Annotated in this window: 67 protein-coding genes; 27 read left to right on the top strand and 40 right to left on the bottom strand. The window is 70.5% G+C overall.

Annotated features, from left to right (window positions below; translation table 11 throughout):
• Positions 1-52 precede the first annotated feature (52 nt).
• Genes argH through ACWGKJ_RS29985 form a run of 6 tightly spaced genes read right to left on the bottom strand, consistent with a single transcriptional unit; the run spans position 53 to position 5946 of the window.
• On the bottom strand, positions 53-1348 hold the full coding sequence (argH, locus tag ACWGKJ_RS30010; protein ID WP_385032535.1) for an argininosuccinate lyase: 1296 nt from the start codon (positions 1346-1348) through the stop codon (positions 53-55).
• A 25-nt stretch (positions 1349-1373) separates the two neighbouring features.
• Positions 1374-2063, bottom strand: a complete 690-nt coding sequence (locus ACWGKJ_RS30005) for an AroM family protein (protein ID WP_385032532.1) — start codon at positions 2061-2063, stop codon at positions 1374-1376.
• The gene (gene hutI / locus ACWGKJ_RS30000; RefSeq protein WP_385032529.1) at positions 2060-3310 is read right to left on the bottom strand and encodes an imidazolonepropionase; all 1251 of its coding nucleotides are present in this window, start codon (positions 3308-3310) and stop codon (positions 2060-2062) included. Before hutI ends, ACWGKJ_RS30005 begins: the two co-directional genes overlap by 4 nt.
• Entirely contained in the window at positions 3307-4242 is a 936-nt protein-coding gene (locus tag ACWGKJ_RS29995) for an ABC transporter substrate-binding protein (protein WP_385032526.1), read from the bottom strand. The genes hutI and ACWGKJ_RS29995 overlap by 4 nt, the downstream gene beginning before the upstream one ends.
• On the bottom strand, positions 4242-5018 hold the full coding sequence (locus ACWGKJ_RS29990) for an amino acid ABC transporter ATP-binding protein (protein ID WP_385032522.1): 777 nt from the start codon (positions 5016-5018) through the stop codon (positions 4242-4244). Before ACWGKJ_RS29990 ends, ACWGKJ_RS29995 begins: the two co-directional genes overlap by 1 nt.
• Positions 5011-5946, bottom strand: coding sequence for an amino acid ABC transporter permease (locus ACWGKJ_RS29985; RefSeq protein ID WP_385032519.1), 936 nt, complete (start codon positions 5944-5946; stop codon positions 5011-5013). Before ACWGKJ_RS29985 ends, ACWGKJ_RS29990 begins: the two co-directional genes overlap by 8 nt.
• Positions 5947-6115: 169 nt before the next feature.
• On the opposite strand from ACWGKJ_RS29985, the gene ACWGKJ_RS29980 reads away from it, so the two are divergent.
• Together ACWGKJ_RS29980 and ACWGKJ_RS29975 are read left to right on the top strand one after the other, a co-directional pair.
• On the top strand, positions 6116-7762 hold the full coding sequence (locus ACWGKJ_RS29980; RefSeq protein WP_385032516.1) for a PucR family transcriptional regulator: 1647 nt from the start codon (positions 6116-6118) through the stop codon (positions 7760-7762).
• Positions 7763-7846: 84 nt separating this feature from the next.
• Positions 7847-8548: a Clp protease N-terminal domain-containing protein gene (locus tag ACWGKJ_RS29975; RefSeq protein WP_385032514.1), complete on the top strand. Its 702-nt coding sequence runs from the start codon at positions 7847-7849 to the stop codon at positions 8546-8548.
• Between the two features lie 161 nt (positions 8549-8709).
• Here ACWGKJ_RS29975 and ACWGKJ_RS29970 read toward each other — a convergent pair whose 3' ends face one another.
• The gene (locus tag ACWGKJ_RS29970) at positions 8710-8874 is read right to left on the bottom strand and encodes a hypothetical protein (RefSeq protein WP_385032511.1); all 165 of its coding nucleotides are present in this window, start codon (positions 8872-8874) and stop codon (positions 8710-8712) included.
• A gap of 528 nt (positions 8875-9402) precedes the next feature.
• On the bottom strand, positions 9403-9651 hold the full coding sequence (locus tag ACWGKJ_RS29965; RefSeq protein ID WP_385032508.1) for a hypothetical protein: 249 nt from the start codon (positions 9649-9651) through the stop codon (positions 9403-9405).
• 419 nt (positions 9652-10070) lie between these two features.
• Here ACWGKJ_RS29965 and ACWGKJ_RS29960 point away from each other — a divergent pair, with 419 nt between their 5' ends.
• Together ACWGKJ_RS29960 and ACWGKJ_RS29955 are read left to right on the top strand one after the other, a co-directional pair.
• Positions 10071-10826 carry a DUF3472 domain-containing protein gene (locus ACWGKJ_RS29960; protein ID WP_385032505.1) on the top strand — a complete coding sequence of 252 codons (756 nt, stop codon included), beginning with the start codon at positions 10071-10073 and terminating at the stop codon, positions 10824-10826.
• 195 nt (positions 10827-11021) lie between these two features.
• Positions 11022-14018, top strand: a complete 2997-nt coding sequence (locus ACWGKJ_RS29955; RefSeq protein ID WP_385032502.1) for a bifunctional [glutamine synthetase] adenylyltransferase/[glutamine synthetase]-adenylyl-L-tyrosine phosphorylase — start codon at positions 11022-11024, stop codon at positions 14016-14018.
• Between the two features lie 223 nt (positions 14019-14241).
• Here the strand turns inward: ACWGKJ_RS29955 and ACWGKJ_RS29950 are convergent, their stop codons facing one another.
• The 3 genes from ACWGKJ_RS29950 to ACWGKJ_RS29940 all read right to left on the bottom strand — a co-directional run bounded on the left by ACWGKJ_RS29950 (position 14242) and on the right by ACWGKJ_RS29940 (position 17937).
• Positions 14242-15177 carry a phosphatase PAP2 family protein gene (locus ACWGKJ_RS29950; protein ID WP_385032500.1) on the bottom strand — a complete coding sequence of 312 codons (936 nt, stop codon included), beginning with the start codon at positions 15175-15177 and terminating at the stop codon, positions 14242-14244.
• Between the two features lie 68 nt (positions 15178-15245).
• Positions 15246-16307: a LacI family DNA-binding transcriptional regulator gene (locus ACWGKJ_RS29945; RefSeq protein WP_385032497.1), complete on the bottom strand. Its 1062-nt coding sequence runs from the start codon at positions 16305-16307 to the stop codon at positions 15246-15248.
• 25 nt (positions 16308-16332) lie between these two features.
• A complete protein-coding gene (locus ACWGKJ_RS29940) occupies positions 16333-17937 on the bottom strand; it encodes a glycoside hydrolase family 13 protein (protein ID WP_385032494.1) in 1605 nt (534 codons plus the stop codon).
• Positions 17938-18228: 291 nt separating this feature from the next.
• Between ACWGKJ_RS29940 and ACWGKJ_RS29935 the strand changes: the two genes are divergently transcribed.
• The 6 genes from ACWGKJ_RS29935 to ACWGKJ_RS29910 all read left to right on the top strand — a co-directional run bounded on the left by ACWGKJ_RS29935 (position 18229) and on the right by ACWGKJ_RS29910 (position 25020).
• Complete coding sequence (locus ACWGKJ_RS29935) at positions 18229-19500, top strand: extracellular solute-binding protein (protein ID WP_385032491.1); 1272 nt, start codon at positions 18229-18231, stop codon at positions 19498-19500.
• Between the two features lie 79 nt (positions 19501-19579).
• Positions 19580-20560 (top strand): carbohydrate ABC transporter permease, encoded by a 981-nt coding sequence (locus ACWGKJ_RS29930; RefSeq protein WP_385027432.1) that lies wholly within the window; start codon positions 19580-19582, stop codon positions 20558-20560.
• 56 nt (positions 20561-20616) lie between these two features.
• Positions 20617-21543: a sugar ABC transporter permease gene (locus tag ACWGKJ_RS29925; RefSeq protein WP_385027429.1), complete on the top strand. Its 927-nt coding sequence runs from the start codon at positions 20617-20619 to the stop codon at positions 21541-21543.
• A 74-nt stretch (positions 21544-21617) separates the two neighbouring features.
• Complete coding sequence (locus tag ACWGKJ_RS29920) at positions 21618-23267, top strand: glycoside hydrolase family 13 protein (protein WP_385027426.1); 1650 nt, start codon at positions 21618-21620, stop codon at positions 23265-23267.
• Positions 23252-24286, top strand: a complete 1035-nt coding sequence (locus tag ACWGKJ_RS29915; protein ID WP_385027441.1) for a LacI family DNA-binding transcriptional regulator — start codon at positions 23252-23254, stop codon at positions 24284-24286. Before ACWGKJ_RS29920 ends, ACWGKJ_RS29915 begins: the two co-directional genes overlap by 16 nt.
• Before the next feature lie 50 nt (positions 24287-24336).
• Positions 24337-25020 carry a DUF4230 domain-containing protein gene (locus ACWGKJ_RS29910; protein ID WP_385027422.1) on the top strand — a complete coding sequence of 228 codons (684 nt, stop codon included), beginning with the start codon at positions 24337-24339 and terminating at the stop codon, positions 25018-25020.
• Between the two features lie 19 nt (positions 25021-25039).
• On the opposite strand, the gene ACWGKJ_RS29905 is transcribed toward ACWGKJ_RS29910, so the two are convergent.
• Both ACWGKJ_RS29905 and ACWGKJ_RS29900 read right to left on the bottom strand, forming a co-directional pair.
• Entirely contained in the window at positions 25040-25762 is a 723-nt protein-coding gene (locus ACWGKJ_RS29905) for a TetR/AcrR family transcriptional regulator (RefSeq protein WP_453315868.1), read from the bottom strand.
• Positions 25763-25916: 154 nt separating this feature from the next.
• The gene (locus tag ACWGKJ_RS29900) at positions 25917-27050 is read right to left on the bottom strand and encodes a CaiB/BaiF CoA transferase family protein (RefSeq protein ID WP_385027419.1); all 1134 of its coding nucleotides are present in this window, start codon (positions 27048-27050) and stop codon (positions 25917-25919) included.
• A 180-nt stretch (positions 27051-27230) separates the two neighbouring features.
• Between ACWGKJ_RS29900 and ACWGKJ_RS29895 the strand changes: the two genes are divergently transcribed.
• Positions 27231-28415 (top strand): acyl-CoA dehydrogenase family protein, encoded by a 1185-nt coding sequence (locus ACWGKJ_RS29895; RefSeq protein WP_385027416.1) that lies wholly within the window; start codon positions 27231-27233, stop codon positions 28413-28415.
• A 118-nt stretch (positions 28416-28533) separates the two neighbouring features.
• On the opposite strand, the gene ACWGKJ_RS29890 is transcribed toward ACWGKJ_RS29895, so the two are convergent.
• From ACWGKJ_RS29890 to ACWGKJ_RS29880, 3 genes are all read right to left on the bottom strand, one after another.
• On the bottom strand, positions 28534-28743 hold the full coding sequence (locus ACWGKJ_RS29890) for a site-specific integrase (RefSeq protein ID WP_385027413.1): 210 nt from the start codon (positions 28741-28743) through the stop codon (positions 28534-28536).
• A gap of 211 nt (positions 28744-28954) precedes the next feature.
• Positions 28955-29197, bottom strand: a complete 243-nt coding sequence (locus tag ACWGKJ_RS29885; RefSeq protein WP_385027410.1) for a hypothetical protein — start codon at positions 29195-29197, stop codon at positions 28955-28957.
• A 30-nt stretch (positions 29198-29227) separates the two neighbouring features.
• Positions 29228-29716 carry a glycine-rich domain-containing protein gene (locus tag ACWGKJ_RS29880; RefSeq protein ID WP_385027407.1) on the bottom strand — a complete coding sequence of 163 codons (489 nt, stop codon included), beginning with the start codon at positions 29714-29716 and terminating at the stop codon, positions 29228-29230.
• A 740-nt stretch (positions 29717-30456) separates the two neighbouring features.
• Here ACWGKJ_RS29880 and ACWGKJ_RS29875 point away from each other — a divergent pair.
• From ACWGKJ_RS29875 to ACWGKJ_RS29865, 3 genes are read left to right on the top strand one after another with little or no spacing between them, the layout of a single operon-like run.
• Positions 30457-30711 carry a hypothetical protein gene (locus tag ACWGKJ_RS29875; RefSeq protein WP_385027404.1) on the top strand — a complete coding sequence of 85 codons (255 nt, stop codon included), beginning with the start codon at positions 30457-30459 and terminating at the stop codon, positions 30709-30711.
• Positions 30683-31198, top strand: coding sequence for a DUF6879 family protein (locus ACWGKJ_RS29870; RefSeq protein WP_385027401.1), 516 nt, complete (start codon positions 30683-30685; stop codon positions 31196-31198). The genes ACWGKJ_RS29875 and ACWGKJ_RS29870 overlap by 29 nt, the downstream gene beginning before the upstream one ends.
• A 14-nt stretch (positions 31199-31212) precedes the next feature.
• Positions 31213-32061: a helix-turn-helix domain-containing protein gene (locus ACWGKJ_RS29865; protein WP_385027398.1), complete on the top strand. Its 849-nt coding sequence runs from the start codon at positions 31213-31215 to the stop codon at positions 32059-32061.
• A 192-nt stretch (positions 32062-32253) separates the two neighbouring features.
• On the opposite strand, the gene ACWGKJ_RS29860 is transcribed toward ACWGKJ_RS29865, so the two are convergent.
• The 6 genes from ACWGKJ_RS29860 to ACWGKJ_RS29835 form a co-directional block, all read right to left on the bottom strand.
• Positions 32254-33759, bottom strand: a complete 1506-nt coding sequence (locus ACWGKJ_RS29860) for a helix-turn-helix domain-containing protein (protein ID WP_385027395.1) — start codon at positions 33757-33759, stop codon at positions 32254-32256.
• A 186-nt stretch (positions 33760-33945) separates the two neighbouring features.
• Positions 33946-37227, bottom strand: a complete 3282-nt coding sequence (locus ACWGKJ_RS29855) for a GH92 family glycosyl hydrolase (protein WP_385027438.1) — start codon at positions 37225-37227, stop codon at positions 33946-33948.
• Positions 37228-37482: 255 nt separating this feature from the next.
• Entirely contained in the window at positions 37483-38589 is a 1107-nt protein-coding gene (locus ACWGKJ_RS29850; RefSeq protein WP_385027392.1) for a PDR/VanB family oxidoreductase, read from the bottom strand.
• A gap of 1 nt (position 38590) precedes the next feature.
• The gene (locus ACWGKJ_RS29845) at positions 38591-39574 is read right to left on the bottom strand and encodes a metal-dependent hydrolase (RefSeq protein WP_385027389.1); all 984 of its coding nucleotides are present in this window, start codon (positions 39572-39574) and stop codon (positions 38591-38593) included.
• Positions 39575-39718: 144 nt separating this feature from the next.
• Positions 39719-41659, bottom strand: coding sequence for a hypothetical protein (locus ACWGKJ_RS29840; RefSeq protein WP_385027435.1), 1941 nt, complete (start codon positions 41657-41659; stop codon positions 39719-39721).
• A gap of 72 nt (positions 41660-41731) precedes the next feature.
• Positions 41732-44830: an alpha-N-acetylglucosaminidase gene (locus tag ACWGKJ_RS29835; protein WP_385027386.1), complete on the bottom strand. Its 3099-nt coding sequence runs from the start codon at positions 44828-44830 to the stop codon at positions 41732-41734.
• A gap of 408 nt (positions 44831-45238) precedes the next feature.
• On the opposite strand from ACWGKJ_RS29835, the gene ACWGKJ_RS29830 reads away from it, so the two are divergent.
• Positions 45239-45319, top strand: a complete 81-nt coding sequence (locus ACWGKJ_RS29830) for a tryptorubin family RiPP precursor (RefSeq protein WP_371540459.1) — start codon at positions 45239-45241, stop codon at positions 45317-45319.
• 103 nt (positions 45320-45422) lie between these two features.
• Positions 45423-46472, top strand: a complete 1050-nt coding sequence (locus ACWGKJ_RS29825) for a cytochrome P450 (protein WP_385027383.1) — start codon at positions 45423-45425, stop codon at positions 46470-46472.
• Between the two features lie 60 nt (positions 46473-46532).
• Here the strand turns inward: ACWGKJ_RS29825 and ACWGKJ_RS29820 are convergent, their stop codons facing one another.
• The 3 genes from ACWGKJ_RS29820 to ACWGKJ_RS29810 form a co-directional block, all read right to left on the bottom strand.
• Complete coding sequence (locus tag ACWGKJ_RS29820) at positions 46533-47180, bottom strand: response regulator transcription factor (protein WP_385027380.1); 648 nt, start codon at positions 47178-47180, stop codon at positions 46533-46535.
• Positions 47144-48433, bottom strand: a complete 1290-nt coding sequence (locus tag ACWGKJ_RS29815; RefSeq protein ID WP_385027377.1) for a sensor histidine kinase — start codon at positions 48431-48433, stop codon at positions 47144-47146. Before ACWGKJ_RS29815 ends, ACWGKJ_RS29820 begins: the two co-directional genes overlap by 37 nt.
• 234 nt (positions 48434-48667) lie before the next feature.
• On the bottom strand, positions 48668-49213 hold the full coding sequence (locus ACWGKJ_RS29810; protein ID WP_385027374.1) for a winged helix-turn-helix domain-containing protein: 546 nt from the start codon (positions 49211-49213) through the stop codon (positions 48668-48670).
• A gap of 406 nt (positions 49214-49619) precedes the next feature.
• Here ACWGKJ_RS29810 and ACWGKJ_RS29805 point away from each other — a divergent pair, with 406 nt between their 5' ends.
• Positions 49620-50540 (top strand): Gfo/Idh/MocA family protein, encoded by a 921-nt coding sequence (locus ACWGKJ_RS29805; RefSeq protein ID WP_385027371.1) that lies wholly within the window; start codon positions 49620-49622, stop codon positions 50538-50540.
• Positions 50541-50625: 85 nt separating this feature from the next.
• Here ACWGKJ_RS29805 and ACWGKJ_RS29800 read toward each other — a convergent pair whose 3' ends face one another.
• Positions 50626-50985: an ArsC/Spx/MgsR family protein gene (locus ACWGKJ_RS29800; protein WP_385027368.1), complete on the bottom strand. Its 360-nt coding sequence runs from the start codon at positions 50983-50985 to the stop codon at positions 50626-50628.
• A gap of 131 nt (positions 50986-51116) precedes the next feature.
• Between ACWGKJ_RS29800 and ACWGKJ_RS29795 the strand changes: the two genes are divergently transcribed.
• Positions 51117-51374, top strand: coding sequence for a hypothetical protein (locus ACWGKJ_RS29795; protein ID WP_385027365.1), 258 nt, complete (start codon positions 51117-51119; stop codon positions 51372-51374).
• A gap of 108 nt (positions 51375-51482) precedes the next feature.
• On the opposite strand, the gene ACWGKJ_RS29790 is transcribed toward ACWGKJ_RS29795, so the two are convergent.
• The 5 genes from ACWGKJ_RS29790 to ACWGKJ_RS29770 form a co-directional block, all read right to left on the bottom strand.
• Positions 51483-52349, bottom strand: a complete 867-nt coding sequence (locus tag ACWGKJ_RS29790; RefSeq protein ID WP_385027363.1) for a putative protein N(5)-glutamine methyltransferase — start codon at positions 52347-52349, stop codon at positions 51483-51485.
• A gap of 352 nt (positions 52350-52701) precedes the next feature.
• Positions 52702-54090: an alpha-amylase gene (locus ACWGKJ_RS29785; RefSeq protein ID WP_385027360.1), complete on the bottom strand. Its 1389-nt coding sequence runs from the start codon at positions 54088-54090 to the stop codon at positions 52702-52704.
• A gap of 254 nt (positions 54091-54344) precedes the next feature.
• A complete protein-coding gene (locus ACWGKJ_RS29780; protein WP_385027358.1) occupies positions 54345-55211 on the bottom strand; it encodes an Fpg/Nei family DNA glycosylase in 867 nt (288 codons plus the stop codon).
• Between the two features lie 235 nt (positions 55212-55446).
• Positions 55447-55818, bottom strand: a complete 372-nt coding sequence (locus ACWGKJ_RS29775) for a nuclear transport factor 2 family protein (protein WP_385027355.1) — start codon at positions 55816-55818, stop codon at positions 55447-55449.
• Positions 55819-56000: 182 nt separating this feature from the next.
• Positions 56001-56702 carry a nucleotidyltransferase domain-containing protein gene (locus tag ACWGKJ_RS29770; protein ID WP_385027352.1) on the bottom strand — a complete coding sequence of 234 codons (702 nt, stop codon included), beginning with the start codon at positions 56700-56702 and terminating at the stop codon, positions 56001-56003.
• Positions 56703-57020: 318 nt separating this feature from the next.
• Between ACWGKJ_RS29770 and ACWGKJ_RS29765 the strand changes: the two genes are divergently transcribed.
• Together ACWGKJ_RS29765 and ACWGKJ_RS29760 are read left to right on the top strand one after the other, a co-directional pair.
• Positions 57021-58985 carry an N-acetylmuramoyl-L-alanine amidase gene (locus tag ACWGKJ_RS29765; protein WP_385027349.1) on the top strand — a complete coding sequence of 655 codons (1965 nt, stop codon included), beginning with the start codon at positions 57021-57023 and terminating at the stop codon, positions 58983-58985.
• Between the two features lie 206 nt (positions 58986-59191).
• Positions 59192-59695, top strand: a complete 504-nt coding sequence (locus tag ACWGKJ_RS29760; protein WP_385027346.1) for a DinB family protein — start codon at positions 59192-59194, stop codon at positions 59693-59695.
• Between the two features lie 41 nt (positions 59696-59736).
• Here the strand turns inward: ACWGKJ_RS29760 and ACWGKJ_RS29755 are convergent, their stop codons facing one another.
• Together ACWGKJ_RS29755 and ACWGKJ_RS29750 are read right to left on the bottom strand one after the other, a co-directional pair.
• Entirely contained in the window at positions 59737-60408 is a 672-nt protein-coding gene (locus ACWGKJ_RS29755) for a response regulator transcription factor (RefSeq protein ID WP_385027343.1), read from the bottom strand.
• Positions 60405-62495 (bottom strand): sensor histidine kinase, encoded by a 2091-nt coding sequence (locus ACWGKJ_RS29750; RefSeq protein ID WP_385027340.1) that lies wholly within the window; start codon positions 62493-62495, stop codon positions 60405-60407. The genes ACWGKJ_RS29755 and ACWGKJ_RS29750 overlap by 4 nt, the downstream gene beginning before the upstream one ends.
• A 212-nt stretch (positions 62496-62707) precedes the next feature.
• Between ACWGKJ_RS29750 and ACWGKJ_RS29745 the strand changes: the two genes are divergently transcribed.
• The 4 genes from ACWGKJ_RS29745 (at position 62708) to car (ending at position 70094) form a co-directional block, all read left to right on the top strand.
• Positions 62708-64135: a GntP family permease gene (locus tag ACWGKJ_RS29745; RefSeq protein WP_453315867.1), complete on the top strand. Its 1428-nt coding sequence runs from the start codon at positions 62708-62710 to the stop codon at positions 64133-64135.
• Positions 64136-64293: 158 nt separating this feature from the next.
• Entirely contained in the window at positions 64294-65040 is a 747-nt protein-coding gene (locus tag ACWGKJ_RS29740; RefSeq protein ID WP_385032983.1) for a FadR/GntR family transcriptional regulator, read from the top strand.
• Positions 65037-66329 carry a CynX/NimT family MFS transporter gene (locus tag ACWGKJ_RS29735; protein WP_385032979.1) on the top strand — a complete coding sequence of 431 codons (1293 nt, stop codon included), beginning with the start codon at positions 65037-65039 and terminating at the stop codon, positions 66327-66329. The genes ACWGKJ_RS29740 and ACWGKJ_RS29735 overlap by 4 nt, the downstream gene beginning before the upstream one ends.
• 168 nt (positions 66330-66497) lie before the next feature.
• On the top strand, positions 66498-70094 hold the full coding sequence (car, locus tag ACWGKJ_RS29730) for a carboxylic acid reductase (protein WP_385032976.1): 3597 nt from the start codon (positions 66498-66500) through the stop codon (positions 70092-70094).
• A gap of 122 nt (positions 70095-70216) precedes the next feature.
• Here car and ACWGKJ_RS29725 read toward each other — a convergent pair whose 3' ends face one another.
• From ACWGKJ_RS29725 to ACWGKJ_RS29700, 6 genes are all read right to left on the bottom strand, one after another.
• On the bottom strand, positions 70217-70636 hold the full coding sequence (locus tag ACWGKJ_RS29725) for a pyrophosphohydrolase domain-containing protein (protein WP_385032972.1): 420 nt from the start codon (positions 70634-70636) through the stop codon (positions 70217-70219).
• Between the two features lie 490 nt (positions 70637-71126).
• Positions 71127-72026 (bottom strand): hypothetical protein, encoded by a 900-nt coding sequence (locus ACWGKJ_RS29720; RefSeq protein ID WP_385032969.1) that lies wholly within the window; start codon positions 72024-72026, stop codon positions 71127-71129.
• 453 nt (positions 72027-72479) lie between these two features.
• Entirely contained in the window at positions 72480-73028 is a 549-nt protein-coding gene (locus ACWGKJ_RS29715; RefSeq protein WP_385032967.1) for an HAD domain-containing protein, read from the bottom strand.
• A gap of 29 nt (positions 73029-73057) precedes the next feature.
• Positions 73058-73756: a class I SAM-dependent methyltransferase gene (locus ACWGKJ_RS29710; RefSeq protein ID WP_385032964.1), complete on the bottom strand. Its 699-nt coding sequence runs from the start codon at positions 73754-73756 to the stop codon at positions 73058-73060.
• A gap of 9 nt (positions 73757-73765) precedes the next feature.
• The gene (locus ACWGKJ_RS29705) at positions 73766-74686 is read right to left on the bottom strand and encodes a phosphotransferase family protein (RefSeq protein ID WP_385032961.1); all 921 of its coding nucleotides are present in this window, start codon (positions 74684-74686) and stop codon (positions 73766-73768) included.
• Between the two features lie 94 nt (positions 74687-74780).
• Positions 74781-75536 carry a hypothetical protein gene (locus ACWGKJ_RS29700; protein ID WP_385032958.1) on the bottom strand — a complete coding sequence of 252 codons (756 nt, stop codon included), beginning with the start codon at positions 75534-75536 and terminating at the stop codon, positions 74781-74783.
• Between the two features lie 223 nt (positions 75537-75759).
• Between ACWGKJ_RS29700 and ACWGKJ_RS29695 the strand changes: the two genes are divergently transcribed.
• Positions 75760-77103 carry a tetratricopeptide repeat protein gene (locus ACWGKJ_RS29695; RefSeq protein WP_385032955.1) on the top strand — a complete coding sequence of 448 codons (1344 nt, stop codon included), beginning with the start codon at positions 75760-75762 and terminating at the stop codon, positions 77101-77103.
• Between the two features lies 1 nt (position 77104).
• Complete coding sequence (locus ACWGKJ_RS29690) at positions 77105-77635, top strand: NUDIX domain-containing protein (protein WP_385032952.1); 531 nt, start codon at positions 77105-77107, stop codon at positions 77633-77635.
• Positions 77636-79164: 1529 nt separating this feature from the next.
• On the opposite strand, the gene glnA is transcribed toward ACWGKJ_RS29690, so the two are convergent.
• Positions 79165-80574 carry a type I glutamate--ammonia ligase gene (gene glnA, locus ACWGKJ_RS29685; RefSeq protein ID WP_385032949.1) on the bottom strand — a complete coding sequence of 470 codons (1410 nt, stop codon included), beginning with the start codon at positions 80572-80574 and terminating at the stop codon, positions 79165-79167.
• A 209-nt stretch (positions 80575-80783) separates the two neighbouring features.
• Here glnA and ACWGKJ_RS29680 point away from each other — a divergent pair, with 209 nt between their 5' ends.
• Positions 80784-81251, top strand: coding sequence for an RDD family protein (locus ACWGKJ_RS29680; RefSeq protein WP_385032946.1), 468 nt, complete (start codon positions 80784-80786; stop codon positions 81249-81251).
• The last annotated feature ends 59 nt before the right edge of the window (positions 81252-81310 follow it).

Raw genomic sequence — 81310 nt, 5'->3', positions numbered from 1 at the left:
GCATCGCGCCGCCGGCCCGGAGCCGTCCCGTTCGCCCTGACGGCCGCCGCGCCTACGCCAGGAGGTCGTCGAGGCGCGCCTGGAGCCGGTCGAGCTGCTCCCGGTAGGCGGCCGGCATGCCCCGCGCGTCACGTGCGGCGACCGCTTCGTCGACCGTGGGCGATGCGAACCGCTCGCCCGCGGCGACCCGCGCGGCCACGGCATGGTGGGCGTCACGGAAGGTGCTTCCCTCGGTGACGAGGCGCTCCGCCACATCCGTCGCCACCGTGCGCCCGTCCGCCGCGGCCGCGTGCATGGTGTCGGCGTTGAATCCGATCGTGGCGTAGGCCAGCGAGAACACCTCGGTGGACTGCCGTACGGCGTCGGTCTGCTCGTACGCCTCCGGCCTGGTGTCCTGCAGGTCGCGGTTGTACGAGAGCGGAATCCCCTTGTGCAGGGCGAGCAGCCCGGTGAGCCTGCCGATGGCGATGCCGGTGCGTCCCCGCACGAGTTCGGCGACGTCGGGGTTCTTCTTCTGCGGCATCATGCTGGAACCGGTCGCGACGGAGTCCGCCAGTTCCGCGAAGGCGAACTCCTGCGAGGTCCACAGCACAAGCTCCTCGGCCATGCGCGAGAGGTGCACCATCGTCACCGTCGCCGCGTAGCACAGGTCGAGCAGGAAGTCCCGGTCGGATACGGCGTCGAGGCTGTTCTCGAAGCTCGCCGTCATGCCGAGTTCGTCCGCGCTGAACTCCGGGTCCAGACCGAGACTGCTTCCCGCGAGAGCCCCCGCGCCGAGCGGAGAGACGGCGGCGGCTTCTCCGGCGGCGTCGAACCGGGTGATGTCACGCAGGAGCGCGGTGGCGTGGGCCGCGAGGTGGTGCCCCAGGGTGATCGGCTGCGCGCGCTGCAGGTGGGTGTAGCCGGGGAGGATCAGTTCTCCGTCGCTGCGCGCGCGGTCGATGAGGGTCTGTACCAGCTTGCCCACCGAGTGCGCCGCCCCGGTGGCGGCGTCCCGCGCCCACAGCCGGGTGGCCACCGCCGTCTGGTCATTGCGGGAGCGGCCGGCGTGCACGCGCTTCCCGAGTTCGCCCAGGCGCTCGACGAGGATGCGCTCGATCATGGAGTGGATGTCCTCGTCGCGGTCGGGGGCGAACTCGACCTGGGCCAGCGCGTCCTGCAGCGCCCGCGCATCGGACGCGTCGAGCAGCCCCTGGCGTTCGAGCATGCGGACGTGCACGATCGAGGCCCTGAGGTCGTACGGCAGCAGCCGCCGATCCTGTTCGACGAGCACGCTGAAGTCGAACACCTGTGGATCCAGGCCGCTTTCGAGTCGGCCGCTCCACAGGGGCTTGGGTCGGGTGGTCATTCCTACTCCGTTTCGTTGGGTCTGGTCAGCGTGCGTGGCGCTCGGGGACCGGCGCGGTGAGCGCGGCGAGCGCGTGACCGAGCACGACGGTGGGGCAGATCACCGGGAGACCGGAGCCGCGTGCGGCTTCCGCCTGGTGCCGGGCGCCGAAACCCATGCAGTCCAGTACCAGGAGCGTCGCGCCGGAATCGGCCAGCTCGCGTGCGGCCTCGGCCACGGGCGGCCCGTCGCCGTACGGGTCGGCCGCCGCGTACAGCGCTTCCGGATCATGGCGGGCCCAGGACTCGGGCGCCTCGGCCAGGTCGGACGGCAGGCTGATCACGCCCAGCCGCTGGCCCTGCGCCGCGGCGGCGACCGTGCCGTGCAGGAGGGCGCCGGAGTCGAGGAGCAGCAGCCCCTCGCGGCCGATGTCCGGGAGTTCGCCGGTGCACAGATAGGCCGCGAGTCGTACGTCGGACGGCAGCCTGGCCACGGCCGCCCGCAGCAGTGACGGCAGCGCGTCCTTCCGCATCACGAGGGTGCTGCCGTCGGCGAGCCGTGTTTCGATGCCCGCCCGGCCCGCCGGGGCCGCCAGCTCGCCGAGCCCTTCGGACGACAGGCCGTCCAGAGCGCCCTCACACACCAGCGGGACGTCAGCGCCGAGGATTCCGGCGAGGGCCGGCTCGATGTCGGGCCGCGGGCTCTGGCCGATGGTGAGCAGACCGATGGGCCTCATGCGGCACCGCCCAGGACGACGCGACCCTCGATGACCACCGCACCGAGCGGCGCGGTGCCCATGCTGACGCAGATCTCGTTGGGATGCGGGCAGTCGACGATGGTGAGATCGCCGCGCTTCCCGATGTCGATCGAGCCGCGGTCGTGGCCGCGGGCGCAGGCATACGCGGCGTTCAGGGTCGTCGCGGTGATCGCCTCGGCCGGGGTCATCCGGAACCAGCTGGTCCCGAGCGCCAGGCTGAGCAGCGTCGAAGTCGGGTGGAGGGCGGAGCAGTAGTCGGTCGCCAGCGCCACCGGGACACCCTCGTCGATGAAGAGCCGGGCGTTGGCCCGGCGGTCGTCGAGGTAGAGCTGCTCGGCGACCGGCAGCAGCACGGCGACCGTGGAGGTGGTTCCCACCTCACGGATCTCGGAGTCGGGGGTGTAGGTCAGGTGGTCGGCGGCGACCGCGCCGCCGGCGACCGCCGTCGCCCAGCCGCGCGAGGCCGCGTTGGCGTCGGCGTGCACACGTGCGGGGAGCCCCGCCTTCCGGGAGGCGGCCAGCAGCTGCGCGGCGGTGCTCTCATCGAAGACCCCTTCCTCGCACACGAGGTCGTGCAGATCGGCGAAGCCCTGCTCGGCCACGGCGGGGAGCATCTCCTCCCGTACGAGCCGGGCGTAGCTCTCCGCGTCCGCCGCCTCGGGGGGCACCACATGCGCACCGAGGAAGGTCAGCACCAGGGACTGCGGCGTCGTGGCGCGCGAGCGGTGCAGCAGGCCGAGCGCGCGGAGTTCCTGACGCGTCGACTGTCCGTACCCCGTCTTCACCTCGACGGTCGTGGCGCCGCCGCGCAGCAGCCGCGCATAGGTACGTGCGGCATCGGAGAGCAGCGCATCGTCCTCGGCCTCGCGGGTGTGCAGCACGGCCGCGCCTATCCCGCGCGGCGCGGCCGCGTCCTGCGGGACCGTGCCGGAGAGCTTCTCCGCGTACTCGCGATGCCGGTCACCGCCGAAGAGCGGGTGGGTGTGGGACTCGACCAGCCCCGGCAGAACGGTGCGTCCGCGAGCGTCCAGCGTCGGGGCGGGGCCCGCGGCGCGCAGCACCTCATCGGTCGGTCCGGCGGCGACGATGCGGCCCGCCCGGATGGCGACCGCGCCGTCGGCGAGTATCTCCACCTCGCCCTGTGCCTTCCCGCGCCTGGGCCCGCCGTCGTCCCGTACGAGTACGAGGGCGGCTGCGCCCACCACGTTGAGGTCTTCTCCGCTCATTGCCTTCCCTTCAGGTTCAAGCCGGGCTTCGGTATCGCGGACCCCTGCAAGTTCCAGGTCCTCAGCAACTCGGCGTACACGCCGTCCGCGAAGAGCTTGCGGGCGGCACTGAGCACCGCCGTCGTGAGTTGCTTCTTCTGCTTGGAGATCGCGATCGCGTACGGGGCGGGGTTCAGCGGCTTTCCCAGCCGGACGAAGGTGCCGGGCGCCTGCTTCATGACGTAGGCCAGCGTCTCCGGTTCCTGTACGGAGGCGCCGACCCGGCCCTGTTGCAGCTGGAGCCGGGCGCTGGCCGACGAATCCACGCCGACGATCCTGATCGGCGGTTTCCCGGCCGCCACGCACTGTTCGGCGCTGAACTTCTGGATCGTGCCGTAGTTGTCGGTGGTCTTGCTCAGTCCGATCGACTGGCCGCACAGCTGCCGAAGGTCGTGCTGGGCGCCCGCCTTCCGGGTGGTGGTGAAGACCTGGGCGCCGGACTGGAAGTAATCGATCATGTCCAGGGTCTGCTCCCGGGCCTTCGAGTCGGACAGCCCGGAGATCACCAGGTCCACGCGGTCGGTGTTCAGCGAGTTGATCAACTGGTCGAACGGCGAGACCGACACCTTCAGGCGCACGCCGAGTGTCCTGGCCAGTGCCTGGGCGAAGTCCAGGTCGAATCCGTGCATCTCGTCGGAGCCCGGTGGCCGGAACTCCATCGGCGCGAAGATCGGGTTCAGCCCCAGGACCAGGCGGCCTCTCCTGCGGACATCGGCGGGCAGCATCTGCCGCAGCCGCGGGTCGGCCCGTACGGCGTCGAGCGCCTTCCGGTTCGACGGCGGATGCAGCGCAGGGGTGTCCCGCGGGCTGCCGCATCCGGCGACGGCGAGCAGCATGACGACGGTCGGCACGATCAGCGTGTGCAGCCTGCGCCGCTTGGTGGGGATCGCCATCACAGCACCTTGGACAGGAAGGAGCGGCAGCGGTCACTCCGGGGGTTCTCCAGCACGTCGGAGGGATCCCCCGCCTCGACGATCACACCGCCGTCCATGAAGGCGACCGTGTCGGCGACCTCACGGGCGAAACCCATCTCGTGGGTGACCACGATCATCGTCATGTCGCGCGCGGCGAGCGCCCGCATCACGCCGAGCACATCGCCGACGAGCTCGGGGTCGAGCGCCGAGGTCGGTTCGTCGAACAGCAGCACTGCCGGGTCCATGGCCAGTGCCCGTGCGATCGCCACCCGCTGCTGCTGGCCGCCGGAGAGCTGCGAGGGGTAGTTGCCCTCCTTCCCGGCGAGGCCGACCTGGGCGAGCAGCTCACGGCCACGCTCCGCGGCCTCCGCCTTCGGGCGCCCGAGTACGTGCACCGGCCCCTCGATCACGTTCTCCAGCGCGTTCATGTGCGGGAACAGGTTGAAGTGCTGGAACACCATGCCGACGCGCGCGCGGAACGAGGCGACGTCGCGCTCGCCGAGCTGGTGGAGCTTGCCGCCCCTTCTGCGGTAGCCGACGAACTCTCCGTCGACTTCCAGCACACCGCCGTCGATGGCCTCCAGCCGGTTGATGCACCGCAGGAAGGTGGACTTGCCCGAACCGGAGGGGCCGATCAGACAGCACACCTCCCCGGCCGACACCGAGAGCGAGACCCCGTTCAGCACATCGACATGGCCGAAGCGCTTGCGCACCTCGCGGGCGTAGACCAGTGGTTGCTGTGGCTGCTCATCCATGTGCGTCTCCTGTCCGCCGGTTCCCCCGCCGCGTACGCCGCGTCGAGGTCATCGCCTTCCACACTGTTTCGGCCAGCGTCGGGCTGGAGCCGTGCGTGCTACCGCGGTTGAACCGCCGCTCGACGAAGTACTGCGCGATGCTGAACACCGAGACGACGACCAGGTACCAGACGGCCGCTACGATCAGCAGCTCCATCACCTTGCTGTTGATGAAGTAGATCTGCTGGGCGCTGTTGAGGAGTTCGCTGAAGGAGATGGCGCTGGCCAGCGCGGATGTCTTGAGCAGATTGACGAAGTCGTTGCCGAGCGGGGGGACGACCACCCGCATCGCCTGCGGCAGCACGATCCGCCGCATGATGCGCATCGGCCGCATCCCGATGGCCATGGCCGCCTCACGCTGGCCCGGGGCGACCGAGGAGATCCCGGCGCGCACGATCTCGGCGATGTAGGCGCCCTCGTTGACGCCGAGTCCGAGCACCGCGGCCACGAACGGCGTGATCAGCGACACCGTCGGTACGCTTCCCAGGCCGGGGAGACCGATGCGCGGCAGGATGATCGCGAGGTTGAACCACATCAGCAGCTGCAGGTACACCGGCGTACCGCGGAACAGCCACACGTACAGCCACGAGATGGTCCGCGTGACCGGGTTCTCGGAGAGCCGCATCAGCGCGAAGACGACCCCGAGTACGACGCCGAGCACCATCGAAACGACGGATATGAGGACCGTGTTGCCGAGGCCCTCAAGGATCACGCCGATGGTGAGGAACGAGCGGACCGTCCTCCAGTCGATCGAGCTGTGACCGAACAGCCACACTATGTATCCGAACACCACGAGCGCGATGGCGCCGTAGATCCACCGGCCGTAGTGACGCAGCGCCACCATCTCCGGCTCGCCCCGGAGAGTCGTCTCCGGGGATGTCTGCACCATGGTCTCCCCTTTGTTCGTGCTGGATGGCTGAGTTTGTTCGTGCTGAATGGCTGGGCGGCGCCTCTTGTGCGGGTGCCCGGTGGTCACTCTCCACTACGGCGTACGGAGCCCGCATGCTCGTGACGGAGGAAACATGGGGCTTGGATTGCTCCTGTGCGAGCATGCTCGGGTGACGACTCTTCATGAGCTGCTGCGGGGTGTCGGCGCGCGACGGCTGCGGCTGCGCACCGCGGAGGGCGATGACCGTTCGATATCCGGCCCGGTCTTCGTCCATGAGCGCCCGCCGGCCGGGTGGGACGACCACGACCCCCTGGCGGGGAGCTGCCAAGGGGGTGTCGCCCTGCTCGTCGGTGCGGTCCCGCAGGGTCCGGCCGTCCAGGAAACGGTCCAGTCGCTCACCGCGAGCGGCGCCGAGGCGGTGGTGATCCGGGCGTCACCGCACGCCGGGCTCGCAGCCGCCGAACTCGCCCGTGGTTGTGAGGACGCCGGTATCGCCCTGCTGGAGCTGACCGATGAGGTGCCCTGGCTGGATCTGGCCGGGCAGCTCAGAGACGTCCTGACGACCACGGCATCGGCGGTGCCGCAGTTGGGCACGGGCGCCGGCGAGGGCGTCGCCGACCTGTTCGCGCTCGCCGACATGATCGCCGCGACGGTCGGCGGCGCCGTGGCGATCGAGGACCAGCACGAGCGGGTACTCGCCTATTCCAGCCTCGCGGACCAGCCCACGGACGAGGTCCGCAGATCATCGATCCTCGGCAGGCAGGTGCCCGATCTGCCGTACAACCCGAACACCTATGAGCGGCTGCTGAAGTCCGCATCCGTGGTGCGGTTCGCCGGGGTTGCGCCGACCCTGCTTCCCAGGCTCGCCGTCGCCGTACGGGCGGAGGGCGAACTGCTCGGCGCGTTGTGGGCCATCGACGCGGGAGGGGACCTCGGCGCCGCGGCGGAAGACGCGCTGCAGCGTGCCGCGAACCTCACCGCGGTCCATCTCGTGCGGGCCCGCCAGGCCCGGGACGCCGAACAGCGGCAGCGGACCCGGGCACTGGGAGCCATGCTCGGCGGCACGATGACACCGAACTCCTGCGCGGCGCAGCTCGGCGCCGACGTGTCGGCCACGGCGGTCGTCGTCAGCTTCGGCGTCGCGGCCGGGGAGCGCTCGCCGCGATCCGTCCCGGCACGGCTCGCCCAGGCGGCCCACAGCCACTTCGAGGTCTACCGCAGGCCCGCGCTGTGCGGGGTGGTGGACGACCGGGCCTATGCGGTGCTCGCGGAACCCCAGCGGACCGGAGAGCTGCTCGGACTGATCAGGTGGACGGCCGCGAACGCGTCGGTGGCGCTCGGTACGGCGGTGCAGGCGGGCGTCGGCTACGACACCGCGAACTGGACGGCGCTCCCACGGGCACGCCGGGACGCCGACCGGGCCCTGCGGGCCGTCTCGTCCGACCCGTCGAGCGGTCCCGTCGCCACCTGCGCCGATGTAGCCGGCCGCGTCGTACTGGAGGAACTCGCGTCCGACCCGAATGAGGCGCTCGCCGACCCCGTCCCCGCGGTGGCGGCGATGCTCGACCACGACCGCCGGTTCGGCACGCACTACGCCCGCACGGTCCACGCGGTACTGGCGCACGGTTCTCGCGGCGGCAGCGACGCGGCGACGCTGCTGAAGGTGCACCCGACCACACTGCGCTACCGCATGCGGCGCGCCGAGGAACTGTTCGGTCTCCAGCTCGACGACCCCGACGCCCGCCTCGTCACCTGGCTCCAGCTGCGGCTCCGCGGTACGGCGGATTCCGTCCGCACCCGCACCGCCGGGCGCTAGCGGAGACGCCCGTCGTCCGTACGGCGAGCAAGTCATCGTCAATTACATCTTGACGATCCTGGATCGTCAATTTAAAGTTGACGCATGAGTCCACTCGACATCAGCCTGGCCGACCTGATCGCCCGTCTCGACGCGGAACTCCCCGACGCCGGCGAACTGGCCCACGTCAGCGAAGCGCGACTGCGCGCCCAGACCCTGTCCGACCTCGGTGACCAGCTCATCGACCACTACGTCAACAAGGCCAAGCGGACCGGCGCGTCCTGGACCGAGATCGGCGACGCCATCGGGGTGTCCAAGCAGGCCGCCCAGCAGCGTCACGCCCCCGGCCCCTTCGAGCGGTACACGAACCTGAACCGCCACTGCATCGTGCTGGCGCAGGAGGCCGCCCGTACGCACAAGCACGACACCATCGGCACCGAACACATCCTGCTCGGCCTGCTCGGTGAACCGCAGGGCCTGGCCTACGAGTTGCTGACCGCCAAAGCCGGGTCGGAGCAGCGCGTCCGCGACGCGATCGGGGAGGCGATGCCGCCGGCCGGACAGAAGGCGCTGCGGGGTCACATCGCATTCCGCCCGGAGAGCAGGGAGGCCATCGAACAGGCCCGCAGCGCGTCGGCCGCTCTCGGCCACGACTGGGTCGGCACGGAACACACCCTGCTGGGCCTGCTCCTGACGGAGGGAAGCCCGGCTGCGCGGATCCTGGACGACCTCGGCTTCACTCCGGACGAGCTGCGCGAGGCGGTCAGGGCCGCGGTCGCGGAACGGTCGGCCGGGCGGGACGAGTAGGCAATTAGGGGTGAAACGGCTGGTCCGGGCGGAAACTGCGCCGGGGTCGGAGCCAGTCCCAGCGGAAGAATACGAGCGGCACCCTCACGGTGAGCCGGACAGGGCCAAGGCCCCGGCGCGAGCACGCCGGGGCCTGAGCGGAGTTGACTGGATCGTCTCGATCAGTGGGGGGTGTCATCACCGGCGTCGCAGGAGCACTCCGCGCTCTCCACGACGTCGTCCGGGTCCGGGACGGCGGTCACCGAGGAAGTGGCGACGAGCGGGGCGGCGCTGCGGGCCGAGGCCGGCGGGCCGGGGAGGATGGTCACCGGTACGGGCGGGGTCATGAGGCGTTCTCCTGAGTGACAGGAGAAAGAATGCAGCGCTCCTCGGCATGCGTCAGGTCGCCTCTCCACCACCCGTCCGGACTTCGTTGCCGCGGCCCGTACGAGGTGGTTCACCGGGGAGCCCGGACTCAGTGCAAGTGCGGTTGCCTCAGCCTTGGTTGTGAGCCGTGCCAGGACGGGTTTCGTGCGTGTCCCCGGAGCCGTCCACGAGGGCACAGTGGATGACTGCCGTGCGTAGTTGTGGGAGGCGAGTGGGTGCTCGCCGGACGATCCCGGGAGCCGGACCGGGCCGGTCGTACGGATCGGTGGCATGACCACTCCGGCGTTCCGCTGCGCGGCCAACGCACCACAGCTGCACGAGGCTTACGACCAGTTGGCCGGGGCATGGCCGCCGACGACCGGACGAGCCGCACGCCGACAAGGGCGACGACTACGACCAGCAACCGCCATAGCCGCCACACTCAAGACCGTCACCCACACCCCTGCGGTTCAACTCATGCTGAAAAACTGAGCACATGCACGGCAGGCTCAGCAGGAAGGCGCGCAGTGCTGTGTCGCCTGGACATCGAAGCAGTACCCCAAGGCGGCGAGCCCCGCGACGGCCGCCGCCAGTCCGAGGGCAGTGCGCCACCGGCCCCGTACGGCGACGTAAACAGCCAGGGCGGTGGCGGTGCCGCCGAACACCATGACCGGCAGGCCCAGCAGGAGCAGGTCCGGGTTGGTCTCGTCTTCGAAACCGCCGGAGAGCCCTCTTCGGCCGTACGGGAGCCAGGCCATGCAGCCGGCAAGGGCACCGAGTACCGCTGTCAGGCACCCCGCGGCGCCGGTGGCGGCTACGCGCCGGGCCGTGTGTCCGGTTTCCGTGGACGGAGAGATGTCTCGCCGGGGCTGGGCGGTTCCGCCGGCCCGGACGGGACTGGTCCGGCGTTCCGTCCGGAACAAGAGCAGCTCGGGCACGCCGCGGGTCTTGTGCCCGCCGCGCCGGCCGGCAGTCACCGGGGAGCCCGGTCAACCCCGGTCAGGTGGCTCTTGGACTTTGGCGGTGCGGTGCTTGTCCTTTTGTCACCGGTCGGGCAACAGCCGTTGACGGGTGTCAGTTGGTGCGTGAACGTGCTTGTTCAACGCCTCTGGTGAACAGAACCGCTCACCCTCGGGCTGTACGGACACGTGAACTCCACCCCCACACAGGAGACACCATGCGGATCCGGCACCTTCTCACCACCGGAACACTGGCCACCGCGGCGGGCGCCGCCGTGCTGCTCATGGGGCCCGCGGCCCCCGTACAGGCCGCCGACACCGGCCAGACCCCGGGTACGTACGCCTACTGGAGCGCGCCCTCCGACGTCACTTCGGTCTCCATCCCGATGACGCTCCAGCACTCGCCGGGCAACTACAACGCCTACTGGTCGACCCAGTTCGACTTCGCGGGCAGCGGTGCCTCCGGCTACATGGGGTTCCAGACCCACCGGGACGGCGGGGGGATGTTCCTCGTCTCGATCTGGAACGGGACCGAGGCCACCGCGGGCGGTTCCGGCACCTACTGCCAGGACTTCGACGAGAGCGGCACCGGCAAGACCTGCCGACTCGACCAGCGGCCCGTCGAGGGGCACCAGTACGCGATGGAGGCGGCGCAGCAGTCCGGCTCGTACTGGAAGTACTCCATCGTCGACAGGACGGCGGGCACCACCACCGTCCTCGGGACCATCAAGATCGACGGTGACCATCCGATGGCCGGCTCCAGTTTCAACAGCTGGACCGAGTACTTCGACTGGAACAACCCCGCCACCGTCTGTGCCGACGCCAAGTACTCCAAGCTGCTCTTCGGTATCCCCACCACCAGTGCGGGCAAGGGGACTTACAACTCGTCCAGCCTCAGCGACACCTGCCAGTCCATCGCCAAGGTGACCCTGGACGCCTCCGGGGCGACGGAGGAGAACGGCATCGGGCAGTAACCGGGCCTGCCCCCCGGCATCCCGCCCCCTTCGCACCCCGGCACCCCCGGCAGCCGGGTCCCCCGAGGACCCGGCTGCCCACTTCGCAGCGCGATGCGGCAGCGCCACCGCAGCCCGCTGCGACTACGCTCGGAACCGGACTTCGATCAACCGGTGTTCCGGGCAGCCGGGTGCCACAGGACGAGAGGCGGCAGCATGAGCGTGCCGGGACGCAGAGGCAGTACGTTCACCCGGCTGCTCCGGCACGGTTTCACCGACCCCGCGGCGGCCGAGCGGCTGCTCGACGCCCCCGAGCTGGCCGCCGTACGCAACGACCCCGTCCTCCTCGACGCCCTCGGTGCCACCGCCGACCCGGATCTCGCACTGCTCGGTCTGGTGCGCATGGCCGAGGCGCAGCAGCCCGACGAGCGGCAGACACTCCTCGACACGCTGATCGCGGCCAAGCCGCTGCGCGACCGGCTGCTCGGCGTGCTCGGCGCGTCCGAGGCGCTCGGCGACCATCTGGCCCGGCACCCGCACGACTGGCACGCCCTTGTCACGTACGAGACGGCCGACCTGCACCCCGGCGTGCCCGAGTTCGAGCAGGGGCTCGCCGGCGCGACCGACGCGGTGGAGCTGCGGATCGCCTACCGGCGGTGTCTGCTGGCCATCGCCGCCCGGGACGTCTGCGGTACGACCGACGTCAGGCAGGCCGCGGCCGAACTGGCCGACCTCGCCACCGCCACCCTGCGCGCCGCCCTCACCCTCGCGTCCGCCGAGGCCCCCGAGGACGCCGCGCTCTGCCGCCTCGCCGTCGTCGCGATGGGCAAGTGCGGCGGCCACGAGCTCAACTACGTCTCCGATGTGGACGTCATCTTCGTCGCCGAGCCCACGGACACCGGGGAGGACGCCGACGAGACCGGGGCGATGCAGGCCGCCACCCGGCTCGCCGCGCATCTGATGCGGATCTGCTCCGACACCAACATCGAGGGCACCATCTGGCCCGTCGACGCGAATCTGCGGCCCGAGGGGCGCAACGGACCACTGGTCCGTACGCTCTCCAGCCATCTCGCCTACTACGACCGCTGGGCCAAGACCTGGGAGTTCCAGGCGCTGCTGAAGGCCCGCGCCGTCGCCGGTGACGCGGCGCTCGGCGCCGAGTACACCGAAGCGGTCGGACCCCTGGTGTGGCAGGCGTCCGAGCGGGAGAACTTCGTCGCCGACGCGCAGAAGATGCGCCGCAGGGTGATCGACAACATCCCCCCGGACCTCGTCGAGCGCGAGCTGAAACTGGGGCCCGGAGGGCTGCGGGACGTGGAGTTCGCCGTCCAGCTCCTCCAGCTCGTACACGGCCGCAACGACGCGACCCTGCGCAGCGGGAACACCCTGGAGGCGCTGGAGGCGCTGGCCAACGGCGGCTATGTCGGCAGGACCGACGCGGCGCAGCTGGACGAGGCGTACCGCTTCCTGCGCACCATGGAGCACCGGATCCAGCTGTACCGCCTCCGGCGCACCCACCTGGTGCCCGACGATCCGGCGGATCTGCGCAGGCTCGGGCGCTCGCTCGGGCTGCGCGCCGAACCCGTCGCGGAACTCACCAGGGCGTGGAAGCGGCACGCCACGGTCGTCAGGCGGTTGCACGAGAAGCTCTTCTACCGGCCGCTCCTGGACGCCGTCGCGCAGCTGGCGCCCGGCGAGAACCGGCTCAGCCCCAGGGCGGCGGGCCAGCGCCTCGAAGCGCTCGGTTACGCGGACCCGGTCGGCGCCCTGCGGCATCTGGAGGCGCTCTCCTCCGGGGTCTCCAGGAAGGCCGCCATCCAGCGCACCCTGCTGCCCGTCCTGCTCGGCTGGTTCGCGGACTCCGCCGACCCGGACGCCGGACTGCTCGGCTTCCGCAAGGTCTCCGACGCGCTGGGCAAGACCCCCTGGTATCTGCGGCTGCTGCGGGACGAGGGGGCGGCCGCCGAGAATCTCGCCCGGGTCCTGTCGGCCGGCCGGCTCGCTCCCGACCTGCTGCTGCGGGCCCCGGAGGCGGTCGCGCTGCTCGGCGCGAGCGGCGGGCTCGCGCCGCGGCCCCGGGAGACCCTGGAGCAGGAGGTCCTGTCGGCCGTCGGCCGGGCCGAGACCCCCGAGGGCGCCGTCGCCTCCGCGCGCGGAGTGCGCCGCCGTGAGCTGTTCCGTACGGCGGCGGCCGACCTCATCGGCTCGTACGGCACCGAGGAGAACCCGGCCGAGTCCGACCCCGGGGCGCTGGTCGACCGGGTCGGCAACGCGGTCACCGATCTGAACGCCGCCACCATCGCGGGCGCGCTGCGGGCCGCCGTACGGGCGCGGTGGGGCGACACCCTGCCCACCCGGTTCGCGGTCATCGGCATGGGCCGCTTCGGCGGCCACGAGCTGAGTTACGGCTCGGACGCCGACGTCCTCTTCGTACACGCGCCCCGGGAGGGTGTGGACGACCAGGAGGCGGCCCGCGCCGCCAACGCCGTCGTCACCGAGATGCGCAGGCTCCTCCAGCTGCCGACCGCGGATCCGCCGCTGCTGATCGACGCCGATCTGCGCCCGGAGGGCAAGAGCGGCCCGCTGGTGCGGACCCTGGCGTCGTACGCCGCGTACTACCGGCGCTGGTCCGGCGTCTGGGAGAGCCAGGCGCTGCTGCGCGCCGAGCCGATGGCCGGCGACGCCGAGCTGGGCCGCGGGTTCATCGAACTCGTCGACCCGCTGCGCTACCCCGTCGAGGGGATCGGTGAGGACGCCGTACGCGAGATCCGCCGCCTCAAGGCCCGGATGGAGTCCGAGCGGATGCCGCGCGGCGCCGACCCGACGCTCCACGCCAAGCTGGGCCGGGGCGGGCTGAGCGACGTGGAGTGGACCGTGCAGCTGATGCAGTTGCAGCACGGCTGGGAGGTGCCGGGGCTGCGGACCACCCGCACCAGGACCGCGCTGGCCGCCGCGCACGCCGCGGAGCTGATCACCACCGAGGACGCGCAGACCCTGGACGAGGCGTGGGTGCTGGCGTCGCGGGTGCGCAACGCGGTGATGCTGGTGCGGGGGAGGGCGGGGGACACGTTCCCCACGGACGGGCGGGAGCTGGCCGCGGTGGCGCGGTACCTGGGGTACGAGACGGGGCATGTCGGGGACATGCTGGATGACTACCGGCGGGCTACGAGGCGGGCGCGCGGGGTGATGGAGGAGCGGTTCTACGGGGGGTAGGGGTGGGTGGTGCCGCTGGCTGTGGGGTGGTGCGGGTCGTGTGCTCGGGGCTCCGCCCCGGACCCCGGTCCTCAATCTCCCCCGGCTACCGCCGGGAGGTGCCCCCAGGACGGGCTTGATTTTGGGCTTCAGTCCCCGGACGGGCTTGTACCGGCCCCGGTCCTCAATCCCAGGACGGGCTTGATTTTCGGGCCTCAGTCCCCGGACGGGCTTGAACGCAGCCTCAGTGCTCCGACGGGACCGACTTGGCCCGGACCGACCTCGCCCTGACCGACCTCGCCGGGACCGGCTTCAGGGTGCCGTGGATGCCCTGGGTGAAGGTGCCGCCCGATCTGACCTTTTCCGGGACCCGGGGGAGGCGGTGCGGCAGGGCTCCGTACCAGGCGTACGAGAGGCCCGTGCCGAAGGCCAGGCAGAGGACGCCGCCCACCGCGTCCAGCCAGAAGTGGTTGGCCGTCGAGACGATGACCAGCAGGGTCAGGGCGGGGTACAGCAGGCCCAGGATCCGCACCCACGGGGCGCGGGCCAGCGCGAAGATGATCAAGCCGCACCAGAGCGACCAGCCGATGTGCATCGAGGGCATCGCCGCGTACTGGTTCGACATGTTCTTGAGGTTGCCCGAGGCCATCGAACCCCAGGTGTGGTGCACCAGCACCGTGTCGATGAAGTGGCTGTGGTTCATCAGGCGCGGCGGCGCGAGCGGGAACAGGTAGTAGCCGGCGAGGGCCACCGCGGTGGTCGCGAAGAGCGCCAGCCGGGCCGCCGCATAGCGCCCGGGATGGAAGTGGAACAACCAGACCAGGACGCCGATGGTCATGATGAAGTGCAGCGTCGCGTAGTAGTAGTTCATCGCGATGATCAGCCATGTCACCGCATTCACGGCGTGGTTGATGTGCTGCTCGACCGAGATGCCCAGAAGGTGCTCGGCGTGCCAGATCCAGGTGGCGTTGCGCAGCGCCTCCGCCTTCTGCTCCGGAACCGCGTTGCGGATCAGGGAGTAACCCCAGTAACTCACCGCGATCAGCAGTACTTCGAACCAGATGCGGGGGCGGCGGGGCGCACGCAGACGCCCGATGACGGAGGTGTGGGGCTTCTTGGCCACGACGGTTGACGCGGTGGCCTGTTGGCCGTCCAGTGTCTTCACGGTCGTTTCACCCATAGGGGAAGAGTCTGCCAGAAACTCGGCTTCCCCCAGATCATCCCTCGGGAGGGACGCGCCCGCACCTGCTACGCCGTGTTGACGCCTTCGCCCCGTGATTCCGGGCCTGCGGCGGATCCCGGCCCGGAGGCGGTGGAACCACGGACTACCAGCTCGGTCATAAAGACGAATTCGCTGTGCGGTGCGGGGGTACCGCCGACCTCTTCGAGCAGAGTGCGGACCGCGGCCTGGCCCATGGCGGTCACCGGCTGTCGAATGGTGGTCATCGGAGGGTCGGTGAACGCTATGAGCGGGGAGTCGTCGAAGCCGACGACCGAGATGTCGCGCGGCACCTCGAATCCCAGCTGCCGGGCGGCCCTGATAGCACCGAGTGCCATCATGTCGCTGGCGCAGACCACCGCCGTGCAGCCCGCTGAGATCAGCTCGGACGCTGCTGCCTGTCCGCCTTCCAGCGTGTACAGCGAGTGCTGGATCAGCTTCTCGCTCTCGGTCTCCGAGAGCCCGAACCTGGCCCGCATCTCGGCCTGGAAGCCCTCCGTCTTGCGCAGCACGGGTACGAAGCGCTTCGGCCCGAGCGCCAGCCCGATCCGGGTGTGGCCGAGGGAGGCGAGGTGCGTGACGGCCAGCCGCATCGCGGCCCGGTCGTCGGGCGAGATGAAGGGCGCCTGCACCTTCGGCGAGAAGCCGTTGACCAGGACGTACGGCACGCCCTGGGCGCGCAGCCGTTCGTAGCGGCGCATATCGGCCGTGGTGTCCGCGTGCAGCCCGGAGACGAAGATGATGCCCGCCACCCCGCGCTCCACCAGCATCTCGGTCAGCTCGTCCTCGGTGGAGCCGCCGGGGGTCTGGGTGGCGAGCACCGGCGTATACCCCTGCCGGGTCAGGGCCTGCCCGATGACCTGGGCCAGCGCCGGGAAGATCGGGTTCTCCAGCTCCGGCGTGATCAGGCCGACCAGACCGGCGCTGCGCTGCCGCAGCCGCACCGGACGTTCGTAGCCGAGTACGTCGAGTGCGGCGAGTACGGACTCGCGGGTGGCCGCCGCTACCCCCGGCTTGCCGTTGAGGACCCGGCTGACCGTCGCTTCGCTGCCCCCCGCCTGGGTTGCGATGTCGGCAAGCCGTGCGGTCATGGGAAGGGACTGTACCGGGCGCGTGTCAGATTGCCCACCAGGTGCAGGAATCACCGGGAATGCGCACCGATTCACCGGAGATGTCCGGGGCGGCCGACGAGAGCAGCGGACGGCCCGGTACGCGCAGTTCGACCGCGCCCGGCAGGGTGTTGACGGTGCAGACGAAGCCGGGCCGGCCGAAGACGAGTACCCCAGGGGGGCCTTCGAGCCAGCTCATCGGACCGTCACCCAGTCCGTCCAGCCGGCGCCGGAGCGCGAGCGCCGTCCGGTACAGCTCCAGCGTCGAGTCCGGGTCCCCGGTCTGCGCCCCGACGGAACGCGCCCCCCAGCCCTCCGGCTGCGGCAGCCACCCCGGTCCTGGCCCGAAGCCGTACGAGGGCCCTTCGGCGGTCCAGGGGATCGGCACCCGGCAGCCGTCCCGCAGCCCGTCCTGTCCCGCGCCGCGGAAGAACGACGGGTCCTCGCGCAGCTCGTCGGGGAGGTCGGTGACCTCGGGCAGCCCCAACTCCTCGCCCTGGTACAGGTATACGGAGCCGGGCAGCGCCAGCATCAGCAGCGCGGCGGCGCGGGCCCGGCGCAGCCCGGTGGTGCCGCCGCCGTACCGCGTCACATGGCGTACGACGTCGTGGTTGGAGAGGACCCAGGTGGTGGGCGCCCCCACCGATGCGGTCGCGGCCAGCGACTCGTCCACCACTGTGCGCATCGCCGCCGCGTCCCAGGGGCAGCGCAGGAACTGGAAGTTGAAGGCCTGGTGCAGTTCGTCCGGGCGTACGTACAGGGCGAGGCGCCCGGCGGACGGGGCCCACGCCTCCGCGACGCCGACCCGCTCGCCCGGATAGGAGTCGAGCAGCTTCCGCCAGGCGCGGTGGATCTCGTGCACACCGTCCTGGTCGAAGAAGGGGAGCGTCTGGGAGCCGATCATCCGTACCTGCTCGGCGGTGCCGATGTCGGGCAGCCCGGCGGCCTTGACCATGCCGTGCGCCACATCGACACGGAATCCGTCCACGCCGCGCCCGCCGAGCTCCAGCCAGAACCGCAGGATCGCCTCGAACTCCGTACGCACCTCCGCGTTCTCCCAGTTGAGGTCGGGCTGCTCGGGGGCGAAGAGATGGAGGTACCAGGAGCCGTCGGACACCCGGGTCCAGGCGGGGCCGCCGAACACCGACTGCCAGTCGTTGGGCGGGAGTTCACCGTCGGCGCCGCGTCCGGGCCTGAAGTGGTAGCGGTCCCGGGCCGGGCCGCCGGCCAGCGCGTCCCTGAACCACACATGGCGGTCCGACGTGTGGTTCGGCACCACGTCCACGATGACCCGCAGTCCGATGCGGTGCGCGGTGTGCAGCAGCGACTCGGCGTCGGCCAGTGTCCCGAACAGCGGGTCCACGACCCGGTAGTCGGCGACGTCGTACCCGCCGTCCGCCTGCGGCGACGCGTAGAAGGGGGTGAGCCAGACCGCGTCGGCGCCCAGCTCCGCGAGATACGGCAGCCGCTCCTCGATGCCCCGCAGATCGCCGATGCCGTCACCGTCGCTGTCCGCGAAGGACCGTACGTACACCTGGTAGATGACGGCGTCCCGCCACCATCGGGTACGGGCCCCGGACGGGGTGGCCGCGCCGGTGAGCTGCTGCGTCATGGGGTGATCCCTTTCGGAAGTCCTGCAACGTACGGGACAACGCCGGTGCCCTCCGAAAGTAACAGCCTTGCAAGGACTTGCGAAGGCCGCCGCAGCCTCTCCCGCCCCGCTTCAGAAGCCCTCATGCCCTGTTTGGCAAGGGCCTTCACGGCAACCGTGCGGACACATGGAGGTAACGAAACCGGTTCCTTGCAGAAAAACTTCGCAAGCTCTTTCGGTCTTCTTTCATCCTTGTTACGTTCCTCCTCGACCCGGAGCCGTGATGGAGCGGCACCCCTCGAAGGAGTTCACATGCGACGTGGCATAGCGGCCACCGCCGTGGTTGCGGCCCTGGCGCTCGCGGCGACGGCTTGCGGCGGCGACAGCGGTAGCGGCAAGGCGGACGGTCCCACCACCATCACCTGGTGGGACACCTCGAACGCCACGAACGAGGCCCCGACCTACCGGGCGCTGGTCAAGGAGTTCGAAGCGGCGAACAAGGGCATCAAGGTCACCTACGTCAACGTCCCCTTCGACCAGGCCCAGAACAAGTTCGACACCGCCGCCGGGGCCAAGGGCGCCCCGGACGTGCTGCGCTCCGAGGTCGGCTGGACCCCCGCCTTCGCCAAGAAGGGCTACTTCCTCCCGCTGGACGGCACCGAAGCCCTCAAGGACAAGGCGCACTTCGAGCCCAACCTGCTGAAGCAGGCACAGTTCGACGGCAAGACCTACGGCGTCCCGCTGGTCACGGACACCCTCGCCTTCGTCTACAACAAGGCGCTCTTCGCCAAGGCCGGCATCACCAAGGCCCCCACCACCTGGGGTGAGCTGAAGAGCGACGCGGCCGCGGTCAAGTCGAAGGCGAAGGTCGACGGCTACTGGGCCAGCACCGCCGGGTACTACGCGCAGCCCTTCCTGTACGGCGAGGGCACCGACACCGTCGACCTCGCCCACAAGAAGGTCACCATCGCCGGCGCCCCCGCGGTCAAGGGCCTGGAGACCTGGAAGGGCCTCTTCAGCGGCCCCGGTCTGCACAAGCCGGACACCACGGCCGACGCCTACGCCCACCAGCAGGACGCGTTCGTCAACGGCAAGGTCGCCTCGATCATCCAGGGCCCCTGGGAGATCACGAACTTCTACAAGGGCTCGGCCTTCAAGGACAAGAAGAACCTCGGCATCGCCACCGTCCCGGCCGGTTCCACCGGCAAGGCGGGCGCCCCGACCGGCGGCCACAACCTCGCCGTCTACGCGGGCTCCGACAAGGCGCACCAGGCCGCCTCGCTGAAGTTCCTGCAGTTCATGACCTCGGCGAAGAGCCAGGAACAGATCGCGCTCAAGAACTCCACGCTGCCGACCCGCTCCGACGCCTACACCTCCGAGGTCACCGCCGACCCCGGGATCGCCGGGTTCCAGAAGGTGCTCAGCGCCTCGCAGCCGCGGCCCGAACTCCCCGAGTACAGCTCGCTCTGGGGTCCGATGGACACCGAACTGCCCAAGGTCGCCGACGGCAAGGAATCGCTCCAGGACGGGGTCAAGGCCCTGAACGAGGCCATGGCCAAGCTGGTCCCCGACTTCACCAAGTGATCGCCCGGCCGCCGGATCCGCGCACCGTGCGGATCCGGCGGCCGGACGTCGAGCCGAACCCCCTGGAAAAGGTGTCAAGATGACCGTTGCCGTCGCAGGCGCGCGCGCCGAGCGCCGTGGGCCGGTGCAGCGCATCAAGCAGTCCTGGCAGAAGCACTGGTACGCCTATGCGATGGCGGCCCCGGTCGTCGTCGTGCTCGGTGTCCTGGTGGGCTACCCGCTGGTCCAGGGCCTCTACCTGACCCTCACCGACGCGAACAGCCTCAACTCGGCCCGCACCATCGGCGTCAACCACATCGACGCCACCTACAGGTTCATCGGTCTGCACAACTACGCGGACATCCTCTGGGGGCCGACGGCCTGGGACCGCTTCTGGTCCCACTTCCTGTGGACCATCGTCTGGACCGCCGCCTGCGTGGCCCTGCACTACTGCATCGGCCTCGGCCTGGCGCTGCTGCTCAACCAGAAGCTGCGCGGCCGCACCTTCTACCGGATGCTGCTGATCCTGCCCTGGGCCGTGCCGACCTTCGTCACCGTCTTCTCCTGGCGGATCATGCTCGGTGACTCCGGCATCGTGAACTCGCTCCTCGGCAGCCTCCATCTGCCCCAGCCCGCCTGGCTGGAGGAGCCGCACTTCCAGCAGCTCGCCGCGATCATCGTCAACACCTGGTGCGGTGTGCCCTTCATGATGGTGTCGCTGCTCGGCGGACTCCAGTCGATCTCCGCCGACCTGTACGAGGCCGCCGAGATGGACGGCGCGAGCCCCTGGCAGCGCTTCCTCCATGTCACGCTGCCGGGCCTGCGTTCGGTGAGCTCCACCGTCGTCCTGCTCGGCATCATCTGGACGTTCAACCAGTTCGCCATCATCTTCCTGCTGTTCGGCAACGGCGCACCGGACGCCCAGATCCTCGTCACCTGGGCCTACCGTCTCGGCTTCGGCCAGCAGCCCAGGGACTACGCCCAGTCCGCGGCGTACGGCGTGCTGCTGCTCTCCATCCTGATCGTCTTCACCTCCTTCTACCGGCGCTGGCTGGCCCGTAGCGAGAAGGCCGCCGGCTGAGCCCGGCCGGCAACCAGAAGCGGCCGGAAACCAGAAGACACGAAGGCAGATTCCCGATGACGACACAGTCGACGCAGACGACCCTCACCACAGAGACCTCACCCGCTGAGCGCACCGCGCCGGCCGTACGGCGCCCCGCCCGCGCACTCCGCCGCGACCGGCCGAGCCGCAGGGCCACCGTGCTCTCCCACACGGCGCTCGGCATCGCCAGTCTGATCGCGCTCTTCCCGATCGCCTGGCTGGCCTTCCTCTCGCTCGGCCCCGACAAGAGCGACTATCTGCACCCCGGCCGGATCTGGTCGAAGATCTCTCTCTCCAACTACTCGTTCGTGCTGGAGCACACCCGCTTCTTCACCTGGCTCGGCAATACCGCCCTGATCGCCGTCGCGACCAGCGTCATCGGTGTGTTCATGGCCGCCACCGCCGGATACGCGGTCTCCCGGATGCGGTTCCCCGGCCACAAGAAGCTGATGTGGCTGCTCCTGGTCACCCAGATGTTCCCGGTCGCCGTCCTGATGGTGCCGATGTACGTGATCCTCGCGGACCTCGGCCTCATCGACACCTTCGGCGCCCTGATCCTGGTGTACTGCTCCACCGCCGTGCCGTACTGCGCCTGGATGCTCAAGGGGTACTTCGACACCATCCCGTACGAGATCGACGAGGCGGGACGCGTCGACGGGCTGAGCCCCTTCGGCACCTTCTGGCGGCTCATCCTGCCGCTCGCCAGGCCCGGACTCGCGGTGGCCGGTTTCTACACCTGCCTGACCGCCTGGGGCGAGGTCGCCTTCGCCTCGACGTTCATGCTCGACGACAGCAAGTACACCCTCGCGGTGGGCCTCTCCAGCTTCGTCAGCGAGCACGACGCGCAGTGGAACTACATGGCGGCGACCGCCGTCCTCATCGCCATCCCCGTCTCCGTCATCTTCTACCTGGTGCAGAAGCACCTGGTCACCGGCTTGACGGCGGGCGGGACCAAGGGCTGAGCCCCGCACCCTCCCGTACGCCCTCCCGCACGCCCCATGAACGCCCCCACGCATCTGACACACCCAGGGAAGACATGACTCAGCACTCCGCCGCCCCCGCCGCCCCGTCGGCCGCCGCCCGCACCGGCTGGTGGCGGGACGCGGTGATCTACCAGGTCTATCCGCGCAGCTTCGCCGACAGCAACGGTGACGGCATGGGTGACATCGAGGGCGTCCGCAGCCGGCTGCCGTACCTGCGCGACCTCGGCGTCGACGCCGTGTGGCTCTCGCCGTTCTACGCGTCCCCACAGGCCGACGCCGGGTACGACGTCGCCGACTACCGGGCCATCGACCCCATGTTCGGCACGCTCATCGACGCCGACGCGCTGATCCGCGACGCCCACGGCCTGGGCCTGCGGATCATCGTGGACGTGGTGCCCAACCACACGTCCGACCAGTACGAGTGGTTCAGGCGCGCCATCGACGACGGCCCCTCCTCACCGCTGCGCGACCGCTACCACTTCCGCGAGGGCAAGGGCGAGAACGGCGAACTCCCGCCCAACGACTGGGAGTCCATCTTCGGCGGCCCCGCCTGGACCCGGGTCGCCGACGGCGCCTGGTACCTCCACCTCTTCGCCCCCGAGCAGCCCGACCTCAACTGGGAGCACCCGGCCGTCGCCGACGAGTTCCGCTCCATCCTGCGGTTCTGGCTCGACATGGGCGTCGACGGATTCCGGGTCGACGTCGCCCACGGTCTCGTCAAGGCGCCCGGCCTGCCCGACCTCGGCGGCACCGACCAGCTCCGGCTGCTCGGCAACGACATCATGCCCTTCTTCGACCAGGACGGCGTCCACGAGATCTACCGCTCCTGGCGCACCATCCTCGACGAGTACCCGGGCGAGCGGATAGCCGTCGCCGAGGCCTGGACGCCGACCGTGCAGCGCACCGCCCACTACGTACGCCCCGACGAGCTGCACCAGGCGTTCAACTTCCAGTATCTCGGCACCCATTGGGACGCGGCCGAGCTGCGCGAGGTCATCGATGTGTCGCTGGCCGCGATGCGCCCGGTGGGCGCGCCCGCCACCTGGGTGCTCTCCAACCATGACGTCACCCGGCACACCACCCGCTTCGCCAACCCGCCGGCCGGCACCCAGATCCGCACCCCCGGCGACCGCGAACTGGGCCTGCGGCGGGCCCGCGCCGCGACCCTGCTGATGCTGGCCCTGCCCGGCTCCGCCTACCTCTACCAGGGCGAGGAGCTGGGCCTCCCCGACGTCACCGACCTGCCCGACGAGGTCAGGCAGGACCCGTCGTTCTTCCGCGCGGCCGGCCAGGACGGCTTCCGCGACGGCTGCCGGGTGCCGCTCCCCTGGACCGCGGAAGGATCCTCGTACGGCTTCGGCAGCGGCGGCAGCTGGCTCCCGCAGCCCGCGAGCTGGGGCGCGCTGAGCGTCGAGACGCAGACCGGCGACCCCGCGTCCACCCTGGAGCTGTACCGCAGCGCGCTCGCCGCCCGCCGTGAGCTGCTGGGGCTCGGCGCCGGGGAGTCCGTGGACTGGCTCCCCGGTACCCCGGACGGCGTGCTGGCCTTCGCCCGCCCCGGGTTCCGCTGCACGGTCAACACCACCGGCAGCCCGGTACGCCTGCCCGTACCCGGCCGGATGGTCCTTGCCAGCACCGAAGTCCCCCTGGAAGGCGATGAGTTCGAGCTGCCGTCGGACGCCACCGTCTGGTGGTCGGTGTGACCGCACCTCCCCGGCTCGCGCACATCGCCGCGCAGGCCGCCGTCAGCGAGGCCACGGTGAGCCGGGTGCTCAACGGGAAGCCGGGCGTCGCGGACACCACCCGGCAGCGGGTGCTCGCGGCGCTCGACATCCTCGGCTACGAACGCCCGGTACGGCTGCGCCAGCGCAGCGCGGGCCTCATCGGCCTGGTGACGCCCGAGCTGACCAACCCCATCTTCCCGGCCTTCGCCCAGGCCGTGGAGCAGGTGCTCGTGGGATACGGCTACACCCCGGTCCTCTGTACGCAGATGCCGGGCGGCGCCACCGAGGACGAACTGGTCGAGCAGCTGGTGGAGCGCGGCGTCGGCGGCATTGTGTTCCTCTCGGGACTGCACGCCGACACCTCGGCCGACCCGGCGCGCTACGCGGGTCTCACGGAGCGCGGGGTGCCGTTCGTCCTGATCAACGGCTACAACGAACGGATCAGCGCGCCGTTCGTCTCGCCCGACGACCATGCGGCGGCCCATATGGCCGTACGCCATCTCGCGGACCTCGGGCACCGCAGGATCGGTCTGGCGGTCGGGCCGCCGCGCTATGTGCCCTCGCGCCGCAAGCGCGAGGGGTTCATCGAGGCGCTGTCGGCCCGGCTCGGCCAGTCCGCCGACGAGGCCGAAGCCCTGGTCCAGCACACCCTGTTCAGCGTCGAGGGCGGCCGGGCGGCGGCGGGCGCCCTGTTCGACCAGGGGTGCACGGCCGTGGTCTGCGGCAGCGACCTGATGGCGCTGGGCGTCGTCCGGGCGGCCCGCGAGCGCGGTCTCGAAGTCCCCGACGACGTCTCCGTGGTCGGCTTCGACGACTCGCAGCTGATCGCCTTCACCAGCCCGCCGCTGACGACGGTCCGCCAGCCGGTCCAGGCGATGGCAGCGGCGGCGGTGGGCACGCTCCTGGAGGAGATCGGCGGAAACCCGGTACAGCGCACGGAGTTCGTCTTCCAGCCCGAGCTGGTGGTACGCGGATCGACGGCCGGCCGGCCCGGCTGATCGGGCCGACCCGGCGGAGTGTTCATGGTGTACGGGGGCATCCGGACCCCATGACGCTGACCGAAGGAGAGACGGACCAGGAGCGGCGCCGCACGAGCGGCCGCTCCTGGTGGATCAAAGCACCGGTGGCCGTGGTCCTGGTGCTCGCGCTGCTGCTGCTCGGCAGCAGGCTCGACCTGCTGCCGGGGATCGGCGACGTATTCGGCGAGAAGACCCAGGACCGGTCGGGCCCCGCACTGCTCAAGTCGATCCAGGACATGAGCCGGTACGAGGCCGCGTCCGGGAACTTCCAGGTCGTGGTCGACCTGGAGAAGGACACCAAGTTCCTGCCGGACGCGATCCGCGGCTCCCGGATGCTGTACGTCGGAGCGGGCGCCGTCGGCTCCTATGTCGACCTCGGCAAGACCGCGGGGAACGGGGTCACCGTGAACAAGGACCGCACCGCCGCCACCCTGCGGCTGCCGCACGCGGTGCTCGCCGAGCCCGCCATCGACCCGGACCGCTCGTACGCCGTCTCCAAGCAGCGCGGGCTGCTCGACCGGCTCGGCGACTTCTTCTCGGACAACCCCAACAACGAGCACGCCGTACAGAAGCTCGCGGCGCAGCACATCGGTGAGGCGGCCAAGGACAGCGGTCTGGTGGCACGCGCCGAGAAGAACACCACCAGCATGCTCCAGGGCCTGCTGCACTCGCTGGGGTTCAAGCGGGTCACGGTGGTCTACGGCACACCCTGACCGGGCGGGCCCTCGGTCCTCAGCCCCGCTGGGCGGGGAGTTCCGCCTCGGGCAGCGGCGCCAGGGCGAGCAGCCGGCCGACCAGCTCCCCGAACGGCCCGTCGGCGGGCTCCTCGCTCAGGATCCGCCGTACGACCGCCGCCATCGCTTCGTCGTAGGCGGCGCTCACCGCGGCCAGCGCCGCGAAGTCGTGCACCAGCTGCAACTCCAGCTCGGCGCGGGGGATGCTCCGCCCGTCGAGCCAGATCAGCGCGGTCGACTCGGCGAGCGACACCCACGACCGGACGACCAACTGGAGCCTGGCGGGCGGGTCCTGGACTTCCAGATGAGAGAGGATCTGGAGATACGCGGCGGTGCGGACCTCGTCGATCATCGCGTTGGTGGTGGTGGAACCCACGGCCGGGCCGCCGCGCATCAGCGCCGCGAAGCCGGGCCCGTGCTCTTCGACGAAGTCGAAGAACCGCTCCATCACCCGCAGCAGCCGCGCCCCCAGCGGCCCTTCACGCGGCTCGACGAACCGCTCGGCCAGCTCGTCGGCCGCGCGGCGCAGGGCCGCCTCGTACAGACTCTGCTTGCCGGGGAAGTAGTGGTAGACGAGCGGCCGTGAGATCCCCGCGGCCGCGGCTATCTCGTCGATGGAGACATCGTCGGGGGAGCGGTGGCTGAACAGGTCGAGGGCGACACTGATCAGCTGCTGCCTGCGCTCTTCGACGCCCATTCTGCGGCGTACCCCGGTCGTCATGGGAACAGGGTACCGACTGCGGTGGCGCCGGGCGTTGGCCGTACCGGGACGTGCTGCGCCGCCGGGGCCCGGTGTGGGCGGGGCGCGGGCGGACTGCCGGGCCGGGCGCGGGCGGACCGGCGGGACCCGGCACGGGACCCTGCCGCGTGGCAGTTCAACCGGTGAGCCAGTCGTGGAGCACCTCGTCGTGGTGCGCGTCGAGGCCGGGGGTGGTGGACGGCGCGGCCTCGGGTGCGCCCTGGAACGCCACGGGCTGTCGCAGCGCCGTCATCCCGGCCAGCGCCGGATGCCGGAAACCGCCGGTGACGCCCCGCGGGCGGACGCTGTCGATGGCCTCCTGGAGATCCCGCACCGGGCCCGCCGGGACGCCCTGCTCCCCGGCGAGGGCGACGACTTCGGCCGCGGAGCGCTGCCGTGTCCACTCCTCGATGGTGGCGCGGACCTCCGGTTCATGGGCCGTGCGCGCCTCGTCGGTGCGGTAGACGGGGTGGCCGGCCAGGTCGGGGCGCCCGATCAGCTCAAGGAGCCGGTGGAAGGTGCGGTCGTTGGCCGCGGCCAGGACCACCGGTGCGTCGGCCGCACGGTAGACACCGAACGGGGTGGAGACCGGGTGCCGGTTGCCGACCCGGGTGGGCGGTGCGCCTTCGGCGGCCAGCAGGCTGGCGCTGGTGAGCTGGAGCGAGACCATCGCGTCCAGCATGGCGATGTCCAGGTGCTGGCCCCGCCCGGTGCGCTCCCGTTCGACCAGCGCCGCGCAGACCGCCCACGAGCCGTAGAGCCCCGCCTGCAGATCGGCGATGGACTCACCGACCTTGGTCGGCTCGCCGTCCGGGCTGCCGGTGGTCTCCATGATCCCCGACATGGCCTGGATGATCAGGTCGTAGGCGGGGCGCGCGGACAGGGGGCCCGACTGCCCGAACCCGGAGATACTCGCGTACACCAGCCGGGGGTTGTGGGCGAGCAGCGCGTCCGCGCCGATGCCGAGCCGGTCGGCGACCCCCGGGCGGAAGTTCTCCACGAGTACGTCCGCCCGCGCTGCCAGCGACCACAGCGTCTCCAGGTCCCGGGGGTCCTTGAGGTCGAGTGCGATGCTCCGCTTGTCCCGGTTGAGCATCGCGAAGTAGACGCTGACGTCCTGGGCGAAAGGCCCGAGCCGCCGGGTGTCGTCGCCGCCGGGCGGCTCGACCTTGACCACATCGGCACCGACGTCGGCCAGCAGGGACGTACAGAACGGGCCGGCGAGTACCCGTGACAGATCCAGCACCCGGATGCCGCTCAACGCGGGCATGGCAACTCCTCGGTTCGACTGCACTGAACGCTTCGACGAACGCTTCGACGAAGGTTTCGACAGCACCGAACGCTAGGAGCGCGGACCTCCCGGGGATATGTGCACAGCCACGGAGAACGGCACCGATACTGTGCAGGCGCACATGGCGGCGGGCGGTGGGCCGGTGACTGACTTGGTGCCATGAGCACCTCCGAACAGACACCGCAGCAACAGACACCGCAGGAACAGCCGCCGTATCGGATGCCCGCCGAGTACGAGGACTTCCGGGCCTCCGTACGCGCCTTCGCCGAGGACCGGATCCGGCCACTGGCGGACCGGGCGGACGCCGATGACGTCTTCTCGGCCGACGGTTACGCGGAACTCGTCTCCGCCGGATTCCACGCGCTGGGCGTCCCCGAACAGTACGAAGGGGCGGGCGCCGACACGCTGGCGCAGGCCATCGCCATCGAGGAGGTGGCACGGGTGTCCGCGGGCATCTCCACCGTCCTGAGCTCCAACAAGCTCGGCGTCACCCCGCTGCTGCTCGCCGGGAGTGCCGCACAGCGCGAGCGGTATCTGCCCCGAGTGGCCTCGGGCGAGGCGCTGTGCGCGTACGCGATCTCCGAGCGCGAGGCGGGCAGCGATGTCGCCGCGATGACCTGCCGTGCGGTGCCCGACGGCGATGGCTGGCGGCTCACCGGCACCAAGAGCTGGATCACATCGGCGGGCGAGGCCGCCGTGCTGATCGTGTTCGCGGTCACCGATCCCGCCCTGGGCAAGCGCGGTATCTCCGCGTTCGTGGTCGAGGCGACCGACGAAGGCGTCTCCTACGGCGCCCCGGAACGCAAGATGGGCCTGCACGGATCGGTCACCAAGGAGGTCCACTTCGACGGCGTCCGCCTCCCGGCCGACCGGCTGCTCGGCGACGAGGGGCGCGGGCTGCGACTGGCACTGGCGACGCTGGACCACACCCGGATCTCCATCGCGGCCCAGGCCGTGGGCATCGCCCAGGGCGCCCTGGACTACGCGGCGGACTACGTACGCGAGCGCCGCCAGTTCGGCAGGCCGGTCGCCGAGTTCCAGGGCGTCCAGTTCATGATCGCCGACATGGCGATGCACATCGAGGCGGCCCGCACGCTGACCTACCGCGCGGCGGCGGCCTCCCAGTGCGGCTCGTCGGACCTCACCTTCCTCGGCGCCGCCGCCAAGTGCCTCGCGTCCGACACGGCGATGAGGGTCACGACCGACGCGGTCCAGCTGCTGGGAGGCGCGGGCTATGTCCGCGACCACCCGGTGGAACGGATGATGCGTGACGCGAAGATCACCCAGATTTATGAAGGCACGAATCAGGTGCAGCGGATCGTGATGGCGCGGAACCTGCCGTAACTGGGTTTTTGCATTTCAGCGGTCGTTCTCGACGCTCGCGGCCCGTGATCGGCTACCTGTCCGTTCGGGACTGTTTCGGGCCGGTCATGGGCGTAATGGGTCGTTCGTATGGGCTCCCTCAGGCGACTTCCGCCTGTCCATCGGTGGGGTCGTCCGCGCCGGGCGTCAGCATGCTCGCGATGGCCGCCCGCCCGCGCTGCTCGGCTCCTTCGAAGATGTAGTGGTAGTGCTCCCCGAGCACGTCCGTGGAGCTGCGACCCATCCAGTCGGCCACACCGTTCTCCGGGACGCCCGCGTACAGCAGGCGCGATCCGTAGTAGTGCCGCATGGAATGCGGCTTGGAGGTACTCCCGTACGTGGGTGCATCGGCTGTTGAGGTCAAGGAACTGCCCGAAATCGTCGTCACCGTGGAACGGGAAGGAAAGGCCGGTCGGCCGAAGACCGTTTTCGCGCGTTGCTCTGAACCGCTCGAACGAACCAAAGAACACCTCTGCCATTCGCGGCAGGGGCGTTCTTTTGTTGGTCGGCGTCGCAGGCGGTCACTCGTTCTTGGGAGGGATCACGAATCCCCGCGTCGGTCCCGGCTCCGGTTTCTCCTCCGGGAACTTGGCGGCCACAGATGCCAGTGCATCAGCTGTCACGTCCCGGCGCGTGGCAGGGTCGGCCTTGTCGTACACGCGCCAGGGCCCCGCCGTGTTCTCCGGGTCCTCGGGTGCGACTACGCCGGGGATTTTCAACTGCCTCAGTACGGCGTCAACTTGCCGGGCCTGCTCAGCGTTCACGCTTCCGCCTTCCGTCTGCTCGCGGCCAGCCTAGCTACCGCCACTGCCCGAGCAGTGCGAAGCGCACTTGCCCGGATTGATCGGGCCGCAGCCGCCGGGCTTGGGCGTGTGGGAGCAGTTGGCTGCCACCGATACCAGGGCTGTGGCCGGGCCCGTCCACAGTTCGCTGTCCACGGTGTGCCCGGCCTGCTCGATGATGGCCACCGTACGAGTGAGCGCGTGATCGTCGTGTCGCTCGACGTCGGGACGCTCGGGCCAGTGATGCACGAACCGCCCCAGGTGCTCGCACAGTTTCCCGTACAGGTTCGTATGCAGGATCAGGGCGTGCCACCCCTCGTCCACCACGTTGGAGGGCGTGATCTTGACGGTCGGGAACTGCGCTGCGGCATCCATGAACTTGAGCGCTTCCACTACGATCCGCTCGGCCGTAGCCTCCTTCATGCCGGGGTTGTTGTCGATGACGGTGGCGACGACACCCTCGAACGCGGCAGGGGTGAGTAATGCGCGTACGTCGTGCATGGGCGTTCCTCCCTGTTGTGGGGTTTCACAGCCCACCCCGGTAGCTCGACTCGCCAAAGTTTCCGCTGCCGGGGTGGGATAGCCCGGTGGTTCGTCACGGGGTCGACGGACGCACCGGAGTCTCCTCAATCCGTTGCACGGAATCCGGCGAGACCAGCCACTCAGCGCCTCCGGACTCAGGCCATATAAACGCTGTCGGGCGCTTCCGGCGGTCCTGCGGCAGGTGGGCGGGGTCCTCGAAGTCCGGGATCACATCACGCAGAACTCCGACCCTGCCCCACGCATCCGTGACGAGGGCCCCGATGTCTCGGGCCGTGACCATCAGTGGTCCTCCGGATGCCGTCGCAGGAAGACGTTGCAGTCCGGCACTGTGGTCATGTCGCCCACCCTCGCGCGGTCTCGCGCGTTGGCCGGCTCTGTACATCCAGCGCAGCGCGGCACGGGGGTGGGCTTCAGGTCTGCAGTCAGTGAAAGCTCTACCGGCCCGCTCGGACAGGTTCTCGGCTCACTCATGCCGATACCCCCAGCCCCCTCCGCCGTTTTCATCCCGCTCGCCATGCTGGCCTCCCGATCGATTCCGCGTCGATGTGGCGACCGTAGGAAGCCGGGAGGACCGGGCTCCACAAACTTGCATGAGCTTGCACGTCAATTCATTTGGCGCGTTGCGGTATTGACGCTCTCTTCCCAGTTCAAAGAGGCTGGTGCAAGTCCAAGCAAGTGCCTCGACCAGGGAGCCTGCCGTGGCCGTAGAGTTCTTTGGGATTGACCCCGACACCGATCGGGACCACTGCCCCACCGTGTGGGCGGACGCGGAAGCACAGGAGGTCTTGTTGCAGGGGTGGAAGCCAACCCCCGGGACTCAGGCGGACTGTGAGGCGACCAGCCCCGCGAACGGCTCAGTACCCGAGACTGAGGCAATCGTCAGGATTCCGGCCAGGATGATTCCGATGATCAGGGAGGCGTGTGATGCCGTCGAGCGTGCCCAGCTTCGCTGAGCTGCTTGGCCGGTGCGAGCGGTCCGCCGTTCATCTGGAGTTGCGCGACTCCTACGCCGCCACGGACCGGTTCGAGGCGTGGAAGCAGGGGGAACGGATCAACTGGCAGGACCGCGAGTCCTGGTGGCACCCCTACGACCAGTTGATCGCTGACACCGTCGCCAGGGGTGTGGTGATCCGAAGGGCGCGAGTGATCTCCGAGCCGGTGTCGGAGTACATCCGCTGGGAGCACTACGTCACCTACGCCAACGTCACCGCGGGGGAGCAAGTCCGCTGGCTTCCCCGGCCGCACGCCACAACCATCCCCCTTCCGGGAAATGACTTCTGGCTGTTCGATGACACCCTTCTCCGGGTGCACCACTTCTCGGGTGACGGTGCGGTGGTGCAGGACGAGATCACGGCCGATCCGGAGGCAGTGAAGCTGTGCTCCGCCGCATTTGAGACGGTCTGGGAGCGAGGGATCCCGCACCACCAGTACAAGGTCTGACGAAAGCCGGCTCCATGCCTCCGCACCCCTCCGCACGTGTTCAGAAGGCCCGCGAAGCCCTGGCCGGCCGGCTACGCGAGATCCGAAAGGACGCGGGGATCAGTGGGCGGGAGCTGGCCGTCAGGTGCGGTTGGTCGGAATCGAAGTCGTCCCGGATCGAGAACGCCAAGACGCCTCCGTCCGATGTGGATATCAGGGCATGGTGTCGGGCCTGTGATGCCGAGGACCAGGCCCCGGATCTGGTGGCGACCAACCGGCAGTCCGCGGAAGCGCATGTGGAGTGGAAGCGAGTCCAGCGGACCGGCCTCCGGCGGCTCCAGGAGAGCATCGGCGACCTCTACCAACAAACCAGGACCTTCCGTGTCTACGTATCCGACGTGATCCCTGGCTTCCTTCAGACACCGGGGTACGCCTCCGCCTTGCTGACCTCCATCGCGGATTTCCGAGGAACACCGGACGACGTGAGCGACGCCGTGGCGGCCCGCATGCGGCGTAACGAGGTGCTGAGCAAGGGCGGGCACCGGTTCTCTTTCGCACTGGAAGAGTCGGTGCTGCGCTACCGGTTGTGCAGCGCCGAAACCATGGCAGCCCAGCTCGGCCACCTGCTCGGGATCATGGACCTTCATAACGTCGCCGTGGGCATCGTCCCGTTCTCGGAGCAACGGTCAGTGTGGCCCATGCCCACCTTCACGATCTTCGACGACAGCCGGGTGCACGCAGACACGTTGGATGCTGCGTCCACTCTCACGCAGCCCAGTCAGGTCGAGCTGTACGCCCGCGCCTTTGAACGTCTCTCGCAGGGCGCGACACGAGGCGCGGCAGCACGCTCCCTCATCGCGGACGCGGTGGCGTCGCTGGGCTGACCGGCAACGGAGACACCTCACGTGTGGCTGATCCTGGGCAAATGCTGGGGAAGCACCCTGTGAAGGGTGTGTTTACGCAGGCCAGAGCGGTAGAGGCTGTAAAGCACCCAGATCTACGAGGGCACCAACCAGATCCAGCGGGTGGTCATGGCGCGGCAGGTGCTGGGGGGCTGAACCGCCCCCGGGCGCCCGTCAGTCGTCCTGGTCACCGGCCGGCCCCAGCACCTGCAGCGCCAGCCAGAGTTCCAGCCGGTCCTGGGTCGCCGTGAGCCGTCTGCCCAGGAGCCGTTCGATCTGGCCGAGCCGGTAGCGCAGCGAGTTGCGGTGCAGATTGAGGGCACGGCAGGTCTCCGTGACCGAGCCGTCGTGGGCCAGGTAGCTGCGCACGGTGGCCTCCAGGGCCGCGCCGTGCGCCTCGTCGTAACGCCGTACGGGTTCGAGCAGGCTGGTCGCCAGCTCCGTCAGAGGCAGATCGGCGCTGCTCAGCAGCAGCCCCGGCAGCGAGAGGGTGCGGCACTCCTGCACCCCGGGGCCCTGACGCTGGGCCTGCCGGGCCTCGTGGTAACCGATACGGATACCGTCCGGCCCCTGGTGCGCCCCGCTCACACCGACCGCCACGGACGGGGATCCCGGGCCGCCGCCGATGTGGTGCAGCAGCCGCTCGGCGACGGACCGGGCGTCGCCGTCCGCCGGGACGAGTACGACGATGCCGTCGTCCAGCGGGCACATCGGGTACGGGTCGGACTGCCCGCGCAGCAGCGCCGCCAGGTCGAGGGGCCGCTGCCGCAGCAGGGAGGCGGCCTGGCCGGAACTGGCCACGACCACCCGGTGGCCGGCCCGCGGATCCACCCCGATCCGGCTCAGCTTGCGCTCCGCCTCGTTGCCCCGCAGCCCGTGGTGCAGGATGTCCGCGACGACCTGCCCGACCAGTTCACGGCGCCCGGAGAGCAGCGCCTGGCGGCGTGCGATCTCCAGGCCGGCCAGACCGGCCACCGGTGCCAGCAGGGTGACCTGCTCGTCGGGGCCCCGGGCCACCAGGTAACCGGCGACGGTGCCGTCCGCGCGTACCGGGAAGGACACCAGGCCGGGAGCGTCCGCACTCGGGGTGTCCGAAGCGGCGGCGACTTCGCCGACGGGCCACCGTGCCGACCGGGGATGCTGTTCGAGTACCGTGCCGGCCGGGTCGATGACGGCCACATCGGCGCCAAGCCTGCGGGCCAGCAGCGAGACCAGATGGCGCAGTCCACGCCCCGCGAGCAGGGCGCCGGTGATCTCGTCCTGGAGCCGGATCATCAGCCGGGTGCGGGCGTACTGCTCCGCGAAGATCCGGTCCGCCGCCCACCGGCTGATCTGGATGAACGGGATCTCCACCGGGGAAGTCAGCAGCGCGAGCCCATGGCGTTCGGCGGCGGCCCGCAGCCCGGCGGGAACCCGGTGGTGGACCAGGCCGATCCCCACACACACCGCCGCGACCGGCACCGCCACCAGATCACGCACCAGCCGGTCCCACTGGGCTCGGGTACGTCTGCGCAGCGCGGTGGTCAGCACCAGTTCGCCGCCGCGCAGGAAGGGGACCGGGTCCTCCAGCTCCGTGGTGGACGACCAGCTGACCGGCACGTCCGGCCAGGAGCCTGGAGAGGTGACCGCGGTCAGCCGCAGTTCACGCTGGGCCAGCATTTCGGATGCGAGGACAGGCACCGGGCCAGGGTGCCACAGCCGGTCCGTACACCGGGGGCGTGGTGCACGGGGGCTGGGCCGGGGAAGTGGCGAACGGCCGGGAGACGGCGAAGGCCGGGGAAAGGCGAACGGGCCGCCGCGGCACGCAATCCGTGCCGCGACGGCCCGCCGGCCGGTGGACGTTCCTGTCCGCCGGTGGCCGCCCCGTCAGGCGGTGGCCACCGCGAAGACGTGCAGCACGCCGCCGTCCGTCTTCGACGGCAGCGTCACGCTCGCCAGCTGCTTGCCCGCCTGGAGCGTGATCGGCGCGGTCGCGAAGATCTCGGTGCCGACCGGGTCCTTGCCGCCGCCCTGGACATCGCGGTAATCGGTGTGGACCGCCACCGTGTTGCCGAACGACGGCTTGTCCTTGCCGCCGCCCAGCGTCCAGTCGCTGAAGCCGATGTCCGCCTTCTGCGTGGTGCCGTCGGTGTACGTCAGCGTCGCCGTACCGCTGGCCGAACCCTCCGCCGCGCTGCCCAGCAGGCTGAGCCTGGTGGCGCCTTCGGCGGACGGGACGTTGAGCACCTGCGGGGTGTCACCGGCCACCTCGATGTTGTCGGGGTCCCCGGCTGCCACCTTCGGCCAGCTGAAGTCGAAGCCGCCCGACGAGACCGTGGAGCCCGGCGCCGCGCCCGCGGCGGCCAGGGCCGGGCCCGAGTAACTCCAGCCCTCACCGTCGAAGTTGGCCTGCGGGTTGTTGTCGTCGGAGGAGATGGCCGTGCTGTTCCGGTTCCAGAGCATGCTGTTCTTCTCGGCGACGGTCACCGCGACCGACGTCTTCGGAAGCTCCTTGCCCGCCGACGACTTCAGCGTGACCGGGACCGTGTAGCGGCCCTCCGCCGTGCCCGAAGCGGCCGAGACGGAGAGCTTCGCGCTCACCGAACCGCCCGCCGGGACCGTGAAGTCGCCCTGCGCGGGCTTCACCGTGACACCGGCCGGCGGCGTCGCAGTCCAGTGCACCTTGGTGGCCTTGTCCTCCAGCGTCTGCACCTTGACCGTGGTGTCCGCACCGGCCGAGCCGGGCTCGATCTTCAGCTGCTCGGGGGTGGCACCGGTGAAGTACTTCACACCGCCGCCCGGGAAGGACGGCGGGGCGTCGGCCGCCGAGGTGCCCCACGTGGTGTCCGCCTTCGCGCCCAGCGTGTAGTCCAGGGTGCCGCCGCGGGTGACCAGCGAGGCAGGGACCCAGGGCTTGGTGGACTTGCGGCCGTTGACCTTCAGCCCGTGGATGTAGCTGTTGTCCGCCGATGCGGCGGGGGCGTTGACGGTGATGGTCCGCCCGTGCCCGGTGTGCACCACCGCGTGCGGGAACAGCGGCGCCGAGAGGGTCAGGTCGGCGCGGCTCGGGTTCTGCGGGTACATGCCGAGCGCCGAGAAGACGTACCAGGACGACATGGTCCCGGCGTCGTCGTTACCGGGGATACCGCCCGGGGTGTCGGTCCACAGCTGGTCCATCTCCGCGCGGACGGTCTCCTGCGTCTTGTACGGGGCGCCCAGGTAGTCGTACAGATAGGGCGCGTTGATGTCCGGCTCGTTGGTCGCGTCGTACCGCGTGTCGTCCTTCGCGGAGAAGTCGAACTTGCCGTCCGGCGTACGGAAGAAGGCGTCGAGCCGCTTCGCCGCCGCGTCCTTGCCGCCCATCGCGGACGCCAGGCCCGCCACGTCCGAGTACACCATCCAGGTGTAGCGGGCGCTGGTCCCCTCGACGAAGCCGCTGCCGGTGCCGGGGGTGAAGGTGCCCGCCCAGGTGCCGTCGGACTTGCGGTCGCGGATGTAGCCGCCCTGCGGGGTGGCGTTGGCGTCGAAGACGTTGGTCCAGTTGCCCGAGCGGTCCAGGAACTTCTTCGCGTCGGCGCTCTTCCCGGTCTGCCGGGACAGCTCGGAAAGCCCGTAGTCGGCCGCCGCGTCCTCCAGCGTCTCCGCCGCGCCGCCCCAGCAGTGGCAGTTGTCGGCCGGTACGTACCCGAGCTTCAGGTATTTGTCGAGCGCGGGGCGCTGGCCCACGCACTCCACGTTGCAGCCCGAGCTGTCGGAGTCGTTCGCCGTCGGTACGGTCGCCGCCTTGACCAGGGACTTCAGCGCACCCTTGACGTCGAAGTCATGGCCGCCGAAGGCATAGATCCCGGCGAGCGCCGCATCGGACGGGTCGCCCGACATCACGCTCGTCTTGCCGTTCTCCAGGAGCCAGCGGTCCCACTCGCCGCCGCGCTGGCCCGCGTAGTTGTAGAGCGACTGCGCGTAGTCGCTGCCCGCCCGCGGGTTGAGCAGCGTCAGGAGCTGCACCTGGGCGCGGTACTGGTCCCAGCCGGAGAAGGTGCCGTACTGCGCTTTCTGCCCCCTGGCCAGCCGGTGCGGCTTGCGGTCGGCGCCCAGATAGCGGCCGTCGACGTCGCTGGTCAGTGTCGGCTCCAGCATGGAGTGGTAGAGCGCGGTGTAGAAGGTCGAGCGCTGGGCGTCGCTGCCGCCGCCCACCTCGACCGACCTCAGCACCTTGTTCCAGGCCCTGGCCGCCTGCGACTTCACCGAGCCGAAGCTCTTGTGGGGCCCGTTCTCGGCGCGCAGGTTCGCCTCGGCATTCCGCGCGCTGACATAGGAGACGGCGACCTTGGCCTGAGCCTTCGTGGTCCCGTCGGCGAAGGTGATGTACGCGCCGGAGCCCTTGCCCTCCACCGCGTTGCCGGACGAGCTGTAGCCCGTACCGCCGGAGGCCGATGTGGAGCCGGGGCTGACCGTGCTGTCCTTCCACGTGCCGACCTTGGCGAACGCCTTGTCGAAGTGCGCGGTGAAGTACAGCGTGTACAGGTCGTGCCGGTTGTTCGCGCTCTGCGGACCGCAGAAGTTGCCCGCGGTGACGGAGCCCGTCACCGTCCGGGCCTTCTTGTCGATCTTCACGGTGGCGTCCGTGCTGCCGCTCTCCGAGTTCGATGTGCGGAAGAGCATGCTGGCGGGCTTGGACTTGGGGAAGCCGAACTGCCCGGTGCCGGTCCGCGCCGTCGTGGTGAGCGCGGCGGACGCGCCGTTGTCCAGGCCGACCTGGTAAGAGCCGGGCGATGCGCTCTCGTTGTCGTGCGAGAAGGTGCTGGCGTACTTCGCGTCGGTGGTGTCCGCGCTGGGCGAGGAGTCCACATCGCCGGTGTACGGCATGATCGGGATGTCGCCGTTCGCACCCGAGCAGCCCACGCCGTTGAGGTGGGTGAGGCTGAAGCCGCGGATCTTCTTGGCGTCGTACTGGTAGCCGCCGGGCGCGGGTGTGGAGACCTGCTTGCCCTTGGAGTTCTGCGGGCTCCAGGCCAGCATCCCGAAGGGCTGCACCGCGCCCGGGTAGGTGTTGCCCGCGTTGGCGGAACCGATCAGCGGGTGGACGTACGCCACCGGATCCCTGACGGTGCCGTGCGCGGATGCGGCCGATGCCGGGGCGGCGGTGGCCGCCATCCCCAGGGCGGCCATGGCGGTCACCACGACGGAGCTGAGCGCTCTCGTCCCGGTGCGCGTCCGACGGCTGTGCGTGTCTGACACCCGTTCCTGCCCTTCGTGTGTGACGGACGGTCAACGCGCCCGGGACGGACGCGCCGTCGGCCCTCCGGGGCGGCACGCCGCCAGACAACGTTGTCAACGACGTGAGGATGCTCCTCCTGCCGCTCCGGGGTGTCAAGGCTCCCCGGGCCTCCGGGGTCCGCCCCCGGGCCCGGGGGCCGTCCGCCGCTACAGGTCCAGGACCAGCCGTCCGCCCCGCGCCCGGGACACGCAGATCAGCATCGACCCGACTCGCTCCGGGTCCGTCAGCAGTTCGTCCCGGTGGTCCACCTCGCCCTCCACGACGCTCTGTTGGCAGGTCCCGCAGAAGCCCTGCTCGCAGGAGTACGGCACATCCGGCAGCTCCGCGCGGACGGCGGCCAGCACCGTGGAGTCCGGCGCGACCGTCACCGACCGTCCGGAGCGGCGCAGTTCCACCTCGAAGCCGGCCGAGTCCGCAAGGGCGGCTGCCGGGCCGGCCACCGGTCCGGCAGCCGGGGCGAACCGCTCCAGATGGAGTGCGGCCCTGGCGGGCAGCGCGTCCGACACGGCCGTGAGCAGACCTTCCGGGCCGCAGCAGTAGTAAGCGGTCCCGGGCGGATCGGCTCCGAACTCCAGCTCGGGGTAGCCGAGTTCGTCCTCCGGCACGACTGTCACCCGGCCCTGGTCAGCGCCGCCGAGCTCCACCGCTTCGGCGAGGAAGGGCATGGAGGCGCGGGTACGCCCGCAGTACACCAGCCGCCACCGCGCGCCCGCCGCCTCGGCCGCCCGGACCATCGGCAGGACCGGGGTGATCCCGATGCCGCCCGCGACGAAGACGTACGAGGCGGACCGGGTCAGCGGGAAGCGGTTGCGGGGCCCGCGGACCTCGACCTCGGTGCCTTCGTGGAGCTCTTCATGGACCTCGCGTGAGCCGCCCCGGCCGTCCTCGATCAGCCGGGTGGCGACCGTGTACGCCTCCCGGTCGGCCGGGTCGCCGCAGAGCGAGTACGGGCGGACAAGCCCGGAGGGCAGCACCAGATCCAGATGGGCGCCGGGTGCCCAGGCGTCGAGCCGCTCACCGGTCGCGCTCACCAGCCGGAGCCGCACCACACCTTCGGCCTCCGGGGTGCGCTCGGCTACCAGCAGCCTTCTGGTGGCAGTCCGGTGGCGGCCACGGCTGGAGACCGGGGTCTCCAGCGCGGGCAGCGGCCAGAGCGGGGAAGCGGCGATGCGGCGGTGCAGGGCCCGCTTGACCAGCAGGGCCGCACCTGCGGCCAGGACGGCGGTACGGATGCGGGGCAGCGGTGGCGCCATCTCAGTGCGCTCCGTTCGCGGCGGGGGAGTGCCCGGAGTCCGATGCGGCGGGGGAGTGCCCGGAGTCCGATGCGGCGGAGGGCCCGGAGTCCGCGGTGGTCGGGGGTCCGGCGTTCGCGGCGGGGGAGTGCGCGAGGTAGGCGACGGCCTGCGCCGTACTGCCCTCCTGCGAGGGGTGGTACGTACGGCTCAGATAGCCCGGCACCGACCGGGCGATGGCCCCGGTGGTGGGCAGCAGCCCCTGCTTGCCGCGCCGGTGGTAGGCCCGCAGGCTCGCCCGGCCGTCCACCAGGAGCGGATCGTTCTCCATGAAGAACCTGACGCCGCGCTGCCAGAGGAAGACCAGTGCGGAGAAGGCGGTCGCCCAGGTGCGGACCCTGCGGCGGTAGCCGCCGTCGATGTGCTGGAAGACCTCGAAGGCGACCGACCGGTGTTCGACCTCCTCGGCGCCGTGCCAGCGCAGCAGATCGAGCATGGTGGGGTCGGCCCCGCGCCGGTCGAGCGCCTCCGCGTTGAGCACCCAGTCGCCGAGGAACGCCGTGTAGTGCTCGATCGCGGCGATCGTCGCGACCCGCTCCCGCAGCCACCACCGGCTCGCCCGGCCGGGCGGCAGCGTCCGGTCGCCGAGCAGTTTCTCGAAGAGCCAGTCGACCTGGGCGGTGTACGGGGTGGGGTCGAGCCCCTGCGCCGCGAGATGGGGGAGCACGTCGTCGTGCGCCTGCGAGTGCATCGCCTCCTGGCCGATGAACCCGATGACGTCCTCGCGCAGCCGCTCGTCCCGGATCAGCGGCAGCACCTGCTTGTAGACGTGCACGAACCAGCGTTCACCCGCCGGGAGCAGCAGGTGCAGCACATTGATGGTGTGGGTGGTGAACGGGTCGCCGGGCACCCAGTGCAGCGGGGTGTCCGCCCAGTCGAAGGAGACCTTGCGGGCCTTGAGCGCTATGTGCTCCGAAGCCACCGGGACGGGCTGCGTATTAGACATGGCGTCAATGTACCGACGGGTACGGCCGGGGAACAGGGCCTGTGCACAGCTGCCCGGCCGGACGGGCCTCAGCCGCACCTCCGCCTCAGCCGCACCCCAACGTCAGCCGCACCCCGCCTCTGCTGCGTCACCGCCTCCGCTCCGTCACCGCAGCGCCCCGACGCGGGTCCCGTCCGTGAGTCGTCCGGTCAGCTGTGCCTTCGCGCCCCGCTTCGCCGGCACGGCGAGCAGCCGTCCGTCCGCGCTGCCCGTGACGCCGCCCGTCGTGGCCAGCGACGCGAACTGCCCACTGCCCGCGGCCAGTACGTACCACTGGCCCTCGTGCGACTTCCACAGCACACCTGCCAGTACCTGCGGCTGCCGCCTGCCGCAGGCCGCCGAGTTCTCGGCGCGGGCCACCACCGTGTCCGGCCCCCGGCCGCCTTCCGGAGCGGGGACCCGGAACTGCGCGAACACCCGGGTCCCGGTCCCTGACCAGGTCTCCGCGCGGGTGCAGAGCCAGGCCGCGAGACCGCCGTCGGATGGCAGCTGCTGCGCCGCGAACTGCCAGGAGTTCACGGTACGTACGCCGTGCGAGCGGACCGCGGGAAGCAGACAGGCGGTGTGCGCCCAGCTCGCGAGATCCGCCGCGCCGCGCACATCGTGCGGCCCGGCGGGCGGGCCTGCCAGCAGCCGGGCCGGGGGCAGCTCGCCCAGGTCGGTCAGCAGATGGGTGCCCGCGCCGTCGCTCAGCGCCAGCGCGTTCCAGGAGGTGCAGTTACGGGAGAGACCCGGGCCGGGCACCGGATCGGTGACGCCGTCGGCCGAGCGGGCCAGCGGCCGCACCTCTTTCGACGGGGCGAGCAGGTCCCGTACCCCGGCGCCGTGCACCCAGGGCGCCGTCAGATAGCGGACGTTGCCGTCGGTCCGGCCGACGACCAGGGCATCGGACGCGGTCTCGTCCGCGCCGTCCACCCGCGCGAAGTCCAGCGCCGCGCCTCCGCCGCCGTCCTTCGCCTCGGCGTACCGCACCACCCGCAGCCCGTCGTAGAACAGCACCACCACCGCGTCGTCCACCGTGCCCGCGTACAGCAGCTGAGGTGCGCCCATCGGCGGCCCGGTGGGGGTGCCGGGGGTCGCCGACACCTGTACGGAGTCTCCGGGTCCGGCCCAGACGGCGAGTGCGCGCCGGAGCAGCGCCGGATCGCCGGTGCGGTCGCCGCGCGCGGGCCACACCGAGAAGTCGGTACGGGCCGAGGACTTCCAGGCGGCCCCCGCGACCCGGGTCAGCCGCGCCGGATCCAGCGCCCGCGCGGAGACCGGACTCGCGGTGGCGGCCGGCGCCGCGTGGTGCCCGGCGCCCAGACCACCGGCCGGAAGGACGAGCAGCGCCCCGCACACCAGCACGGCCGCCGCCGCGGCCAGCGCACCCGCGCCGCGGCGTCTGCGGCGTACCAGATCGGTCGGCCTGGCCTGCAGCGAGCAGGGGTCGAAAGCGGCGGATGCCAGCAGTCCGTGCTGCGCCGCCGGGCCGTCCGCCCGGTCGAGCGCCGTCCGCGGGTCGGCCACTCCCGCGGCCTCCAGGACCCGCCGTACCCGGGTGTCGTCGAGCCCTTCGAGACCGCGCAGCGCGTACGCGGCGCGTGCGGGTCCGGAGAGGGCCGAGAGCCGCTGGTCCAGGGCGAGTTCATCGGCGCCGCCGGACTTCGGGAAGAGCCGCAGTCCCCAGACCTGGGGCAGCAGCGGGGGCAGCTGGGCGCGGCGGGGCCAGGCGTTCCACCGCCGGGGCCGTGCCACATCGAGCGCCGCCGCCACCACCCGGCCCCGTACATAGGCGTAGGCCGGATCGCAGCCGTCCGCACGGCGGGGCGCCGGAAGGGGCTCGGCGGCACCGGACCGCCGTCCGCGCGGCAGCGCCCGCTGTGCGAGGGCGTGCGCGGTGAGCACCCGGCGGTTGCGGCCGAGCGAGGGCGGCAGGATCAGATACGCCAGCCGAACCAGCCGGGGGTAGTGCTCGACGAGTGCGGCCCCGGCCTGTCCGGCATCGACATCGGCGGCATCGGACGCGGAGCGGCGGTTGAGATCCAGTGGCGGCACATTGAGCAGAACGAACGAATCCGGGGATGGTCACCGGAGGCCCCGCCGCCCGGCGCGGCGCGCGGAGGCCCCCGGCGCCGGTCAGCTCAGCGACCAGCCGCTGAACTCGACGGTCCCGCGCGCCCCGTTCCCGCCGTTCGTCGCGCTCATGAAGATTCCCACGTCCTGGCTGCCCGCCGCGCTCGGCACCCCGACGGTGGCGACCGTGCGCCAGGAGGCCCCGTCGTCCGTCGAGCAGGAGCCGGTGTACGTGGTGCCGGCCCGGGAGAGCCGCAGCAGGACCGGCGCCTTGATCCCGGTGACGCGCTTGTACGTGTCCAGCGCGCCGTCGCCGTTGGTGTCGTACGACAGCACGATCCCCTGGCCGGGTGTCGCCGCCAGGTTCAGGAAGCCGGCCGAGCCCGGGGCGTCCAGGCTGTTGCGTACGACGAGACCGCACCGGGCCCAGGTCCCGGTGTCCTCCTGGGAGTCCACCCGTACGGTGACGCTCGTGCCGTCGGTCATCGCTCCGGCGCGGAACGCGGTGCCGAACTGGGTGGTGCCCTTCCACAGGTCCTGTCCGCCGCCGTTGATCGCCAGCCGCTCGCCCAGCTGCCCGAACACGGCGTCGTTGCCGGTGTACGTCCGCCACCCGGCGGCGAGCGGCGCGGCCACATACACCGCGCTCCGCTCCCGCACGTCCACCTGCTTCCCGCCCTGCGGCCCGAACCGGGTCAGCAGCGTGTACGGCATCGGGCGCAGCGGGGAGGTCAGCGGTTCGGAGGGTGCGGTGACCTGCCAGGAGACCGAGCCCGAAGCGCCGGGAGCCACGCTCTCCAGCGAGGTGGCGCCCTTCGGCTGCGCGGTCAGGCCGGTCAGGCTGAAGTCGACCTGGCCGGTCGCCCGCAGCCCGTTGAGGTTGCGGAAACCGGCCGTCACCGTGCCGGTGCTGCCCGGCGTGAACGCCACCGGCCGGGCGGAGACGGTGGCCGTGCCCTGGTACGGGGCGGTGGCCAGGGTGTCGTGGACACGCTGCGCGATGCGGTACGCGTCACCGGTGGCCGCGACCGGATAGGTGTTTGTACGGCGGGTCCAGGACTCCTCGCCGGGGTACCAGTCGAAGGTCTTCGGCTCCCGGCCGTCGGCGAGCGCCGACGCCAGTTCGTCCAGGTACTCCTGCCACTGCGGCAGATGGACATCGCTGAGCAGCCCGTGCCAGTCGCGGTTGGCGTAGTTGCTGAGATGGCCGGCGGCGCGGTCGGCCCAGGTCGTGATGAGGGTGCGGGCCGTCCACTCCAGCTGCACCACCTCGGTGGGGCTGGTGGCGAACCGCTTGGCCTCCTCCAGCCAGGGCCCGAGCAGGAACGCCCGGTGGCAGCCGGCCAGCGTGTCCGCGAGCCGCATCAGCTTCAGCCAGAGCGCCGACAGCTCACGGAAGGCGGCGGTGTCCTTGCCCGTGTAGGCGGAGCGCAGCTGCGGCAGCAGGATCCGGCCCCGGTCGGCGAGCGCCTGCCGGGCGAGATCGGTGAGGTCGTAGCGGTACGCGTCCGAGCCGCGCAGCGGTGCCCCGACCCTGAGGAGCGCGGCGAACGCGGTGTCGAAACCGGCTGGGTCGAAGGCGGACTTGACGGAGGCGGTGAGGCTGGGCCGGCGGGCGAAGAGCGAGTCGACCGGGCGGCCATCGGTGGTGGTCAGCTGGTAGGCGGTGGTGGCGAGCGCGGCGAACGCCTGCCGCGCGGCGCGGTCGTCACCGCCGTAACGTACCCCGGCGTACCGGTCGAACCACGCGGCCCTGTCGATCTTCTCGGTGCGCCAGGCCAGTTCGCTGAAGAGCTCGAAGGCGGCCGGGTCGCGCTCGGCGGCCTCCGGCATGTACGCGGTGCCGGCCAGGGCACTGTCCGGCTTGTCGCGCCAGGCCGTGAACTTCTCCGTCCAGCGGTCGGTGTCGGCGCCGATCGTCGTACGGCCGCCGAAGTCCGGGATGGAGCCGAAGGCGTACGGCGCGCCGCCCCAGTCCTTCTCACGGTCGGTGACGGTGTCGATGTCGGAGAGGCCGTCGACGATCAGGATCCGGTCGCTGTCCACGGCGTCGAGCAGCGTGGCGCGCGGGTTGACGCCCCAGCCGAGGATGACCCAGGTGGCGTCGGGGTGTGCGGTGCGCAGCGCGGTCTCGACGGCGCGGGCGGCGTCGGCGACCGGGACGTCACCCGGGGTGCCGCCCTCGTGGAGCAGGTCCATCTTGAAGTGCGCCGCGTCGCCGAAGAGTTCGGACTGGTGCCGGTAGAAGGCAGCGGCGACCCGGTCGAACACCTCGCTCCGCGGGTCGAGCCAGTCGGGGCGCCGCAGCCCGTTCCAGGTGCCCTGCGGGACGACGGCGGCCCCGGGGTTGCGCTCGGGGAACCCGTCGGGGACGGTCCCGAAGTAGCCGGGGAAGACCGGGTGCATGCCCAGCTCGCGCAGCCGGTCGGCGATCTTCCGGCCCAGGGCGGCGCGCCGGTCGATCAGGGCGGGGGAGAGCGGGCCGCCGTAGCCGCTCATGTTCTGCAGCAGCCACCACGGCTGGTGGGAGGGGGCGGGCAGCCAGGTGCGGGCCTCGGTGTCGGAGTATCCGAAGTCCTGGAGGAGCCGGTGGTAGACCGCTTCCTGGCCGGGCGTGATGAGGACCTCGTTGCAGCCGTGCAGGGCGAGCACGTCGAGCGTCCGCTCCCAGTGCGCCCAGTCCGCGTACGGCGCGGTGTACCCGTCGTGGGTGTCGTTGAGGGCGAAGCGGTGCGGGACGGTCGCCGACTGCTGGACGCCTCTGCCGGGGGCGGGCAGTCGCCCGGGCAGGTCCAGCTGCGAGGTGTTCCACGAGATGTGCGCCCGGCAGACGTACTTGAGGTACCAGTGGACGCCGGTCAGTGCCACGGCCGGGCTGGTGGCGGCGACCTGGATACGGCCCGCGGAGCCGGTGACCCGGAAGCGTTCCCCGCCGGTCAGCGGGGTCAGTGTGAACTGGTCGGCGTGGAGCGGCAGCAGACGCTTCAGGGCCGCGCGGGCCGGACCGGTGTCGAGTGGCTCGGGGGCGGCGGCGGAGAGGCTCCGGGGCCGGGCGGCGGGTGCGGGGACGGCCGCCGCGGCCGGGGTCCGCGCGCCGATCGCGGCGCCGGCGCCGATCGCTCCCGCGGTGCTCAGCAGCGTACGTCTGGACAGCTCGTGCATCGGCACTCCTCGTATTGCGCGTCACTTGGTGCGTCACTGCTGCTGACGGTCCGTGCGATGACAGATGCATGCGCACGGTAATGACGAGCAGGGGGTGGAGCAATGGGGCGCACGGTATGAGTGCGGAGAAGCCCCCCGGTTCCACCTTTCGGCCCGCCCGGCCGCAGGATTGACGGTCCCGGGTTCTGGGTATTGGCGCGCCCTGAATCCGGGTGTCAACGCGCCCCGGACAGGTCATGTTTGTTCCGTTGGCCGTTGTTCTCGGTCCGCGGGGGACGAAACATATAAAGTGGCGGTACCGGTGAGTGATCTGCCTCACGTTGACGTAACTTGCCTGCTGGGATTCACTTTTGCCGCCGGGTTGGCAAATCCGGACCAGTCAGTTCGCCGTCAATCGGAGGTGCTGTCATGAAGCTCATTCACTCCCTCAAGAACAAGATCAGGCCGGAGAAGAGCCTGAAGTCGTACGCCTGGTACATCTGGTACTGATCTGCGCATTTGTTCGTCCTGTGCCCGGCGGAACCGTTGCCCGGCAACGGTTCCGCCGGGCAACGGCCTTTTGCTCCTGCCTTTTGCTCCTTGGAGATCTCCGATGAACATTTCCGGTACGGCCAGAAGTGCCCGGACCACGGTCTTCACGCCGAGAATCGACGATCTCCTGCGCAAGCACCGGGGTGCGGACGCATTCCGTCTGGATCCCGGAACCGTTGGCGTTGCAGGGCCCGAACTGATCGATGAAATACTGCGCAGTAGACCGGCGAATGAATTCGAGCGGCCGACGTTCAAACCCCTCAAGGGGAGGTCCATCACCCGGCCGGAATCATCCGCGCTCATGCGCGCCATCTCGCAGGACGTCAAAACAGCACTGAAAAAGCAGGATCCTGAAGGGGTCGATCTCTCCGGGGAATGGCCGCACGTGGGCCATATCTATCTGCGAGACCTGGTTTTCGGTTCGGATCCCCTCCGGTACCGGGCGCTCATGGACCGCAGACTGGAGTGGACGACGGCACTCACCTGGACCGTCATCGGGACGGGCGCCGCGCTGCCCGGCAGCCCCGGCCCGGACGCGCCGGTCTCCCATCTGGCGAAGCTGACCGCGGAGGCCGGGACCTACGAGGGCCGGCGCCACGCCATGGGTATGTACCGGCGGGCAGCGGCGCCCATCTGCTTCACGGTCTCCACCCTGGTCGCCAACGCGCTCTGGCTCGGCTCACCCTTCGCCGACGACGTGTCCAATCGGGACATCCTGCTGGAGACGCTCCGGCTGCTGCCGCCGTCCTGGAACCTGCTGCGGGTGGCCTCGCCCGAGTTCGCGGCCCTGGACGACCGGATCGGCGAGCGGGACGACGTCCTGATGCTCCCCCTGCTGACCCACCGCTCTCCCGCGATCTGGGACGACCCCGACACGTTCCGCCCCGACCGGTGGACCGGGGCCGACCCCGACAACCACCCGGGATACCTGCCCTTCGGCCACGCCAACGAGCGTTGCTGGGGACGGCACATGGTCATGCCCCTGGCCGAGCGGCTGCTGAACCTGCTGCGCGCCCAGAACCTCGCGGTGGCCCCCGACCAGACCTCGGCACGGGTCCCGCTGGCCGGGCTGCTGGGAGTCACCGGCGTACGGGTCACCCGCCACCGGTAGACGGACGACGGGCCGGCCCTGCGGGGCCGGACCCCGCAGGGCCGGGCCGCGCGGCGCCGGTCACCCCTGGTCGAGATAGGCGAGCACCGCGAGCACCCGCCGGTTGTCGTCGTCGGACACCGGCAGGCCCAGTTTGCCGAAGATGTTCGACGTGTGCTTGGCGACCGCCCGCTCGGTCACCACGAGCTGGCCCGCGATGGCGGCGTTGGAACGCCCCTGCGCCATCAGCTCCATGACCTCCCGCTCACGCGGGGTGAGGCTGCCCACCGGTCTGTCCTGGGCGTGCCGGGACAGCAGCTGCTGGATCACCTGCGGGTCCATCGCGGTGCCGCCCGCCGCGACCCGGCGTACCGCGTCGATGAACTGGTCGGCGTCGAACACCCGGTCCTTCAGCAGATATCCCACCCCGCCCGTGCCGTCCGCGAGCAGCTCACGCGCATAGAGCTGCTCGACGTGCTGCGACAGGACCAGCACCGGCAGTCCTGGTCTGGCCCGCCGGGCGGCCAGGGCGCACTGGAGGCCCTCGTCCGTGTGGGACGGCGGCAGCCGCACGTCGACCACGGCCACATCCGGCTCCAACTCCGCGAGTGCCCTGGTCAGTTCGGGTCCGGTGGCGACCGCCGCCGCGATCTCGAAGTCGTACGCCTCCAACATCCGGACCAGGCCGTCTCTCAGCAGGAAGAGGTCTTCGGCGAGGACAACGCGCACGGAATCTCCATCGTCACCATGGTCGGACCGCCCACCGGGCTGTTGACGGCCAGTACGCCGTCGAATGTACCCAGCCGGCGTTCGATTCCGCTCAGCCCTGAGCCTCTTCCCACGGACGCACCCCCGTGGCCGTCGTCCGTGACCGACAGCCGCAGCATCCCCCCGGTGTGGTGGATGTCGACCCATATCCGGTCCGCGCCCGCGTGCTTGACGGCGTTCGTCAGGGCTTCGCTGACCGCGAAGTACGCCGCCGACTCGACCGGCGCCTCCGCGCGGCCCGCCATGTCCACCTCGACCGCGGTGGCCATCGGCAGCCGCAGCGCCAGGGCCCTGACCGCGTCCTCAAGTCCGCGTTCGGCGAGCACCGGCGGGTGGATCCCGCGCACCAGGTCCCGCAGCTCCGTCAGGGCCTCCGCCGACGACTCCCGGGCCATCGACAGCATCTTCCTGGCCTGCGCCGGGTCCTTCTCTATCAGCGCCTCGACGGTGGAGAGATTCATGCCCATCGCCACCAGCCTGGCCTGCGCGCCGTCGTGCAGATCCCGCTCGATACGGCGCAGTTCGGCGGCCGAGCTGTCCACGGCGTCATGGCGGGTCGCGGTGAGCCGGTCGATGCGCTCGCCCAGCTCGGCCTCCCTGGTGGGGGCCAGCGCCGACCGGGTGACGCGGAAGTGGGCGCGGATCAGCTGCGGCCCGTAACGCAGTCCGACCACGATCCAGCCGATCCCCACCAGGGCGGCGAGCGCTGCGGTGCTCCAGCCGTCGACCCGGACGAACTCGTACCAGTACCCGCCGCCCGCACGGACGATCGGCCTCCACAGCCCGAGCGGGAGCAGGATGCCGAACAGCCCCTCGCCGAACAGCGACGCCGGCAACAGCGCGGTGATCGCGCCCGCCGTCATGTCGATCAGCAGCCAGCGCAGATCGCGCCAGGTGGCCGGGTCCTGCATCAGCACCTTGCAGCGCTCCACCCGACCGACCGGGCCGGAGCGCGGGCGCTGAGAGCGCGGCCGGGGTATGACCGGGATTCGGATGCCCGCCCACTGGGCGGCCAGCAGCCGGCGCCGGTCGGCGTGCGCCCGGACCAGACCGAGGAGGGCCGGTGTGGTGAGGATCCCGACACCGACCGGGATCAGCGCGATCGATGTGACGACCAGGGTGAAGAGCGTGATCGAGCCGATGAGAGCCATCCCGGTCAGCGCCAGGCCCCGTACGGCCGCCACCCCCGCGTCGCGTGCCTTGTCCGCCCTCATCGGTGTCCCTCCCGTCCCTGGCCGGGTGGTCGCCGGCCCGGACACCAGTGTGGCCGTACCGGGGCGCCGGTGGCACTGGCCCGCACCCCCGGGTTCGGGGTGTACCTGGCACCACCCCCGCCCCCGCACCGCGGTTCGCGGCGGGTGAGGCGAATCGGCCGACGGCGACGCGCCGAGGGGTTCCGGGCACCGGGGGACCCGACGCGCCGAGGGCCCCGGCAGGGGCCCGGCCGATCAGGGCGCGTACTTGTACCCGACGCGGCGCACCGTACGGATCGTCTGCCGGTGCTCGGCGCCCAGCTTGCGGCGCAGCCGGGCCACATGGACGTCGACGGTTCTGCCGTCGCCCACATGCCCGTACCCCCACACCGTGGTCACCAACTGGTCGCGGCTGTGCACCCGGTGGGGGTGCGCGACGAGATGGGCGAGCAGCTCGAACTCCAGATACGTGAGGTCCAGCGTCCGCCCGTCCACCGAAGCGGTGCGCTCCTCGCTGTCGATCCGCACCGGCCCGTCGGAAGCGGCGGGCGCGGGCACGGGTCCCGGCTGGTGGTCGGCGGGCACCAGCACCAGATAGCCGACCATCGGCGGCTGTCCCGGCACGGTGGGCAGGGTGTGCTGGGGCGCGGGCAGCCAGGTGGCACCGGGCGGCAGGAAGTCGGCGACCGTGACCACCTCGTCACGGTCGACGGAGCGCAGCCGGTGCCGGGGGGAGGGGAGAGAGGCGGCGGTCGCTGCGGGCGCGGCGGTCACTGCGGAGAAGGAACGGGTGTCAGCCATGAAGGGTCAGCTCTTTCGCGCGGAGAGGTCGTCGAGGGACGTACGTCGTGCGCGCCGGCCGAAGGCTTCGAGAGGAGAGAGGCGTTAGAGAGCCGGCGCCTTGGTCGCACGGCAACACACGCGGTCGAAGTCATGGTGCTGACGGGACGGCCAGAACGGTTCGAGGTCGAAGCGACCGGTCGAGGTGTTCTGCTGGCGGGCCATGTGCCCATTGAACCAGATACGGCGGGGCGGCAGCAGGGGCTCCCGGCAAAGGAACGGTCCGGGGGCGCAGGCCCGGCGGGGCTGACGGCCCCAGCAGCTCCCGAGGACGCGGCACCGCGATCCGCGGTCTCCGGGCCGTTGCCCGGCCGTGAGCGGGGTGTTTCACGGTCCGCGCCGGATCCGATGGCCGACACTGGCCGGTATGACGAAGCCATCTCGTACGAGGCCGCGCATCGGTCTGCTCGGTACCGGCCCCTGGGCCCAATCCACCCACGCCCCCGCGCTCGCGGACCATCCGGAGATCGAGTTCAGCGGCGTCTGGGGGCGCAGGCCCGACGCGGCGCGTGTTCTCGCCGCCGAGCACGGGACGACCGCATACGACGATACGGAGGCGCTCTTCGCGGCGAGCGACGCGGTCGCCCTCGCCCTCCCGCCGGACGTCCAGGCCCCGCTCGCGGCCTCCGCGGCCGCGGCCGGCTGCCATCTGCTGCTCGACAAACCGGTCGCCACGACGGTCGGCGGCGCACAGGAGGTCGTGGCGGCGGCCGAGCGCTCCGGCGTCGCGTCCGTGGTCTTCTGCACCCTGCGCTTCACCCCGGGGGTGGCCGAGTGGATCGCCGGACAGGCCGCCCTGGACGGCTGGTTCACCGGCCGCGCGGAGTGGCTCGGGGCGCTCTTCTCGCCGGGTGCGGACAGCCCGTACGCGGCGTCCCCGTGGCGCAGGGAGAAGGGCGGGCTGTGGGACGTGGGCCCGCACGCGCTCTCCGTACTGCTCCCGGTGCTCGGCGACGCGACGCAGGTCACCGCGGCCGGCGGCGCCGATGACACCGTCCATCTCGCGCTGCGCCACACATCGGGCGCCTCCAGTTCGGCGACGCTCAGCCTGAGCGCGCCCGCCGAAGCGGCGGGCGCCACCGTCGAGTTCCGCGGCACCCATGGGGTCGCGGTGCTGCCGGAGGGCCGCGGTGGCGGTGCGCGGGTGCCGTTCGCCGCCGCGGTCGACGCGCTGCTCACCGCCGTACGCACGGGTGAACCGCACCCGTGCGACGTACGGTTCGGCCTGCGGCTGACCGAGATCCTGGCGGACGCCGAGCGGCAACTCGGGCAGCGGCGGCCGGAGTAGGCGGCCGGGGCGCAGCCCGGGGCCGCCGCCCCGGCCCGGCAGCGGAGTGCCGGACCCGCAGGCCCGGGGCCCGCCCCTCAGAGGCTCACCGCCCGAGCGCGTCCCGTACCGCTTCCTCCGTACGCGCCACCACCGCGGTGCCGTCGTCCGTTGTGATGATGGGCCGCTGGATCAGTTTCGGATGCCCGGCCAGCGCGGCGATCCACCGGTCCCGGGCCTCCGCGTCGCGCGGCCACTCCTTCAGCCCGAGCGCCTTGGCGTCCGGCTCCTGGGTCCGGGTGATGTCCCACGGTTCGAGCCCGAGCCGGCCGAGCACCGCCCGGATGTCGTCCTCGTCCGGCACGTCCTCCAGGTATCGGCGGACGGTGTACGAAGCACCTTCCGCGTCCAGCAGGTCCACCGCGCCGCGGCACTTCGAGCAGGCGGGATTGATCCAGATCTCCATGGGGCCAAAGGTACGCGAGGGACCGCCCGGACCCCTTCTGGCCAGGGGCTTCTGTCAGTGGTGGGCAGTAAAATAGGGGTAGTTCGGGAGGGTCCGCGAGGGCCCTTGTCACCAGCACCTGGAGGTCGCCGATGGCCGTAGCCATGTTCCCGACGCAGTCCCTGGTCAAGAAGCCGCTGCCCGCAGGAAAGCCACGTGACTGGTATGTCTCGCACAACCGCAGGCTGAAGGCGATGCGTCTGGCCATCGCGCTCCTCGACACCGGTGTCTACCGCCCCGGTCAGGCACCGAACCGGAAGATACGCGCCACCGCCGCCCTCGCGGGCATCCACCCGCCGTCCGACGCCACCTGCCGCATGGTGCGCGTCCTGATCCGCCTCGGTCGCTGAGCACTCGGTCCCTGTCCCGGCGTCTCCGTATCACCGGCCGAACGGCTGCTCCCGCACGGCCGCCTGGAGAGCGCGGCCCGGCCCCCGGACCGGGGACCGGGCCGCGCGTCAGTCCGTACCGCGTGTCCCGATCACCACCGTGGCATACCGCTCCGCGCAGTCGGCCACGCGTGCGGACAGCCCGCCCCCGGTGACCGTCCGTACGGCTGCGGGCGCCTGCCGTTCGCTGGTCTCGAAGAGCAGATGGCCGCCGGGTGCCAGCCAGGGCAGCGCGTCCGCGGTCACCCGTCGCAGTACGTCGAGACCGTCCGCGCCCCCGTCGAGCGCGACCCGCGCCTCGTGCACCCGGGCCTCGGCGGGCAGCAGCTCGATCTCCTCGGTGGGTACGTAGGGCACATTGGCCAGCAGGATGTCGACGCGCCCGCGCAGCGACCGGGGCAGCGGGCCGTAGAGATCGCCCTCGTACACCCGGCCCCCGGCAGCGGCGACGTTGCGGCGGGCGCAGCGTACGGCGGCCGGGTCGACGTCGGCGGCGTGCAGTTCGGCTCCGTCCAGCGCGGCGGCGAGCGCCGCACCCAGGGCCCCCGAGCCGCAGCACAGGTCGACCACGACGGCCCCGGGCGGAGCGAGCGCGACCGCCCGCTCGACCAGGAACTCGGTGCGCCGGCGGGGTACGAAGACCCCGGGGTCCACCGCCACCCGCAGCCCGCAGAACTCGGCCCAGCCCAGCACATGTTCGAGCGGGAGCCCCAGGACGCGCCGGTCGACCATGGCGGCCAGTTCGGCGGGGTCCCGGGCGGTGGAGACAAGCAGCTCCGCCTCGTCCTCGGCGAAGACGCACCCCGCGGCCCGGAGCGTGGTGACGACGGCGGAGAGCGGCAGGGGCGGCTGAGGGGTCTGGGGTTCCTGGAGCGCCGGGGGTTCGTGGGGTGTCTGAGGCGACTGGGGCGGGAGCGGCGACGGTGAGACCGGCATGTGAGCCTTTCGGGATACCTGTGGGGCTCCCTCGGTCACCTGAGTCAGATGAACCGCACGGCCGTGAGGGGGAGCGCCCGGCCTGCAACAGCGGTAATGGGGCTCACCTCCTCGGTACGGTCCACGGGCGTGGGGAGGGCAACAGTACATGAGCGCCACCGGGCGACGCCCGGCCCTGACCGGCAGGGCACCGCCGGCGGAACGGGCTCCTTGCCGAAGTCGCCGCGTCTGTCGCCCTCCTGGCAGCGGGGCGGGGCGGGGCGGGGCGGGGCGGCGCGGACAGCCGGGGAGGGGCCGGCCGCGCCGCCCTGCCGGGGACCGCGGGCGTGCGGGGGTTACGACGTGGTGGGGGTTACGACGTGGCGGCGGTGTCCAGTGCGAGGACGCCCTTGGCCGGGACCGTCGCGGTGACCTTGCCGTCGTCCCTTACCGTCACCGTGTTGCCCGCGCAGTCGTCCGCCGACGCCTTGGCGACGTTGCAGTAGGTGCCGCCGGGCAGTGAGGTGGTGAACGTCTGCTGGAGGTCGCCGTCCCCGTCGTTCAGGGCGACGAAGCCCTTGGAGCCGCGTCCGAAGGCGATGGCGCTGCCCTGCGCCCACCAGTCGGTCAGGGCCGCGTCGCCGACGGCGTTGTGGAAGCCGACCATCCCGGTGATCTCCGGGTCCGCGTGCATATCGGTCCAGCCGTCACTGCCGCTGGGCGGTCCCGCGTCCTTGTCGGACCACTCGTAACCGGAGAAGACGTTCGGCGAACCGTAGGGGTGCGCCAGCATGAAGGCGTTGGCGAGCTTGTACGTGTCGCCGTCCTTGTAGCTGAGCGTCGAGCCATTGCGCTCGGTGTCCCAGTTGTCGACGAACGTGGTGGCCTGGTCACCGGCGAGCTTCCCGTCCGCGATGTTCTGCAGACCGCCGAGGTCACCGCCCTGGAAGGCGCTCTTGATGTGGGTGCCGTAGCGGAACTCGTCGACGTCACCGAGACCCGTGTACTCCTCGGGCTGTACGGCCTCCCCGCTGCCGTAGATGACCTCGGAGACCCAGAACCCGGGGTCGGCCATCTTGTCCCTGATGCCCTGGAGGTCAGCCGCGGCCATGTGCTTCGCCGCGTCGATACGGAACCCGTCGACGCCCATCTTCCGCAGGCCGCTGAGGTATCCCGCGATGGTGGACCGTACGTAGTCGCTGCCGGTGTCGAGGTCGGCCAGCCCCACCAGTTCGCAGGTCTGGACGTTCTCGCGGTTGGTGTAGTCGCTGATGTCCTGGCGGCAGGTGTGGAAGTCCGCGTCGCTGTAGGTGCCCGGGTAGTCGTACTTGCTGTACTGCGTGCCGCCGGTCCCGGTGCCTGACCCGGACGACATGTGGTTGATGACCGCGTCCGCGATCACCTTGACACCGGCCGCGTGGCACGCGCTCACCATGGACTGGAACGCGTCGGCGTCCCCGAGCCGTCCGGCGATCCGGTAGCTCACCGGCTGGTACGAGGTCCACCACTGGGGACCGGCGATGTGCTCGGTGGCGGGCGAGACCTCGACGTAGCCGTAACCGGCGGGCCCGAGCGAGTCGGTGCAGATCTTGCCGACGTCCGCGTACGGGCGCTCGAAGAGGGTGGCGGTGACGGTCCGGTCGCCGGGAGGCGCGGCCTGCGCCTGCTGGGCCTGCCAGGGGGAGAGGGCGAGCAGGCCGCCGGCGGCCATGACGCCGGCCATGACCCCGGTCATGGACGTGCCGATCAGACGGTTGCGCATCGTTGCGGCTCCTTCGTCGTACGGGCAGTGCGGTGTCCCGGGGCGGCCGGGTGCGGACGGCCGCCGTGGGGGGAGACGGAGAGGAGCCTGCCGTTAAGGCATGAGCACTTCAAGAGATTGCGCAAAACTTTCCTGCAACTTGCAGAAATTTCTTACGGGTTGAGGTGCGGGTGGCTGTGGCCCGCATGAGTGGTGTGCGGCCGACGGATTACCGGGCGGGGCGGTCGCGGACCGGTGGACGAGCTCCGCCGCCGCTACTTCAGCAGCCGGGACATCCGCCGGTCCGCCAGGATCCTGCCGCCGGTCTGGCAGGTGGGGCAGTACTGCATCGAGGAGTCGCTGTAGGAGACCTCGCGGATGGTGTCCCCGCAGACGGGGCACGGCTCGCCCGCGCGCCCGTGCACGCGCAGCCCGCTCTTCTTCTCGGCCTTCAGGCTGCGCAGCGCCAGCCCGCTGGAGCGCTCCACCGCCTCGCCGAGCGTCGTCCCGATCGCCTCGTACACCCCGGCCACCTCTTCGTCGGAGAGCTTGGCGGCCAGCCGGAACGGCGACATCCGGGCCGTGTGCAGGATCTCGTCCGAGTAGGCGTTGCCGATCCCGGCGATGACACTCTGGTCGCGCAGCACGCCCTTGATCTGGCGGCGCTCGCCCTCCAGCAGACCCGTGAAGGCGGCCAGGGTGAAGGAGTCGGCGAGGGGGTCGGGCCCCAGGCGCGCGACACCCGGCACCTCCAGGGGGTCCCGGACCACGTGGACCGCCAGTCGTTTCTGCGTACCGGCCTCGGTGACGTCGAATCCCGCGCCCTCCGGCCCGTCCAGCCCGACCCGGAGCGCGAGCGGGCCCTTGCCGGGCCGGGGCGGCGCTTCCGGCAGATGCTCGCTCCAGCGGACCCACCCCGCCCTGGCGAGATGCATGACCAGGTGCACCCCGCCGATTTCGAGGTCGAGGAACTTGCCGTGCCTGGTCACACGGTCGAACGACTGCCCCACGAGCGCGGTGAGGGGCGGATCGTAGGTCTTGAGCGCGTGGATGGCGACCGGGTGGACACGGGCGACGGTACGGCCGACGACGTGCTCGCCCAGGAACCGGGTGAGGGACTCGACCTCCGGCAATTCAGGCATAACGCTATTCTGCCTCGCATCGGCCGGACGGGTCCGCATGAGGGCCAGCGGGTCCGCTTGAGGCCCCTCCGCTTCATGCCGGCGGGTCCGCTTCAGGATGGCCGGGTCTGCTTCAGGCCCGGCCGGCCTCTCCCGGGCGTCCCACCAGTCCCGCCCGTCCCGCCCGCGTCCTCCGGCTTCCGCCCGCGCCCCCGCTCCCGCTCCCGGCGGGCCACGCTTGTCCCGCCCGCGCCCCTCAGGCCGCGGGGACGCGGTCCAGGAAGCCGTGCACCGTACGGATGCGGCCGTCCTCCGCGAGTGCGATCACGTCGAACCCCGCGACGGGCGCCGACCCATCGGCCCGCGACACCAGCTCCCAGCCGAAGCGGGCGATGCCGTGGTGGCCGTCGACGGTCCCGGTCCTGCGGAACTCGAAGCCGGGGAACTGCTCCCCGGCCGCCGTGATCACCGCCGCGATCCCGTCGTGCCCGGAGACATCGGCCAGCGGGTCGGTATAGCTGCCGTCCTCGGTCCAGGCGGCGGCCACGGCCCTGGCGGTCTCCGCCGGGCGCCCGGCGGCGTTCCACGCCTCGAAGTAACGGTCGACAGCGGTCTCGTGCACGGACATGGTGAATCAGCCTCCGGCAGGTCGTACGGACGGTTGGTCCCGGGGCCCGGGAGGAGTACGCCTCCCGGGTCCCGGATGACCTCAGCCTGCCGTGCGGGCGCGGAGGGGTCGATTACGTCCGGGGTAATGGTGGGCCGGACCGGGTACACCGTCTGCTCGGACAACGTCGCGAGCACGTCCGGCTAACGCATGCCGCCCCCGCGGTGCCCCCCGGCAGGCGGAGTGGCGCGCCGCAGGGCCGTCAGCCAGCTGTGGCCGGGGTGAGCCCGGGTCAGGAAATTCTCCAGGGCTGCCCGTTGGGCTGCGGAGAGCAGCGGGAGAGTGGCGGTGAAGTCCTGCTCGTCCTTGGGACGGGTGCGTGCGGCCTTGAAGAGCAGCACCAACTCCGGTGCGAGATAGGGAATTCCACTCGGCGTATGCCGGATCACCGCGGAGTACGGCAGCCGGATCGCCGGATCGCGGCGGCAGATCCAGGTGTCCCCGTCGTGCGGCTCGCGGAAGACGTCGAGCAGGTACGCCCCGGTGGCGCGGTCGCGCAGCCAGGTCTGATGGGTCGCCTCCAGTACGCCGGCCGAAGGCGCCTCCCAGATGCGTCCGGATCCGACCGCGTCGAACGCGAACCCGCCCCGCGAGTGACCGCCGGTGAGGCGCTCGCGGATCTCGGGGAACCGGCCCGCCGGTACCGCGATCTCGATGTCGTCGTGCTCCCGGCTCTGCTCACCCCGGAACAGGTCCAGCGCCCACCCCGCTGCGACGTACCAGGGCGCGGTGAGCCCGGAGAGGAGCGAGGCCACCTGCTCCGGGCGCCAGCACTCCGCCCACCGTGCGTCGATCTCCTCCGGGGCCACCACGACACCACCGGGGGGAATCTGTTCGGACGTCATCCCGCCAACCTACCGGCGCCACGCACCCCACCCCGCCCCCGAGGAATGTGAACCCGGGGTTCCGGATCCGGAGTCCGCGTGAAACTTTGCTGAGGGAACGGCTCCGGTTCTTCACCCCGTCATGTGAAACTGACAAACTGAATGATCAGATGGCGCCGGGATACCGAAAACCGTCTCCGCTCGGGAGACCCCACTCGCTTCGGTGTGCCTGAGCAGGCCCCGTGCGCCACCCCCCACCCTCCCCGGAGTGCGCCGGGGCGAAGCGAAAGCCGCCCCGCCGAACGCGCTCCGGGGTCAGTTGCACGGAAGGAACACCCCTTGCACAAGCGAAAAGGGAAGCGATGGCTGCCGGCGGCCGTCCTCGGCGGCACCCTGGCCGCAGGAGCCCTCGCTTTCCTGCCTGCCATCGCCCAGGCGGGAGACGAGGACGACGCGAAGCAGCCGACCGCGCAGGCCGACTTCACCGCGGCCGCCGCGGAGTTCAAGGTCCCGGTCTCCGTCCTCCAGGGCGTGGCGCACCAGGAGTCCGGCTGGCAGCAGCACACCGGTTACAGCGACACCGGCGGCTGGGGCCTGATGAACCTCACCGATGTGACCTCGCGGATGGTCGAGGGCGGCGCGGCCGGCGCGTCGGGCCGCTCCGATCTGACCTCCTTCACCGACCACCCCGAACTGCACACCCTGCGGACCGCCGCGAAGCTGACCGGCATCCCGGCCGACCGGCTCCAGCACAACCGGAGGGACAACATCCGAGGCGGGGCCGCCCTGCTCGCCTCGTACCAGAAGCAGCTCACCGGCAGCACGTCCGCCGACCCCTCGCAGTGGACCGCGGCCATCGCCAAGTACAGCCGGATGTCTGACCGCAAGGCGGCCACGTCGTACGTACACGACGTGTTCGCCACCATCGAGTCGGGCGGTAAGCGGAAGGCCACCGCGCCCGCCGGATCGAAGGCCGCAGTCGCGTCCACCGGTCCCGCCACCGGGGTCACCCTGCATGCCGTGCCGTCGGCGAAGCCGGTCACCGGGCAGCTGAGCAAGCTCCGCCTCAAGGACACCTCGTCCCCGCAGGCCGAGTGCCCGGCGTCGATGGACTGCAAGTTCGTTGCCGCGGACCCGTCCAACGGCCAGGTGTCCGACCGGCCCGCCAACGGCATAAAGATCAACCAGATCATCATCCACACCACCGAGGGCTCCTACGACGAGGCCATCAAGACCTTCCAGACCCCGGGTGGCGCCTCGGCGCAGTACGTGATGCGGTCGTCGGACGGTGCGGTCACCCAGATGGTGGCCAACAAGGACATCGCGTTCGGTGACGGAAACTACGACAGCAATCTGCACGCCGTCCAGATCGAGCACGAGGGCTTCTCGGCACACGGCGCCGACTGGTACACCACGGCGGCGTACGAGCAGACGGCCAAGCTGGTGAAGTACCTCGCGGACAAGTACGACATCCCGCTGGACCGCCAGCACATCCTGGGCCACGACAACGTCCCGGGACCGTCCGACTCCACCCTGGCGGGCATGCACTGGGACCCGGCCAACGGCTGGGACTGGACGCGCTTCATGGAGCTGCTCGGCGCACCGTTCGACCAGGGCGCCCGTGGCGTGGCACCCGTCGGGTCCGCCGTGACCATCACCCCCGGGTTCAGCGAGAACAAGCAGACGTACACCGTCTGCCCCGCGGACGACCCGACCGGTGCGGCCAAGAGCTGCACGCCGGTGACCGAGCCGTCGAGCGCTCTGTTCGTGCGCAGCGCCCCGAGCGACGACGCCCCGCTCGTCCTCGACCCGGTCGTCCACTCGGACCCCGCGGCCAAGGGCGGCACCGACGGTGTCAGCGACTGGAGCGACACCGTCCAGGCCGGGCAGCAGTTCGTCGTCGCCGGGCAGCAGGGTGACTGGACGGCGATCTGGTACGACGGCCAGAAGGGCTGGATCCACAACCCCGGTGGCAGCAACACCACGCCCGCCCCGGGCGCCCGGATCATCAAGTCCGCCGGTACGACCGCTGCCCCCGTGTACGGCACGGCCTACCCGGACGCGTCCGAGTACCCGTCCGGACTCTCCCCGTCCAAGCAGGCGCCGCTGACGGCGAAGAACTACGCGATCCCGGCCGGCCAGGCCTATGTGGCGGCCCAACCGCCGCTGGGCAGCGCGGACTTCTTCCCCACGGGCGGAAAGGTGGTCACCGGGGCCAAGAAGTACTACACGGTCCAGTTCAACCACCGGTACATCCTGGTCAACTCGGCCGATGTCACGGAGACGCGTACGGTGCGCCACTGACGTACGCAGAGCGAGCCGCCCCCACGGGTGGCGCGGGCGCTGCTGCCGGGGCCAACACCCCTGGCGGCAGCGCCCGTCCGGCGTTCCGGGCCGACATCCCCGCACCGCTTCGCACCGCGCCGGGCCGGGCACCCTCACACCGCTTCGGGCCGCACGCACGATGAAATCCGAAGACTCCTCCCGTGCCCCTGGGCTAGCGTCGCCGGATGACGACCGACCGGCGGTTCTCGCCTCCTACCGAACGCGACGCCCTGTGCGGGTTCCTCGACGGGCAGCGTGCGGCCCTCGCCCGTAAAGTCACGGGTGTCTCCGACACGGACGCCCGCGCTACCCCGACCGCGAGTGCGCTTTCGCTGCTGGGCATTCTCAAGCACTGCGCGCTGTGGGAGCGCCGGTGGTTCCTGATCATCGCGGCCGGTGAGATCTTCCCCGGCGAGTGGCCGCTCAACGGGGAACAGGACACCGACCTGGAGGACTTCCGCGTCGATGAACGCGACACGGTGGAGCGGTGGCTGGCCATCTACGAGGAGCGGTCCGCCGCGTCGAGGAAGGCGGTCGCCGGCATGGATCTGGACGCCCCGTGCGGCTGGCCGCAGGCCGCTGACCGGAATCTGCGCTGGGTGCTCCTGCACATGATCGAGGAGACCGCCCGGCACGCGGGTCACGCGGACATCATCCGCGAAACCCTCGACGGCAGTTCCGGCACCTGACTTGACCTGCCCCCCCGGCCCGCCGTGTCCGGCCAGGGCGCTCACGGCATCCGGTACTCCTGCTCGGGGCGCCCGGTCGCCCCGTAGCGCAGCTTCATCCTCAGCAGGCCGCTGGTGACCAGTCCCGCGAGGTAGCGCTGTGCGGTGGCGCGCGAGACGCCGATGAGCGAGCCGACCTCTCCCGCCGACAGCGGGGACGCCGAACCCCGTACCGCAGCGAGCACCGCGTCGCCGGTCACCGTACGGGCGGCAGGCGGGCGGGCCGTACGGGTGGCCGCCGGACTCCGCAGCGCCGCGTACGCGCTCTCGACCGCGCCCTGGTCGACGGTCTCGGTGCCGGTCAGCTGGCGGAAGCGGGCGTAGCCGTGCAGCTTCTCGGCCAGCAGTTCCGGGGTGAACGGCTTGACCAGATACGCGAGTGCGCCCGCCGACACCGCGCGTCGCACGGTCGCCCCCTCGGTGGCCGCGCTCAGGACGAAGGCGTCGCACTCCAGGCGGCCCAGCAGATCGAGCCCGGAACCGTCGGGCAGATAAAGGTCGATCAGCGCCAGGTCCACGGGCGTACCGGCGGCGGCCCGGAGCGCTGTCCCGGCGGAGTTCGCGGTGCTGACGGCGCGGAAGCCCGGTACCCCGTCGACCAGCGACGCATGGATCCCGGCCACCCGGAAGTCGTCGTCGACGACCAGGACGGAGTACGGCTCGCGCTCGGTCATCGGCCTGCCTCGTCCCCGGCCCCTGGACGGTCCACTCCGGGCCCGGCCCGGTGGACCTCGTCGGTCGTGTGGGCTCCGGTTGCCTGGGCCCCGCTCACGTCACCCTCGCTCACGTAACCCTCAGCCACTTCTGCTGCCGCTTCCGTCACTTCACTCACTTCACCCACTCCGGACACTTCAACTCCTCCGGTTCCCGCCGTCCCTGATCCGTCCCCCTCGCTCTCCGTCCCGATGACCCCCGGCAGCCGGGCCACGAACACGGCGCCGCCCGAGACCCGGCCCTGCTCAGCCCCGCCCTGGCCGGAATCCGACGGATCGCCGTACTCGCTCCGAGGCCCACCAGGCCCACCGGGCCCCCGAGCCGTGGACGCACCGTCCGCCCCCGGCGACCCGGTCCCGGCAGGCGGGCCGCCGCGCTCCGCGAGATGGATGTCGCCGCCCCTGACCCGGGCGATCTGGCGCGCCAGTGCCAGCCCGATACCCCGGCCGCCCACCGCCGCCGTGTGGTCCTTGGTCGACATGCCCTCGCGGAACACGTCGTCGGCGGGCCCGTCCGGAACGCCGTCGCCGGAGTCGGCGACCGTGATGAGGAGGGTGCCGTCCTCGGTCATCAGCTCCACCTCGACGAGGGAGGGGGAGCGCGCGCCGTCCCGGGCGGCGTCGACCGCGTTGTCGACCAGATTGCCGAACACCGTGGTGACATCGACCGGCGCTGTCACGGTCCCGTCGGCCCAGGTCGCCCCGCCGATCACCAGCGTCACCCCGCTCTCCCGGGCCTGGGCCGCCTTCGCGGACAGAAAGGCCCTCATGTAGGAGTCGTGGACCGCGTCGAGACCGGGCAGCGCCCCGCCCGGCGGGCCCGTGCCGAGCAGGGTGCCGATGTACTCGGCCGTCTCCGCGAGGTGACCGCCGTGGGCCAGCGCGGAGACCACATGCAGCCGGTTGGCGAATTCGTGGCGCTGGGCGCGCAGCGCCGAACTCATCGCCTGGACCGCGTCGAGCTGGCGGGTCAGCGACTCGACATCGGTGCGGTCCTGAACGGTCAGCAGCGTGCCGAGATCCCGCCCGTCACGTACGACCCGCCGCGACGAGAGCACGAGGACCCGTTCGCCGACCGCTGCCATGACCGGGCTGCCCACCGGCGTACGGATCGTCGCCAGCACCCGCGGTGTCAGTCCCAGCGAATCGACGGACCGCCCCGGCCGGGCCCGGGTCGCCAGCAGCCGGCGTGCCTCGTCGTTGACCACGGTGACCGTCCCGCCGTTGTCCACGGCGAGCACCCCCTCCCCGATCCCGTGCAGGACGGCCTCCTGCTCCTGCACCAGACCGGCCAGCTCCTCCGGTTCCAGGCCCAGCGTCAGCCGCTTCCACCGCCGCGCCAGCAGCGCCGACGCGCCGATCCCGAGCAGCAGGGCGACGATCAGCCAGCCGAGCCCGCCCAGGAGTACGCGCACCAGCTGCGCCCGTACGTCGGACACGGCGACACCCGCGTTGGCCTCGCCGACGACCCGGTGCGAGCCCGGCGCGTACACCGGGACCTTCGCGACCACCTCGTGGCCGAGATACGCGTGGTCCCTGGCCAGCACCTCATGGCCGGAGAGGGCGCCGCTCGGGTCGGTGCTCACCCTTCTGCCCAGCTGGGAGCGTTCCGGGTGGGCGAGCCTGATGCCCCGGTCGTCGGTGACCACCACGAACAGCGAACCCGTCCTGGTACGGGCGGCCTCGGCCGCCGTCTGGACCGGCCCGGCGGCGAGCGTCCCGCGCGGGGTGTCCGCGGCCCCGCCGCCCGGCCGGGCGTTGGCCGCGGAGTACTGGGCAGCTCCGCGCCGGACTGCGGGCTGGGCGGCGACCGTACGGGCCACGGCGAGCGCGCGCAGCTGGTACTCGTGCACGAGCCGGTGCTCGTTGGAGTACGCGAAGGCACCGAACGCGGCAGCCAGGGTCACCGCGACGACCGCGCACTGCAACAACAGCACCTGAGTGCGCAGCCGCAGTCGCATCCGCAGCCGGGACCGTCCGCCGCCCCGCGAGCGCGCGGAGAGCCGCCGGGCGGACGGCCGCCGGGCGGACGGTTCGAAGAATCTCACCCCGCCGACGGTAACCGGCGCCGCCCCGTGCACAGAATGCGCAGAAAGCGCGGATCAGGGCTTACGCGGGTTGCGCGCAGAACCTGGAGAGCAGTGGCAGCCGCCGGATAGCTTCCGCCCGGGACACAACGAGCCGCACCAGGAGTTCTCTTGCTGAAGATACCGCGCCCCGGACCACGGGCCCGTTCCTGTCGCACCCGCGGGGGCCGGCTGTGACGGGGCACACCTGGACGCTGCTGATCATTCTGGCGGCGGCCATCGCCGCGCTGATCACGCTGATCAACTCACGGCTGCGCTTCCACCCCTTCGTGGCGCTGATGACCGTATCGATCGGTGTCGCGCTGGCCGCGGGGCAGCCCGTGGCGAAGATCGCGGAGTCGCTGGAGTCGGGCGCGGGCGGGATCCTCGGCAACGTCGGTGTGACCCTGGCCTTCGGCGCCATGCTGGGCAGGCTGCTGTCGGGATCGGGCGCCACGGACAAGATCGCCCGCCTGATCGTCGACCGGTCCGGTGAACGCTCCCTGCCCTGGTACATGGCGGGCGCCGCCTTCATCATCGGCATCCCGATGTTCTTCGAGATCGGGCTGATCGTGCTGCTTCCGCTGATCTTCAGCGTGGCCCGGCGCCTCCAGGACACCCACCAGGTCAAGGGCTCCCCGTACGTCTTCCTCGCCACCCCGGCCATCGCCGCTCTGTCGACCCTGCACGGCATGGTGGCGCCGCACCCGGGCCCGCTGGTCGCGGTGGAGGGCCTGCACGCCAACCTGGGCATCACGATCGTGGTCGGCCTGGTCTGCGCGATCCCGACGATCATCATCGCCGGTCCGGTGTACGGCCGGTGGATAGCGCCGCGTCTCGACGTCCGCCCCGACCCGGAACTGGTCGCCAAGTTCACCGGTTCCGAACGGCCCGACGGCGCCCCGGGCGGAGCCGTCGACGGCCCCGCCGCCGACGGCTCCGCCCCTCCCGTCAACAAGGTCCGTACCGGCTGGGCGCTGACCGCCGTGCTCGTCCCGGTGGTCCTGATGCTGCTGCGCACCCTCGCGGAGCTGGCGTACGACGAGTCGAGCCCCGTACGGCATGTGCTGACCTTCACGGGCGAGCCGGTGATCGCCATGCTCGCGGGCTTCCTCTTCGCGCTCTTCGCACTCGGCTACCGCAGCGACATGACGCCCGACGCGATCCGTTCGTCCCTGACCGACAGCCTCAAGGCGGTGGCGGGCATCCTCCTGATCATCGCGGGCGGCGGCGCGTTCAACCAGGTCCTGGAGGACTCGGGGATCGGCAAGGCCGTCGAGTCGGCCGCGTCGGGACTGCATGTCAACGTCCTGGTCCTGGGCTGGCTGCTGGCTCTGCTCCTGTCCTTCTCGACGGGCTCGGCCACCGTGGGAATCGTCGCGGCGACGGGCATCCTGGCCCCGCTGGCGGAGTCCGGCAGCAGTCTGCACACCGCCCTGCTCGTGGTCGCGATCGGAGCGGGCTCGATCGGCCTCAACTACGTGAACCACGCGGGCTTCTGGCTGGTGAAGGAGTCCTTCGGCATGTCGCTCGGCCAGGCGACGAAATCACATACGGCGATCCAGACGATCGTGAGCGTCTGCGGCCTGCTGATGGCCCTGCTGATCTCGGTGGTCGCCTGAACGCCGGATCCCACACCGGCTTGCCGCACACCGGAAGGTGACACGCAGAAGGACCGAGGGCCGCCGCCCGTCATCCGGGCGGCGGCCCTTTCGCGGCCCCTCTCCCGCCCCACACCCATGGGATATTCAAATGTCTGATGTTTGTGTACGCTGCTTCCATGAAGCGCATCAGCACACCGCGACGGACGGCAAGCCTGTCCGCGCAGCTCGTGGACAGTCTCCGCTCGCACATCGAGGCGGGCGGATGGCCGGTGGGAACACGCATCCCGCCGGAGCAGGCCCTCATCGAGGAGCTGGGGGTCGGGCGCAGCACGCTGCGGGAGGCGCTCGGCGCGCTCGTACATCTGGGCCTGCTGGAAGCCCGGGTCGGGGACGGCACCTATGTCCGCGCTTCGAGCGAGCTCCAGTCGGTCATGGTGCGGCGAGCGAGTTCCGCACAGCGGGACAACGTGCTCGAACTGCGTACCGTCCTTGAGGAGTACGCATCGGGGGCCGCCGCGCTGCGCCGCAGCGAGGACCAACTGCACCAGCTGAGAGATCTGTTGGACGACGCCGACGCGGCCTGCGCCGGTGAGGACGCGTCCGCGGCCAGGAACGTCGACGCGCTGTTCCACCGGACCGTCGTCCGGGCGAGCGGAAACGACCTCCTGATCGAGGTCTACGACTATCTCGGTACGGCGCTCACCTCCTCGCTGGGCGGACTGCCCTGGGACACCGCGGGAGCCGAGGAACACGCCGGCCTGCACAGGCGGCTCGTCCACGCGATCGAGGCCCAGGACGAGAACGGCGCCCGAGACGCGGCGGCAGCGATCGTCCGGCTCACCGGCGACCATGTGGCCGAGGCGCCGGGAGCGTCGGAGCAGGCATCGGAGGAAACGGCAGAGGAAGCGGCGGACGGACGGTGAGCGAAGTGAGCGAGGAGGCATCTCCGATATCCGGCAGGCCCGAGGCCGCCGGAGAGTCTGAGGCCGGCAACACCCGGCGCGCCGAGGCCGCCGGAGTGCCTGAGGCCGGCAACACCCGGCGCGCCGTGTCCATCGGCTTCGTCGTCGCGATCTGCCTCGTAGCGGCGAACCTCCGTACCAGCCTCACCGGTGTCGGCACGCTGCTGCCCGCGATCGAGCACGGCAGCGGCCTGACCGCGAGCTGGGGCGGGCTGCTGAGCACTCTCCCGCTGCTGACCTTCGCCGCGACCTCACCCCTGGTGGCGCGGGCCTCCCACCGCTTCGGCACCGCACGTCTGCTGGTGGCAGCACTCGGCGCGCTGACCGTCGGCACCGTGGTCCGGTCGGTTCCCTCCGTGGTCTGCCTGTTCGCCGGGACCGTGATCCTCTCCGCGGCCATCGCGTTCGGCAATGTGCTGCTGCCCGCTCTGATCAGGCGGAGCGTGCCCGCGCACCGTATTCAGGGCGTCAGCGCCCTCTACGTCACCGTCATGGGCGTCACCGCCGCCGTCTCCTCCGGGATCTCCGCGCCGCTCTCCCACACCCTGCCGGGTTCCTGGCACACCGCTCTCGCCTGGGGCGCCGCCTTCACCGTCGTGGCGTTCCTCGTCTGGCTGCCCCGGACGCGGGGCGACAAGCCACCGGTGTCCACCGGCGGGACCCACAGCCCCGTGCCCTGGCGGTCGCGGCTCGCCTGGCAGGTCACCTTCTTCATGGGCCTGCAGTCCCTGGCCTTCTACACCGCCGTCGCGTGGCTGCCCAGCATCCTGGTCGACCGCGGCACGAGCAGCACCACGGCGGGATGGATGCTCTTCTCCTACCAGGTGGTGTCCCTGGCCGCCAGCAGCCTCCTGCCCCTGCTCACCCGGGGCCGGCACGACCAGCGCTGGATCGCGGCCGGGGCCTCCGTCCTCGTGGCAGGCGGCTTCACCGTACTGGTCGCGGCCCCCGCGCTCTCCGTCCTGGCGTGCACCCTGCTCGGACTCGGCGGCGGCGCGTGCCTTGTCCTCGCGCTCACCTTCCAGAGCCAGCGCGCCGGCACCTCCGGCGAAGCCGCCGCGCTGGCGGGTATGGCGCAGTCCATCGGCTACCTCGTAGCGGCGGCCGGGCCCCTGCTCCTCGGCATCCTGCACGACATCACGAGCAGCTGGACGCTTCCGCTCGTCGCCCTGGTCGTCCTCAGCCTTGCCATGACAGGCGCCGGATACGGGGCGGGGCGCGACCGCCATGTGAGCCGCACCGCCCGCTGACCGACGTGCACGGCCCGGGCGGCACACGGTCCGGGCAGCCCCGCCCCCTCAGCAGCCGGCCGCCGGCCCGTCTTCCCTTGCCCGTACATACGAATGCCCGGACGTACGGATTCCCCAGATGACCATGGATCCGAGACCGCAGCCTCACGGCCGCAGAGGAGACCACCCATGACCGGATCGCAGCCCCCGACCGACGAGTTCAGCGCCCGTACCGCTCAGCGCGGCGGCCACCTGTATGCGACCGACCCGCAGTTCCGCGCCGCCGCACCCCTGGACACCGTCACCGAGGCGATCCGGCGGCCGGGACTGCCGCTCGGCGACCTCGTGGCCACGGTGATGGAGGGGTACGCGGACCGCCCCGCGCTGGGCGAGCGCGCTACGGAGCCGTTCACCGACCCGGACACGGGCCGCACCGCGCTGCGCCTCCTGGAGCGGTTCGACACGATCACCTACGGCGAACTCTGGGAAGCGGTCGGCGCGGTGGCCTCCGAGTGGCAGCACCACCCCGGCCACGCCGTGAGCAGGGGAGACTTCGTCGCGCTTCTCGGCCCCGGGAGCATCGAGTACGCCGTGGTGGACCTGGCGTGCGTCCGCTCCGGTGCGGTCTGCGTGCCTCTCCAGGCCGGCGCGTCGGCGGGGCACCTGGCCCCCGTCATCGCCCAGACCGCACCGCGCGTACTCGCGGTCGACATGGCCCACCTGGAGACCGCGATCCAACTCACGGCCGACGCACCGTCACTCGCCAGAATCGTCGTCATCGGCCACCACCGCGAGGTGACCGCTCACCGCGAGAAGCTGGACCTGGCACGCGGTCAACTCGCCGTACAGGGCCGGGGCGTCGCCCTGGACACGCTGGCCTCACTCATCGAGCGGGGCAGAACCCTGCCGCCGGTTCCCCGCCGCTCGCCGGTTCCCCGCGGCTCCGAGGGCGCGGCAGTCGACGCGCTCAGCGCGCTGATCTACACCTCCGGTAGCACGGGCACCCCCAAGGGAGCCATGTACACCGAACAGCTGGCCACACGGTTCTGGGCGGACTTCGTGCCCGGCCAGGAGCCGCGGCCGTCCCTCGTGCTCGCGTACATGCCCCTGAGCCACATGGTGGGACGCGGCGTGCTGTTCGGCACGCTCGCCAAGGGCGGCACCGCCTGCTTCGCGGCGTCGAGCGACCTGTCGACCCTGTTCGACGACCTCGCCCTGGTCCGCCCCACCGAGTTCGTCATGGTGCCCCGCCTCTGCGACATGCTCTTCCAGCGCTACGGGAGCGAGCTGGCCCGCCGGACCAGGGCGGGGGAGGAGGGCGCCGAGGCCGAGGAGCGGGTGAAGGAGGAGCTTCGGGAGAGGACCATGGGCGGCCGCCTCCTGTGGGCCGTCAACGCCTCGGCCCCGTTGAGCGCGGAGATGACCGCGTTCATGGAGAGCTGCTTCCACGTCCGGATGCGCGACGGCTACGGGTCGACGGAAGCCGGCATCGTGTCGCTCGACGGCCGGGTGCTGCGCCCCCCGGTGACCGGCCACCGATTGGCGGACGTGCCCGAACTGGGCTACTTCGGCACCGACTCGCCGTACCCGAGGGGCGAACTGCTGATCAAGTCCGACCGGCTCGTCCCCGGCTACTTCCAGCGACCGGACGCCACCGCCCAGGTCTTCGACGAGGACGGTTTCTACCGCACGGGCGACATCATGGCCCGTGTGGGACCCGACGAACTGCGCTATGTCGACCGCCGCTCCAACGTCCTCAAGCTGTCCCAGGGCGAGTTCGTGGCCGCCTCCCGTCTGGAAGCCCTCTTCACCGGAGACCCGGACATCCGGCAGGTCTTCGTCTACGGCAACAGCGCGCGCTCCCATCTGCTCGCCGTCATCGTGCCCACCCAGGACGCGCTCGACCGCACCGGCGACGACACCCGGCGCCTCCGTTCGGACCTGCGCGAATCCCTGCGACGTCTCGCCGCCGGGGCCGGCCTCAACTCGTACGAGATTCCAAGGGACTTCCTGATCGAGACCGAACCGTTCAGCCCGCAGAACGGGCTGCTCTCCGGCGTACGCAAGCTGCTGCGCCCCGCGCTGACCAAGCGTTACGGCGAGCGCCTCGAAGCGCTGTACACCGAGCTGGCCGAGCGCGAGACCGGCGAACTCGACGCACTGCGCCGGGCAGGGCAGGACCGGCCGGTACGGGAGACCGTGGTCCGGGCCGCACGAGCGCTGCTCGGACGCCGACAGGACGAGGTGCAGCCCGGTATGCGCTTCGTCGAACTCGGCGGTGACAGCCTCTCCGCGCTGTCGTTCTCCCAGTTACTGGAGGAGATCTTCCACGTCGGCATCCCCGTCGACGTCGTCATCAACCCGGTCAACACCCTCCAGCAGGTGGCCGACCACATCGAGAGGGCCCTCGCGACGGGACACCACCGCCCGACCGCCGACAGCGTCCACGGACCGGGCGCGACCCGTCTGTCGGCGGGCGATCTGACGATGGACGCGTTCTTCGGCACGGAGGCCGTGGCGCAGCCCGGCAGGCCGGCCGGACCACTGCCCCGGCCACGGACCGTCCTGCTGACCGGCGCCAACGGCTATCTGGGCCGCTTCCTGTGCCTCGAATGGCTGGAGCGCGTCGCGGAGCGGGGCGGCATGCTGGTGTGCCTGGTCCGCGGCAGCACCGACGAACAGGCCCGGGCACGGCTCGACGCCGCCTTCGACAGCGGCGACCCGGCACTCCTCCGGCACTATCACGAACTGGCCGCCGGGCATCTGGAGGTGGTCGCGGGCGATGTGGCGGAGACCGGCCTCGGGCTCGACAAGGAGACCTGGCAGCGGCTGGCCGACACCGTGGACCTCATCGTCCACCCGGCGGCACTCGTCAACCATGTCCTGCCGTACGAACAGCAGTTCGGCCCCAATGTGCTGGGCACGGCCGAACTGATCAGGCTGGCGGTGACCTCCCGGATCAAGCAGTTCAGCTTTCTCTCGACGGTGGCCGTCGTCTTCGGGAGCGAGGCCGCGGCCGACGAGACGGCCGACATCCGCACGGCCTGCGGGACGCGCGACCTCGACAGCGGTTACGCGAACGGCTACGCGGCCGGCAAGTGGGCCGGCGAGGTACTGCTGCGCGAGGCACACGACACGTACGGCCTCCCGGTCGCCGTGTTCCGCTCGAACCTGATCCTCGCCCACCCGCGCTACCGCGGCCAGCTGAACATCCCGGACGTCTTCACCCGCCTCCTGCTCAGCCTGCTGGCGACCGGAATCGCCCCGGGCAGTTTCTACGCCCGCGACACCGGCCACGGCGGCGGCGGGGGTGACCGGGCCGACGGCGCGTCGCGAGCGCAAGGCGGCGGCGGGCACTACGACGGGCTCCCCGTGGACTTCACGGCACGGGCCATCGCCTCGCTGGGCGACGGCGCCCGGGAGGGCTACCGCACCTTCAACGTCGTGAACCCGCACGAGGACGGAATCTCGCTCGACACCTGCGTCGACTGGCTGGTGGCGGCCGGGCACCCGCTGGAGCGCATCGACGACTACGACGAGTGGCTCGACCGCTTCGAGACCGCCCTGCGCGGCCTCCCCGACCGGCAGCGGCACCATTCGCTGCTCCCCCTGCTGCACGCCTTCACGAAGCCGGAGGCCCCCGTGCCCGGCTCCGCCCTCCCGGCGGACCGCTTCCGTACGGCGGTCCGGGCCGCCGCCCTCAACGAGGAGAACGACATCCCCCATCTGTCACAGGACCTGATCACCAAGTACGTAACGGACCTCCGGGCCCAGCACCTGCTCTGACGGAGGCCGCGCACGGCCGCGCACGCGCACACGCACACGCACGAGGGCCGCCGAACCCGGCCGAAAGCCGAAAGCCGAAAGCCGAAAGCCGAAAGCCGAAAGCCGAAAGCCGTGCGAAACGCTCAGGAACCGGTCGACGGCCACTCGACGATGCCGTCGAGTGCCGGCGGCCGGTAGCAGGGCCCCTTGAGCACCTTGCCGTCGGCCCGGCGGTCCACCCGCCCGTCAGCGTCGCGCTTGCTCATGTTGGACCGGTGGACCTCGACGAAGACGGCCGGCAGATCGATCCCCAGCGCATCCGCGGCTCCGTAGGTGACATAGAGGACGTCGGCCAGTTCCTTGGCCACCGCCCTGTACGCGACCACCGGGTCCTCACCGTTTTCCAGGGTCTTCGCCAGAACCGTGAGGGCCTCGGCAGCCTCCCGTGCCTCTTCGGTCAGCAACGTCCTTCGGTGTTCGGCCACTTCGGGGCGCTCGGCCGCAGTCCCACCGTCGAACACCTCGCGGAACTCAGCAACTCGTCGCATCGGCTCGTGATCCATGGCCCCGACCCTAGACGCTTCGCGCGACGCCCGAGCGAGAGCCGTCGGCCCTCCAACGCGGCGAGGGCTGTTTCCCTGCTGACCAGGGAAACAGCCCTCACCAATGAACTGGTATGCCATCAGGAACTGTGCCCGGGGCCCGGCGCGTACGTGTCCGACGCGCAGAAGGCCGGAGGGCGAGTGGCGCCAATGGGAAGCACGGGAAGTGCCGGGCGATTGCCGGTGCACTACGGGTGCGCACCGGATTGTTCCGCAGCTCGACAGCCTTACCGCTCTACTGGCTCGGTGAGTGGTTGCTCGCCGTGCAACTCCGCTCTCCCGACCGTGTGCAACGAGGCCGCAAGGATCCGACAGACCTCAACTCGTTGTCGCTGGTCACAGCCGTCCAGCAGCCGCTCCAGGCGGCGAAGCACCGACAGGTCCCGCACGTAGCGTGCGACAACTCCGATGACCATGCAGGCCGGTAGGATGAGTGCCACCCCGGACGGGGTCATGACTCGTAACCCTTCCTGATGGACTCGGCGATTTTTTCCGCGTTGCGGCCGTACAAACATGACCCGTGCCGATTCAAAATCACTGTGCGATCACCGAGATGAGCAGAGTGACTGGAAATCAGCTCGATCGTGTCCGCCCGAGGCACCTCATCAAGGAATCCGTGGGCCAAGAGGACCGCACAGAGTGTTTCCACGGTGTCACCGCAACACCACTCGATCACCAGGTCACCGGCGTGATGTGTATAGCAGTTGGCGAATCCGTGTGGCTCAGCAGTCCTGTTGACCAAAGCTGGGCAGCGCAGAATCCGACTCAACAGCAAGTCTCGCACCCGCAGGTCATTGATCCCTCTTGAGTCTGTCCACTCCTCAGCCTCCTGCTTTTCGTCGCGGGAGAGGCCACGGGGAAGCCGTTTCCACAGAAGCACCTCGTCGTCGCGCGCAGACGGCAGGCGGATGGTGCCACCGTCGGCGCGCGTCACGATGACGTGAGCCGAGCTGATCGCGTCGTGGAGAATCAATTGCCCTTCGCTCTCCCGCACGCGCAGCCCGGGGACACCGCGGATGCCACCGTAGATGTGATCGAACCGCGGGAGAAGCTCACGAAGAACCTCGTTCGCCATGTCCGATTCCAGGGTCAGCTTTACACCCTTAGCCTCCGGCTCTGCTTCTCGAACTCCAAGAAGAGCACCGTTGAGCTGGTGATCCTTGAAGCCGGTGGCCAACACATGGGCCACATGTGCTTCTAGACGGCGCTGACGGGGATCAGGGGAATCTACGATCGAGGTCCCAAGATAGACATCGGCCTGCTGGGCCAGCCTGGAAGCGGTTGAGAGCGTCAGTGGCGTCTGGTCGCGGATCTTCTTGGCCAGACGGTTGGTATTGCGTGATCTGGACATACCTTGCCCCTTCCACTTACCGCCCGGCGACGGCAGGAGAGACAGTTCGGATGTCCTGATACGTGTTGACTGCCACTGCGGGTGACTCTCAAGAGCCCACTGCTCGCTCCGGCGCCGGGACCGGGTGTAGCGAGACGCACTGCCGCAGCAGCGCTGGAAAGACGCTACACCAACGTCTTGCGCTTGAGCCAGCAATCGGAAGGTGCGGGCGCCTGGCAGAGCTGTCCCCGCGACCGGCCGTTGGTACGTGATGGCGTCGGTTCTGAGTAGTCCAGCGGCGCGTGCAGGTGGCACGCAGGTCGAGCACGATGCACGTCGCATCTGCAGCGCAACAGGAGCAGATCCCAGCAGTGAGGCGTGCAACCCCCGCGGAACAGGGCCTATCGACGCTGACGACCGAAGTGTCGACTCTGGACATCGGCGGTCTCCACCTCACTATTTGGGCTAGGGGCCCTAAGCGGCCCGTTTCGCCGAATGCGGGACCGCTGCCCAGTCCCGCACTGCCGCCAGATGCTCGGGCAGCAGGCCGACGTACGGGTCGGGCTGAACCAGCAGGGTGGGAAACCCGCGAGCGGCGCGTGCGGTCGCCCAGGCGTGGTCGAGATCGGTGAAGTCGTCGTCGATCCAGGCGGCCGGTGCGTCGCCGAGCCACGCGTCGACGTGGTCGCGTTTCCAGAGGTAGCCGTTGGGGTGGCTGGTGGTGATGTTCGGGCGGGGCAGATCGACGTACGGGAAGGTGGGCATACCGAGCAGGGGACCGATCAGCGTGATGGCGTCGTGGCGCCAGCTGGTGCACCACGTCGGGGCGACCAGCCTCATGCGGATGAGGTCGGTGAGCATCGGTCCGTGCTCCGGGTTCAGCCACACCGGAACGGGAGTCTCGGGCGGGCGACCGGCAGGTACGACGTCGTAGCGGACGTGACTGGGTGGAGTGGCCCCGTCCGCGTGCGGGAACGGTATGAGGACACCGTCGATGTCGATCAAGAGGTAGGGCGGGCGCATCGGTTCCTCCGGCTCGGGCGAGGGGCGGGTCAGAGCTTGCGCGCGGTGATCAAGAGAGTGGTCGGCCACGGGCCGTGGCGAGCATCGTGGAAGTCCTGCGCTGAGGTGAGCCAGAGGCCGGCACGGGCGAGGTGCTGCTCCCATCGCTGAGCGTCGAACTCCCACCGCACCAGGGGAAGCCGGGTGCGGTCGGGGAGAGTGACGTGGTCGCGGCGAGGCCGATCGTCAATGGCGGGGCGTCGACCGCCGCGCTGGGGATGAGGGACGGTGAAGGCGAGGGTACGGCCGGGTTTGAGGTGGGCTGCGACGGCAGGCAGGAGGAGGTTCGGCGGAACGAGGCCGATTGCACCGAAGACCGAATAGATCGCGTCGAAGTGCTCGTCTGTCGCCTGGAGGTAGTGGAGGCCGTGACCGGCGGCGAAGGTGAGACCGGAGAGGCGGCCGTAGTGGATACGGGCTCGGCGGATCTGGATGCCGACGAGGTCGACGCCGGTGACGCGGGCGCCGCGGCGGGTGGCGAGGTGGGCGGCGTTGTGGCCGGGGCCGCAGCCGAGTTCGAGGATGCGGCGGTGGGCGAGGTCGGTGCCGAGGATCTCCGCGCCGGGGCCGAGACCCGGGCGGGTGGTCCACTCCATCCGGGCGGGGACTGGGAGGGGTTCGGCTGGCGCGGTGGCGGTGCGTTGCAGGGCGTGGGCGTGCCAGGGAGAGGGCGCTGGTGCAGTGGGCATCTAGACCTCCTAGACCTCCAGGAGGTGGAGGACGTCAGTGAGATGGCGGCGTACGACCTTGATGTACGCCGGGTCGGTGGCGGGGTCGTTGATCCAACGGACCGCCTGCTCCATGAACCACTCCACGCTCCAGATGCGCTGCCATCCCAACGACCATTGCTCGCTAGGGAGTTCACCGCGCCGGGCGAGAGCGTCAGGCGAGCCGCCCGCAGCCACGTACTGCTCGATGAAGGCGCGCAGACGCACTGGGTCGGGGTCCTCGACGGTGCCGTGCCAACTGGCCAGGTCGAGCAGGCCGGGGCCGGTGAAGGCGCGGGCGAAGTCGAGTAGGCGCCAGGTGTTGCCGTGACCGATGTGGAGGCTGGTGGGGTGGAACTCGGAGTGCACCCAGCCGAACGGGGCGAGCGTGGCACCGGTCGCGCGGTGCGGTGCGGCTCGGGCGAGGAGGTCGAGGGCCTGCTCGATGTCGTCGGTGTCTTCGGCTGCCCAGCGGTCGGCTTTGCGCAGGGCGTGGAGGTGGTCGAGGGCACGGCCGGGGAGGGTACGCAACCGCTCCTCGTCGAGGAGGGAGAGCGCCGGTGCGGTGCGGGCGCTGTGCACGACGACCGCTGCTGCGGCGCCGTCGAGGTCATCAGCCTCACGCACCGCGAGGCCAAGATCTTCGAGGAGCATGCCGAGCCGGCCGTCGCGTACGGCCGAGGCGTACACCTTGGGCACGGGAATACCGAGAGTGTGGGCTAGGCGTAGGACCTGGCCCTCGCTGTCGAAGGGGCGCTTGGCGTACTTGAAGATCGCGGTGGTGTGGTCGGGGAAGGTAACGCGTTCGACGCCGGACATCGACCAAACCCGCACCGCTTCGCGAGTGGGGAGAGGCCGTCCTGTGGCGGTGCACAGGTTGTGGAGGAGTTCGACGCTGAGGGACTCGTCCATGGGGAGTGCTCCTGGATTTCCTGTACGGGGATGAAGGCGTCCGGGGCGGGAGGAGTGTCGCGGTGGCATCCCGCCCCGGAGCCTCCTCGAAGGGCTATGCGGCAGGGTTGCCGGTCACACGGTGGGAGTAGACCTGCTCGATCCACCCAGCCTTGAACTGGGCTAGATCGTCACGGAAGTCGGCCATCGACGCACCGTAGGGCGCAACAACGCCGCCGGACTGGTCCGGCACGGACTGGCAGCCGTGCACGAGTCGGCCTCCGAGCGCGGTGTGGGCCTTGATGGACTCGATCCGCCGGTGCTCGTTGAACCACCCGCCGTGGTACACCTCGTCGAGCATCCCGCCCGTCTCGTCGTCCAGGTCGAAGACGACAGAGGTGGCGGCGGGGAAGAACCAGCACGGTCCGACGTTGGAGATGTGCCCGTCGAGCTCGACCTTGTTGAGTGCCATGAGCGTGGCCGCCTCGCGGAGCATCCGCAGGTGGTCGGTGGTGATCTGGGGGAGGCCGAGGCCGGTGAGGTGCTCGTCGCGGAAGAGGTAGGCATACACCTCATACGCGGTGGCCAGGACACGAGCGGCGGCGGTGGTGGACTCGCCGTGGTTCTTGATGAAGTCGAGCGCGAGCTGCTCGACCGCGCTCTCGGTCGTCTCGTCCACACCGAGGAGCTGGGACTTGACCAGCTCCCAGTCGACGACGAGCCAGGTGTGGGACTCGAAGCGGAAGAAGTACTTGGCCGGATCGATCGTGAGCCGTCGGTCGTCGACCTGGATGCCGGGCAGGCGGCTCCAGCGAGGGTCGAAGGCATCAGGCAGTTCGACCGTGATGGCCGCGCCGTCGATAGTGGTCACCGTTTCTCCGTCTCTGTTCAGCTAAGGCCGGGCACAGGAATGCCCGAACCTGGAGTGGGCGTACGGAACTTCGGGAAGCCGCCCGGTCCAAGGGGGAGCCTGGATCACGGTCAGACCGTTCCGGGCGGCTGCTGATAAGTGAACCGGTGGTCACGCTCAGTGGGTACGGTGGAAGGTAGGTGAAGCGGTATACGCGGTTTACAGCTCCGGAGTGGAGGCGGTCGTGGCGGCGCGGAGAGACCCCAACTCCCATATGCGCGACGTCATCGAAGCGGTCGACTGCACCTACGAAGCCCTCGCCAGGGAGGTGCGACGCATCGCCGCCGAGAACGGCGAGATCCTCCAGACCAACAAGTCGGCCATCTCGCACTGGGTGAACGGCACCCGCACCCCCTCTGGCCGGGTTGGCCAGTACCTGGCCGAGGCGCTGTCCCGCCGAGCAGGGCGCACGATCACCATGACCGAGATCGGCATCCACGCCGGTGACGGCGAAGCGCCGCCGGACTCCGATCCCGTACTCGCCGTCACCGACCTGGGCCGCGCAGACGTCGAGCGCCGCCGCTTCCTTGCCATCGCAGCCTTCACCACCGCAGGCGTCGCCATGCCGCTCGGCTACGACCACGAGGCCACCGCCCGCATGCTCCGCGCCCGCACCGGCACATCCGTAGTTGGGGTGGAGGACGTAGACGTCGTACGGCAGATCACCGCGGCCGACGAGCGCCTGGGGGGTGGCCACGGCCTGACCACGGTCACCGCGTACCTCGCAGACACAGCCGCCCCCATGCTGCGGGGCCGCTTTCCCGGCGACGAATTACGTCGGGCTGCGTTCGGCGCGGTCGCTGAACTCGCCTACCTCGCAGGATGGAAACACCACGACCTCGGCCAGGAAGGCGCCGCCCAGCGCTACTACCAGGTCGGCTACCGGCTCGCCTGCGAAGCCGACCCCCACGGCCACGCAGCCTGGATGATGCGCGCCCTCGCCCACCAGGCCCTTAGCCTCAAACAGCCCCACCACTGCGTCGACCTCGCCAAAGCCGCCCTCTCCCAAGGCGCCGGCCATATCGACGGTCAGACCGAAGCCCTCCTCCACATCACCCACGCCCGCGCCTACGCCGCCGTCGGCGAGAACCCCCTGGCCGCACGCGCCCTGCTCGCAGCGGAGAACGCTCTCCTACGTGACGACGGCCCCCAGCCCAGCTACTCCCGCGTGAGCGGCCCCGCCGCCGGCACCGTGGCGAGCCACACCGCCCGCACCCTGACTGACCTCGCCGACCACGTGGGCACCGAGCAACAGCACCGCGATGCCCTCATGCGCTGGGATCCGACGAAGTACAAGCGCGTCCACGCCCTCACCCACGCCGACCTCGGCGACAGCCTCGCCGCCCAGGCTCGCGCCGACGAAGCCGTCGCTGCCTGGACTCAAGCTCTGGTCCTCATGGAGGGCATGACCTCCGACCGCACCCGCAAGGCGATCACCTCGATCCGCTCAACCCTCGCCATCTATCAGCGCCGCCGTGTCCCCGGCGCCACCGATCTCGCTCGCCGCGCCCGCGAGGCCCTCGCCTAACATGCCCAACAACCCGCCCGACGAAGGGAACACCGTGGCCCAGCAGACCGACGACCGCTCCCAAGCACTCAAGCCGGCGCTCGAATCGATGACCCTGCTGGTCGCGGCCGTCATCGTCCACGACAAGGCCACCAACCGAGTCGTCCTCCTCCAGCGCAGCGAGAACGCCAAGTTCGCCCAGGGCAAGTGGGACCTTCCGGTCGGCAAGAGCGAACCGGGGGAGCCGATTACGCAGACTGCGGTGCGCGAGCTGTACGAGGAGACGGGCCTGGTCGTGAAGCCGGAGGTGTTGAAAGTCGCCCACATCATTCACGGGGCGTGGGGAGTTGAGGCCCCGAACGGCTTCCTCACCGTCGTCTTCGCGGCGCACGAGTGGTCCGGCGAGCCGGAGAACCGGGAGCCGCGTAAGCACGCTCAGGTGGGGTGGATGGATGCGCATGCCATCCCAGAGCAGTTCGTGGACACTACAGCCAGCGCTCTCCACCGCTATCTCGCCGACGGGTCGCAGGTTTCCCTCGACGGCTGGCAGTAGGAGCCGCGCCTCCACTGTCAGTGGCTGCAGCTACGGTGCTGACCCGAGCATTCGAACTGTGTGGGGGAGACGCATGGCGGCAGAGAGAAGGTGCCCGGAGTGTCAGACCGGGGATAGCGCCAATCGAAAGGGGAAACCGGGCCGATGTATCGGCTGTATCGACAGCCGATACCTGCAACTTGGCTGGAATCCCATCGAGCCATACGTTTCTTCTGGGCAAGCGCGTCAGTGTGTCTGCATTGAATGTGATCGCGCTGACCGCGTTCCCTACACCGAGGTCCGCAACAGCATCACCCGATACTGCGACTGGTGCTCGTGCCGTCAGATGTACGAACAGGGGCTGGTGAGCGAGCCCGCGAAGTGGGACATCACCGTTGAGCAAGCGGCAGAGATTGTCCTGGGGGAGGACTTCCTTGTACGCAGTCCGGCCGAGGAGGTGTCGGATGCCGCTGGGCTCGCTGAACGGATGGAGCACGTGTGGTCGTTGGTCGAGGTTGAGTGCGTCATGTGCGGCACTGCGGCCCAGCGGAGTGTGTCGCAGACCCTCGGCTGCCTAAGCGATCCTGACCGTAGCCGGTGTTCGTACTGCTTCTCTCTACCATTGGCTTCATGGCAGAGAGAGTTCTTCCGGGCACATGGGCTGGTGCGCGACTGTAGTGGATATGCCCGATTCGGTCAGCGAGTTGCGGCACATTGCATGGACTGCGGTGCCGAGCGCAACATTTCGATCTCCGAGCTCAAGAGCCGTGTGGCCCCTTGTCTCAGCTGCGCCGAAGCCGCAGACCCGGATGCCGTTCATGTCGTCTACGTAATGCATTTTCCCGCGCTCCGTGCGTACAAAGTCGGTATTACTAGCACCGAGGTAAGGCACGACAGGATTTCCTCTCACGAGGCCCGGGGCGGGATCCTGCTTGAGCAGCAGGAGGTGCCGAACAGGGAAGCCGCGCTGACAGTTGAAGACTTCGTGCTGCGCGCTGCGCGAGAGTTTCGCAGCGGGTGCACTTCCAACGACTTCCCGCAAGGGGGCTACACGGAGACGTGGAGCGACGAGGGCCCCGCCGTCGATCTTGCTCGCGTAATCGCCAGGTCCGCGTCAGAAGAAGCCCCTGGCTTCGATCGGCTGAGTAAGCTTCGGTCCTACTTCGACGTTGAGCCAGCGACTGTCGACGAGCTACTTGCTTTTCGGCACATTGGGCTTATCGAGGTCGATGGGACCCAGGTGCACCTAGTTGGCTTTAGCGAGCCCTTGGAGCAGGTACTACGCAAGATCCGTGCCCGCAGGATAGCTCGATGAGCAGATCGTTAAGGCTCAAGACCCGCTGCAACGTAATGAGGGCTGCTTCCCTGGCATCAGGGGAGCAGCCCTCATCGAATGACTCTGACGCTCAGTCAGGATTCTGCCGGTCCGGTGCACACCCGGTGCACAAGAGCCTGGAAAGCGAGCGGTACCAACGAGAAACGCTGAACAGCGTTTCCGCAGGTCACCTCACGTTCCAGGGCCTCCGGTCAAGGTCACCCGACCCCACGTTTTAGAGGTCGAAGTAAAGCTCGAACTCGTGCGGGTGCGGCCGCAGCTGGATCGGGGCGATTTCCTGGGTGCGCTTGTAGTCGATCCAGGTCTCGATGAGGTCGGAGGTGAAGACGCCGCCGGCCTGGAGGTATTCGTTGTCGGCTTCCAGGGCGTCGAGGACGGCCGGGAGGGAGGTGGGGACCTGGGCGACGCCCGCGTGCTCCTCGGGGGCCAGTTCGTAGAGGTCCTTGTCGATCGGCTCGGCCGGCTCGATCTTGTTCTTGACGCCGTCCAGGCCGGCCATCAGCAGGGCGGAGAAGGCCAGGTACGGGTTGGACGAGGGGTCCGGGGCGCGGAACTCGACGCGCTTGGCCTTCGGGTTCGAGCCGGTGATCGGGATCCGCATGGCGGCCGAGCGGTTGCGCTGGGAGTAGACCAGGTTGACCGGGGCCTCGAAGCCGGGGACCAGGCGGTGGTAGGAGTTCACCGTGGGGTTGGTGAAGGCCAGCAGCGAGGGGGCGTGCTTGAGGATGCCGCCGATGTAGTAGCGGGCCATGTCGGAGAGGCCCGCGTAGCCCTGCTCGTCGTAGAAGAGCGGTGATCCGCCGGACCACAGGGACTGGTGGACGTGCATGCCCGAGCCGTTGTCGCCGAAGATCGGCTTGGGCATGAAGGTCGCGGTCTTGTTGTTGCGCCAGGCGACGTTCTTCACGATGTACTTGAAGAGCATCAGGTCGTCGGCGGCGGCGAGCAGGGTGTTGAACTTGTAGTTGATCTCGGCCTGGCCGGCCGTGCCGACCTCGTGGTGCTGGCGCTCGACCTGGAGGCCGTTCTTGTCCAGTTCCAGGGAGATCTCGGCGCGCAGGTCGGCGAAGTGGTCGACCGGCGGGGTCGGGAAGTAACCGCCCTTGTAACGGACCTTGTAGCCGCGGTTGTTCTCCTCGGCACCGGTGTTCCAGGCGCCGGCCTCGGAGTCGATGTGGTAGAAGCTCTCGTTCGCCGAGGTCTGGAAACGGGCGCTGTCGAAGACGTAGAACTCGGCCTCGGGGCCGAAGTACGCGGTGTCGGCGATCCCCGTCGATGTGAGGTACGCCTCGGCCTTCTTCGCCACGTTGCGCGGGTCACGGCTGTACTGCTCGCCGGTGATCGGGTCGTGGATGAAGAAGTTGATGTTGACGGTCTTGTCGCGGCGGAAGGGGTCGACCCGGGAGGTCGACAGGTCCGCGCGGAGCGCCATGTCGGACTCGTGGATGGCCTGGAAGCCGCGGATCGACGAGCCGTCGAACGCAAGCTCCTCATCCGGGTCGAAGACCGCCGCCGGGATGGTGAAGTGCTGCATCACACCGGGCAGGTCACAGAACCGGACATCGATGAACTTGACGTCCTCGTCGGTGATGAACTTCTTCACGTCGTCGGCGTTCTGGAACATCCAACTCCTCCTACTCCCGACCCGGGAGGGGCGGGGTTGCGGCTCGTTACGGGGCCAGGGCGGTGGCACAAGCTGGACCCGACCATAGGGACAGCGGATTTCTCAAGCATGACCCATTTGTTTCGCTGAAGTTAACCGGGCCGGGTGCGCCACCGCTGCGACGACCCCCGACCGTACGGATCGGACCGGGGCCGCAGTACCGTGGTCGGGTGGACAACAGGCAAGCAGTGGGATCGTGGCTCTCCGGACCGGGTGAGGCCGCGAAGGAGATGGGCGCCGACTTCGGCTACCGGGGCAAGCGGCTCGGTCTGCCGGAGGAAGGGCCGGGCGCCATCGCGCCGCTGGGCCGCCGTTTCGCGGCCGTTTTCATCGACTGGGCACTCTGCATGCTTATCGCATACGGGCTCATCTCGCGCGGCGGCCAGCAGTCGGCGGGCAACTGGGCCCTGCTGGTCTTCTTCGTACTGAGCCTGCTCACCGTCTCGACGGTCGGATTCACGCCGGGCAAGCGCCTGTTGCGGCTGCGGGTCGTCGCGGAGGGCGGCGGGCGCCTCGGCACCGGCCGGGTCTTCGTACGCAGTCTGCTGCTCTGCGTGGCCATCCCCGCACTCATCTGGGACCGTGACGGACGCGGCCTGCACGACCGGCTGGCCCGCGCCGTGCAGGTGCGGATCTGATCCGGCCCGCCTCACGCGTCCCACGACGACGGGGCGGCCCGGACCAAGCTGGTCCGGGC

The organism is Streptomyces sp. NPDC054757 (assembly GCF_053612185.1).
The sequence above is the reverse complement of the archived record's forward strand: the minus strand, read 5'-3'. Positions and strand labels throughout refer to the sequence as shown.

Bases quoted from the DNA above. Each gene is read 5' to 3' on its own strand.
- ACWGKJ_RS29780 (WP_385027358.1), bottom strand. From the start codon at position 55,211: ATGCCTGAATTGCCGGAGGTCGAGTCCCTCACCCGGTTCCTGGGCGAG.
- ACWGKJ_RS29770 (WP_385027352.1), bottom strand. From the start codon at position 56,702: ATGACGTCCGAACAGATTCCCCCCGGTGGTGTCGTGGTGGCCCCGGAG.
- ACWGKJ_RS29805 (WP_385027371.1), top strand. From the start codon at position 49,620: ATGACGAAGCCATCTCGTACGAGGCCGCGCATCGGTCTGCTCGGTACC.
- ACWGKJ_RS29900 (WP_385027419.1), bottom strand. From the start codon at position 27,050: ATGCCCGCGTTGAGCGGCATCCGGGTGCTGGATCTGTCACGGGTACTC.
- ACWGKJ_RS29845 (WP_385027389.1), bottom strand. From the start codon at position 39,574: ATGTCTAATACGCAGCCCGTCCCGGTGGCTTCGGAGCACATAGCGCTC.
- ACWGKJ_RS29905 (WP_453315868.1), bottom strand. From the start codon at position 25,762: ATGACGACCGGGGTACGCCGCAGAATGGGCGTCGAAGAGCGCAGGCAG.
- ACWGKJ_RS29940 (WP_385032494.1), bottom strand. From the start codon at position 17,937: ATGACGCAGCAGCTCACCGGCGCGGCCACCCCGTCCGGGGCCCGTACC.
- ACWGKJ_RS29830 (WP_371540459.1), top strand. From the start codon at position 45,239: ATGAAGCTCATTCACTCCCTCAAGAACAAGATCAGGCCGGAGAAGAGC.
- glnA (WP_385032949.1), bottom strand. From the start codon at position 80,574: ATGTTCCAGAACGCCGACGACGTGAAGAAGTTCATCACCGACGAGGAC.
- ACWGKJ_RS29785 (WP_385027360.1), bottom strand. From the start codon at position 54,090: ATGCGCAACCGTCTGATCGGCACGTCCATGACCGGGGTCATGGCCGGC.
- ACWGKJ_RS29895 (WP_385027416.1), top strand. From the start codon at position 27,231: ATGAGCACCTCCGAACAGACACCGCAGCAACAGACACCGCAGGAACAG.
- ACWGKJ_RS29755 (WP_385027343.1), bottom strand. From the start codon at position 60,408: ATGACCGAGCGCGAGCCGTACTCCGTCCTGGTCGTCGACGACGACTTC.
- ACWGKJ_RS29880 (WP_385027407.1), bottom strand. From the start codon at position 29,716: ATGCACGACGTACGCGCATTACTCACCCCTGCCGCGTTCGAGGGTGTC.
- ACWGKJ_RS29985 (WP_385032519.1), bottom strand. From the start codon at position 5,946: ATGGTGCAGACATCCCCGGAGACGACTCTCCGGGGCGAGCCGGAGATG.
- ACWGKJ_RS29690 (WP_385032952.1), top strand. From the start codon at position 77,105: ATGCCCAACAACCCGCCCGACGAAGGGAACACCGTGGCCCAGCAGACC.
- ACWGKJ_RS29710 (WP_385032964.1), bottom strand. From the start codon at position 73,756: ATGCCCACTGCACCAGCGCCCTCTCCCTGGCACGCCCACGCCCTGCAA.
- ACWGKJ_RS30005 (WP_385032532.1), bottom strand. From the start codon at position 2,063: ATGAGGCCCATCGGTCTGCTCACCATCGGCCAGAGCCCGCGGCCCGAC.
- ACWGKJ_RS29935 (WP_385032491.1), top strand. From the start codon at position 18,229: ATGCGACGTGGCATAGCGGCCACCGCCGTGGTTGCGGCCCTGGCGCTC.
- ACWGKJ_RS29890 (WP_385027413.1), bottom strand. From the start codon at position 28,743: ATGCGGCACTACTACGGATCGCGCCTGCTGTACGCGGGCGTCCCGGAG.
- ACWGKJ_RS29930 (WP_385027432.1), top strand. From the start codon at position 19,580: ATGACCGTTGCCGTCGCAGGCGCGCGCGCCGAGCGCCGTGGGCCGGTG.
- ACWGKJ_RS29810 (WP_385027374.1), bottom strand. From the start codon at position 49,213: ATGGCTGACACCCGTTCCTTCTCCGCAGTGACCGCCGCGCCCGCAGCG.
- ACWGKJ_RS29990 (WP_385032522.1), bottom strand. From the start codon at position 5,018: ATGGATGAGCAGCCACAGCAACCACTGGTCTACGCCCGCGAGGTGCGC.
- ACWGKJ_RS29815 (WP_385027377.1), bottom strand. From the start codon at position 48,433: ATGAGGGCGGACAAGGCACGCGACGCGGGGGTGGCGGCCGTACGGGGC.
- ACWGKJ_RS29795 (WP_385027365.1), top strand. From the start codon at position 51,117: ATGGCCGTAGCCATGTTCCCGACGCAGTCCCTGGTCAAGAAGCCGCTG.
- ACWGKJ_RS29855 (WP_385027438.1), bottom strand. From the start codon at position 37,227: ATGGCCGCCCTGGGGATGGCGGCCACCGCCGCCCCGGCATCGGCCGCA.
- hutI (WP_385032529.1), bottom strand. From the start codon at position 3,310: ATGAGCGGAGAAGACCTCAACGTGGTGGGCGCAGCCGCCCTCGTACTC.
- ACWGKJ_RS29775 (WP_385027355.1), bottom strand. From the start codon at position 55,818: ATGTCCGTGCACGAGACCGCTGTCGACCGTTACTTCGAGGCGTGGAAC.
- ACWGKJ_RS29965 (WP_385032508.1), bottom strand. From the start codon at position 9,651: ATGGCCTGGCTCCCGTACGGCCGAAGAGGGCTCTCCGGCGGTTTCGAA.
- car (WP_385032976.1), top strand. From the start codon at position 66,498: ATGACCGGATCGCAGCCCCCGACCGACGAGTTCAGCGCCCGTACCGCT.
- ACWGKJ_RS29850 (WP_385027392.1), bottom strand. From the start codon at position 38,589: ATGGCGCCACCGCTGCCCCGCATCCGTACCGCCGTCCTGGCCGCAGGT.
- ACWGKJ_RS29800 (WP_385027368.1), bottom strand. From the start codon at position 50,985: ATGGAGATCTGGATCAATCCCGCCTGCTCGAAGTGCCGCGGCGCGGTG.
- ACWGKJ_RS29865 (WP_385027398.1), top strand. From the start codon at position 31,213: ATGCCTCCGCACCCCTCCGCACGTGTTCAGAAGGCCCGCGAAGCCCTG.
- ACWGKJ_RS29825 (WP_385027383.1), top strand. From the start codon at position 45,423: ATGAACATTTCCGGTACGGCCAGAAGTGCCCGGACCACGGTCTTCACG.
- ACWGKJ_RS29760 (WP_385027346.1), top strand. From the start codon at position 59,192: ATGACGACCGACCGGCGGTTCTCGCCTCCTACCGAACGCGACGCCCTG.
- ACWGKJ_RS29995 (WP_385032526.1), bottom strand. From the start codon at position 4,242: ATGGCGATCCCCACCAAGCGGCGCAGGCTGCACACGCTGATCGTGCCG.
- ACWGKJ_RS29705 (WP_385032961.1), bottom strand. From the start codon at position 74,686: ATGGACGAGTCCCTCAGCGTCGAACTCCTCCACAACCTGTGCACCGCC.
- ACWGKJ_RS29740 (WP_385032983.1), top strand. From the start codon at position 64,294: ATGAAGCGCATCAGCACACCGCGACGGACGGCAAGCCTGTCCGCGCAG.
- ACWGKJ_RS29960 (WP_385032505.1), top strand. From the start codon at position 10,071: ATGCGGATCCGGCACCTTCTCACCACCGGAACACTGGCCACCGCGGCG.
- ACWGKJ_RS29910 (WP_385027422.1), top strand. From the start codon at position 24,337: ATGACGCTGACCGAAGGAGAGACGGACCAGGAGCGGCGCCGCACGAGC.
- ACWGKJ_RS29920 (WP_385027426.1), top strand. From the start codon at position 21,618: ATGACTCAGCACTCCGCCGCCCCCGCCGCCCCGTCGGCCGCCGCCCGC.
- ACWGKJ_RS29835 (WP_385027386.1), bottom strand. From the start codon at position 44,830: ATGCACGAGCTGTCCAGACGTACGCTGCTGAGCACCGCGGGAGCGATC.
- ACWGKJ_RS29925 (WP_385027429.1), top strand. From the start codon at position 20,617: ATGACGACACAGTCGACGCAGACGACCCTCACCACAGAGACCTCACCC.
- ACWGKJ_RS29975 (WP_385032514.1), top strand. From the start codon at position 7,847: ATGAGTCCACTCGACATCAGCCTGGCCGACCTGATCGCCCGTCTCGAC.
- ACWGKJ_RS29955 (WP_385032502.1), top strand. From the start codon at position 11,022: ATGAGCGTGCCGGGACGCAGAGGCAGTACGTTCACCCGGCTGCTCCGG.
- ACWGKJ_RS29945 (WP_385032497.1), bottom strand. From the start codon at position 16,307: ATGACCGCACGGCTTGCCGACATCGCAACCCAGGCGGGGGGCAGCGAA.
- ACWGKJ_RS29720 (WP_385032969.1), bottom strand. From the start codon at position 72,026: ATGTCCAGATCACGCAATACCAACCGTCTGGCCAAGAAGATCCGCGAC.
- ACWGKJ_RS29790 (WP_385027363.1), bottom strand. From the start codon at position 52,349: ATGCCGGTCTCACCGTCGCCGCTCCCGCCCCAGTCGCCTCAGACACCC.
- ACWGKJ_RS29870 (WP_385027401.1), top strand. From the start codon at position 30,683: ATGCCGTCGAGCGTGCCCAGCTTCGCTGAGCTGCTTGGCCGGTGCGAG.
- ACWGKJ_RS29725 (WP_385032972.1), bottom strand. From the start codon at position 70,636: ATGGATCACGAGCCGATGCGACGAGTTGCTGAGTTCCGCGAGGTGTTC.
- ACWGKJ_RS29970 (WP_385032511.1), bottom strand. From the start codon at position 8,874: ATGACCCCGCCCGTACCGGTGACCATCCTCCCCGGCCCGCCGGCCTCG.
- ACWGKJ_RS29715 (WP_385032967.1), bottom strand. From the start codon at position 73,028: ATGCGCCCGCCCTACCTCTTGATCGACATCGACGGTGTCCTCATACCG.
- argH (WP_385032535.1), bottom strand. From the start codon at position 1,348: ATGACCACCCGACCCAAGCCCCTGTGGAGCGGCCGACTCGAAAGCGGC.
- ACWGKJ_RS29950 (WP_385032500.1), bottom strand. From the start codon at position 15,177: ATGGGTGAAACGACCGTGAAGACACTGGACGGCCAACAGGCCACCGCG.